This window comes from Kaistella polysaccharea (assembly GCF_020410745.1).
In the GTDB taxonomy this organism is placed as follows: domain Bacteria; phylum Bacteroidota; class Bacteroidia; order Flavobacteriales; family Weeksellaceae; genus Kaistella; species Kaistella polysaccharea.
Map to the genome: position 1 here is coordinate 1,557,131 of NZ_CP084528.1, position 115,343 is coordinate 1,672,473.

The following is a 115,343-nucleotide window of genomic DNA, read 5'->3' on the forward strand; positions in this document are numbered from 1 at the left end:
GCAATTATAGATTCTAAAATGCTGATTCAACTCGGCAAAGCAGACGTCATTGTTTGTGGTGGTTCTGAAGCAGCCGTAACAGCCAGCGGTGTTGGTGGATTTAATGCGATGATGGCCTTATCAACACGAAATGATGATCCCACAACTGCATCCCGACCATTTGACAAAGACAGAGATGGCTTTGTGTTGGGTGAAGGAGCAGGAACAATTATTTTAGAAGAGTACGAACATGCTATAAAGCGTGGCGCGACTATTTACGCTGAATTAAAAGGCGGTGGAATGAGCGCAGATGCTTATCACATGACAGCACCTCATCCGGAAGGATTGGGAGCGTACCTCGTAATGAAAAATTGCCTGGAAGATGCCGGAATTACAGCTGATGAAGTCGATCACATCAATATGCATGGGACTTCTACTCCATTAGGTGATATTGCAGAATCTAATGCAATTTCCCGATTGCTGGGTGAGCACGCATTTGATATTCAAATCAATTCCACGAAATCAATGACCGGTCACTTATTAGGTGCAGCGGGAGTTGTAGAAGCTATTGCTGCGATTCATACCATTATTCACAACATAGTTCCCCCAACGATCAATCACTTTACTGATGATGAGAAAATTGACAGCAGATTGAACTTTACGTTTCACCACGCGGTGAAAAAAGAAGTAAATGTGGCTATGAGCAATACCTTTGGATTTGGCGGACATAATGCCTGCGTACTTTTTACTAAAATTTAAGCACTTCAAATCAATGGAGTTACAGAAGTACATTTCTAAATTCCTAGCCAAAAGAAAAAAAAACCTCTCGGAGAAAGATTATCATTTAAGCAATGAGATTACCAAAATAATAGGTTATCCCATTCACAATATCAATCTTTACCGTGAAGCTTTTTCTTTAAAGACTCCTTCAAAATTTAAGCAAAATAATAACTATGAACGCCTGGAGTTCTTAGGAGATTCTGTTTTGGGAACCATTATTTCCTGTCATCTGTTTGCGACTTATCCAAATGCGAATGAAGGGTATTTAACACAGATGAAATCTAAAATTGTAAACCGAAAAAATCTCAATAAACTTGGGACAGAACTTGGTCTCGCCAATTTTCTTCAAAACGAATCCAATACAACATTAAGCGAAAATTTAGCGGGTAATCTATTTGAATCTCTGGTCGGCGCAATTTATTTGGATCTGGATTATGACACGTGTAAAAAAATTGTTCTGGAACGATTGCTTACGCCGTCGGAAATAAACAAATTGGAGAATAAAATTGTAAGTTATAAAGGTTTGCTGCTGGAATGGAGCCAGAAAAAGAAACTCTGCATACGTTATGAAACGGTTGAGGAAATGCAGGGAAATAAAAATTTAGTTTTTAGAACGCATGTTTGGTTAGAAGAGGAAAGGATTTCTAATGCGACCGATACCTCGAAGAAAAAAGCAGAGGAAAAAGCAGCACAGCGCGCCTTCTATATTTTAAATAAAAAACAATGTATCCTTGAAAACCCAAAAGATCATACTTGATATTGACCATGACGAAGAAATTACCATTGGTTTAGTACGTTTTGCAAAGGAAGTTCCGGATCACGAAATTTTTTTCCATCTTAATTCTATTAATCCTTTTAATTTTACACGGATTACGGATTTTATTTATCGCGGTCAGTTTTCCGATTACTATTTCCCACGTTTTCAGGCTTTTCATCATTCAACACAGGTTTGCATTCACTTTATTTCAAACCGTGCGACGCAGATTATTCAGAAAAAAACCTCATCAGAACTGTTTACAGAAGACGAAGATTCCTCATTTCTACTTAAAAATTTTCAGGATGTTGACTATATTATCACGACATCGGAACCATTTGATGATTTTTCAGTAATTTTGCTCCCTGAAAATCTGATGTTTCAGATTCAGGATTTTCTTATCAGCCCCGAAGAGGAGCTCTATCAATTAATTCAATATTATGAATAAATATTTAAAAAAGACAAAAATAATTGCAACCCTAGGACCTGCATCTTCTGATAAGGAGACGATGATTCAACTGGTACAGGCAGGTGTAGATATATTTCGGATAAATTTTTCGCATGCTGACTACGACATTGTAAAGACAAACATTCAAACGATCAGGGAAATCAATAAAGAACTTGGTTGTTCCGTAGGAATCTTGGGAGATTTACAAGGTCCAAAACTTCGTGTAGGTGTTGTAAAAGAAGGTTCGTACCTGAATCCTGGAGATATATTAACCTTTACCAATGAAAAAATTGAAGGAGATTCCACAAGAGTTTACATGACTTACCAGAAATTTCCGCAAGACGTAAAAGTTGGTGAAAGAATCTTGATCGATGACGGAAAACTTGTCTTAGAAGTTATTGAAACCAATGAAATTGATACCGTTCGTGCAAAAACAATTCAAGGTGGACCGCTAAGTTCTAAAAAAGGAGTTAATCTTCCGAATACAAATGTTTCTTTGCCGGCACTGACTGAAAAAGATGTTGAAGATGCGAACTTTATGCTTGATTTAGAGGTAGACTGGATCGCATTATCATTTGTCAGACATGCGCAGGATATTATAGATTTAAAAGAAATCATTAAAAATCATCCTACGAATAAACTCAAGACGCCGATTATCGCTAAAATTGAAAAACCCGAAGGTGTTCGAAATATCGAACAAATTTTAATGGAGTGCGACGGACTCATGGTAGCCCGTGGTGATTTAGGTGTAGAGGTTCCTATGGAAGAAGTTCCGGCTATTCAGAAAAATCTGGTGGCAATTGCCCGTAATTATTCGAAACCAGTAATCATTGCGACCCAAATGATGGAAACCATGATTAACAGTTTAACACCGACAAGAGCGGAGGTTAATGATGTTGCCAACTCCGTTTTAGATGGCGCTGATGCGGTGATGCTTTCGGGGGAAACGTCTGTGGGGAAATATCCGGTAGATGTGGTGAAGAATATGGCAAAAATTGTAAAAAATATTGAACAAACTCATTTTTACAGAACTAAAAACTCACCTATTGAGCACAATTTCGAATGTATTGATGAGCGTTTTATTACGAATAGAATTTGTCTGGCTGCGGTGAGAATTGCGAAAACCACCAATGTTGAAGCGATCGTAACTTTAACCAATTCAGGTTATACTGCGTTCCAGATTTCGGCGCACCGACCTAATTCTAATATCATCGTTTTCAGCTCTAATAAGCGCGTAATTACGATGTTAAATTTACTTTGGGGAGTTAGAGCATTCTATTATGACATGCAAAAATCTACGGATGAAACCATTATTCAGGTTAACATGTTGGCGCACACCAACGGTTTTGTACAAAAAGGAGATTTTGTAATTAATCTAAATGCTACTCCAGCCTATGAAGATGGCAAAACAAATACATTACGATTAACAACGATTTAAAGTCGTTATACTTATCATTGAAAAATGCGTTCTATTTGAACGCATTTTTTATTTGTAAAATTTTAAAATTGATATCGACTACAGTTTAGAAGAGGAAAAGACGAGTGGTTTCCTTACTAAAAAAGACGAAATAAAAATGATTTCGCTCATTCTTATCCGTCTTCTTTTTAAAACCTCTAATTCCGTCATTTGTACTTTCAGTGTCAAAGATAATATTTCAAATCAAATATAGAAAGTACAATTTTGTACAATATAATTTGTTAAATTTTGTTAAATTTGTTTTTAATGTTTGTCAATATATGAATATCGAGGAGAGAAGTTTAAACCATTTGCGCGACGCTGTTTCAAAGCAATTTGGCAAAGAAGTCAGCACAGCACTTCATTGCAATGAGTTGTCAATAGCTATTGAAAAAGATGGTCCGCTTATTAATCCGCAGACTTTCCGGAGATTTTTTGGTCTGATTAAAAGTAGTGGTGGATTTTCCGTTTATACTTTAGACACACTTGCTAAATATTGTGGATACACCGATTTTTCCACTTTTAAGAAATCACTTGTAGACAATGAACTTGATTTATTTCTGGGTAACCTTGGAAAAAATTCATCATCGGAAGACTACTGGAAATTAAGCGAAGATTTATGCCAGAAAATTTTAGATTCACCTTCGCTACTGACAAATGTTCACCACAAATTATTAAAATATCCGTTAGCCCGAACTTTTTTCATGGAGCATCATCCAATGCGCGATTTATCAGGAACGGTTTACTCTCAATATTTTCAGGACTATCTGAAGTATGAACGTTCTAATGAAGCAAAATTGTTCGCTTATGGTTTTCTTTACATGTGCGCCTTCTTAACTCAAAACGAAGAGTTCATGGCTATTTATTCAGAAAAAATTAAGGAAACAGAATTGAGTCCGGAAGTTTATATTTTGCCAGCAGGTCGAAAATTTGGAGTTCTGCTTCTTCAAAGTTGGTTAAAGAATTCCGGGGAAGATTTTGAGGAAATCTATTCTCAAATGCTAAAGGCTAGAGAAATTTATAAAGAAACCTCAGAAAAATCGGTTTGCAGCTTTGAATATGCTGTGCTCGAACATTTAATTTTTACCGATCGAACTGAAGAAATGCGTTTTCTCATTGAAAATAACACGTTCCAAATTTATAATGATCGAGAATTTGTACCGCAGGATCGAAAAGAAAACCACGATGTTTGCTGGAATATCATGTGTGCGGTGGCTTATTTAAAAATGAAAGAATATGAATCGTGTAAAATATATTTGAATTTGGTTCAATTAGATCATCTATCTGTGGGATGGAAAAAATACTACGCGATACTGTATTATTTTGTAAAATATGAACTTGAAGAAGGTGAAGAAAAATATAAAATTAAGAATGTTATCAAGCAATTGCTTGAAGAAACGCATTTTATTTACTTTTCAAATTTGTTACGTAATTTGGAGATGAGGTCTTCATAACACTACTCTCACTTTTGGATTTCACGTAAAAAATAATCCGTTCAAAAAATTGAACGGATTATTTTATTTATAATGGTAACCTTTACGGTTTTTAATTACATCATTCCCGGCATTCCGCCACCCATTGGCATTGCTGGTTCATCTTTCTTAACCTCAGTGATCACACATTCGGTAGTCAACAACATTCCTGCAACAGACGCTGCATTTTCTAAAGCAACACGCACCACTTTCGTAGGGTCGATAATTCCAGCTTCATACATGTTGACGTATTCGTCGTTTTTCGCATTGAAACCGTAATCTGCCGTTCCTTCAGCAACTTTCGCAACTACTACGGAACCTTCGCCACCTGCATTGGCAACGATTTGTCTTAATGGCTCTTCGATCGCTCTTTTAACAATTTTGATTCCAGTATCCTGATCTTGGTTTTCACCTTTCAAATTATCTAAAGTTGGAATACTTCTTACCAAAGCAACACCTCCACCTGGAACGATACCTTCTTCTACTGCAGCTCTTGTCGCGTGAAGGGCATCATCAACTCTGTCTTTTTTCTCTTTCATTTCGATTTCAGAAGTAGCGCCTACATAAAGTACGGCAACTCCACCAGCCAACTTGGCTAATCTCTCCTGAAGTTTTTCTTTATCGTAATCAGAAGTTGTAGTTTCCATCTGCGCTTTGATCTGGTTCACACGACCTTTAATTTGAGCTTCGTCACCTCCACCGTTTACTAAAGTTGTGTTGTCTTTGTCAATAACTACTTTTTCAGCAGTTCCCAACATTTCTAAAGTAGCGTTTTCCATAGTGAAACCTCTTTCTTCAGAAATAACAGTTCCGCCCGTTAAAATCGCGATGTCTTCTAACATTGCTTTTCTTCTGTCTCCAAAACCTGGAGCTTTTACAGCAGCAATTTTTAATGATCCTCTTAATTTGTTGACTACCAAAGTAGCTAAAGCTTCACCTTCAACTTCTTCACAGATAATTAATAAAGCTTTTCCCGCTTGTGCAACTGGTTCTAAAACCGGAAGTAAATCTTTCATTGAAGAGATTTTTTTCTCCACCAATAAAATATAAGGATTTTCTAATTCCGTAACCATTTTTTCAGGATTCGTCACGAAATAAGGCGATTGATATCCTCTGTCGAACTGCATTCCTTCTACAACATCTACCGTTGTATCGGTTCCTTTTGCTTCTTCAACAGTGATTACTCCTTCTTTTCCAACTTTACCAAAAGCTTCAGCGATCAAAGATCCGATAGTATCATCGTTGTTTGCTGAGATTGAAGCAACTTGTTTAATCTTTTCTGAAGAATCACCAACTTCCTGAGACTGAGATTTAAGGTTTTCAACGACAGCACTTACAGCTTTATCGATTCCTCTTTTCAAATCCATTGGGTTTGCGCCTGCAGCAACGTTTTTCAAACCTTCGCGAACGATTGCCTGAGCCAAAACAGTTGCAGTAGTAGTTCCATCTCCGGCGATATCGCTGGTTCTAGAAGCAACTTCTTTCACCATTTGAGCACCCATATTTTCTACTCTGTCTTCCAGTTCGATTTCTTTCGCAACAGAAACTCCATCTTTGGTTACGTGAGGTGCACCAAAAGATTTTTCGATTACTACGTTTCTTCCCTTCGGACCTAAAGTTACTTTTACGGCATTCGCCAGTGCATCAACACCTCTTTTCAAAGCGTCTCTTGATTCGATATCAAATTTTATTTCTTTTGCCATTTTCTTTTATTTTTTGTGCGTACATAAATTACGCGCACTTGATTTGTTACTTGTTAATTGCTAAAAATTTTAGTTTTCTCAGTGTATTATTTACCCAAGAATCCCCAATATATCGCTTTCTTTTACGATTAGATAATCTTTACCATCTAACTTTAATTCGGATCCTGAATATTTTCCGTAAAGCACTTTATCACCAACTTTCACAGTGGTCGGCTCATCTATCTTACCGGGTCCTGCGGCTATTACAATACCTTCCTGTGGTTTTTCTTTTGCCGTATCTGGGATAATAATTCCTGAGGCGGTCTTCGTTTCAGCAGCGGTTGGCTCTACCAATACTCGGTCTGCTAATGGTTTAAAGTTTACTGACATATTTTTTAGTTTAAATTATTAATTATACTGCAGTGTTTTTGACGAAAATAATGCCAACGGTTGTTTTCTGCAAATCTGTCATGGTAAACATAATAGCATGAAATTATGGCAGAAAAAAGTCATCCGATGAGAGATGACTTTTTTAATGCTGTGATTTTTTTAATTTTTCTTGCCTGCCGCTTGCATTGGATTTACTTTTCCGTTTGCTGCGCCACGTGATGCACCTTCGTGCTTTTGTTTGAATACCTGAAATTTCGAGGATGGTTCTGGTATTTCTCCCCAGAAATTATTTGAAGTATCAATATCTGCAGTTTCCCTCATTGGATCCAACTGGATAGATTTCAACTTTTTATCGAAATAATAAGTTTTCGAAACCTGTTTTTCATTTTTTCTCCAGATCTGGGCAGATGATTTATCGTTCAATTTAGTCCCATCTTCGAATGTAAATTCTAAAATAATCGGCATTACCAAACCGCCTTTATTCACAAAATCTATTTGATAGGCGTAAATATTTTCTAATTTTGATTTCTCTTTTTGCGGAACTTCCTGCAGATTATCTACTTTAATTCTGTATTCTTTTTTTGCATCTACTTTTTCCTGTCCGCGATTGTAACGCCAGTAGAAATCCTGGGTTTCTTTATCTTTATCGGTATAGAAACTAATACTTTTATCTTCTTTATTTCTAATTTTAGAAATATCTACAAACTCATTCTGCATCGGCGCATCAATCGTATAAATAAATTCACGATTCTGCGGTACAGCACCGAATTCAGGTTTAACCACGGTCACTTTATCAATGGCAATATCTACAGGATCAATTCCGTAAAACCAACCTCTCCAGAACCAATCCAGATTTTCGGCACTTGCATCATTCATACTACGGAAAAAATCTGCAGGTTCAGGATGTTTAAATGCCCATCTTTTTGAATAGGTTTTAAAAGCTTTATCAAATAAATCTCGACCAACGATTGTTTCACGAAGAATGTTTAATCCTGTTGCTGGTTTGGAATAAGCATTCGGACCAAACTGAATGATGTTTTCAGAATTGGTCATTATCGGTTCCAACTGATCTTTTGGTAATTTCATATAATCCACGATGGTGTGCGCAGGACCTCTTCGGGAAGGGAATTTATTATCCCACTTTTCTTCGGTCAGATATTCTACAAAAGTATTTAAACCTTCGTCCATCCAGGACCATTGTCTTTCATCAGAGTTAATAATCATGGGAAAGAAATTGTGTCCAACTTCATGGATGATGACGCCAATCATTCCATTTTTTATTCCTTCAGAATAGGTTCCATCTTTTTCGGTTCTTCCGTAATTGAAACAAATCATCGGATATTCCATTCCATTGGCTGCTTCAATTGATTGTGCTACAGGATAAGGATAAGGAATCGTATACTCAGAATAGGTTTTAATAGTATGTGCAATTACTTTCGTAGAAAACTTTCGGTATAGATTGTAGGCTTCTTTCGGATATAAGCTCATCGCCATCACTTCGTTTTTATTTTCCGGAATTATTACTTTCATTCCGTCCCAAATAAATTTACGGGAAGAGGTCCAGGCGAAATCACGTACATTATCGGCTTCGAATTTCCATATTTTTCTCTCTTTTGATTTTTTCTTTTCAGCATTTTTCGCTTCCTCAAGCGTTACAATTTCGATAGGTTCACTTGCAGTCTGCGCTTGTTTCCAGCGTGCAAGCTGTGCAGAAGTTAACACCTGATCAAAGTTTTTACCCGATCCTGTAGAAGCTACAATATGATCTGCTGGAACGTTCATTGAAACTTTAAAATCTCCAAAAGCTAGCGCAAATTCACCCCTTCCGGTAAATTGATTGTGTTGCCAACCTTTGAAATCACTGTATACACACATTCTCGGATACCACTGCGTAATGGTGTACAAATCATTACCATCTTCGGGGAAAAATTCATAACCGCCTCGGCCTCCCATTTCTATTCGGTTGGGTATATTATAATTCCAATCTATTTTAAAAGTAAATTTCTCTCCTTTTTTCAAAATTTTAGGGAGATCGATTCGCATCATGGTTTTATTCACAATATAAGGAAGCGCCTTTCCAGAAGCATCTGTAACTTTCTCTAAATTTACACCGTAACCATTATTTTTTGCTGGCAGATCGGTCGTTTTTAAATCGTCAGAATTGGCACGTTTGGGTATAAAAGATTCATCCTGATAGCCTGCATTTTTCATTGAAGACTGCTCATTTTCATCAAGCTGCAACCACAGATATTCTAAATCATCTGGCGAGTTGTTGTAATACGTTACGGTTTCGGAACCTTTTAAATTTCTTTTATCTTCATCCAGATAAGCAGTGATATCATAATCTGCACGGTTTTGCCAGTATCCCTGTCCAGGTGCACCAGAACCTGTTCTGTAAATATTGGGAGTGGGAAGAATGGTGCCAAGTTGTTCGAACTTGTTGCCGTGATTGCTGGTTGGATTGTTTTGAATATTCTGCGCAAAAAACACTGTAGAACACAAAATAAATGCGAGTAATTTGATTTTCATGAGAAATAATTGGGGAATAAGTGAAATTTCAAATTTAATTATTTTTTTTGAATGAAATGTTTATTTTCTCATAAAAGACCTTCATTCTAAAAAAGGTATCGTAACCGACCTGAGTGGAACTCTTTGTAAAGAGATTTTGATGCTGGATTCAGCGGTGACAAATTCTATTAAAGAGAGGGAATATTTTCGACCAGTTTGGCTTAATTAGGTCGAATAAAGGTGCCAAAAAAACTAAATCCGTTCTAAAATCATTTGTCCGGAAAGAATGATTGCAAGAAATGACACACCGATAATCCAATATTTTTGCTGGAATTTTAAAAACTTTGATAGCAGATATAATAAAGCCATAACGATTAAGACGACTGTAATTTGTCCCAATTCTAATCCGATATTAAAACCCAAAAGTGGAATGGCAATATTTTGTTCGGCAGCCATCGCCATTCGGGCGGTATTCGCGAATCCCATGCCGTGAATTAAGCCAAAAACAAGGGCTAAGAAATAATTAATTTTCATGAGTTGCTCGCGCTTTTCCCGGAATAATATATTATCCAGCGCCGTGAGCATAATGGTTACAGGAATTAGAGTTTCTACCAAAGCAGAAGGTAATCTGAAAACATCGAGCACGCTGAAAGCAAGCGTGACTGAATGACCAATGGTAAATGCGGTAACTAAAAGGAGAATTTTTCGCCAGTCTTTATAGAAATATGCCGCGATCAAAACCAATATAAAAAGCTGATGGTCAAGAGCATCTAAAGAAATAATATGTTCCCAGCCGAGCTTTAGATAGAAAAAGAAATCTGTCATTCAAAAAAGTTTTTACGAAAATAATGATTAATTTCGTCATCTGAATTTTTAAAATATGCTTAAGAAAATTGTACTCTTATTCTCATTATTATTATTTTTTCTATCACCGGCAACAGAAATCCACCCTTATCATGTAGGTTCTGTAGAATTTAATTACAATTCAAAATCAAAAACTTTTGAAATTACAGGAAAATTCTTTTTGGATGATTTAGAAAATGCTTTGAAAGAAAAGTATGGAACAGCCGTTCACTTTAATGACCCGAAATATAAAGTTCAAATTAATGATTATCTGAAAAAGTATTGCGAAGAATATCTGAAGTTAAAAGCTGACAACAAATTTTTGAAAATAAATTATGTCGGTTTTGAAGAAGATAGTGAAGCCGTAAATATTTTTTTAGAATCTGAAACTTTAAACAAACCTCAAAAAGTGGAAACTGCGGTGAGCTTACTATATAATTTTTTCGATGATCAAATGAACATCCTTCATATTGTTGTAGACGGAAAACGCCAAAGTGACCAACTGAATTACCCGAACCGCTACCTTTATAAAGTATTTTAAAATTCGGAATTTACCCTCTGGACATGCGCTAAAAGATCTGGAAAGAAGATATCAAAATACTTTTGAAGTTGAGATTTGTTGTGGAGAAAAACCTTAAAAACCGCTAAATTTTTATCCAAATATTTGGCTTTATTCAAGACATTCTGCATGGAATATTTAATTCCCCAATCTTCTTTATAATTGTAAAGCCAATTGTCTTTTTCCATACCGTCGACCATTCTGAGAAGTCTTTCGGGGAGAAACTCTTGATATTTCCGTAAAGCATGATATACTTTTTCAGCATGATTTTTTAAATCTTTATCGGATAGAGAATTTGCTAAAAAATAATCTAAGGAAACATCTACAAATGCGCCTGAATACAACCTAACCATTGGGCTGAAAATTTTCTTAGCCTCAGAAAGTACCGGATGAGCATCAGTAAAAGTATCGATTTCCCGGTGCAAAGTAATTCCCTCTTGCATTCCCGCGGGATAAGAAAACCGATCTCTATTGGGAATAAAATCCTCCAAAAATTGACCGACAATTTGTTCGTCGGAGAAAGCGAGATAGGAATGGGCGAGGTAATTCATTTTTTTTATAAAGGAGGAAGGTTGGAGGAGGAAGTATGAAGTATGAAGTTTGGAGTAGGATTAAGGTTGGAGGATGGAGGATGGAGGATGGAGGATGCAGAGTTAATTAAGTTTTGTTTAAGTTTTGTTTTTTGGAGAGAATAATACTTTTAATAATTTTTAATAAAGAAACAGCTTTTTCGTTTAATTCTTGAAAATCAGATTCTGATATGTATTCGGAAGCGAAAAGAAGTTCCAACCAATATATGGATTCATCACATTCTTTTTGCGCAATAGCATTTTTATGAATAAAATCCGCGGGAGATTGAGCGTTTTTTGCTTCTCGAAGATTCGCTCCCACAGAAGTTGCCGACCTTAAAAATTGCTTGCTCAACACAAACTCTTTTTTTTCAGAAATAAGAAATTTATAAAGTTTAATGGCATCTAAAGCGAATTGAAAACTTAATTCCCGAACAATATCACCCATAATTCTATTTGTAAATTAATACTTGATTATCCAATTTCCTTTTCCCTATCGTATCCCTCATCCTCCACACTTCTTACTCCATCCTTCATACTTCCTCCTCCATCCTCCATACTCCATACTCCAAACTCCATCCTCCATCCTCCATCCTTCACACTACATACTCCATCCTTCACACTTCACACTTCATACTCCACACTTCATCCTTCATCCTTCATACTCTCAAAACAAAGCTTCATGAAAATCCTCGATCTTACTTACTTCCACAATAACGATTCCATATTTTTTCTTTGAAATTTTATTTAAGTTCGACACAAAAATCTTCTCGTAACCCAACTTTTCGGCTTCGGAAATCCTTTGCTCGATCTGCGGAATTGGTCGGATTTCTCCGCTCAAACCAATTTCTCCAGCGAAACAGAAATGCTCAGAAATTGCAATATCTTCATTTGAGGAAAGTATAGACGCAACAACCGCTAAATCCAAAGCGGGATCTCCCGTTTTTATTCCGCCGGTAATATTCAGGAAAACATCTTTTGCACCCAATTGAAATCCGGCTCTTTTTTCTAAAACTGCTAAGAGCATATTTAAACGTTTCGAGTCAAAACCAGTACAACTTCTCTGCGGCGTTCCATAAACTGCAGAACTTACCAAAGCCTGAATTTCGATTAACATGGGGCGATTCCCTTCCAATGTTACAGCCACTGAATTTCCCGAAAGTTCCTCGAATTTCTTGGTAATCAATATTTCTGACGGATTTTTTATTTCTTTCAAACCTTGGGAAACCATTTCGTAAATTCCAATTTCCGCCGTGGAGCCGAAACGGTTTTTACTCGCTCTCAACAGTCTGAACAAATGATTTCGGTCGCCATCGAAGTTTAAAACAACATCGACCATATGTTCCAAAACTTTCGGTCCGGCAATCTGCCCGTCTTTGGTGATATGCCCGACTAAAAAAACCGGCGTATTGGTTTCTTTGGCGTATTTAATAATTTCATTGGAGCATTCCCGAATCTGTGAAACTGTGCCTGGTGAACTTTCAATTGTTTGACTTTGTAATGTTTGAATTGAATCCACAATTACAAAATCCGGTTTTAATTTTTTGGCTTCGTGTAAAATCTTTTCAACTGAAGTTTCTGTAAAAAGAAAACAGTTTGGATTCTGAAGTTCTGTCAGACGGTCTGCCCGCATTTTAATTTGCGAGGCACTTTCTTCACCTGAAACATAAAGAATTTTCTTCTTCATTTTCAGCGCCAGTTGCAGCAACAAAGTTGATTTCCCGATTCCAGGTTCCCCACCAATTAAAGTCACAGAACCCAAAACAATTCCGCCTCCTAAAACGCGATTCAATTCCTCAGATGGACTTATGATTCGAGGTTCTTCGAAAGTTTCAACCTCAATAATATTGATGATATGCTGTTTCGATTTATCGGTATAAGATTTCGCAGGCGATTTTTCTACGATCTCCTCTACCAAAGTATTCCATTCCCCACAATTCTTGCATTGTCCCAGCCACTGCGGATATTGCGACCCACAATTCTGACAGACGTATGCCGTTTTCACTTTTGCCATGGTGCGAATTTCCTTCTTTTTTTTGGATAATTAAATTTTTGCAAAAAAAATAACCGCATAAAGCGGCTATTTATAAATGAAAATAGTTAATTAATTCGCTACTATATTTACCGTCACCTGAACAGCATCACCGGTTTTCACACCCAAGAAACCAGGTCTCTCCATACCATAATCTGATAATTTTATATTTTCAGTTCCCGTAATTTGATATGAATTACCATTTTTAATAACCGTAACAGGGAAATTAATTGCTTTGCTAAATCCCGCAATAGTGAGAGTTCCCGCCAAATTTTCTTTACCCACCGTTAAAATTGGTGCTGTGAAAGTAATGTTTGGACTCTTTTTATATTTCAACGCGTTGTAAGCTTTGTTATCCATCATGCTGCCTTTCGTACTTTTCAAATTCTTAGCAGGCATGCTGAATTTTACATTGGTAATGGTATTTCCTTTCACCGTTCCGCTAAAATTTGCAGCATTTCCATTCATGACCCAATCGTGTACCGGCGAAGTTCCCGCGATATTAACAGTTGTAGATTTTCCGGTAATGTTTTGGGCACTGACCAAACCAGAAAGAGTAACAGCAAACAAAACCAAAATAGATTTCAATGTGTTTTTCATTTTTTTAATATTTTACAGTTACTTAATTGTAACTGTTCGTTGGAGACGAATCCCTACGTGAAGTTAAGCCACTTTAAACGTTATTAATATGACAACCATCATGTTTAGATTATTAACCATTTATAAAAAATGAATTCCTTTTTTAGGAGCAACAAAATTTCAGCTTCTTACAAGATCAAACGCGCTGTCCGTTATATCTTTTCCTTTTTTTTATTGAAAAAAAAAGAAAAAGGATGCCACTTCCATCGCGGCTAGAATACAGACATTTTTACAGTTCGAGTTAAGCTTTTTTCGAAATGCATCTGCGATTTATAAAAAACATTAAATTTGAATAAAACGGAAAAATTTGGTATTTATCCTTAATTATTCGTGCTAACATTTCCTCTGACTATTAATATACTGGCGATAGAAGAAACCAGGAGTTGATCTTCATGACTCAAATTGTTTTTAATCCAAACCTTACCGTTTCCAATAACAGACACCGCCGCTATTGCTTCGCCATTTTTACTCAGTTCGAAACCAAACGTTTTGGTATCATCCGTTAAAAACTGTTTTTCCTGTAATTGCTTTGTACCTTTAATAAAAATAGAATTTCCTGCTTCATCTTGAGCGATACCATTGTCAGTATCACTTTTTAAAGCAGAGGTAGCACTGCTATTTTGGATAAATACTTTCCACACTGGCGTTTTACCATTTGGAATAATTACGCCGAAAAATCCATTAGAATAATTATTAATGAAGTGATCTAAACCTTTAAACAAATCAAACATATTCAAGTTATAATTGCTTGCACCTACAATATCGGCCGATAAGTTATTGGCAGAAAACTGCGTAAATTCTATCGGTTGCTGCGCTTTAGAATGTTTAATACCGAGCACCTCCAATTCTGTTCTTTCAGTCCAGCCCCGTTTGATCGGAGAAGTATAATAGTTTCCGAAAGATACTTTCTGATTAATTAATAATCCGGCGTTGCCGTTTACGTCCATCACAGAGGTATTCTGTTTTAGATTGTCGGACACTGCAATATTTGAAGTTTTGCACGAAATCAGCACTGCGGCTATAAGCGCAGCTGATATTAATTTAAATTTCATAGTTTATTATTTGAGTTTTGATAATTTTGTAATATTAAAGTTAAAAGGGTAACAGTTCCATTCATCATCTTTATTACATATTTTTTCAGCTTCTACAGTAAGGTTAAAATCTTTTGAACTTCCCCGGCTCCTAAAAAATATTAGTTAACCTTTATTTGCCCTGTCTTTCAAAATCCATTAACTTTGCACAAACCTAAACTAATGAGTAAAAAGAACACGAAATACATCTTCGTAACCGGCGGTGTAACTTCTTCTTTAGGCAAAGGAATCGTCTCTGCTTCATTGGGCTTACTGCTCAAATCGAGAGGATTTAATGTCACCATCCAAAAACTTGACCCTTACATAAATATTGATCCGGGAACGCTAAATCCTTATGAGCACGGCGAATGCTATGTTACGGACGACGGCGCAGAAACCGATTTGGACTTAGGACATTATGAAAGATTTCTGGATTCTAAAACTTCACAAAATAACAATGTAACGACAGGTAAAATTTACCAAACCGTTATTGAAAAAGAAAGAAAAGGAGATTTCTTAGGAAAAACTGTGCAGGTAATTCCGCATATCACGAACGAAATTAAGCGCCGGATTAAAATGTTGGCGAAACAAAACTACGATATCATCATCACCGAAATCGGCGGCACTGTCGGCGACATTGAATCCCTTCCTTATATAGAAAGCGTTCGTCAGTTGAAATGGGAATTGGGCGAACATAATTCGATGGTGATTCATTTAACTTTATTGCCTTATTTGGCGTCGAGCGGTGAATTAAAAACAAAACCTTCTCAACATTCTGTTCGCCAGTTAATGGAATCTGGAATTCAGGCTGATGTATTGGTCTGCAGAACAGAACATATCATTCCGAAAGAACAACGGATGAAACTGGCGCAGTTCTGTAACGTAGCCTTGGAAAACGTAATCGAATGTAAAGATTTGGAGACGATTTACGAAGTTCCTCTTTATTTGCAGAAACAAAATTTTGATGATGTTGTTTTAAAGGAACTCAATTTAAAATCTGAGAAACAAGCCGACTTAAAAGACTGGAAAACCTTCCTTAAAAAATATCAAAACCCGAAGAAAAAGGTAGAAATTGCTTTAATCGGGAAATATGTTTCCTTGCAGGATTCTTATAAATCCATCGCAGAATCTTTCATTCATGCAGGTGCAGATTTAGAAACAGAAGTGAAAATTCGATGGGTTTACAGCGGTGAACTTACAGAGGAAAACATTGCAGAAACATTAGAAGGAATTGATGGTATGCTGATCGCTCCCGGATTTGGCGATCGCGGCATTGAAGGTAAAATTGAAGCAGCAAAATATGCACGTGTAAATAATATTCCGCTTTTGGGGATTTGTTTGGGAATGCAGATTATGACGATTGAATTTGCCAGAAATGTGCTGGATTACAAGAAAGCAAACTCGATGGAATTTGACACTTCTACGCCTGAACCCGTAATATCATTGATGGAAGATCAGAAAAATGTTGTGGAAAAAGGCGGAACCATGCGTTTAGGAGCTTGGAAATGTACTTTGAAATCCGGATCGAAACTTCAGGAAATTTACGGTGCAAAAAACATTTCGGAAAGACACCGTCACCGGTATGAATTCAACTCCGAATACCGAGATGAATTTGAAAAAAATGGTTTAGTTCCGACCGGTTTCAATCCCGAAACAGATTTGGTAGAAACCCTCGAATTAAAAGATCATCCTTTTTATATAGGAGTACAATATCACCCGGAATATAAGAGTACCGTTGCCTCGCCCCATCCTTTATTTAAGGCATTGATAAAAGCGTCAACAAAAAAATAAACAGGACGAGATAAAAGACCATTGTTTTTTATCTCTTTTGTTTTTTAAATGAATACTTAAAATATTCTTCATTGCCAAAAATTTCAGTATTTTTGTCACCCAAAATTAAGAGGTCAAAAAATGAGCTATTTCAAACCTCTAAATTTAAATTTCAAATAAATTATAATGCAGCAAAATAACGGTTTAGATAAAAACCAATTGATCAGTTTCGTTTTGTTTTCTGTCCTGATCTTCGGCGCCATGTTTTATTTCAATACAAAGCAGACCGCTGAACAACAACTTAAAAACGCGCAGAGTACAAATCAAGTTACCCAAACCGCGCCTAATCCTGTTACAAAACCTGCAATTGTCGCCAATCTTAACGACAGTGTTAAAACAACTTCCATTCAGCAGGTCCAATTAAAGAATAAGGAACTTACGGTTGCAATCTCTACTCTAGGCGGTCAGCTTTCTACAGTTGAACTGAACGAGTACAAAGCCTACAACAAAAAAAGCGATGTTAATGATAAGAAACTTCTACTCTTTGATCAGAATAACTCATCTTATGGTTTTCAGTTTAAAGATAAGACCGGTAAAACATTTAATACGAAAGACTTAGTATTTACTCCAACACAAAGCGGAAATACAGTAACAATGCAAGCCAATGTAAATGGCGCGGTTATTCAATTTATCTACACTTTGTTAGGGAAATATACGGTTGATTTTAATGTAAAAACACAAGGTTTATCTCAACTGGTTGCCGATTCGAACGCGGAATTTGTTTGGGATTACACCGCGCGCCAGCATGAAAAAGGCCGCTCGCAAGAACAAACCCATACCGAATTTAATTATGCCTTCGACAATTACAGCAATTTCGACTATGACGGGAGAACGACCATGGAAGAGCCAGATGAAACGCTTAACTGGTTATCTGTAAAGCAGCAGTTTTTTGCGATGGTAATTGAGCCAAAGAATGGTTTCAAAAAATCTCACGGTAATCAGGATATGATTGAGGAAGGTGATTTTTTGAAAAAATTCAATTTCAATGGACAAGTTGATTTGGCAGGTGGTGAATTAAATGAGGATTTTAAATGGTATTTTATGCCTTTGGATTTGCCATTATTAAAATCGTATGATAAAAATTTCGATGAATTGCTTCCTTTAGGTTGGTCGTTTATCGGTTCGTTAAACAGATGGTTTTTCATCCCGATGTATAATTTAATTTCCAGTTGGGGAATTGCTGCAGGTTGGGTTATTTTCTTAATGACAATTATTGTGAAAATCATTTTGTCACCGGTCATGTTTAAACAACATAAACTGAGTGCGATGATGCGGGTAATTCGTCCGGAAATTGATGAAGTTAACGCCAAATACAAAGGCGCCGACGCCATGAAAAAGCAACAGGAAACCATGGCAGTCTATCGGAAAGCCGGAGTCAACCAGATGGCGGGCTGTTTGCCGGGTCTTCTACAGGTACCTATTTTCTATGCTTTGTTCCGGTTCTTCCCGAATATGATTGATTTGCGTGGCAAGAGTTTTTGGTTTGCGAAAGATTTAACTGCATACGACGACGTTATCAAGTTGCCTTTCTCAATACCATTATTAGGAGACCATTTAAGTATCTTCGCTATTGCGTGTACCGTTGTTATTTTAATATACACCGTAATGACCGCAGGAAATATTCAGCAACCTACCCAAGAAGGGATGCCGAACATGAAAGTGATCATGTACATTTTCCCGATAACGTTCCTTTTCTTTTTGAATACTTCAGCTTCTGGACTTTCTTGGTATTATTTCGTATCCAATGCAATTAATATTTTAATTATTCTGGTTATTAAATACTGGATTTTGGATGAGAAGAAAATACATGCGCAGATCCAGGCGAATAAACTGAAAGAGCCGAAGAAGGAAGGCAAGCTTCAAAAGAGAATGCGCGACATGATGGAAAAAGCACAGGAGCAGCAAAAAATTCAGCAGCAACAAGCAAAGAAAAAATAATTCAATAATAATGAAAACGGAAGAAAATCTCTTCCGTTTTTTTTTATATATCTAATAAAGACAGATCAGTTTCGCCTTCAGCCATTTTACCAGTGTAGTCTAACCGGAAAGATCGACGATGATGAATCGTTGGCCCAAACTCAATCAAAGCGTCGCGGTGCATCTTGGTAGCATAACCCATATTTTTATTCCAGCCATATTGCGGAAAATCGTTATGAAGTTTTATCATGAGTTGATCGCGGTAATTTTTGGCTAATATGGAGGCACACGCAATAGAAAGAAATTTTGCATCACCTTTAATAATGCATTGATGAGAAATCCAGGGGTAAGGATGAAAGCGATTTCCGTCCACAAGTATTAATTCCGGGCGGTTCACGAGCTGATCCAGTGCGCGGTGCATCGCGTGAATACTGGCATTCAGTATATTATGTTCATCGATAAAAGACGGTGGCAGTTCTGCAATAGCAAACTCCATTACATTTTCTTTAATGTAGGAGTCTAATTCTAATCTCGTCTTAAACGTTAATTTTTTAGAATCATTAACTAAATTTTGCTTAAATTTCTTTGGTAGAATAACGGCTGCAGCTACGACTGGGCCAGAAAGACATCCTCTACCAACTTCATCGCAACCTGCCTCTAAATAGACACTTGACCAGCTTTTGCGCAACTTCATTTTACTGCCTTTTTGATAATTAATCACATATTAAGATGTTAAAAATACAAATTAATTAAGAATTTATTAACAAATAATTTGGTTATATAAATTAAAGTGTGCACTTTTGTTGTAATGAAAAAATTTAATTTGATATGAAGAAACTAACAACAAGCGTTTTAGCTGTAGTTTTGACTGCGTCATTTGCTTTGGTGAATGCACAGAAAAAAGACACTATTAAAACGCAAGATATCGAAGGTGTCGTAGTAACGGCTTTGGGTATTAAAAGAGAGAAAAAATCACTAGGTTATTCTTCTCAAGAGGTTAAGGCTGACGCTTTGTCCGAGGGAACAACAAACACTGGAAACATTGCTTCTCAACTTTCTGGAAAAGTAGCGGGTCTTAATGTTACTACTACCAGTAACTTTGGAGGTTCTGCAAGTATGGTAATTAGAGGGATTAAATCCGTTGACGGAGCGAGCCCTTTAGTAGTTATTGATGGATCACCGGTAAATAACACGGTATCCAACTACGGTAACACGGATTACGGAAATGCATTATCTGATATCAATCAAGAAGATATCGCTTCAATCAACGTATTGAAAGGTGCAGCAGCATCTGCACTATACGGTGAAAGAGGTTTGAATGGTGTAATTTTGATTACCACCAAAAATGGTAGAGGTAATGATGACGGATCTTGGGGCGTAACCTGGTCAACAGGTATTCAAGCTGGATTCATTGACAAAAGTACGTTCGCAGAATACCAAGACAAATATGGTGCTGGTTACGATCAATCTTTCTACACAGAAGCTCCTGCAGCAGACGGTAATTACTACGCTAACTTTGCAGAAGATGCTTCTTGGGGACCTAAGTTCGATCCGAATTTGATGGTCTACCAATGGGAATCTTTAGATCCTACGTCACCAACGTTCGGTAAAGCAACACCTTGGGTAGCGGCGAAGAATGGTCCAGTTGAATTTTTCGAAACACCATTTACTTTTTCAAACACAGTATCATTACAGAAAGGGAATAAAAATTCAAATATTTTGTTCTCTTATGATAACATGACTTCTAGTGGTTTGATGCCAAACTCAAAACTGACTAAAAATACCTTCTCTTTAAAAGCAAATTACGATTTTACAGATAAGCTACATGCTTCATTCTATACAACGTTAACTTTACAAGACACGAAAGGTAGAGCGATTGGTGCTTATAGCGACAATATCGCAACCAACTTCAGACAGTGGTGGCAAACGAATGTAGATGTTCTTTCTCTAAGAGACGCTTACACAAGAAATATTGCAAATCCTACTCCAGCTAATAATTACGGTAACGTAACCTGGAATCCTTATGAGTCAGGTGATTTACGACCTATTTTCTGGAACAACCCTTACTTCCAGGCGTATGAAAATGCACCTAAAGATAAGAGAAACAGAAGTTTCAACGTTGCAAGTTTAACATACGACTTTACCAAAAACATCAATGTAATGGGTAGAGTTTCTTATGATAAAAGCGACTTGAAAGTTGAACAGAAAATGGCCATTGGAACTCTTGCAACAGGATTTGGAGCATCTGGAAATGATGTAGGATCTGGGTTCGCAAGAAGAGATGTACAAAGAACTGAAACGAATTACGATATCATCGGTAACTACAAATTCGACATTACTGATAACATTAATGTTAGTGGTTTAGTTGGAGGTACTGTAAGAAGAAATTATTTAAGCGCTCTATATGCCTCAACTGAAGGTGGATTGGTAATTAGAAATATTTACAGTCTTGGTAACAGTGCTGCGCCAACTCTAGCTCCATCTGAGACTGAGTACACGTATCAGACCAACTCTGGGTATGCTTCTGCTTCCTTTGATTTCTACAAAATTTTGTATGTCGATGGAACGTATAGAGTAGACCAAAGTTCAACACTTCCTGCAGGAAACAACGTTTACGGTTATGGTTCAATCACAGGTGCCTTGATCTTGTCTGAATTGATTAAACCAAGTTTCTTGAAATTTTGGAAATTAAGAGCTAACTACGCTGAAGTTGGTGGAACTGCAGATCCTTATCAATTGCAGTACTATTATTCTCCAGCAGGTTTCTTTGGTGATGTAGGTTTATCTTCATCTCAAACAAGACAGCCAAATGCTAACTTATTGCCACAAAGAGCAAAAGAATTTGAAGTAGGTACTGAAGGTAGTTTGTTTAACAACAGATTCACTTTTGATGTTGCTTACTACAAAACAAAAACCATCAACCAAATTCTTCCTACCCTTCCTATCTCTTCAGCGTCTGGACTTAGTTCAGCTTCTGTAAATGCAGGACAAATTGATAACTGGGGTTATGAAGTTGCCTTGGGTATAGTACCTGTTAAAACAGCGAACTTTACCTGGAATATGGACATCAACTGGTCACAGAATAAAAATAAAGTAGTTGAGCTTCTTCATAATGAAGTTTCTGACGTTTCAAACGTACTACTTGATTCTTACCAAGGTGGTGTATCACTTAACGCAAGAGAAGGTGAAGCTTGGGGTACTTTAGTAGGTTCAGATTACGTTTACCTAAATGGTCAACCGGTTGTGAATGCAAGTACAGGCTATTACTTAAGACAAGGAAATCAAATTATTGGTAATGCAACACCAGATTGGATTGGTGGGGTAAGAAACAGCATGAACTACAAAGGTCTTTCTGTAAGCTTCCTAATTGATGTAAGACAAGGTGGTGATGTATTCTCTACCGATTTATATTACGGTTTAGCGACAGGATTATATCCTGAAACAGCTGTAGGTGATATCAGAGAAAAAGGAACAGTTTGGCCAGGTGTAAATCCAGATGGTAACCCAAATACAACCAACACTCGTAACCCTAGCGCTTTTGGTTCATTAGACGGTTACTCTAGAATGCCAGCGAGCCGTTTCGTTTATGACGGATCATTCGTGAAACTGAGAGAAGCTTCTATCGGATATACCCTTCCACAATCTGTATTGGCAGGAACTTTCGTAAGAGATGCTAAAATCTCTTTAGTAGGAAGAAACTTATGGATTATCAGCAAAAACTTACCTTACGCAGATCCTGAAAACATGGTCGGCGGCGGTCTAAGATCATACGGATGGTCAATCGGTTCTCTACCAACTACAAGAGACATCGGATTAAATGTTACTTTAAAATTCTAAGATTACAACAATGAAAAAAATACTTAATAAACTTATCATAGGTGCGCTGGCTGCAATCAGTCTTACGTCGTGCCAGAGAGATTTGCTTTCTCTAAACGAAAATGTGAAAGCACCCTCTGTATTGCCTTCTGAGACGCTATTGGCGATGGGGCAAGAAAGGTTTTTCTACTCTACTTTTACAGGGAGTGTAAACTTTAACAACTACCGTTTCTTTGTTCAGCAGTGGGCAGAAACTACGTATACTGATGAAACCAATTACGATCTCGTTACGCGTAACCAGCCTCGTAATCACTGGAACAGAATGTATGTAAACTCATTGAATAACTATGAGCAAGCGAAAAAAAATCTTGTTAATGAAGCTGCTGCTTCTGAAACAGAGAGAAGCAACAAATTGGCTACGCTAGAAGTTTCTCAGATTGTAGTTTGGGAGAACTTGGTAGACACGTACGGAAACGTTCCTTATACCGATGCTTTACAGGCACAAGATGGTAATTACGCACCAAAATATGATGATGCGAAAGCTATTTATGCAGACCTTTTGAAAAGAATTGATGCAGTTGTAGCAAAAATTGATGAAGGTGGAAGTGGTTACGGAAGCGGAGACTTGGTTTATGGCGGAGATATGACAAAATGGAAACATTTGGCAAACTCTGTGAAACTGAGATTAGCACTTAATCTATCTGATGTAGATGCGGCAACGTCTAAATCTGCAGCAGAAGCAGCAGTTGCATCCGGTGTAATTTCTTCAGATGATGAATCTTATACTTTGGATTTTGCAGGCGGAACTTACAGCAATCCTATTTATGATGATTTAGTAGCATCACAAAGAAATGACTTTGTTCCTACTGAACTTGTTATCAACATGATGAATGCAAAGAATGACCCACGAAGAGAAGTTTGGTTTACGAAAGTAGATGGTAAATTTGTAGGTGGTGTTTTTGGAGCTTTAAATCCATTTAACAGCAAATCACACATGAGTGATTTCTGGTTAGCACCTACTGCGCCAGCTCATTACTTGAGCTATGTAGAAGTGTTGTTTATGAAAGCTGAAGCAGCTGCAAGAGGTTACTCTGTAGGAGGAACTGCTACTGAATTGTACAACAAAGCAGTAACAACTTCAATGACCTTAAATATGGTAAGCGCTGCTGATGCTACTGCTTATTTAGCTGCACACCCTTACAATGCTGCAAACTGGAAAAAATCAATCGGTGAAGAAGCGTATATCGCTTTATTTAACCAACCATTTAGCGCTTGGTTATTCTCCAGAAGATTAGACCAGCCAGTATTTGTAAATCCTACCAACTCTAAAATTGATGGAGTACCGGTAAGAATGCCTTATTCTGATCAGGAATATGTACTTAACAAAGCAAATGTAACTGCTGCCGCCACCGCTATCGGAGGAGACAAAGCTACAACCAAGCTTTTCTGGGATAAATAATATTTATCGCTCAGTTTTATATAAGCCACTCTTCGGAGTGGCTTTTTTATTTCTGTATATTTGTACTTCAAAAATAAACCATGAATATTAAAGATATCATCCAAACCAAACTCGCGGATATTGTTGCCACTGTTTTCCAAATTAACGATGTCAATAAAACAAATCATGTAACGCTGGATGTTCAACAAAACAAAACAGAATTTGAAGGTGACTTTACCATCGTTACTTTTCCTCTCGTGAAAGTATTGAAAAAAAGTCCTGATAACATCGCCATGGAACTTGGCGACGCCTTTACGACTCAATCAGATTTTGTAGAAAGTTATCATGTTGTAAAAGGATTTCTCAATTTAAAAATCAAGAATAAATTTTTTCTGGAAAACTTTCATCATACTCAAGAATCTTTTGACGAAAAAAAGCCTAGAAATCAAACGGTGATGGTGGAATATTCTTCCCCAAATACCAATAAGCCTTTACACCTTGGTCATATCCGAAATAATCTCTTGGGATATTCTGTCGCACAGATTTTAAAAGAAGATGGTTACAATGTTATCAAAACCCAAATCATCAACGACCGCGGAATCCATATCTGCAAATCAATGCTTGCCTGGGAAAAATCTGGAACCAACGAAACACCTGAATCTACAGGGATTAAAGGTGATAAACTCGTAGGAAACTATTATGTAGCATTTGATAAAGCCTACAAAAAAGAAATCGCAGAACTCGTTGAAAAAGGGTACGAAGAAGACGTGGCTAAAAAACAAGCACCAATCATTCTCGAAGCTCAAAAAATGCTCTTGGATTGGGAGAAAGGTGATGACACTGTACGCAATCTATGGGCAGAAATGAATTCTTGGGTTTATGCCGGTTTTGCCGATACTTACAAAAGATTAGGTGTTGATTTCGATCAGGTTCAGTATGAAAGTAATACGTACTTACTAGGAAAAGATCTCATTCAGGAAGGTTTGTTAAAAGGTGTTCTATACAAAAAGGAAGATGGCTCTGTTTGGTGTGATTTGTCCGATGAAGGTTTGGATCATAAACTACTTTTGCGCGGCGACGGAACTTCCGTTTACATGACGCAGGATTTAGGAACCGCTGTTCAAAGATTTCAGGAAAATAATATTCAGAAATTAATTTATACGGTAGGAAATGAACAGGATTACCACTTCGATGTCTTAATCAAAATTCTTAAAAAATTAGGCTATAGCTGGGCAGAAAACCTTTTTCATCTTTCTTACGGAATGGTAGAACTGCCAGCAGGTAAAATGAAATCTCGGGAAGGAACTGTGGTCGATGCAGATGATTTGATGCAGGAAATGTACATTACTGCAAAAGAAAAAGCGCAAGAACTCGGGAAACTTGAAAATCTTTCCGACGAGGAGAAAGAAAAATCATATGAAACAGTCGGTATTGGCGCTTTGAAATATTTCATGCTGAAAGTGGATCCTAAAAAGAAAATGCTCTTCAATCCGGCAGAAAGTATTGATTTCGCGGGAAATACAGGACCGTTTATTCAATACACCTACGCAAGAATTCAATCTTTGGTTACAAAAGCCAACTATCAACCGACCAAAATTTCCGCGTACGACATTAATGCGTCAGAAAAAGAATTGGTTATGAATCTCGCTAATTTCAAAGAAACGATTGCTCGTGCGGCAGAAACCCTTTCGCCAGCGCTTGTGGCAAACTATATTTATGAAGTGGTAAAATCGTATAACTCTTTCTATCAAAACAACCCGATTCTTAGTCAGGAAGATGAGAACACGAAGAATTTCCGCTTACAACTTTCAGATTTAACGGGGAAAACCATCAAAAAAGGTTTAGAATTGTTAGGAATTGGAACGGTAAATAGAATGTAAATTCGAAAAATGAACATCGACTTTTCTCTTTTAAATTTATCCGAAACGTTTGCAGATACCGAATTTGAGAAGAAAGTTCTTGATTTTATTGCAGAATGGCTGAGCGAATCAAAAACTGTAAAAGTTCAAACTTCCGGTTCTACGGGAACTCCGAAAATTTTTGAGATCGAAAAAGAAAGAATGCGTCATTCCGCAAAAATGACATGTCACCTATTAGGATTGAAAGAAGGCGATTCTGCCCTGCTTTGTCTTCCCGTCGATTATATCTCCGGAAAAATGATGGCTGTTCGAGCTATTGAAAGAAAGCTGAATTTGATTGTAAAAACACCCTCTATAAATCCACTTTCTAATTTAAAGGAAGTAATTGATTTCTGTGCGATGTCGCCACTTCAAGTTGAAAATTCGCTGCACGAAATACACTTGATTAAAAATATAATTATTGGTGGCGCTGCAGTTTCAGAATCTTTAAAAATCAAAATCTTTCAACAGCTCAAAAACTCGTCCACGCAATCACGTATTTTTGAAACCTACGGAATGTCGGAAACCCTTTCTCACATTGCTTTAAAACAAATTTACCCCGTCTCAGAAGATTATTTCAAAGTCTTAGATGGTGTGGAAATTTCTTTAGATGAAAGAAGCTGCTTACAGATTTTTGCGCCAAGTTTAAATGCAGAAGTTCTTATAACGAATGATTTAGTTGAAATTTATAGTCGTAGAGAATTTAAATTTTTGGGTAGAATTGACAACGTCATAAATTCTGCAGGATTAAAAATTTATCCAGAACAACTGGAAAGTTTGGTTAAAAAAGTAATCCCAAATGAAGTTGTATTCCTAGGAATTGCAGACGAATCACTCGGACAAAAATTGGTACTCATAGTTGAAGGCGGAGAAAATGACATGATTAATGCACAGTTAAAATCGATCGAATTTCCCTCAAAAAATCACCAACCAAAAGAAATTTTATTCATCGGAGAATTTCCGCGCATTCCCAATGGAAAGATTGATCGTAAAACTTTAGAAAAATTAGTCAAAAAAAATTACAGATAACCAGTTTGCAACTTTTGATCAATTTTTAAGTTGGTCATTTTACTTGGCTCTTTTTACTTTTTACTTGGCTCTTGAAAATTTTCCTATTATATTTAACTTTTCTATTTCCATGAAAGACTTTACCAAAGAGCTTACTTACAAAACTTCCCGCAGCAGTGGCGCGGGTGGACAAAACGTGAATAAAGTCGAAACTTCGGTAACCGTAATGTGGAACGTTGCTGAAAGTGAATATTTTTCAATCGAAGGGAAAGAGATGATATTCGAAAAGCTCAAAAACCGCATCAACGCAGAAGGTATTTTGCAACTCACCGTTTCTGAAAGTCGAACTCAACTCCAGAACAAAAAAATAGCGACCGACAAGATTTTAGATATGGTCAAAAAATCTTTATTTATTCCGAAATCCCGGAAAGCTACAAAACCGTCGCGCTCTAAAATTGAAAAAAGAATCAAAGCCAAAAAACAACTTTCGGAGAAGAAGGAAAATCGCAGGTTTAAAGGCGAGTAATTTGGACGTTGTTTAATAGTTGATCATTGGCAGAAAAGAATCGCTTTCTTTTAGCCCCGATTGGAGTGGAAATCCCGGAATGAGATGCGATCCGCCTTGGCGGATCGCACCGAAATGAGGAATTGCAACGGAAAGCGGGACAGATTTTCGCACAAAAGCAAAATCTGGTTGCTCCTTAAAAAAATTCTTTAAATTGATTATCTTTGCTCAAATCAAAAAATAATGAGTAAACCGATTACCGAATTTATCGAAAAATATTACCTGCATTTTAATTCTGCAGCTTTAGTTGATGCCTCAAAAGGATATGTCGCCCACTTGAAAGATGGGGGAAAAATGATGATTACTTTGGCTGGTGCAATGTCCACCGCAGAGATTGGAAAAATTTTAGCTGAAATGATTCGTCAGGATAAAGTAGATATTATCTCTTGTACCGGAGCGAATTTAGAGGAAGATTTAATGAACTTGGTTGCGCATTCGCATTATGAAAGAGTGCCACATTACCGTGATTTGACCGCACAAGACGAATGGGCTTTGTTAGAAAGAGGCCTGAATCGTGTTACTGATACGTGTATTCCAGAAGAGGAAGCGTTTCGTAGATTGCAGGAACATATCGTGAAAATTTGGAAAGATGCGGAGGCGAAAGGTGAGCGATTTTTCCCGCATGAGTATATGTACAAAATGATTTTATCCGGAGTTTTGGAGCAGTATTATGAAATTCCAAGGGAAAATTCTTGGATGATTGCGGCGGCCGAGAAAAACTTGCCAATTGTTGTTCCAGGCTGGGAAGATTCTACCATGGGAAATATCTTCTCAAGCTATTGTATTAAAGGAGAATTGAAACCTTCAACCGTAAAATCGGGAATAGAATATATGATGTTTTTAGCGGATTGGTATCCGAAAAATTCAGTTGGTAAAGGTGTTGGATTCTTCCAAGTAGGAGGTGGAATCGCGGGTGATTTCCCAATTTGTGTAGTGCCGATGTTGTACCAAGATTTAGAAATGACCGATACGCCATTCTGGTCCTATTTCTGTCAGATTTCTGATTCTACGACTTCTTATGGGTCATATTCGGGAGCTGTTCCAAACGAGAAAATCACGTGGGGAAAACTGGATATTAATACACCGAAATATATCGTTGAAAGTGATGCAACTATTTGTGTACCGCTAATGTTCTCTTATATATTGGAGAATTCTTAAAATTTAGATGGTAGATGTTAGATGTTAGATGTTAGATGTTAGATGTTAGAAATCTAAATTTTAAATTATAATAACGCCTTTAAATAGGCGTTTTTTTTGTCGTATTTTCTTGTGCTGTTTTTAGTTTCCTGCTTGACGTATGATGCAGCTAAAACAACTAATCCAAAGAATTAATCACCACATAATACCGATAAGCCAATATTCCTTTTTGAAATTTGTTCATTTTCAAGGGATCTTGTCCACCAAGCTTTGGAAAAACCTTCTTATTGAATTTATTAAGAATTATAAAGAATTTCTTTTTCATGCGTTTATATATTTGTAATTTCAATGTACAAAATTACCATTAAATTAATCAAGTGAACGAGCTATTCAAAAAACAGGTTTTTGAAATCATAATGCTGATTCCGGAAGGAAGAGTGACGAGTTATGGCGCGATTGCAAAAGCGGTTGGGTATCCGAATCATGCAAGACTTGTCGGAAACGCCTTGCGGAATTATGAGGAAGATTTCCCGGCTCATCGCGTTTGTAATGCTTCAGGGAGAATTACGGCAAGTTGCGTACGGGATTTTGTGGGAAAATTAGGAGCGGAAGGTGTTGAAGTTAAAGAAGGAAAAATTCAGAATTTTAAAAATATATTTTGGAATCCATTAGAGGAATTATAGTTTAGGATTCAGGAATAAAAAAAACCTTGTCAGGGTTTTAAACCCTGACAAGGTTATATTAGAAAATAAAAAAGTCTTTTCTCTTTATTCTTTTCTCTTTAATCTATTTACTCAACTGCTGGTAACTTCTCTGAATAAATTCAGTCAAGTCTTTTCCTTTCAACAAATTCTGAGAAAGTTTCGCTAAGTCTAAAGCGTATTTAATTTTCGTATTCTTCTCCTCAGCATTTTCGTTTTTCAGAATTTCTGCTGCTAATTCGCTGTTAGAGTTCACGACCAAATTATACATTTCCGGGAAGCCACTCATTCCAAACATTCCGCCACCGCCACCGGTTGCCTGCATGTCTTTCATTCTTCGCATAAACTCAGGTTGCGTAATCATGAACGGCGCTTCCGTACTTTCCAAATCTTCAACCTGAATAGAGAATTTTTTATCGTTTACCGCTTCTTCAATATTTTTCTTCAAAGATTCTTTTTCCTCCTCAGTCAGTTTAGAAATCGCAGTATCTTCTTTTTTAATCAAGTTATTCACGTGATCAGCATCAACTCTGGCGAACGAAATTTTATCTTTCGAAGTTTCTAATTTCTGAATTAAATGGGGCACAATTGGAGAATCTAAAAGAAGAACTTCATACCCTTTATCTTTCGCTGCCTGAATATAACTGTGCTGTTCATCGGCATTTGTTGCGTAAAGAATTACAAAGTTTCCGTCCTTGTCAGTTTGCATTGGTTTTACTTTCTCTTCCAATTCAGACCATAAATAATATTTACCGTCGGTTGTTGGATACAACGCAAACTTGTCTGATTTGTCAAAGAATTTATCTTCGGAAATCATTCCGTATTCGATAACGATTTTAATGTCGTTCCATTTTTTCTCGTAATCTTCACGGTTTTCATTAAATAAAGAAACCATTTTGTCGGCTACTTTTTTCGTGATGTATGAAGAGATTTTCTTCACCGCACCGTCGGCCTGCAAATAAGAACGCGAAACATTCAACGGAATATCCGGAGAATCAATTACACCGCGCAATAACATTAAGAAATCCGGCACAATTCCTTTCACCTCATCGGTTACATAAACCTGATTTTGGTACAGCTGAATTTTATCTTTCTCGATATTTAAACCGTTCGTCAATTTCGGGAAGTAGAGAATTCCCGTTAAATTAAACGGATAATCTACGTTCAAATGAATATTAAATAACGGCTCCTCAAACTGCATTGGATACAATTCGTGATAGAATTCTTTATAATCTGAATCACTTAGTTCACTTGGCGATTTCGTCCAAGCTGGTGTCGGATTATTAATGATATTATCAACTTCTACCGTTTCAGCTTTTGCATCTTCTGCAGCATCTTCCGGTAAAGGCAAGGTTTCTTTTTTCGTTCCAAATTTAATCGGAACAGGCATGAATTTATTATATTTTAATAACAATTCACGGATTCGGGATTCCTCCAAAAATTCGGTAGAATCATCTGCAATATGAAGAATTATTTCTGTTCCTCGATCTGTTTTGTCAGTCGTTTCCTCCAAAGAATATTGTGGACTTCCATCACAGATCCACCGAACCGCGGGTTCATCTTTATAAGATTTAGTTAAGATTTCCACTTTTTCAGCCACCATAAAGGCAGAGTAAAAACCAAGCCCGAAATGACCAATAATTCCTGAATCCTTTGAAGTATCCTTGTATTTTTCCAAAAATTCTTCTGCGCCAGAAAATGCAATCTGATTGATATATTTTTCAACTTCTTCTCCCGTCATCCCAATTCCCTGGTCAATAATTGTCAAAGTTTTCACGTCTTTATCTACTTTAACTTCGATTTTCGGTTGCCCGTAATCGGTTTTAATTTCCCCGATGCTCGTCAAATGTTTCAACTTCAAAGTCGCATCCGTCGCATTAGAAATCAGTTCACGCAAAAATATTTCGTGATCGCTGTACAAAAACTTCTTAATTAAGGGAAAAATATTTTCCACCGATACATTAATATTTCCTTTTGTCATGTTAATTGATTTTTAAATTATGCAGTTGAGTTCTCAAATAAAACACCATTTAGAAGAAAGTGACAGATTGTCAATTTTTTTGGGCAATCCCCTCGCACCTCACCCCAAATCCCTCTCCATAAGGAGAGCGACTCCAGCCACTGCTCGGGTCGGGCTATCCACTGCAACTCCTCAAGCCATTCCTTTCCCACCGCTTTTTCCGGGGTTTCCGTTTCTATCCCTATTGCGAAGACCGCTCTTAAAGGGAGAGTTGCGAAAAGTACAGCAGTTTCATTGATAACAAAATCGAAAGATTTTATCTTATGGTAAAACAAATTGTCACAAAAAAGACAGCGATATCGCTGTCTTTTTCTATAAAATGTTTTAAATATCAGACCGAATTTTATCCTTTCTTATTTTTAATCTCTTCTCTGATTTTACCTTCAAGTTCGTCGGATAGTTCCGGATTGTCTTTCAACATATCTCTTACGGCATCTCGACCTTGACCAAGTTTCGTATCTGCATAACTGAACCAAGAACCGCTTTTTTTCACAATTCCCATATCAACTGCAGCATCTAGAATTTCGCCCGTTTTAGAAATTCCTTCACCGTACATAATATCAAATTCTGCCATTTTGAAAGGAGGTGCCACTTTATTTTTCACGATCTTCACTTTCACACGACTACCTACCGCTTCATCACCCGTTTTAATCGGCGCACTCGCTTTTCTGATATCAATTCTAACGGAGGCATAAAACTTCAAGGCATTTCCACCTGTAGTCGTTTCTGGGTTTCCGAACATGACCCCGATTTTTTCTCTCAATTGATTGATAAAAATTACGGTACATTTTGTTTTAGAAATTGTTCCGGTTAACTTTCTTAAAGCCTGAGACATCAATCTCGCATGAAGTCCCATTTTAGAGTCGCCCATTTCACCTTCGATCTCCGCTTTGGGAGTCAAGGCAGCAACAGAGTCAATCACAACGATATCAACTGCTCCAGAACGAATCAAGTTATCTGCAATTTCTAAAGCCTGTTCCCCATTATCGGGTTGAGAAATAATTAAATCTTCTAAATTAATCCCTAATTTCCTGGCGTAACCTCTGTCGAAAGCATGTTCTGCATCAATAAAGGCGGCAATTCCACCTGCTTTTTGTGCTTCGGCGATTGCGTGTAATGTTAAAGTCGTTTTACCAGAAGATTCTGGACCATAAATTTCAATAACTCTTCCTCTCGGATAACCACCAACTCCTAATGCCAAATCAATCCCCAATGATCCCGACGGAATCACTTCGATTGTGGTATCAACAGAGGCGTCACCCAAAGTCATTACGGTACCTTTACCGTAGGTTTTATCTAGCTTATCAAGCACCAAAGCCAGTGCTTTTTTCTTATCTTCGATACTGCTCATTTGTAATATTATTTTTTCAAAAATACGGAATTATAGTGTGAAAAAAAACTCTAAAAAAGATAATTTCTACTTTTGCGAAATAATTTTTGGAAATAATTTTTTAATTAAAAATAATTGTTTTAGATTTGCACCACCAAAATAAGCATAGACCCATGGTGTAATTGGTAACACACCGGTTTTTGGTACCGACATTCGGGGTTCGAGTCCCTGTGGGTCTACTCAGAATGAGATAACTTAACTCATTTTAAGTCGTAAAACACTTCTAATCAATTATTAGAAGTGTTTTTTATTTATCCAAAATATTCATATCAACTTATTAGAACTCATTTTTTGGTAGCACCGATGGTAGCATCTTTAAAAAATGAGATAATTATATGTTTTAGTTCATCACTCACCTACTATTTCAACTCATTTTGATGTAAATCATCTCATTTAATTTTTCATGCATTGCCGTGTTATAAATATGGCTCATTTTAGCCTTAAAGAATTAAAAAAATGAGTTTAACGTATAGAATTAGGAATAAAAGCGGGACGGTAAAAATTTACTTAAGATACCGACCGAACGCAAAAACAGACATTTGGATTGTTACGCCTTTTTCAGTTCTTGCTGAACATTGGGATCAAGAAAATCAATGTTATAGCAGAAATAAATTGGTAAAAATGCCTCGAAACGATGTTGACAAGAATAGAAATGAAAAAATAAAAACACTTAACCGAGAACTTGAAAAATTTGCTGATGAAGTGGATACGTTTGTTTGCAATAACGGTTATGAAATTGATTCTCAGAAATTGAAAAGTCTTATCGATGAAAAATTTGGCAAAAAGAAACCTAAGAATGTAAAAGAAGTCACCATATCAAATCTAATGACTAACCTCATTGATCGTTATATCGAGCAAAAATCAGAAACAATTCTTGGAGTCCAACAAGAACTGAGTAGTTCCACTATTAGAACATATAATACATTGAAAAACAGGATCCAAAAATTCGACAAAAACCTCAAAGTCGAAGACGTAGATGATGATTTCAGAATAGCGTATATTAAATGGGCAACAAAACTGTATACCGAAACGACAATCCATAATAACCTAAAAAAAATTAAGACATTTATAAAATACGCAGAAGGAAAAAACATGAATATTAATAAGAGTGTTCTTAATTGGCGTTTCATGGAACCTGAGAGAAAGTATCCCGAGCCTGTAATTAGTTTCGAAGAACAACATCGTATTAAGAATCTAACATTACATGGTACACTTGATAACTCACGAGATTGGATTCTTATTGCTTGTCAACTTAGTTTACGAATTTCGGATTTGCTACCTCTAAAAAAGGAAATGATTGTAGATGGTTGGTTTGTCCCTCTAACTCAGAAGAAAGTCAAAAAGCAGGTTCTGATACCGCTTCCTGAAAATGTGATTGAAATTCTGAACAAAAGAAATGGGGAATTCCCACCGAGAGTTTCGGATCAGAAATATAATCAACATATTAAGAAAATTTGCCGCCTCGCAAAAATGAACGAAAGGATTATGGGTGGAAAAAGATCTTCCCAAAGTAAAAAAGTGGATGGAATTTATGAAAAATGGGAACTAATCACCTCTCATAGTTGCAGAAGAACTTTTGTTACATTGTTTAGAAAAGAATTTAAAGATGATGTATTGATATCAAACAATACAGGACACGCTTCGACAAAAACTATGGATGGCTACGACTTTTCTCCCCCGTCCTTAAAAACACCTGCTACTTTGAAAAAGAAAATTGATGAACTCTACATATCACAGCAAAAAGAACGAATGACAAATTAATAATGAACCAACACCGACTCAAAACAATGGGTCGGTTTTTTTATGTTCACTGTACAGGAGTAAAATAATTATAAAAACATAAGTTCAGACCTAAACTCAACTGAACTATTGCGGGTCTGTGGTTTTCTTGCTACTTTTCCTAAAAAAAGTATGGATGTTTACATTACTACATTAGATAGGAAATCGGAAAAAACAGTGAAGATGATTTTAAATTTATTCTCTCAAGATGAAGGAGAACTTAAATTTAAACCCCTGAAATTAAATCAAAACTCTCTTTACAACAAAGAGTACCATGACATTACTGAATTCCATTATGACCAAATAGGTAGTATATGCAGTATGATTAAAAGTGAACATAAAATTTTCGAAGAATACATTGTACTAATTACAGATAAAATATTGGATATACCTTCTACCCCTTCATTACATCAAAAGGATTGGAATAGTGCTTACATTTTAAAAAATATAATTGTTAAAAGTACAGGATATGAAAAATTAACAGAAAATCGTCCCTACCTAGGGATTGCTCATCAAGTGATAGAAAATATTTTCCAATCACTTATTAAAATGGTTATAAACTCACCTCAATTATATAAATCAGTACACATAGATAGTATTGGATGTATTAATGATTACTGTAAGGACTTTAAGGATATAAAGACAAAAATAATGTCAGGAAGAATCTGTAAAAAGTGCCAAGAACGCACGGTTCAAGAGAACGTTTCACCTGTGGTAGTCAAGCAAATCAAAAATATTTTACAGAGGATCAACAATGTATTTAATGATAACTTTGAATTTCAAAATGCAAAAATAAAAATTGAATCGCATGGCAAACTTTTTATCGGTGATACAAAAGTAGATTTTGGAAGATCAACCGTATCTAAACTTGTTTACATGTTCTATTTAATCAATTATAATAAAATAATTACTAAAGATGATTTACTCAATAACGAAAGTGTGAGAAGTAAATTCATTCAACTTGGACTCTTGTTCGATGAAGAATACAAAAAAGAAAATAATGGTGCTGTAGATTACAGTAGACTACACAAACTGATTGGTAAACTGTCAACACCTGTCAGGAGGATTAAGGATGAATTGGAATTATATACATTCAATGATTCCCTTCGACAAACACTTTTAATCCAAAGTAAAAAAACTTCCGAATACGGTCACTATTATCAAATACAGATACCCGATGAACAGGAGATTGAGATCCATAATTCTTTATGGAAATATCAGATCTCATAAAGTGTAGCGCTACAGTTAAAAGAAAAAAATATCCGATTTTTTGAGATTTGTCCCATAATTAACAATTAAAAAATTTATTATGAGAACTCAAAAGATTAAGGCAGATGTAGTGTTTGCACTTCAAACAAGAAAAGTTTCAAAAATTTCAACCAACTTAATTGAAATACCTGAAGAATGGTACCAATTAAATGTGGAGTCGTCGAAATTAGATTTTAGGGGTGAACTCAAAACTTCTATTCAAAAGACAAAATCCTGTACACCCATAAATGTTTTTGAACGTAATGGCAAATACGTTATCACTGACGGAGTCTCAAGATTTATAGTTCTTCAAGATTTAGGTTTAAACCAAATCGACTGTTATATTCTAAATATTAAACCGCAATCATCGAATGAAATTAAAGATTTAATAATCGAATCCCAATTAAGATCCCAATTATCCTCAGAAGGAATTAAAAAATACATAGTTCATTACCTACGTATTGGTGTAGACCATAATTTCAGTAATTCTACCCTTAACGAACGAGTAAATTATCTCGCAGAAATACTTCCACGTGGTTGGGGCAGAAGTAATATCTTTCAATTTAAGAGCCTACTTGAATGGGAACTTCAAAACCCAAGCAATCCCTTTAACATGTCGGAAAAAATACTTGACGAAAACCATTCTATGACAGTCAACAAATCAATTGATGTCAGATGTTACTTCGATAATCAATTCAATCAGTACACTATGGAAAAAGAGGTTGAGAGTCGTATCATTCAAAAATATGTAGATGGAGAAATTAGGTTAAAAAAAGAAGTTGATAATTTAATAGATGCCTACCTTCATAAGGCCGAAAACCGTGCAGACCTAATTAATGTTCCTCCAATAATGACTGCGGACAGATATCTAATTATGTACTCCGACAGTAGTAAGGTTAAGTTTCCAAAAAACACCATTATCGATGGAATTTTCACTTCTCCTCCGTACTTTAATCAAATTAGATACTCAAAAATTGGAGATCCTGAATATGCAAATGAACTCGGATGGGAAGCAACTCCCGAAGAATATGTAAAGAAAATTGTTGATACCATCCTTCTCGGAGCAGAGGTGATGGATGATAAGGGAGTTATAATGATTAATATTAATGAAACTTACATTAAAGGGGAATGTATGGGAATCATTGCTCTTTACATTACGGAAATGAAAAAACATTTCCACTTTATCCAATCTTGCATGTGGGTAAAAGAAGATGGCAAACCAAACGGTGAAAACGTAAAAAGATTAATGAATAACTGCGAACATATTTTAATATTCAGTAAAACTCGTAAGTATAATTTCAATAAATTTAAGTTATTAAATCCTGATAAATATGCACGTATTACTAAAGGATGTTCCGAACAAAAAAAGAGTAAAGACCCCAAGACAATTGGACTAAAACAGACCTCAGGATACCATATTTCCAATCCCTTTGATCAGTGCAAGGAATTTACGTTCGAGAATGATTTCATGAACTATTTGGTCTTAAATCAACGAACAGGAAGATCACAAGACGAGAATCTTAAGACCTCGTTTTTCGGGTCATTTCCAACCCTCTTACCAATTCCGTTCATTATGTCATTCGTTCCTGAAAACGGTACTGTGTGGGATCCATTCGGTGGTACAGGAACTACAGGGAGAACCGTACTCTCACTTAACCGTAAAGTTATTATCACTGAACTTTTGGCAAAGAATATCCCAAATATTAAGATGATGTTGGAAACGGGAATTTCCGAATTCAACGCCGACAATTACGAACAAATGAAAAAAGATTCATCGTACTTAGAAGGTATGGTGGACATGGCGGCATAACCGTACTAAAACAAAGTCACCGTTTCGGGTGCAATAATTCCAAAACCTTTACCTAAAACTGAATTCACGAAACCGTGAACAGGAATTCTTGTGATCAAAATGAACTGTGACTTATTAAAAATTTAAATCAATTAAAATCAAACTCAAATGGAAATCATAACAATTTCTAAAGAAGAACTATTCAGTGGAATCCGTACCCTTTTAGCAGAAGTTTTAGCAACACAAGTTAATGAGATACAACCAAAAGAACAACTCTTAACCAAGAAAGATCTTGCAACTCTCTTTCAAGTCGATATATCGACGATTGGAAGATGGATGAATGAAAACAAATTAAAACCATACTACCAAGGCGGTAAAGTTTATTTCAAAAACTCAGAATTACCTTTTAACTAATTATAATATAGAAAAAATGGAAAAGAAAATATATAAGTTGTCTATTACACAACAAACTTTCAACTATAGACTTGCTCAGAACGATTTTGGCCAAGTAAACAAATCACTAAGAAATACAGAAACAACAATAGAAGATTTTTCACAATTAATACTAAAACCAAACGCACACTCGTGGAGCGGTGGCATATTTTCTAATGGGATAATCGACAATAAAAGTTGGATTAGTTCTCAGGTTATCGGTTTAGATTTCGATACAGGAAAACAAACAATTGAGGAAGTTTATAAAATTTTTAATGACAATAATATATACCCCAACCTTACTTATAATACATTCCGAAACACGCCTCAATGGAGAAGGTTTAGAGTAGTATTGTTTTTTGATGAGCCTATAAGAGAGAGGGGTTTGTATAGTAAAATAATGAATACGTTAGAGAAGTTATTTTTAATTGATGTACAGTGTAAAAACTGTTCAAGAATATTTTATGGGGGAACTGACGTTAATATCACAAATCAATTCCCAATAATTTTAAAGAACTTTGTAGATTTCATTAATTTAACAATTATATCTACTGATAAGGGTTTAACAAGATCTGTTATTCCTTACGGAGCAATAGATGCTAATTTACGTGCAACTGTATATTCTAATAATACAACTTACCCTTTTTTAGCACAACAAGATGATGCAGAAGAAGAAGATCAAGGAAGGTTTTTTTCTTTTTTACCTACTTCAATAATGGGGGGTCAAAAGATCAAATGGGATGTTGCAGAAGAACGAATAAAAATTTGGAGTGAGTTTCTGAGTGGTAGATGGTTGCATCAAAATGAACTTTTTGGTTTGGCGACCAATCTCATATATATTAAAGGAGGGATCAAGAGAATGAAAGAAACTATGCAGCATTATAATTCTATTGGTAAGACTGAGTATACCCCTAATAATTTCGCTGTAATGCCTTATGTAAAAAAGAAAAAGTACAACCCTGTTCCGATTTATAAATTCTCAACATATACCGAAGATGCCGAGATATATGATTTTATATCAGAGGTTAGTAACATACGAGGAAACATTACCGAACTGATAACTAAGGAGAAAACATCACTTTTAAATGCTCAAAAACAATTTAAAGAAAAGTTTACTGAAACAATAAATGATACCGATTTTAACAAAACAACATTGATTTTGGTTCCTACTGCCCTGGGTAAAACTGAATTCTTAACGAAGGTTGAAAAAACAGCATGTGCTCTACCCACCCATGATTTGAAAGATGAAGTCAGAGAACGAATGAAGGTAAACCACACCTTTACCCCAAATACGATTAAATTTTCCGACGAGAATTTACAGAAAAGAATTGCTAATTTTTATCGGGTGGGATTACCAAAGAAAGCCATGGAATTAATTCATTCTATTGCAGAAAATAGGGGTGGTGGTTCTAACGATGATATATTAACTGCTACTCAATATTTAGGACATTTAGCAAACTGTAGTGATATAAATTCGTCACAACTTACAACTCATAAAAGGTTGTTGAATTCCGATGATATTTTACACCGAACTATAATATTTGACGAAGACCCACTTAACACACTTGTGGAAATTCAAAAGACAAAGATTGCAGAACTATCAAAGTTGTATTTTATGCATCCACCAATGGAGGAAGTTATCAACTATTTAAACACTTTGGAAGATGGCGACCATGAACTTCCAAGTTTTAAATTAGATATTTCTAATCTAATAAAAGACTGTTATGACATCAGAGAAATTAATTCAAACGTATTTGATTTTTTTAACTGCAAACATTTCCTTTTAGATAATGGGACTATCCACTATATTATAAAAAAAGAATTACCAATGGATAGAAAGAATATCATAATGTCAGCAACACTTTCACCGAATATATATCAAAAACTATATCCCAACATACAGTTTGATGTTTTAAATATAAAAAATGTCATACAAAAAGGTCGAGTAATACAATATACAGGTCGTTCCTGTTCGCGAACATCTCTCAAGAATTATGGAGCTGAAATAGGTGAACAGGTTGGTGATAAGAAAGTCATCACCTTTCAAAAATATCGTCATTTATTTAAAAATGCTGATGAACAGGCATACTTTGGAAACTGTTCAGGTTACGACCACCTGAATGGGCAAGACATAGTTGTGGTTGGAACACCGCACCGATCAATGACTCAATATTTCCTTCTCGGAAAATTGATGGGGGTAGATTTCGATAGTAAAAACTCACCAATGAAGTATCAGAAGGTTCAGTACAATGGGTTTGAGTTTATGTTTTACTGTTTCGATAATGAAGATTTGAGAAACATACAGTTGAACTTAATAGAATCGGATTTAATCCAAGCAATCGGACGAGCAAGGACTCTTAGGAACGACAATGTAGTAGAAGTATATTCCAACCTTCCTTTGGATATTACGAATGAATTTCACATCAAAAAACCAAAACAATCAGATATTTAATAGTACAAATGTGGGGTGCTAATGTACTTTAATGGTACAGAAGTTTACTTGTAGCACCCCTTTTTCGTCGTAAAAGTTGAAACTACACTTTGATTGGAATGGAACAACCGAAATTCAAGCAAGTGTTTAGTAATGGGATGCGCCTTAGGTTTAGCTGAAGATTAAACCATTTTGTTTTGCTTTAAAAACATAGACTTAGCCCTGAAAATGAGGGGATTTTTGATCGTTTTTCTACAGACGGGACGAAATTAAGTTGGTTTGCTTAAATCACTAAATGATTTACTTCTAATGGTATTTCTCTCCCAACTTTGAAATGAATAGTAAATTGACAATTTTCTTGTATTTATCACTACTAAAATTTAACTGCACCACTAATAGATTATAGTCTAAATTGAATGCGGTGAGAGCATTTTTACACACCTAACTAAAGTAGATAAGGCGTACCAAATAAGGATACCCTAAATTTTGCACACTTGCCCTTTAGCGTTACCTTAGCCTAAAGAGTTTATATGAAAGCACGATATGTTAGAATTAGTACAGGAAATCAAAACGTAGCAAGGCAACTTGCAAAATCTTATCCTGATGAAAAGATATACATAGATATAATTTCGGGAACAGTTCCATTTGCCAAAAGACCTATGGGAGAAAAAGTAATTGAGGATATTAAAAATAAAAACATTACATATCTAACAGTTGCTTCGATCGACCGTCTTGGAAGGAGCCTAATAAATATTTTATCCACCATTTCAGTTCTAAATGAAGCAAACATTGTTCTAAAGGTTGACAATCTTGGTTTGGAAAGTTTAATTAATGGTAAACCAAATTCAGCCTTCAAATTGATTATTTCCGTCATGGCAAATATCGCTGAAATGGAAAAAGACACTTTACTTGAAAGACAGGCACAGGGAATCGCCATAGCAAAAGCACAAGGAAAATATACAGGTCGTGAAAAAGGTTCTGTTGAGTCGGATGATGTATTTTTAAGAAGGCACAATGAGGTGGTTAAAAATTTGAAAAAAGGGACTTCTATCCGAGATGTAGCAAAAATTTGTAAAGTAAGTCCTTCGACTGTCCAAAAAGTGAAAAATAAAATTGGATAACTTTATCCAACACAACTTATAAGCATAACAAAATTGAAAGGATCGTAGTATGATTTGAAAGGCAAATTTGGTGCGGGTAGATTAGATTTTAGAGCAGACCAAATCAAAAGAGATCTACAGTACCAAATATGATAACTGTTTTGGTGCAAAGTTTTATCAAGATAGAAGACAACAATTTCAATGTTCTAAAAAAAATGCTATTTTAGTTCCACATCAAAATCATGCTCAATGTTTGACGAAAAAACACAACAGGAATTATTATCCTATGTATACATCCTTTTTGATCCAAGAGACAGCAAACCATTCTATGTCGGAAAAGGAACTCAAAATAGGGTGTTTGATCATTTGAATTGTGCATTAATTGATATAGATATTTCAACTGCAAAATATGATACTATAAGAGAAATTGTTAGTGAAGGAAAGATGATCAAACATATTATTGTTAGACATGGTCTTACCGAGAGTGAAGCATATAAGATAGAAGCATCATTGATCGACGCCTTTATATATTGTGGACTTTTACTTTCCAACCAAGTGGGTGGACATAACTCAATAGGAAAAGGATTAATGACTACTGATGAACTAATCAGACTTTACAATGCGAAACCACTTCATGAAATTGGTTCAGACTGCATCATGATCAATATCAATCGGAAGTATCAACGAGGAAATAGCGTACAATCGATTCAAGATGCGACGAAAGAAACGTGGACTATACGAAAATCTCGACTGAACCAAATCAAGTTCGTTTTAAGTGAATATAGAGGCTTAATTGTGGAAGTTTTTGAGGTTATTAATTGGTACGAAAAAGAAAGAGGCTTTCTTCCAACATCTAAGAGATACGGAGAAACCAAAATTGGGTTTGGATTCAATATGAAAATAGCAAGTGAAGAAATTAGAAATCTGTATATAAACAAATCGGTTGCTCATACTAAAAAGAAAGGTGCGGCATCTGCAATTAGATATAATTTATAGTGAGTAAGTGCTTGAATTGGGTGTTAAAAAGAACCTGTTTTACGCTCACCGACCTAAAAAACACTTCCCTACCCCTATAATTACGGTGTGGTGAGGTTAGGTATATCCGCCCTCCTTACCTCCCTGCATAACTTAAACTGTATATTGGCTTCAGAATGCTAAAAGAAATTTTTGGCATAAAATGGGTCGAAATTCCAACTATGCTCCCTTCAGAATCGTTAATCGTCTTCAGAAATTTTAGAATTTTTTTTTCAAATTTTCCAAAATACATTGTTAACTATGTATGAGATTAGTCAATTAAGAAAAGATCAGTCTTCCACACTTTTCGTAGAACTGTTTTGATACATCCTTAATAATTTACCATCCATATCACCGTAATCTACTTTGTTGTTAAGAATATCTTTGATGTAGTCAAGTAATTTAGGAAATTGTCTTTGGTGAATTTTACAATGAGAATAGTGTTCTTCATAGTGCCACCACATATGCCTATTGAGGTTTAAGTCTTCGTCTTTAGTGAAAGGATTTGTCTTTTCACTGTTGTAATATAAGCATTGATTTTCCGAATCTATTAGTCTCTGCAAAATTAAATTTTATTATAATTAAAATATTCTTTTATTTCCAACCTGAATAATAATCATATTTAATTTTATGGAGATTTAAAAAATCAGTAAATAAATCAAAAGCGTTCTTTTTATTCTTTACCATACGATGAAGTTTTGATTCCAAATTTTTAAAATCCACTTCTAAAGCCATAAATACTTCCTCAACATCGTGAACTGTTGCGCATCTTTCATATTCTGAATCAGGATTTAAATCTTGTAAATCCATTCTAATTTCTGCTGAACTTACCTTTAACCAAATACAACGCCCGAATTTATCTGAAAATATCTCCATAATAGTTTGTCCCTTTTAGTTACAGTCTGTTTCAACAAACTGCTTCAACTCGACCTCAGATATTTTAAGAACATCACTCCAAGATCTATAATCTAATTTAAAACCTGAGTTATCTTTCATTAATCGTAATACTGAAATAACATCTTGTTGGAAGTCTTCATCAATTAATAAAGGATATAATCTAAAGAAGTTTGGTTTGTCTTCTCTCAATCTTATCAGTGCCTCCCAAAAGGTATAAGAGTATTCAGATTTTCTTTGGGTCGGTGGGATATCTTCCTCTTCAAAACCCATGTCATTTATCTCAAAATAATACCATGAGGTATAAGTTTCGTTATTATGAACTGAATAGATTGCAATCGAACCACCTTCAGCACCCAATTCAAAAACCTTTTGTTGATCTCTTAGTTTAGATAGTTGATAGTTTAGGAGAACTTTACTGTCCGTAATTGCGCCCTGACTGCTACCCATTACTTCAAAACATTTCGGACAATCCAATTCTACGATTGCAGAATCCATGTAGATTTCACCTAACCCAAGATCAGAACCTTTTCCTTCCCATTCACACTTTTTACAGGTGTAATTTTTTGTTTTGTAATCATCAAGATCTATACGCATAAGTAGTGTGCATCTATTAGCAATTTTTCTTCTCCAAAATATCCCCGAGAACAATTACAAAGTGACAGTTATCCGTTGTTAATTGGTCACAGTCCTCATCCTGCATTTCGATATAAACTTCTTTTACTTCCACAATCATTTGCGGTGCATCTTTGGTGTAACCAAGTTGGAATTTAACCGTCTCATATTGTTTACAGTCAATAAACTCTCCATCGTCACATATTGCAAGACGACTGATGTTATGATCAGTAAAAGCACGATACTCTTCAGTTTTCGTTCCCTCGAGAATTTCATTAAACCATTGTTTGGCTAAAACCAAATACAATTGTTTACCACTCTTTTCTTTGGGAGCAGTACTTTTCATTTTTCCTATATTATCTTTTACTCTTGGGGTGCTAACTTTTTTTTTTACAAATGTAACTTCACAAGCCTTACAGAGTCTTTTTTCCTGAACGTATTCATTGATATCATACCAACCACCTGTTTTCTGCCAAATGTCGAGACCTCGTCCTAATACGATCTTCCAACCGTTATTTAACTCGATGGAACGGTCATGAATAAAGTTGTCGAATTCATAAGTAAATAAGATCCCAACTGATTCTAAAGACATGGTCATCTGTTCGAAAGCATCTTTTGAATCCTGAACAAAATCTTCGTTGTTTATCGTTATAAGATGAACTTTCACTTCTTCATCCTGAGTTTTTTTCTCAGAAATAAGTTTGAGTAGTTCCATCAAATTTCTCAGTTGGTAAGGAAGCCTTACGTAAGGATCTATGATTTGGATATCCGTAGCACCAACTAAATAATTCCCGAATAAATTGTTGAAGGAAATCCCTGTTTGATTATCTCGAAGAATTTTCTGTCCTTCAACTAATTCTACTTTAAGTTGGATTTCAGAATTGAAATCACTTATCGATTCTGTATCATTGAATATTTCTGCTGACGGAGCGGTTGTAAGATGCTCCAACACTTCTAACGTCTCAACGGTAACAACTTTCCCTGATCCTTTAACCGTATAACTAAAATCAACTTCCTCAAAGGTTTCATCCATCACTTGAAGTTGGAGTTTTACCCTTTTTCTGCATTCTATCGCGAACTCTAAAAGTTCACGAACTTCCTCTTCAGTGTAAATTCCATGTGGATATATTACTTTCAGTAAACCACCTAATGTTTTGGTAACACCATCTTTATCTCTTGTGGTAATGGTATTTGATAGTTCAAAATATTTACTGTACTCGTTGTTCCAATCTTCTTTACGTAACTCTTTCAGAATCTCTGCAAGATAATCTACGATAAATCCATAGTTGGAAGTAAACATATCATTTCTTAATTTCTGAACTTCCCATCCTGGGAGATAGGCGTGGATTCTGTCCAAAAATGCGGTGTCATAATAATCTTTTGGAAGTGCATCAAACAGGTTGGAATGTTTTAACATATAGGAAACACTGTGATCTGTATTGCCAACAAAAACCATTGAAGCAGAAGCACCATAAACTTGAGTTCCACGGGAGAAACTCTTGTTTGCCATGTAATTCTTCATGATGTCGACCATACCACGGTCAACATTTTTAGATTTTCCTGCAAATTCATCATAAGCCACCACATCCCAATAACCAACCAAACCAATTTCTCCTGAACTGTTATTTACGAATAGTTTTGCTTTGGTAACTTCACCTCCTGAGATCAAAATTCCATGGGGAGAAAGTTCTGAGAAAATATGAGATTTACCTGTTCCTTTCGGACCGAGTTCTATAAGGTTATAATTGTTTTCTACAAACGGAACAAGACGACTTAACTGTAATAGTTTAGATCTGTACGTAAATTCATCAGGATTTAAACCCATCGTTTGCAAAAGGATATCAACCCATTCTTCTTTGGTGAAATTTGATCTTGCTTCCTTGAACTCCGCTATGTTTATGTTCGAAATCTGAATTGGTTTCAAAGACTCAATGATCCAAGGAGTGGAACCTTTCTCATCAGTTGAGACATAAGCCAAAGTTAGAATACACCAAACTCCATGAGTAAGAAGTTTCTGAAAATCAGTAACCACTTCTGCGGAAATCGGAACTGCATTTAGTCCCAAGTTCGCAAACGACGCCTCATACTGATCTTTCTTATCGTTCAGTTTAACCGAAACTTTATCAATAATTCGATGAGATCCTTTTTCACGAACCATCGATTTAATAATTTGTGCTTCATCTCGGTGTACAAAGTGTTTAGAGATTACAGATTTCACCGTTTCTACTCCCTGTACGATGGTCTCGGGATCATCGGTTGCACAATATTGACCAAGTAGATATTCCAACACATACATGGGTACAATGGCGTTTCCTTTTACCAATTTCGTAAGGTCTTTTCTTACAACCTTCCCAGGGAAATATTGGTTAAGTTTTATATCAAGTGCGTTCATAGTTTTATCTTTTAATCATCGAAGTCGTTGGTAAATGAAATGTTTAAAGTGTAATAAAACTCTTTATATTCTTTCCACTTGGTAGAATTCTCCACAGGTTCTTCTAAAACCAACCGAACTGTTTGGTTCTTATATTTTCCACTTGCCTTAGATGACAGTTGGAAACGGTATTTTACCTCTTTTTGTCGTTCGCTACCTTCTTCGATATCGAATTTAAATTTAAACTGATCACTTAATTCTTCACCATCATCTGCCACAATTACCGCACGGATAAATCTCGGTAACATCTGTTCAGTGACCAATTCTTTTTGCATAAAAGAAACTGCCAAAATATTAGTCGTGATCTTATCAGTTGATTTTATGATATCAATTTCGACGTTACTTGTCGTAGAAACATCTTTAACCGAAACTTTAATTACAGGAATTACGATTTCCTGCAAAGTAGAACCTCCATGTATAAATCTCGATCCTGAACCCTTTACTCTTAATCTATTAATAGACTTAGGAATTAACACATCAATTCCTGATTGTAAACCTAAATCTTCACCATTAAATTTCTTGGTTGCATTGTCATTAATCAAATTCTTCCCGATGATAAATCTCCTGTTTATGCTCCATAGTTCACCTGAATGATCTGATCTACTATAATCACTTTCATCAATTTTATTATCTTGATAGATAAATCCATGATCGGAAGTAATAATCATATTTTTTCCATTCATGGCATTAACTTTCCTCGTCATTTTCATGAGAAACGCAATTTCTTCCTCCACCGCATCAAACCCCTTTCTTTCCGTAACTTTATCGTCCCCCGTATTGTCAATGCGATTGTGATAAATATAGATAAGATCGTACTGCTTTACAAATTCCCTTCCTTCTTTTGCAGAATTCATACTCATAAAATCTTCAGCTCCAATTGCAGTTGTACGAGAGCCTGCGTTAGTCTGCAGAACTTTTGTTCTGCCTTGCACACCTTCCGTTGACATTCCGTCCGCCAACACAAAATCTGATCCTTCCTTAATGGTTAAATTATTATGTGGCAGTAACGAAGCCATGCCAAGTTTGGTATAAGACGGTAAACTTGAAACCATTGTTGATATAGTGGCTTCAAATCTATTTTCCGCCTGTAATCTTTTGGTAAATTCTACACCACATTCGTATCTAAAGGCATCAGAGATAATGACGAATAATCTGCGTTGCTTTTCAAATGATGATTTTATGTAGGTATTGTAAAAGTCCGACTGACTATTTTGTGGTTCCCACTTGGTCGTTTTATCGATTACTTTCTGCCAATTATTTCCATAAACCATCAACCAATCGTTGGAATATACTTTGTCAATCTTCTCCGATAATTCAGATAGTATTTTATTCTGATTCGTTTTTCTGTAACTCCAAACAAACTTCCTGTACGTTTGATCGATCTCATACAAAACATCGGAGTAATTAGTCACTCCTTCGTTGAAACTTTCGTATTTCGTATTACCGTATTTACGGATTAATGAGATGAGTTGGGAAGCATAAAGCAAACACAGATAGAAATTTTCATACTCCTGAAACCAAAACTTATTTTCTCTTTCCTTCACCATCTGTCCAACTCTTTCCACAGAAATATCTTCTTCAGAAATCAGATGCACCAACTCATGAATAATCTTCAGGTCAATCAATTTATAGGTGTCATCACTCAGAATATCTTCGATCACCGCTGAATTTAGTTTTGCTTCAACATCGGTATCGGTGGAAATCTTATCGGAAATCTTACCAAAATATTCTCTGTACTGAAAAGTATCTTTCCATAGAGAAAGTAAGAGTCGGGATTCTTTGGAGAGTTCAGTTTTCTTCCCCAAAGAAAAATTGTTGGAGAATACCTCCAAAAGAAAATCATAGATCGTTGGGGTTTCATTGAAATACTTGTACTTTCTTTCAATCTCTTTCCAAAAGAATTCTGTTAGATTGTAACGTTCAAGTTCCTTTTCATATCGATCACTGTTATCAATATATGCTGAACCGAAAGTGTGAACAAAGGTTGGAAGACTAATGTTTTCTGTCCCGAAAACCACTGCTAACATTTTATATCGAATGGTCAAGAAATCATCATCTTTATCTATGTATTCTTTTAATTTATTTCGTCTGTCTTTTGCTTTGAAGAACTCAAGATGTTCACCCACCAATTCTTTGAGATGATAACTCAATCCCATTTCCTGTAAGAACATGGCTTCCTGATCAGTTTGGAAAATGTAGTTTGCTAACTCTAAATCCAATAACCAATTCTCTTCATTCAATGGTTTTTTATCATTGAAGTATAATAAGAACTGATCCGTTGGAAACTGCTTAACCACGATGTGTTTTACTTCAAACTCATTTCCCTGCACGTGAATTTTTTTCACGTTTTCAAGTGACAGTTCGTTGTACTGATCCATGAGTTCTTGGTTCTCATCGTACCAAAAAATAAGTCGGTGTTTCCCGAAAAGTTTATGGAGTGCCTCTTCTATCTTGTTCATCGTATTTCTGCTGTACTAATCCAATCAAATTCTCTCACCTTTTTCTTGGTCTTGGCATCATTTAAACCTGCAACATCTTTGATTGCTTTACCAAACTTATTGTAGTTTACCAATACACCATCATCTAAATCAATGCTAATTCTTTCGATAGCAAGGGGACGTAATATTTCTCTTTCGTAATCTACCAATTCCATGATGACCAATTTCAGGCGGTCTTTTTCTTTCTGTGCTTTGGTTTGCTCGGCGGAAGATCCTGTTACGATGATGTGATCTAAGTTTTCAATTTTGGTATTGAGTTTTTCTCGGTACTGAACCAAATAGCCGTTCAATATTTTATTTAATGAATCCTGGGTGTATCGGTGCATGTAGATCAAAACGTTGAACGATCCTTTTGGGGAAGAGAACATCCAATAGATGGGTCTTTTCTTGTATCGTTTGATGTGGTCTTCATAGAAATCTTTGATAAAATATTTACGAATATCTTTGCCCAAAGACTCTTCTAAAAAGGCAAGATTTTTATCGAAATATTGCACCCCGAAACTTGCTTTTAAAAATGCATAGAAACGGTTGACGATATCATCCTCAAACCATTCATCATCTAAGACAGGGATAATATTATCTGCATCAGGAACAAAGGTTAAATGACCTTTTTCTTTACCAACTTTCTCTATATAGTCTTCTAAAGTTTCTCCCTGATTGGCGAGAATTAACCCTTCTTGATCTAAAGAATACCGACCAAACATGCAACCCACCGCATAAGAAATGAACTGTGCCATTATCTCTTTGGCTTGAAATACCAACTCACCATCTACTATTTTGGTCTCTTCTTTTAGAATGGTGATATCTTCGAAGGTAACCTCAGGTGTCAACTCATCTTGTAAACCATAAATCTCTATAAACTGACGGTTAAGTTCTTCCTCATTTTTATGTAACTGTGTGAATTTGTTTTTCCAATACAATTGGTAGAGATCGTAGGTTTCTTCTAATTCTTGAGATTTTAAACGAATGAATTCATTTTGTTGGAAGTCCCAGGAAGTTTCGTGGGAATTCCATTCTTGTTTTGAGATAGAAATCAATGATAAAACTTTACTATCAATATCAACTTGGTTCGAAAATATAATAGGTAATTTAGCAATATCGCCACTTAGCACTGATAATGTAGGCGAAAACACTTCTAAAATTTTTGCACTTATCTTTGAATTTAAGAAGCCTAATATATAGTTTAGGTCGCTTTCTTTCGGAAATGCCGACGGTCCCGAGGAAGAGAATATTACACCTTCACCAAAATACCTAAAAGTTGGAATGCCTGAAGTTATTCCTCCCCACGTTATTCCTTTTTTGAAATATAAATTTTCACTTCTTATCTCCTTAGTATAACTTCCCCCTTTATACTTTTTTACTATATATCTTTTGAGTTCATCACCATTATTAGACCAATTAATTACAAAGTGATTCATACCGTACCATTTGCATTTACCTCCACCTTTATTGATGATATTCCACTTTTTGTTTTCGGTTAATGAAATGTCTTTAGAATTACCCTCAAAATTTGTTCGCTCCCGTGACATCTCAAACCACAATTTTATAAATCTTGTATCATCCAAAGTAACAAGGCCTTTCCTTGGATTGGCTATTTCTTTTAATTTGTCAGATGAATGAAGTTTATCAATAAAGTTTTGATTCAACCAATATCCAATTGGACTCCCAGGAATTTTTTTAAAGTCGTTTTGATTGGCGGTATAAGAAATTTGTAATCCTTTTTCATCCACAAGTTCTACCACAGACGAAATTACGTCACCTTCACGATATTTATCAAAATTTATTTTTATTGTATTGTCTTGTTTTACTTTAAGAAAAATATCTCTTATATCTTCAGGATATAGATGTTGAAAATTTCTTTTATGTAGTTTAAAATAATTTGAATCTCTAAATAATATTTGATTTTGAATAATAAATGCAGTTGAACCCCAATCTATTCCAAATATTCCACGACCCATATGAAGTAAAGAATCAATATATTTTTCTTTAATTATTTTTACTCTCAATTTTTCAAAAGATGATAAAAAAAGCCAAGATGGAAGGTTAATCATGCCTAAAATACCTTTAGGTAAAAGCATATTTAATCCCGCTTCCATAAAACAAGTCATTAAATCCGCTTTACTATCAGGATAATTTTTCTTTACAAATTCACCCAAAACTTTGTTCATGTTTCCACCACCCATGTAAGGAGGGTTATCAACAATACAATGGTATTTTTTACTTAATGGTAAAAGTTGATTAACTGCCAATTTCAATCTTTCCAAAAGTTCTGCCTGAAAGACATCGGCTTTAGGATAAACTTTTTCTATTTGTAATAAAGCATTTTCGAGAAACTCCTCAGAAGATTTTGCTATCATTAAAGAACCGTAATTGGTTGCCTGTTCCATTACTTCAAGATCATACTGAAATTTAGATGATTTATCTAAATAAGTTAAAACCAAAACACTCATCAGTTCCTCTTTGGTAAAAGAAACATCCTGATATTGAAGAATATTTGGTTCAACTTCTTTCTTGAAAAATCTACGGTGGTAACTTCTTGCTTTCATCATGAGTGCCATTCCCGCTAATTGGGAAGCACGTTCATCGATTTCAAAACCGTGTAAATTTTTGGTAATAATCAGTTCAGGGATTTCGGTTGGGTTGTAACCTTCCTCTTCATAGATTTTATAAAGCAAATCAAAACCGTACACTAAAATATGTCCACTTCCACACGCCTGATCCAATAAGGTCAATTCTTCTATGGAATTTAAATTTAAATAATCCTCAGAAGTTACAGACGGTGACTCAATAAAATACGGCATGTGTTCCCGCAGTTTGGAATTGGGCTTGTTCTGTAACCACAATTTCCCAACCGTATTTTGTACCATATATTCTACGATCCATCGTGGAGTAAACAACTGTGTTGCGGCAGGAATATCTTCTTTCTCAACGGCACTCTTTGAAGCGAAAACTTCATCTTTCCTTTCAGAAATATAAAACTGATACAACCAACCAATGATTTCAACTTCCGCACAATCTTCGGCAGACATTCCATCCCTAAAATCCTGAATAACGGATAATTCAGACGTTAAATCATCAGGAAGAAGGAGTTCGGTGTAATCGTTAATCCGTTCAAAAAGGAAAGGAAATACGGAACTTAAATGATTACAGGAAGCGATTAAAAGATTTCGGTATGCTTCATTCTGAGAATCATTACTTGGGATTTTCCCATCTAAAATATCAAAAATCTTTTGACGGTCTAATTTCAGATCATCAGAAATATGACCTCTTTTTGCTTCGTCCAAAATCTCAGGTAAAGTATAACCATCATTGGGAGTTACGACTTTCGTTCCGATCGGTTGGTAATCGTTCACATCCATAAAACGCAACGCCATCAACCTGTTGAACCAAGTGTATGACACCCGATCCACGATTTCCTGTTTGGTGGATTTAGACAGGATTTCTTTTAATTTACTGACCTGTTCACTCTTTTCCCGAAGTTCAGGGGAATCTGTATTCAGAACATACTCCAACTTGGAACTGATTTGTTCCATGAGTTTGAGTCGGGTTTGTTGAGCGAACTTTTTTAAAATATTAGTATTCATGCCTTACAGGGAAATTCGTTTGTTTTCTTTGATTTTGTCCGCAAACGCTTTTCTAATGGCTTCTACGTATTCGTTTACATCATCTTCCGTTTTCAGTTCCGTTTTATTAAAGGTAGGTTTGATGGAAGATCCTCTTATGTATTGAATGTGTTTGATGACAGGTTTAGGTTGATCATCGTCATCCGTGCCGTCAGGATCAGGAGTAGGCTCCGGCGTTGCAAGGCGAATCATTTCGTTTAACTGCTTGGTGTACAGTTCATCTGATACGTAAACAACCGTATTTCTCATATTTCCAATATACCGCTGTCCTTTCAATTTGTTAATTTCATCTTCAAAAGGAGAAATAATTGCGTTCTGATCTGAATCTGAAAGACGGCTGAATTCCTCTTTTGATTTTATAATGGTTATAACCTCTTCCGTTTTTTGAATGGCTTTATTACGCTCTTCATTAATCTTATCCTGTAACTTTGTGGTGATGTTCTCGTGTAAAACTTTTGCTTCTCTTACCGTATTCCCTTTGTAAGGTGCTCGGTCTTCCATAACACCTTTTATTTCCGCAAACTCATTTCCCTCCACATATTCCACGTTGGATAAATCACTTTTAAGGAAGTTTGTAATTTTCTCATAGATCTTCAGTTGATCACCATTGATAAACTTCTTGATTGGATCTAAGATATTTTCTTTGGTATCCAACAGTTCGTCTTCAAAATCCTTAAGATTGGTTAAATAATAACTGTATTCATTATTTTTTAATTTATATAATTGATCTCTGAAATCAGATAGCACCTCAACAAATGGAAGTTCAGTTTTTCGCACCACCAAATTGGAAACATCGTTATACATTTCACCCAATTTCTCTTTAAATTCATTGGCAACTTCCTTGGCCTCAATCTTGGAAGGGTTTTCATCAAACGCTTCGGAGTAGGTTTGTTTTAGTTTGATAACCAATTTGGGATCGATCACTGCTTGAGGTTCTAACATCACATTGGCGTACGATGCTGAATTCAGTAACGCCTGAACCACTTCATTATCTTCAAGTTGATTAGAATCTTTTTTTAATTCAACTTTCCCTCTTTTGTAGAGTTGGGCAACCAAAGTCCAAACTGCATTCTGATACCATCCGTATGGTTTTTTAGCGAAATGGTTTTTTAAATCATTCAAAGAAGTACGATCTGACTGTCCTTTTCTTCTGTTGATAATATTTAATATTTCAGACTCACCTTCGGTCATGGTGTTATCATCGGTGGTAAACAAACTGTCTTTTCCACCAAAAATAACTGACTTAAAAGTATCCTCAGAGTATTGAACATTCCCCAACATTCTTAAATTGGTATAGACCGTTTTAACCAAATTTTGGAAAGAATTCACCACCATTGTTTTGCCGTCGGCTACATTTCCTGTTTGGATTTTTTCCCCGTTCATGTAAACCGAAGAATCTGAAAGGAGTTTGTTACCGAGGAGAACTAAGTTTCTTCTTCTGTCCACATTTTGGATTGCTTTCTCCTGAAGAATTCTCTTTACTTCTACTTTGTTGGAAGTGGATTGATTTTGTTTGCTGTACGTATCTGTCCGCAAATACATTTTCAAATCCTTCATAAAAGTTACGTTGGACGGCAGAACAATTTTCATCCCCGTGCTTCCCATCGTTTGTCCTTGGATCAGGACTGTTTTCGTATAATCAGAATAATTTTCTGTAATTATTTCTATGGCAAGTTCCTTTTCTCTGCCGAGCAAAATGCCGTCGATCTTACTTGTGAACTCATAATCTTGTTTAGTATCAAAGTATTTGATTTTACTGTCTCGAATTATTTCATCAAAGAAAATTTCCTTTAATAGTTGGGTTACTTTCTGTTCTTCGACATCGGTGTTTTTAATTTCCTGTTCAATGTCTTTTTCTTCATCGGTTAGGAACTCATACACATCACCGTTTCTCTGAACGTAGCTTTGATTCTCTAAAAGGTTTAGGGCTTCATCGATATCTTTTTCATGATTTTTAAGATCTATATCAATTTTATTGATCATTAATACTGAAATATTTCTTTTGGTTGTTTTAAAATTGCCGTAATACTTTACAAGGAATAAGGTTTTCAGAACTTTAATGGCAAAGTCGTTATCAATATTTCTTTCAGCCAATTGAATGGTATTTTGGATTTGCCCTTTCAGTTCGTTTCGTAAACCATCAAACATCAAATCAAAACTCACCAAAGTATTTTCCCCTTTCTCTTCAATATTCTGAATCACTTGTTGAAAAACGCCCAACATACTTCTTTCCCCGACTGAAGCATGTTTTCCCTGAAATGCATTATGCATTGCTAAAGCAATCCTACATTGTTGGAACAGATCAAACTGATACGGTATGAAGGGTAATTTATTGGCGAAATCGGTTTCCCCTTTAAATCCTTTGAACTGTACTCCTGAATCTGAGAAACTCAATAAAGTGTCTAAATGCGCACTTTCTTTTTTGAAGGTGTTCGCAAGATGTTGATGTGCTTCGGGTTTCTTTTTTAATAACCTTTTCTCAATAACTTCATCCACGTTTGCAGAAGTTAACGGTACTTTGATTCTAAAACGAGCCTGAATACGGGAGAAGTCATTCTGTTGACTTCTATTCATATCACCTACAATCTTCTCCATATCCTCCTGAGAGGTCACCAAAATCCATGAATGACCGTGTGTCACCGTCGTAAGAGATTCCGCAATGGTTTGAAGATTCAACATCAATTTGGTATTCTCTGAAATGAACTGACCTACTTCATCAACGAAGAAATTTAATCTAAAACCTGATGCTTTAGTTTTAACGTATTCATTTACTTTTTGAGCGAAGTCTTCGATGGATTGTTTCTGTTTACTTTCTAAGACATCCAAGATATCATCGTAATCGGACGGATTGGTGTCAAAAATTCCGCCTAATACTTCTGATATAGATTTGGTTATCCTTGGGTCAAAGTAATCGATTCTTGCTGTGTTCCAATCACTTCCAAGATTTTCTTCGAATTTAGATCTGAACTCATCATACTTTCCTTGCTTATCTAACCACATCTCAAATTCTGCCACGTGAGGTTGGAAACCGTAATACCCAACGTGGTCATAAAACACCTTATAAAATACTTTTAAAATAGCGGAAGGATCATCTTTGGTGGTGATCTGTGCTTGTTGATCAATGTTAAAAAGAATTGATTCTGATGGAATACGAGTTGAGGATACAATGTCACCTTTAAGCAAAACATCATCTTCTATTTTCTCTGCGAATAGTTCACCACATTTATATCCATCAACTTCCTTATTTTCTAAAACATAAGAAAGGATCTTCAATAAGTGAGATTTACCACTTCCGAAGAAACCTGAAATCCACACTCCGTTTGAACCACTATAACTTTTATAATTACTGAACAGTTCACCGATCTTTTTTGCAATTTCTTTGGTAATTACGTATTCCGCAACCTCTGTTGAAATGTGATCTCTGTCATCTGCCTTGATTACCGTTTCAATATTACGGTTGATGTCTTTCTCGAAAAAGTTTTTAATGATCATGGTTTTGCGTTGATTAAGTCAATGTTAAATGCTCGGTAATAATTGTCGTCTTTCATGGCACCGAAAAGATTCAGTGATGTTCCATTATAATCCCCAGGGAAGAAAATAACGGTTGGTGAATCTTTGGCGATATTCTGTAAATTGTTTAAAATCGTGTGAGATCTGATGTAAGGAAACACCAACCCAATGCCCGTCAAAAAATAAACACTCGATGGATTTTGGTCAATGATTTCTTTAATTTTGGGAGTCAGCACCTGATGGATGTTCAAGGTGGATTGTAACGCATTCAGAAACTTATCCTTCTTTTTCACCTTCTCAATTTCAAACATTCTTTCTACACCACCTTTGGACTCCAAAATATCACATACAATGTCGTAGAGATTCAATTCTAAAACACTTACTCCCGAGTTCTCCAATTTATTTTTTAGACCCTTTATTGAGTCACTTACTTCGGTCTCCATTGCAGGATCGTAAGCACTTATAAAAAAAGGAATTTCACCACCCAATGACTCTTTCTTTAGAAAGTTCGGTGATGAAATGATGTTGTATAAATGTGTAAATTTCTTTTTAATATCTTCCATTTTTAAATTATACTCTTTTAATATCAATATCAGAAATCAAAAAAATCTTCAACCAATTGGGGTTGTCTTTTGTTATGGTTTCTAATATCTTTGAATCTACGAATTGTGGTTGAATGGTTTTTGCTTTGACGTTATCGATAATTCCTGCCTGTTCGTAGATTTTAAAAATAACCATTTTTATTTTATTCTCCGTCTGTTGAGTCAAACTTTCCAATTCTTCGTGCTCTTGCACTTTTCCCCTGAAAAAACTAAGATAATCTCCATCTGTAATTTGATAATCAAATACCAAAAATTTGTTTCGAAGAACTTCAATCGTGAAATCTTTAATGAATCCATACGTTTTACAAATGGCAAGAAAACAAATTTGTTTTTGAGTTGGTAAGTCACCATCAATCAAGAGATCAACTTCATCGGAAGTAAGATTTCTCAATCTTTTAATCAGTTCAGCGTAATACTTTTTACCTGTTGCAGACTTGCCATTTCCAAGTATTTCTACGTAATTAAAGTCGGTGTTATCTTTTATTGCTTGAGCGATTAAAACCATTCCGTTAATCATTAACGATGCGGTGGTGAAAGAAAAACTATATTTATTTGTATCGGTCATTTAGTTTGGTCTGAAGGTGTAAAGATACTAAGGAAAGAGAAAGAATTCCAATGGAATCGGTGTACATTATTGAACAATTTTTTAACGCGTCAAATTTTAATAAGAGGCCATAGGTAAACGATAGCAAAAAAGTTAAAAAAAATGTTATAATTTATAGCAACTTATTTTTTATTATTGATACAAATGGTATCTATATTTGTCCAATGAAATTACAAGCGAGAATTAAAGAGGGCGCAGATTTGAAACAGGGTAACAAACCGCAATCGGTTATCGTACGGTTTGTAGATGATAAAGAAAAACAACGATTCGAAGTTCTATTTTATGACTTGGATCCATATCAGTTAGGAATTAGGTTATGGGACATTTGGGAACTAACGATAAAATGGAAATCTGAAATCTTCACCGACCCAAAGATCGAAGTGAGTTATTACTTCACCCATTTGGTTTGCACTAAAGCAAAACCAATCATGCAGATGCAGAAGTAAATATTGTAGCAAAATTTGTTACACTCTTCAGAATGACGATATTTTTTTAGTACTTTAGTTTGTTAGAGGGCAGAAAGTACAATGTAAAATGTAGAGCCATTTCGCTCTGTTATTAATAATTGAATTTGCGTAGTGATGGAAAGAGAAAAAGAATTCGACGATATTTTTTATGTTTTGATAAAGGATGGACATGAATACCGAACAGAAAAAATGGAGGTACGTGATCTATTGCCAAATTATTTGCACAAAGCATCTCAGTTATGTAACATCGAAAAAGATAATTACAAGGAATTTTATGATGAAATCAAAAACGAATTATTACCCGTCCTAAATAAAACATACAGTTATTGTTCAGATTTAGGAGATTCATTTATAAATTCTGAAATAAGTTTAAATAAGTATATAAATATTATTCAAAAATTTCTAATTACTTCACGAGCAGAGAAGGGTAATGAAGATTACTCTCATTATAAGAAAAGAGTGATTACTTTTTTATTAAAGCATAAAGAAAAATTTAATTATTTTTTGAATTTTGAAGAATTAAAAGTTGATGAATCTATTTTAATTTTGTCAAATAGAATAGGTGGATGGTCTAATCCTGTCTACAAAATATCGGATGACTTTTCAATTGAAGTAAAAAGTAATTTTGGTTATGGAAGAGCAAGTTATTTTTATATTACCGTTAAGTATAAAAATGTAAACATTACAAGATTTTCAGATTGGATTTATTACCGCTATGCAAAATTTTATGAAGTTTCACGTTATACAAAAAAGTACCATTACGTCGGAGATAAAAATAAAAAACTAATTTCTTATAAATCTTGGGTTCATGTTACTGAACTGAGTCGTGAGTTGATTAATTTAATCGAGAACGACTTACCACAGTTTATAAAGAAATATATAATTAATGAATGCAATCTTCTTATTAATGGTCTTCATTACATTTTAAAGAATGAATCTTTTAAATTTGATAACTCACATGACGGTCAATACACTGATGATTTACCCGACTTTAAAAGGGTGGATTTAAATGGAGAGGAATTAATAGAACTTCGAACTGAGAAAGTTGTCGGAGCATTAGATTTCATCTCTGAAATAAATGCTCTATCTGACTTAACTGATGTTAGCAGTTTCGTTAAAGAAATTGAGAAAATGAACGTTAATTTTTTTCCGATAGCGGAAAATGAATTTCTTAGACTCACTCCGATATATCTTGAAAAAAAGAAGGTAAACGATGACCATTGGGAGTGGTATAATAAGTTCATTAAAGATAGTTACATTGAAATTGAGAAGATAGAAGATGTAATGGTAGAATTTGAGGATGAAGATTTAATAAATTTATTAAAATCAAAAATTGATGAAATAAAATCTAAAATGCACATAGAGGGGCAATTAATGATGAAAAAACACAGTAGCACCAATAGACTTAGAATAAAGTATGAACTCTTTGAAGACTATATAGGCAAGTTCGAGAAACATAAGTTTTAAATTGATTTCACTGTGACTTATGATCTTTAGCTTAGTTATCTATAACTATTGTGCAAGTTAATGTTCCAAAAACATAATATACTCACTGAGAAGTTTTAAATACTTTAGACTTAAAGATGTTGCCGTAAATTGTACGAACTAATACTTTTTACAATGAAAACCATTTCAAAATCACGTTTTATTTCAGGTGTTCAGTGTAGCAAAAAAATCTACTTTGATTTTTACCGAAGAGATCTGAAAATTCCTGTTAATGACGCCACGCAAAGCATTTTTAATTTAGGACATAAAATAGGATCGCTCGCACAAAAGGCATTTCCAAACGGCAAAGATGCTACTCCTGAAAACTTCACCGACTTCACTCAATCTATCAGCAACACAAAACAGTGGATTCAAGACGGGGAAGAAAATATTTACGAAGCAACCTTTGAGGCAGAAAATGGTTTTGTAATGCTTGATATTTTACACCGAGAATCTGATGAACTTTGGGCTATAGAAGTAAAGAACAGTACTTCTGTAAAAGATTATCACTTGCAAGACTCTGCATTTCAATATTGGGTAATGACAAAAGCAGGTTACAGACCTGATAAATTCTTTTTAATGCATATCAATAACCAATATATTAAGGAAGGAGAAATTACCCATGAGTTATTCCATTTGGAAGACATCACAAACACGGTTATAAAAATGCAGAGTTGGGTAACTTCCAACCTTGAAAATTTGTTGCAAGTAATCAATGTTGAAGTTGAACCTGTGGTTTCCGTTGGTAATCATTGTGGAAATCCATTTTCTTGTGACTATAAACATCATTGTTGGAAACATATTCCCGAAAATTCTGTTTTCGAATTGACGAGAATCGGTAAGAAATCGTGGGATTTATATGAGAAAGAAATCCTGAGTATTGAAGACATTCCAACTGACTACCCACTATCATTTAACCAACGGCTTCAATATAATGGTCTCAAGAATAATGAATCACATTACGACGAAGATAACATCCGAAATTTTCTTTCACAATGGGAGTATCCTTTACACTTTTTTGATTTTGAAACCATAATGCCCGCTATTCCTATTTTAGATGGAACAAGACCCTACCAACAAGTTCCATTTCAATACTCTTTACACATTCTGACAGGAGCCGAGGAAGCAGGAGCAGAACATAAAGAGTTCTTAGCAGATGCTCAGGACTTCACTAATGGAGGAGTTGATCCACGAAAGAAAATGATCAATCAAATGAAGTTGGATTTTAGATCAAGTGGAAGTATAGTTACCTATAATAAATCCTTTGAGATAAGAATACTAAACGAATTGTCAAGAGATTTCCCCGAAGATGCTGATTACCTATTTAGTATTATAGATAGAATCGTAGATCTGTTGGATGTTTTCAAATACAGATGGCTATACACTCCCGCTATGGGAAGTTCAGTATCAATCAAATCAGTTCTACCCGCCATATCACCTGAATTTACCTACGAAAACCTTGAAATACAGGATGGTGGCAGTGCAAGTGGACTTTTCCTTGAAAGCGTATTAGATAATGACCACAACACTCCTAAATTGAGAAATAATCTTTTGAGTTATTGTGAAAGAGATACGTACGGTATGGTGGTTATTTATAAGTTTTTAGTTGAGAAGTTAAGGGCATCTTTGTCATGACTTTAGATCTAAACCTTGATTATAATGTTTATAAAATATTGACACTTTGTACAATCTTGTACAATTTTTATTCTAAACTTCGACTTATTTTTACATTAACATTTTTGTCGCTTAAAAGTTTATTGATAAAGTTCTACTTCATTATAAGTATTCTCGATGAAGGATTTTAAGCAATAAAATTAGCAACATAGTGGAGCCAAGAACCCACTGTAAAAAACGGGGCGAATTCTGAAAAGCCAAATGAGTAGGAAATCAATAAAATCAAAATATGAAACAATTGTTTTTAATGGCAACAGTACTATTAACTTATAGTACAGCAAACGCTCAAAAGGTATATTCTGTTAATTCTGAAAATCAGGCAAACGTAAGGGTTTACGTTGTTCAGACTGCGAGCACAGCAGACTTAATGGTTTATAAAGTTAAAACCGAAAATCAGGCGGGTGCTAATGATGGTAAGTGGTTCTTTACTAAGACTGAGAATGAGGCAAAAAAGAAAATATATTTCACGACAACTGAGAGTAGAGCGGACTTAAAGATTTATTTCGTGAGTACTGAAAGCCAAGCAGGTTGGAAAAACTCATCGAAGAAACAATTATTGTATTAATTAGTTCCTATCACATCAATATCAAGAATGCTGATTTTTTTATAATTTATTAATAAAAACAAAAAATGAAATCATTATTACTATTTCTATTCTGCATCTCCTTTTCTTCAATTCATTCTCAATCATATTTTCAATCGGATGCCGATGTTTTAAGTTATCTCGCATTAAAAAGAACATTCTCAGACGAGAATGATTTTGCACTGAAATTTTATGATATGGGCGGAGGAATGAGTGCGGGTAGTGCAAGATTTTTTAATCCCGAGGTAACAATCGTAAGTACTAATCGAGCAATTGTAGAATATCAAAATTTAGATAGCCCAGGTGCTACATCTTCTTTTATAGTTGATTCAAGACAAAATCTTTTAATGGACAGAGCGAGTAATCATATTTTTAGAGCATATTCTTATGAAGAACCTCAACAACGAGCAGTGAGTCCTGCCGAAAAGAAAACGGTTAAACCATATATTAAAAAAGTTGTTAAAGTAGTACGTAAAAAAAAGTAAATCACTTTATAAAATAAGTTTTAAATTATACTCTAATCACGAAGGTTATTCCTCTCAAAAAAAATTATGAAAAGATTACTATATTTTACAATATTATTATCCTTGTGCAACGTAACCGCACAGCAAAAGTTAAATCTTACAGGTAAAACATTCTCATACACAGATCCCCAAACTTTAGGAGTTGAAAAATATTCATTTTTATCAAATTCAAAAGCAACCTTGTTGATGGTATCTTCCTATAATGGACAAACATTTCGGGACGTAGGGAACTGTCAAAGTTTAGTGGAAGGTAACAGAGTGAAAATAAATTGTATCTGTGAAGATAGAGACACCTTCCCCGATCCATTAAAAGAGATATTTATTTATGATGCTAAAACAGGTAATTTAAGTACTACAATCCATTTTGATCAAAATAGAAGACCAAGAGTTTTTGAGAAAACTAACTAATGAATTTTTAGTTGATAAGTTAAAGAAATCTTATTCATGAATTCAGATCTAAACCTTGAATTTATTGGTTACAAAATATTGAAATGGTAGCAATGATGGTAGCATATTTTCCATCGACCCACCAAACACTGATGAACAGGGAACAGACTGCTTCCCTGTGGGTCTACAAATTATTGCTAAACGCTTTGAAAATTCAGAGCGTTTTTTTTATGTGTTTTACAGAAAACAAGTTCTTTAATTAATCGTATTTTAAGAAAACAAAATTTAAAAAAACGACCCAATATGATCACCTATTGAGTCGCTAAATTTTGTCGGAGCTGTTAATTTGATTTTTTCGCTTTAATCATAGATTCCAGCATATCCCACATTTCCTGCGGAATTTCTTCGAGCATATTAAATTCGCCTGCACCTTGCAACCATTCGCCACCATCGATGGTTACGACTTCGCCATTCATATATGCAGAATAATCTGAAACAAGATATGCTGCAAGATTAGCCAGCTCTTGATGTTCACCTACTCTTCTCAACGGAACTTTTTTCTTCATATCGAATTTCTCGGCTAAATCTCCAGGCAACAGTCTTTCCCATGCTCCTTTGGTTGGAAATGGTCCAGGTGCGATCGCATTGAATCTAATTCCATATTTCGCCCATTCTACAGCTAAACTTCTCGTCATAGCCAATACACCAGCTTTTGCACAAGCTGACGGAACAACGTACGCGGAGCCGGTCCAGGCGTAAGTGGTGACAATATTTAAAACCGTTCCGGGAACTTTATTTTCAATCCAATATTTACCAACAGAAAGTGTGCAATTTTTGGTGCCTTTTAAGACAATATCCAAGATTGAATCAAAAGCAGAATGTGTTAATCTTTCAGTCGGTGAGATGAAGTTTCCAGCAGCATTGTTCAAAAGAATATCGATTTGCCCAAATTCTTTTACGGCAGCATCTTTCATGGCTTCAACTTCGTCCCAATTTCTCACGTCGCATTGAACACATAAAACCTTTCCACCGGTTTCTTCTTCAAGCTCTTTGGCTGTATTTTGCAGTTTTTCTAAATTACGGGAAGTGATGACCACTTTGGCACCAAGCTGCAGAAAATATTTCGTCATGGCTTTTCCGAGGCCGCTTCCGCCACCAGTGACAATGGCTACTTTATCTTTTAATGCATCTTCCTTAAGCATTGGTTGAGTATATAAATTCATATTTTTAATGTTTTTGTAAATTTAAGAGAAATAGCTTTAGGAAAGTTACGAAAAGTTATGCTGAGGATAGAAGCAAAAAATTTGATGTGAAGATGATGTAATGATTAAGCGCTGTTAAATCTTGAAGCTCTAATAACACTCTTGGAAAATAGCGGAACTGCGCCCCGACTTGAACGGAGCTCTTTTTCTGACGAGGAACGAGGATGAAAAAAGCGGGAGTGGAAGGCGGAAATGTGCGCCCAAATAAAAAAACTGTCCCAAATCTGGAACAGTTTAATTATAATCTGAAAACGAGCGGTTTAATATCCGAAAAGATCTTCTAAAGAGATTTTCTTCACTTCACCCAGTTTCTGCATATCCTTCATCGGAACGTTCTTCTCCGAGGCTACAATCGCGTACGTGTACGGCTTCCCAGAAAAATTAGTTTGGTGGAAATTCTTTAAATCCTGCATCGTGATATGATCTACAGCGGTATAAATATTTTTACGTGCATCGTCGGTTAATCCCAATTCTTTTGCCGCCAAATAATTAAAGATGATGTTATCCTGCGTAATTCGCTCTGTTTGGATGTCCTTTTTCACCTGCGTTTTTGCAAGGTTTAAATTCTCACTTAAATCGGGCATTTTAGTTAAAAGTTCCGTCATCGCGGTCGTGGCATCGTTAAACTTATCTGCCTGACTCCCTACATAACTCATCATATAATATTCCTGATCCTTTTTCTGTGGTTGAACATAAATACCATAAGTACTGTAAGCCAATGCTTTACTCTCTCTAATGGTTTGGAAAACTATGGATCCCATACCACCCCCAAAATAATTGTTAAATACTTTGACGAGCGTATTTTTATTGGCGTCGTAATTTTCAGTATTTCTGATCCAACGTGTTTCTGCCTGAACCATATCGTAATCTGCAAACAAAACCTGATTTTTGGTTTGTGGCACTTGTTTGAAAACCTTCGCCGGTGACGCAACAGCAAATTTTGCTGGAACTGGATGCGACATTTTTAGTTTATTTTCCAACTCTTTGATAGAGATCGGGCCGTAATAAATTATCGTCTGCTCGTATTGATTAAGATTTTTAATTCGACTTACCAATTCTGCAGCAGTCGTTGACTCCAACGCTGCGTTGCTCATCACGTTATTGAATTTATTATTTTCACCATAAATCGCATAGCTTGTTAAACCTTGAAGGATAGCGCCTTTGTTTGCTTTTACATCTTTTCTCGCTTTTGCCAATCTTTCTTTTAATCCTTTTAATGCTGCATCATCAGCTTTTACATTAAGGATTAAATCTTCATACAACTTAACCGCTTTATCAAAATTTTCTTGTAAACCTTCGATTGAAACGGTGGTATATTCTTCGCCCGTGGAAACATTAAAACTACTTGCGATTTTGTAAAATGCTTTTGAAATTTCCTCCGACGACATTTTATCGGTCCCTAAAAACTGTAAGTATTGAGAAGCAAGCGGTTGTTTTAAATCATTTAAGGAACCGATTTTATAGCGGTATTTTAAACGGAAAATCTGATTGTCGGTGTTCGGAACATATAGAATTTCAGCTTTCCCTAATTTCGATTTCTGAATATCTTTGTTATAATCTAAAAATACCGGTGTAGACGGATTATTTGGCATATTTCCAACCATTTTCACAAAAGCAGATTGTTTGTCGGCATTCGTTTCAACTGGCGTAATTTGAGGTTTTTCGATTTTCATCGATTTTTCTGATTCGCCTTTTCTTTTCAGAATGGCTACATAATTTTCGCCCAAATATTTATTGGCAAAACCTACGATATCTGCTTTTGTGATTTTAGATAAATCATTCACGTAAGCAACCTGATCTCTCCAGTTCAATTCCGAAGTAAAAGCATCCATCAACGATGACGCTCGGTCACCATAGTTTTCAGAACCATAGATTTTACTCTTTTTAATATTATTGATAATCGAGGTAATAAGATCTTGATCAAAGTTTCCTTTCTTTAAATTATCAATTTCCCCTAAAACTAAAGTTTTCACCTCATCTAAGCTCTGTCCGTTGGTTGGAGCCGCGCTGATATACAAAACGCCATAATCTATTAAAGTGAAAGTTTGCGCGGAAGCGCGTAGTAATTTTTGTTTTTTCACCAAGTTTAAATCCATTAAACCGGCTTTTCCATTCGTTAAAACCTGACCAACTAAATCTGCAATCAGAACATCTTTGTCTTTATTTCCTGGTAATCGGTAACCGATGGTTAAATTTTCGGCGTCAGGACCAGTGATTTCTTTTACGATTGGTGCTGTGATAGGAGTTTCAGGGGTAAATGTATACTTAGTCACAGGTTTCATTTTCATCTGAGAAAAAGCTTTGTCAACTTTCGCAATCACCTCGTCTGGATTGAAATCTCCCGACAGTATTACGCCCATATTATTGGGAACATAATAATTATTAAAATATTTACGAATCTCTATCAGTGACGGATTTTTTAAATCTTCTACGGTTCCAATCGTAGTTTGCTGTCCGTAATTATGATTTTTAAACAATTCTGCAAATAAAGTTTCGAAAACTTTACTTCCATCGCTATCTAAGCTTCTGTTTTTCTCTTCATATACCGCTTCTAATTCAGTATGGAAAATTCTTAAAGTTGGATTACGGAATCGTTCTCCCTGCACCACCAAATATTTATCGAGCGAGCTGCTTGGAACATCATCAGTATAAACGGTTTGTTCGAAACTCGTAAATGCGTTCGTTCCCTGAGCTCCCATAGAAGTCATCATTTTGTCGTACTCATTTGCGATTGCAAACTTACTGGCAACACCCGAAACTGAATCTATTTTTTTGTAAATCGCTTTTCGTTGATCTGCATCTTTAGTTTTGTTGTATTGCTCATAAAGTGCATCAATTTTATCTAATTCTACCTTTTCTTTGGCCCAATCCAGCGAACCATATTTATCAGTGCCCTTAAAAAGCATATGCTCAAGGTAATGCGCCAAACCAGTATTGGTTCTTGGATCGGTTTTACTTCCAGCTTTTATGGCAACATACGCCTGAATTCTGGGATCTGTTTTTGTAGGACTTAAAATCACGGTTAAGCCGTTCTTTAAAGTATAAAAACGGGCATTCATCGGATCGTTGGAAACATACTTATAGGTATATCCATTTCCGGAGGCTTCTTTCCACTCAAACTGTTTCTGAGCAAAAGTCAGAACAGCAAAGAATAAAGCTGTAATTGTGAAGGAGAGTTTTTTAAACATAGATTATATTTTATAAAGGATTAGACGAATTTTTTTTCGAAATGTTTCACCGTATTCAATTTATTTTAAATGAAAGCATTCCTCTCACCAAAAACCACTGCGCCGAAAGGTAAGTCATCATTACCAACAAATTGAGTATTATCAAAGGTTGCAAGAAAAGATATACGGAAAGTAGCGTATCTGAAATCAGAAACAGAAGCGCACCAATAATCAAATTTCTGTTCTGCGTTTTAAGAGCAGTATACATCATCACAGAAATTACAACAGCATAGATAGCCACTGGAATTTTCATTTCTTTTAAATAGGGAAAAAGGAAAACGAGTAAGGTGGTTGCAAAGAGACCAAGAATAATCGGCCAAAATTTCCAAATACTATTTTGAGTTTTTTTCCTAAAAGAAATAATATAGAAAACATGAGCCAATAAAAAACTACCTAACCCGGGCAGAAAACCCCATTTAAAAAGAAGAAACAAATCTCCGAAAAAGCTAAGGACCAAACCCGCCAAAAACAATTTATCCAATTGAATTTTTTCTGATTTTACTTGTGAAAAATAAATTAAAATTAAAATCGGAAGCAAAATCGGTTTGGTAAAAAATCGAAGTTCTGTTTGATTATTGAAAACCAAAAACAAGTCAATGGCAAAAAAGATGATTAATACAATCTGTAAAATTTTTGATCTCATTAATTCAATCTTTTTTCTCGTAATTTATAGGGATACGCTAATGTAATTCAAATAATCGAATTTGATGACCTTTCAAAAAGCAATCTTTCGCCATGTTTTTCTTCAGAAATTTTTCCGTTTTCATAGGCCAAAAATCCGTTGACGAACGTATGTGTTATTTTCGAATGAAATTCAGTTCCTTCAAACGGACTCCAACCACATTTGTAAAGAATGTTTTCTTTTGAAACCATGTAACTTTCATTTAAATCAACCAAAACCAAATCTGCTTTAAAACCTTCTTTGATGAAACCGCGTTTTTCAATCTCAAAAAGAATTGCTGGATTATGACACATTTTCTCTACGATTTTTTCTAAAGAAATTTTTTCATTTTTAAAATTTTCCAGCATTACATTTAAAGCGTGCTGAACCAAAGGTCCGCCGGAAGGTGCGTGTAAATATTTTTGAGATTTCTCTTCTAAAGTATGCGGAGCGTGATCCGTCGCAATGACATCAATTCGATCATCCAACAAAGCTTCCCATAATCCGTCTTGATCTTTTTGCGTTTTAACCGCAGGATTCCATTTGATGAAATTTCCTTTGGTTTCGTAATCTACATTGGTGAAACTTAGATGATGAACACAAACTTCTGCAGTGATTTTTTTGTCTTTTAGAGGAATATCATTTCTGAAAAGTTCCATTTCTTTTGCGGTCGATAAGTGAAAAATATGCAATCGCGCTCCCGTTTTTTTCGCCAGCTCAATTGCTTTTGACGAGGAAATATAACACGCTTCTTCGCTGCGAATTAAATGATGCGCAGTTACAGGAATATCGTCGCCATATTTTTCTTTAAAGATTTCCGTATTTTTTCTGATCGTTGCTTCATCTTCACAATGCACCGCAATCAACATTTTTGTACTGCTAAAAATCTTTTCTAAAGTTTCTAGATTATCTACCAACATGTTTCCGGTTGAAGAACCAAGGAACAATTTAATTCCCGCCACATTTCGTGGATTGGTTTTTAAAACTTCTTCTAAATTATCATTCGTTCCACCCATCAAAAACGAATAATTGGCAAATGATTTCTCGGCAGCAATTTTATATTTATCTTCTAATAATTCCTGAGTAACGGCATTTGGAACCGTATTCGGCTGCTCCATAAAACTCGTAATTCCACCTGCAACAGCAGCTCTGGATTCACTTTCGATATCGCCCTTCCAAGTTAAACCCGGTTCCCGAAAATGAACTTGATCATCAATAATTCCCGGAAGAAGATATTTTCCGGTAGCATCAATAATTTGATCAATATTTTCCTCAGAAATATTCTTTCCGATTTTTGAAATTAAATCATTTTCGATGAGAACATCACTTTCAATAATTTGATTTTCATTGACGATTGTAGCGTTTTTGAGGAGGATTTTCATGGGAATCGGTTTCAACCGTAAATTTAAGGTTTTATTTGAAGTTCAAAAATTGCGTTTTAAAATTTTTTACATTTGCAAAAATTAAATTACCACTTTGTATAAAAAATTATTAGGACAAACCGCCATTTACGGATTAAGTACCGTGATTATACGTTTGTTCCCATTTATTATAAGTCCTTTTGTAACGCACGCTTTTGGACCTTCTTATTTGGCTCCGTTTATTGACTTTTACTCAGTTGCCGGAATCATCATCGTTTTGCTTTCGCATGGAATGGAAACCACATTCTTCCGTTTTGCCGAAAAAGAAGAAAACATCACGAAATTAATATCAACCGCTACAATAAGCGTCATTGCCGCTTCCGTTTTGTTTATGGTTTTCGCCTATATTTTCCGGCAAGATTTAGCGATTGCTTTTAAAACACCTGATCAAATCAACCTTTTAACGATGATGCTTTTCGTTTTAGGTTTGGATGGACTTTCTACGATGCCTTTTGTAATATTAAGGAAAACTGGTCGCCCTAAAAAGTTTGCCATTATTAAAATTATTAATGGCATCATCAATTTTTTATTGGTTGTTTTCTTCATTGTAATCTTACCAAAACTTGGAAGCAAAGGTCTTTTCGGATTTACTTATGATAAAAATTTCGGTATTGGATATGTTTTTGTGGCAAATTTGGTTGCAAGTGCAGTCACATTTTTATTGCTTGCTCAGGAAATAAAATCCGTTCGAATTGCCGGTTTTGACTGGAATCTCTGGAAAAAAATGATGGCGTATTCTTGGCCAATTACGATTGCAGGTTTAGCTGGAGTAATCAACGAAACCATGGATCGGCAATTTTTAAAATATCTTTTACCAGACGGAATTAATACAGAACAAATGGCAATTTACGGAGCGGTTTGTAAAATTGTGACGTTCTTAACTTTGTTTCGTCAAGCGTATCTTTTGGGAATTGAACCTTTCTTTTTCTCCCATGCGAAAAATGAAAACTCGGGGAAATCTTACGCGAAATTGATGGATATGTTCGTGATTGTAAATTGTATTATCTTACTCGCGTTGTGTGTGAATTTGAATTGGCTGGCAAAACTTTATCTTTCAAATCCTGCTTATAATGAAGGAATTCCGATTGTTCCGATTGTTTTGATGGCCGCAGTTTTTCTCGGAATTTATTTAAATATGTCGGTTTGGTATAAACTTTCCGATAAAACGATTTTCGGAGCATATCTTTCGGTTCTTGGAGCTGTAGTTACGATTGGAATAAATATTTACTTCATCCCGATTTACGGTTATTGGGCGTCAACTTGGGCCACTTTTTTAAGTTATTTTACCATGATGGTCGTTTCCTATTTTTTGGGTCAATATTTTTATCCAGTTCCGTATCACATGAAAAAAATTATAGGATATCTTGGATTGAGTTTTTTCTTATCTGCAATTTCGTTTTATGCATTAGATGGAAATTTAATCATCGGGAATCTATTTTTAATCCTATTTTTGGCTATCATTTTTTACTTCGAAAAAGAAACTATCATGAGATTTAAAAAAAGTTAAAATGAAAATAAATATTATCAATAAATCAAAAAATTCTCTGCCAAAATACCAAACTGAACTTTCAGCTGGAATGGATTTATCTGCGAATTTGGCAGAAAGTATTACTTTGAAACCCTTAGAAAGAAAATTAATCCCGACGGGTTTATTTCTGGAACTTCCTGAAGGTTTTGAAGCACAGATTCGTCCACGAAGTGGCTTGGCAATTAAGAATGGAATTAGTGTTTTAAATGCGCCCGGAACTATTGACGCTGATTATCGGGGAGAAATTGGCGTTATTTTAGTAAATTTGTCCGCAGACGAGTTTACCATCAATAATGGAGACCGCGTGGCTCAAATGGTCATCGCAAAATATGAAACCGCAGAATGGCAAACTGTGAATTCCCTGAACCAAACTGAGCGCGGAGAAGGAGGATTCGGAAGTACGACGACCTAAGAAATACGATAATTAAATGATGATGTTACTACTAAATCGGTTTTTCAGATTTAGTATTAACTTAAAAAATAAAAGAAATATGAAAATAATTGTCCCTATGGCTGGACGAGGTTCCAGATTACGACCACACACGCTTACCGTTCCAAAACCTTTAATCCCAATTGCTGGAAAGCCAATTGTACAGCGCCTTGTAGAAGATATTGCAAAGGTTGCCGGTGAAAAAATTGACGAAATTGCTTTTATTATTGGAGATTTTGGAGCCGAAGTTGAGGCATCCTTAATCCAGATTGCACAAAACTTAGGTGCGAAAGGAACCGTTTACACGCAAGATGAACCTCTGGGAACCGCTCATGCTATTAAATGCGCAGAAAATTCCATGCAAGGAGATGTAGTTGTCGCTTTTGCAGACACTTTATTTAAAGCTGATTTCAAACTTGATAAAAATTCAGACGGTGTAATTTGGGTGAAAAAAGTGGAAGATCCATCGGCTTTCGGTGTCGTAAAATTAGACGATTATGGATTTATTACTGACTTTGTCGAAAAGCCAAAAACATTCGTATCTGACCTGGCAATTATCGGAATCTATTATTTCAACTCAGCGGAAAAACTGATGAGTGAAATTAATTATATCATGGATAATGATATTAAAGAAGGCGGAGAATTCCAGTTGACCACAGCTTTAGAAAACCTACGCCAAAAAGGAGCTAAATTCTCTTTAGGTAAAGTAGATGACTGGATGGATTGCGGAAATAAAAATGCGACTGTAGAAACCAATGGTAAAGTTTTGGGCTATGAAAAAGATAATCTTTCTGAGTATCCAGAATCATCCACCATTGAAAACTGCTTAATAATTCCGCCGTGTTTTATTGGTGAAAATGTAAAACTTTCTAATTCTAAAATTGGTCCGCGTGTTTCCATCGGCAATAATACCATCGTTATCAACTCAAATATCGACAACTCATTAATTCAGGAAAATACAGTAATTGACCACGGAAATTTAAGCAACTCTATGATCGGGAATTCAGCGCATTATTATGGTGTGGCTCGGGAAATTTCATTGGGAGATTATTCCGTACTTGACTTTCTGTCGAAAGGCGAAAAACATTAGATCGAAAAGTAATGATCCAAAAACATATCAAAGATTTTTCCGTTACTAAGAGGTTATCTTAAACCGAATATTGAATGAATAAATATATTATCCCACTTGCAGTCTTGCTTTTAGTGTCATCTTGTAAGACGAGAAACGCCACTGAAAAGCCAATCAGTACGACCACTCCACTTGCATCAACTGCTGCTTTCTTTAAAAAAATAAATGAGAGAACCGATTTTCAACAGTTGAAAATCAATTCCAGAATAACCGCCGAGACCGGAACATTCATTCCACCACTCGATGCGACCATTTATTTGGAGAAAGACCAAAAGATTTGGATCAATATGATCGCTATTTTTCTGAATGTAGGTCGTGGGATTGCAACACCAGAAGGAATTAAAGGATATGAAAAATGGAATAAAACTTATATTGAATCTGATTTCACCTATGTGAACAATCTATTAAATGTAAATTTTATCGACTATAATTCATTCCAGAATTTACTTTTAGGTAAAACATTTATACCGGTAAATTCTGCAGATTTTGAAGTGACAAAAAATGCGCAAGGTTATACTTTAAAAAGCATTAAAAATTTGCAATTTAAAACCAATGGCGAATCATCGTCGTATATGGCTTCTGTAGACTACGCTGAGAATTTAGATTTGACGAAGGTTTCTTTACAAAAAGTAAATGCGCAGGATTATCTGGAAGTTAGCTACGGAAATTGGGAAGATTTCGACAATATAAGAGTTCCGAAAAACGTTAAAATTGTAATAAAAGGTGCTAAAAACAGCCAAATTTTATTAGAAAATACGAAATTCGACACTTCTAAAATGCAAACCCCGTATTCCGTTCCGGAAAATTATACGAAAACTGAGATCAAATGATTAGAAAAGTAAGCTTTTTTGTAGGAATTCTTCTGTTTAGCTTTTTTTCTGCGCAGAAAAAAGAACAACTGCAAAAGCAGAATGCCGACTTAAAAAGACAAATTGCAGCTATCAATTCAAATTTGGCAAAGACGCAGCAACAGTCTAAACTATCGATTTCTTACTTAACTGAAGTTCAGAAAAAAATTCAGCTTAGGGAAAAAGTGTACACCAATACACAAAAGGAAAAGCGTTTGATTGAAGATGAGATTTATCTTCGTCAGTTGGAAATTAACCGTCAGAATCGTGAACTGGCCGTTTTAAGAAAAAATTATGCTGAAGTTTTGGTAAAAGCTTATAAAAATAAAGGTGTACAAAATAAGGTGACTTTTATTTTATCTTCTAAAAACTTAGGAGAAGCTTTACGGAGAGTTCAATATTTGAAAGATTATTCAGATTATCAAGATAAGAAAGCGGCAGAAATTTCAACCGCTGCGAAAGTGTTGTTAGAAAATATTTCGCTGAAGCAGCAATCTGTAAAGGATAAGGAAACTATACTTGCAAATCAACAAAAAGACTTGCTCACCATTGAAGCTGAAAAGAAAACAAAACAGTCGTTACTGGAAGATTTTAAGAAAAATGAAGTTCAGCTTACCTCAGAATTAAAGCAGAAACAAACGGAATCAAAAGCGCTGGAAGGGCAAATTCGTTCCATTATCGCAGAAGAAATTCGGATTGCAAAAGCAAAAGCAGAGGAAAATAAAAAGATAGAAGCAGAAAAAATACGCTTAGCAAAAATTGCAGCCGGTAGAGAAAAAGCTCGAATTGAAGCAGAAAACCGTGCAAAAATGGAAGCTCTGGCCTTAGAAAAGAAGAAAGCAGATGATGAAGCGCGTCGACTGAAAGAAATTTCAGACCGAAAAGCAGAAGAAGAAGCTGACCGATCAAAAATTGCAGCCGCGGCTGATGCTAAAAAAAGTGATGATGCAAGAACTGCCGCTGATGCTGAAAAAGCAGAGGCACGACGTTTAGCCGCAGCTAAAGATGCAGCAACCGCCGCAGCAAATGCTAAAGCAGCAGCCGACAAAGCAGCATCTGCAAGAGAAGCTGAAGCCACTATGGCGAAGAGAAATGAAGCGGAGAAAAAGGCTGCGGAAACTAAAGCGATGACCAATTATGGCGTATCTTCTGCAGTAGGAAATAATTTCGCGAGCAATCGTGGTAAAATGGGAATGCCGGCGTATGGAACAATTACGCATCGATTCGGTCGCCAGCCACATCCAGTTTTTAAAAATATTGTAGAAGAAAATAACGGAATTAAGATCTCAGTAAGTAAAGGAACCGTGGCAAAATGTGTAGCTCCAGGAACTGTATCCCGTGTAGTTGCTTCCGCAGATGGATCAAAAACCGTGATTGTGAAACATGGAGATTACTTTACAATTTATGCCAATCTGGCCAGCACAATGGTTTCTGCAAATCAGCAGGTTTCCGCGGGAAGCTCCATGGGAGTTGTTGGTTCAGATTTTGACGGAACTTATACATTGGATTTCCAAATTTGGAATGGCAGTAATCCAGTAGATCCATTAGGTTGGATTAATTAAAAAGAATAATATAACTTTGTTTAAAATTAGAATATGAACACAATATCCATACTCGCACTCTCTTGGCAACATTTGCTGATCGTAGCTTTAATCATTTTAGTGTTTTTCGGCGGACGCAAGATTCCTGAAATGATGAGAGGTTTAGGCTCTGGCATTAAAGAATTTAAAGATGCGGTAAAAGAAGAGGACCAAAAAAAACCGGAAGAAACCAGCAGTAATTCCAGCACGACTCCTTAAAAAGCAGTACATGAATTTTACAGAAACTGCGTGGGAAATTTTCAACAAATCAATTGCTGACTATCATCTTGCGGATAATGTAGATGCACCATTAAAAAATCCTTATTCCGGCAATAGTTTGGAACAGCTTTTGTATGCAAAGAATTGGATTGACACCGTTCAATGGCATTTGGAAGATATTATTCGCGACGAAAATATAGACCCGACGGAAGCATTACAACTTAAACGAACAATTGACTCTTCAAATCAGAAAAGAACAGATTTGGTAGAGTTTATTGATGGATGGTTCCTCGAAAAGTATAAATTAGTAACTCCCGAAAGCGACGCGAGGATTAATACGGAAACTCCCGCTTGGGCGATAGACCGCCTTTCCATTTTAGCCTTAAAAGTGTATCATATGAGGTTGGAGGCTCAGCGAGAGTCTGCAAGTGAAGAACATAGAAATACTTGCAGAGCAAAACTTGATGTGCTGCTGGAACAACAAAAAGATCTCACCCAAGCAATAGAATATTTGCTTTTTGATATTGAGAACGGTAAAATTAAGATGAAAGTTTACAAACAAATGAAGATGTATAATGATGAAACTCTTAATCCGATCCTTTATCAAAAATCGGAAAAATGATTAAACTAAGCCTTAGATATATTTTAATTCTCACCTTTTTTCTGTCCTGTTCAGCGGATAAAATAAATTTGTCGCCGGTAGGAAACTCAATATTAGAAACTGGTGCGGAAAGAAGTGCTTACTCGTACAACAATCGCAAAAACCTGATTGTATATTCTTCTGAAGTTACAAACTTAGTTTCATCTTTCCCAAAGTTTCGAAGCGATGCCGTAAACGGCGAAGTAACCAATCTAAAATATCACATCAAAGATTACATTGGAGCCATGGAAGCCTATAATATTAATGGTTTAAATATTGCTCAAAGGAATTTTGAAAAGTCGTACAAGAAGCTTCAGAAATTAAGAAAATATCTAAACCCAGAAGAAGATCAGGTTTTAAACCGTTATCTCGTACGTATAAAAACAAATATGGCTTTTCTGGAGAGCAATATTCCAAAAGACTCGACCACTACTTCCCCTAAAAACTAAATCCATCCATGTTAAAAATTCAAGCAGAATCCAATGTACCCACAGAGTACGGGGAATTTCGTATGATTGCATTCGCTGAAGTTGAAACCGATTGGATGCCGCATATGGCAATTGTAGCTAAAAATACAGACTTTACCAAACCTGTAAATGTAAGATTTCATTCAGAGTGCATTACGGGCGAAGTTTTCCATTCAAAAAAATGCGAGTGCGGTCAACAGCTTGACGAAGCGATGAAATTCATTTATGAAAATGGTGGGATTATCGTTTATTTACGCCAAGAAGGCCGTAACATCGGGATAATCAATAAATTGAGAGCTTATGCTCTTCAGGAACAAGGTTTGGATACTGTTGAAGCAAATTTACAGTTAGGACTTCCAGCTGATGACCGAAATTTCAGTATTGCCATCGAAATCTTGAATATTTTAAATGTGAAGGAAATTAATCTGCTGACCAATAATCCGGAGAAGATAAAATTTGTAACCGACAGTAATATTAAACTTAATAAAAGAATTCCAATTCAAATGGATTCTACCATCGAAAGCGCAGGTTATCTTAAAGTAAAAAAAGATTATTTCGGTCATCTTTTAGACGACGAAAATAATCTTTAAATAGTTTTACATTAAAATCGCGGTTTCCAAAGCCAATTCAATCATCGGTTTTAGAGCTTTTTCCCTTTGATCTGCCGTAATAAATTCACCTGTAGGAATAACATCTGATACTGTTAAAATAGTAGCAGCATTCTTGCCTAAATATTGCGCGTTTGCAAAAAGTGCAAAAGCTTCCATCTCTACTGCAGTACAATTGTATTTCTTCGCGATTTCAGGGAGTTCCTGACTTTTTCTGTAAAAAATATCACTCGTATGAATGGTGGTCGGTATTAAATTTAGTGACAAAGTTTTCGCGGTATCATTCAACAAGCCGAAAACATTCCCAGGCGGCGAGAGGCGGTCTTCTTCTATGTCCCAGGCAAACTTCGCGTAAGTTGATTCACTTGCTGCATATTCTACGTTAAGCAGATCATATACTTTTAAAGTATCATTGTAAGCACCACACGTTCCAATTCTAATAATAGTGTCTACATCAAATTCGGTAAATAACTCGTAAGAATAAATACCGATGCTTGGAGCTCCCATTCCACTTGCACCTACTGAAACTTCTTTTCCCTTATACAATCCTGTAAAATATAAAATACCTCTGGTTTCGCTGACCAGTTTAACGTCGTCTAAGAAATTTTCTGCAATATATTTTGCACGTCGGGGATCTCCTGGCTGGAGAATAGTTTTAGCGATTTGACCTTTTTTGGCTGCAATATGAACACTCATTTTATTTAATTTTTTGAATTCCTAAAGTTACTAAATACCCTCGATAACAACTGAATTATCACCAAGAAAAAACCACCGCGAATGCAGTGGCTTTTATGAAGTTTATAAAATTTTACAAATTTTCTACTTTCGTATCATCAATATTAAAGAATTTGATAACACTGTTGTAATCTGTGTAATTTACATCTGCGTTTTTAGAACCTTGTGATGTTGGAACCAGCACCACTCTAAATGTTTGGTTGTTTAAATATTCTGGTGTTGTACTTACATCATAGTTTCCGTCTGCGTAAATTTGAATATCATTTTTCGTGAAGTCAAAATCATAATCAAGCTCTCTTCCATCACTTAAATAAACGGTTCTAGGAATAGATTGCCAAACTGGAGAACCATCTGTTCCCGTACCTGCTTTCCTGTAGATCAAAACAACATCCGTATTATACAATGGTGTTGTAAAATTTCGGGAAATGGTGTATTGATTACTGCTGTTTTTTATAAAATTGGTGCCATTTATATCAAGAACTACCGAATACGTGTCGTTATCTTGTTGATTAACTACGTCATTACTTCTATCGTCACAACTTGCTAGCGCTCCGAAACTGAAAATTCCCAGTAGCGCGAATAAAAAATATTTTTTCATTATAAGTAAATTTTTAGGATTATTAGAAGCTACAGGACAAGATGTATGCCAATAAAATTTCATGTTTGAAAATTAAATATTGTATTTTTGTTCAACTTAATTCTCCGAATGAAAAATTATTCACGCTACTTTTCTATACCTTTATTATTGACCATCTTTTTAAGGATACTTGCGCCCGCACAGTATCAACCCAAAAACATAACTGATTCTGAATTAAAAAAAGCAAATAGTTGGGTTGAAGCTGAATACAATTCTTTAACACAAGACGAAAAGTTGGGTCAACTTTTTATAGTTGCGCTGTACACCAATAAAGGTGAAGATCATATTGAAGGAGTAAGAAATTTGGTTCAGAAAGAAAAGATAGGCGGATTAATTCTGATGCAGGATGATGCGGCGCGCGAAATTAACTTGGTGAACGAATTTCAAAAAAAATCTAAAATTCCGCTTATGATTGGCATGGATGCCGAGTGGGGACTTTACCAAAGAATTCCTACTGCACATAAATTTCCGTGGGCGATGACTTTAGGAGCGATTCAGGATAAAAATTTAATTACAGAAATGGCAGCTAAAATTGCGGAAGACTGTAAAAGAATGGGGATTAACTGGGACTTCGCACCAGTTGTTGACGTTAACACCAATCCAAATAATCCAATAATCGGAAACCGTAGTTTCGGCTCGGAGGTTTCTAATGTCGTAGCCTCAGCTATGGCGTATTCTAATGGGTTACAAGATCACAATATCTTAGCAGCGATCAAGCACTTTCCGGGTCACGGCGATACTGATAAAGATTCGCATCTTGATTTGCCCGTAGTTTCTCACTCTCTAAAAAGATTAAATGAAATTGAAATTGCACCTTTTAAAGCATTGATGGATAAAGGAATTGGTGGTGTAATGGTGGCACATCTTTATGTTCCAGCCTTAGAAAAAAGGAAAGGTATTCCCGCTTCTATTTCGAAAAATATCATTACGGGAATTTTAAAAGAACAACTGGGTTATAAAGGTTTAATCATTACCGATGCCTTAAATATGGGCGCCGTTGCCAATAAATTTAAAGCGGGTGAACTTGATGCCTTAGCATTCAAAGCCGGCAATGACATTATGCTTTTTTCACAAGATGTTTCTACGGGAAAAAAACTGATTCAAGAAGCGATCGACAGCGGAGAAATCTCCCAAAAAAGAGTGGAGGAAAGCGTAAAAAAAATTCTCTTAACCAAATATTTTTTGGGTCTTGATGATTATGAACCCAGAGATCCAAAAAACATTAATGAAGATCTAAACAACGACTCTCATCAGAAAGTTGTTCAGAAAATGTATGCGAATGCATTAACTTTAATAAAAGATGAAAAAAAACTACTTCCGCTGAATTGTAATGAAACCTATTATTACGTGCCGCTTGAAGAGGCACCTTACCAAACTTTTCTAGATAATTTGAATTTAAATACGACTGTTATGGTAAAGAAATCCTCAGAAATCTCTTCAATTCCTCCAAATTCGAAAGTAATTGTTGGTTTTCACAAAGACAATTCTACCGCTTATAAGCCTTATAAAATATCTGCGGAAAGTAAAAAAACATTAAGTGATTTAAGTAAAAACAACTCAATTATTCTTACGGTTTTCGGCTCCGCTTATGCGTTACAAGACATTGATATTTCAAAATTATCAACCGTATTAGTTGCTTATGAAAACAATGACGATTCTATGAAAGCAACCACAAAAGCACTTTCTGGAGAAACTAAAATCTGGGGAAAACTTCCCGTTTTAGTCAATGAAAATTTAAAAGCCGGAACTGGAATGGAACTTAATCCCTCAACAAGAATTAATCTTCCAACCACACAAAAACAAAATTAACAATTGAGTAATTTCAATTTGAAAAATAAAGCTATGAAAATCGGAATTCTCTGTTATCCAACCTATGGTGGAAGTGGTATTGTTGCCACAGAATTAGGCATGTCTCTCGCTAACAAAGGTTATGAAGTACATTTCATCAGTTCGGCGCTGCCTGCAAGATTAGATATTACAAATCCGAATATTTTCTTTCACAAAGTAAATGTTCAAACTTATCCATTATTTCAGTATCAACCCTATGATATCGCATTGTCTTCTATGATTTACCGCGTTGTGAACCTCTATAAACTTGATCTACTGCACGCGCATTATGCAATACCTTACGCTTACGCGGCTTTTACAGCAAAGCAGATGCTGAAAGAAGAAGGAAAAGACATTCCTTTGGTAACCACTTTGCACGGAACTGATATTACATTGGTTGGTCAACACCCAAGTTACAAGCATGCGGTGGAATTCTCTATCAATCAATCAGATACCATCACTTCTGTTTCTGAAAGTCTTAAAAAAGATACGCTACAATTTTTTAAAATCACGAAAGAAATTCAAGTCATCACAAATTTTATCGATAACAGCGATTTTGTAAGTGCTAGTACATGTCAGCGAAAACAATTTGCAGAAGAAGATGAAAAAATATTAATTCACGTTTCTAATTTACGGCCTGTAAAGCGTGTTGAAGAAGTTTTACAAATTTTTAAAAATGTAAATGCAAAGGTTAAATCAAAGTTAATAATCATCGGTGAAGGTCCTGATATGGAAAAAATTAACCAGTTTTTAGAGGAATATCCCAATCTAATTGGTAAAGTTCGCTTGCTGGGAAAAGTCAATGATTTGTACCGTGTTCTTCAGCTTTCTGATGTTTTTTTACTTCCATCGGAGCAAGAAAGTTTTGGATTAGCAGCTTTGGAAGCCATGGCTGCAGAAACACCTGTAATCAGTTCAAATGCAGGTGGTATTCCCGAAGTTAATATTCAGGGCGAAACTGGATTTCTTACCGAAATTGGTAATGTGGAAGCCATGAGTAATTACACCATCAAACTGCTCACTAACGAGGAATTGCTGACCACAATGAAGAAAAATGCGAAAGAACAGGCATTAAGATTTGATCTGAAAAATATTCTGCCGCTCTACGAAAAGATGTATCAAGATACACTCGATAACTTCAAAAAATAGTTATTTCACCTTTTTTATTCAGAATCTGCTTTGTTACTTTGTAATCAAAGGCAATCCGTTATGAATGAAAAATTACTCCAGTATTTATGGAATTTCAAAATTTTTAAAAGTTTTGATTTCAAAGATATGGAGGGAAATAACGTGGAAATTTTGGATTTTGGCAAATGGAATTTCAATTCTGGTCCTGATTTTCTTTTCGGGAAAATTAAATATAAAGGATTGACGCTCGCTGGAAATATCGAACTTCATGTAAAATCATCGGACTGGATTTTTCATCAGCACTCGGGAAATCCAGAATTTGATAATATTATTGCACACGTCGTCTTTCTACATGATGTTCTAATTGAAGAATTTACCAAAAAAGAAATCCCTACGCTGGAGCTAAAAGATCATATTGATGAAAATTTGATTTCTAAATATAAAGTTTTGCTTCAGGAAACTCAATTTATTCCTTGCGAAAAAATATTTAATCCGGATTTAATACCCTTTTATTTCCATGAGGAAAATCTCTTGAAAAAACTGGATGAAAAATCTATAGAACACGAAAAAACGCTGAAATTTTACAAAAATAATTACGAAGAAATTTTGTTTCATCAGCTTGCATATGCATTTGGACTTAAAGTAAATGCACCCATTTTCAAACAGATTGCGGAAAGTTTAGATTATAAAATCATCAATAAAATCCGACAGAATCAGGTCCAACTGGAAGCATTATTCTTCGGCATTTGCGGTTCGCTCGATAATCCTGCAGACCCAGAAATGGAAACATGGAAAAGAGAATTCGATTTCCTAAAATCGAAATATTCATTGCCGATGACAGTGATACCGCCGAAATTCTCCCGGTTACGACCACCAAATTTTCCCACGATTAGATTATCGCAACTTGCGTCGCTTTATACACAACATCAAAACCTTTTTTCAAAACTTATCAAAGCAAAAAGTGTGGAAGAATTATCTGAAATTTTCTCTTCTGTAAAAGCGAGTTCATATTGGGATGAGCGCTTTAATTTCGGTAAAATATCCCCGATAAAAGGAGAGAAACATCTAACCAAAGATTTTATAGATCTATTATTAATCAACGCAGTTTTACCTCTTAAATATACTTATCAGAAAAATACCAACGAAAATACCGCTCAAGAAATCCTAAATTTTTACGAAAAACTACCAGCAGAAAAAAATACAATCATCGACAATTGGAAAGCTTTACATGTTCCTGTCAATAATTCATTAGAGTCGCAGTCACTTCTTTTCCATTATCAAATTTTTTGTTTAGAAAAAAAATGTTTGGATTGCAGCATCGGTTTGCGACTCATGAATCCTCATTAAAAATCCATTTGCCATTGATGACTTAATTCATTTTTAGGATTCGGGCGGATGCTTTATTAAGCGTAATTTTGCATTATAAACTATTTCACATGTTCGACTGGCTTCAACTCCTGCTATTACCCTCCGAAAACCCATCCGTCACCCAATCTATTGTCGCCATTATGCTGGCAATTGCAATAGGTGTTTTTTTTGGCAGACTGAAAATGGGTAAAATTACTTTCGGTGTTTCAGCAGTGATGTTTGCTGGCCTTGTTTTGGGGCACTTTGGGTACCGAATTCAGGCAGGGATTTTAGATTTCATCCGTGATTTTGGATTAATACTGTTTGTTTACGGAATTGGATTACAGGTTGGTCCTTCCTTTTTTTCCTCTTTTCGGAATGAAGGCTTAAAGTTTAATATTTTAGCGGTTTCCACTGTACTTCTTGGTGGTGTTATCACTGTTGTTTTATTTTATTTGACGGGTTTAAAAATTGAAGATCTTGTCGGAATCATGAGCGGTTCCGTAACGAATACTCCGGGTTTAGGAGCGGCCAAGAATACCATCGAAGAAATTAAAAATTCTTTCCCGGAAAAAACTTTCGATGACCCTACAATCGGTTACGCAATCACTTATCCGCTTGGCGTATTTGGAATTATTGCCACCATTATCGTCACAAAGTTACTTTTGAAAATCGATCCTGATGAAGAGATGAGGAAGTTCCGGAAATCAAAGATTAACCGCGAACTTCCTTTGGAAAATAAAAAAATGCGGGTGACAAACGAAGAATACTTCGGGAAAACCCTTCATCAGGTACTGAAAGATTTTGGTCGCGACATCGTTATTTCCCGTTTGAAACACAGCCGAAGCACTGTAGTGAAATCTCCTACCCTTGATATTGAATTACAGAACCGTGATGTCTTGATGCTCGTAGGATTAGAAAAGGATGTAGATGATTTTATCGCTCTTCTCGGCCGACCTTCTAGCGATCTATTTATTGAATCAGAATCCCAACTTCGGAAGAAAAATATTTTCGTCACCAATCCATCCGTAATTCACAAAAAACTATCAGAACTTGATCTATATAATACCTATGATCTAAAGGTCACGCGCGTTTTTCGGGCAGGCCGGGAAATATTACCACGACCCTCTCTGGAGTTATTTTATGGCGATAAACTGCGCGTAATTGGGTCTGAAGAAGGGATTGGAGAAGTCGTTAAAATTATTGGAAATTCTGAAAAGAAATTGCTGGAACCAGATTTCCTCTCTCTTTTCGGAGGTTTACTTTTAGGTGTAATTTTAGGTTCAATTCCGATCGTCATTCCAAGTTTACCAGTACCGATTAAACTCGGATTTGCAGCAGGACCGTTAATTGTAGCCTTATTAATTTCTCGATATGGCGGGATTTCTTTCATCCATTCCTATATCAATACAGGCGCAATTCACTTTATGAAAGATTTTGGTATTTGCCTCTTTTTCGCGGCCGTTGGTATTCATGCGGGAGATGGTTTTTATGCGAATTTCGTTCAGTATAATGGTTGGTTATGGCTTCTTTATGGATGTGCAATTACATTCATTCCATTAATATTAATGGTTATTGTAGGTCGATTTATTTTAAAAATTAATTTTCTTCAACTCGTAGGAATCATGAGTGGAAGTTATACCGATCCGGCTGCGCTATCATTCAGCACCAATTATTTAGATTCCGATATTCCGATTCAAACTTATGCGCAAGTTTATCCTTTGGTGACCATATTCCGAATATTTATTGCCAGTTTATTGATTCTGATTTTAAGTTAGAAGCACTAAAATTTACAATTGAAGCCCACAAAAAAAGCAACCTTTTCGGTTGCTTTAACTTTTTAAAATAGATCTATTTATTTAGATTCTGCAGAATTATCTGGAAAACGCTGTTGCGTAAAATCTCGAGAAATTGCTGCTTTCTCAAACTTTAATTTCCCTGATAATGTTTCGATGATCACACCATCTTCCATAATTTGAGAAATTCTACCGTGCATACCGGACGTAGTTACTATTCTACTCCCAACTTTTAGCTCAGACTGAAAGTTTTTTTCCTGCTTTGCTTTTTTCATTTGTGGACGAATCATCAGAAAATAAAATCCAACGAACATAAGGCCCATCATAATCATAGTCGGCATCATGGAACCTTCTGCTCCCACGGCTTGTAAAAATATTGTTATCATAGTATTATTTTATTAAGGTTGAATATCTGCGGTAAATGAAATAACGATAGGTGCTTTATCTACGTTTGCATACACTTCTGCTTGCTTATTTACCAAACCATCAAATCCTGAAGAGTCAAATTTCAGGGTGATTTTTCCTTTTTGTCCCGGAAGAATTGGCTCGCGTGTATAATCAGGAACAGTACATCCACAACCAGGCTTAACCTGAGATATAATCAATGGATTTTCGCCCGTATTGGTTACTTCGTAAACATGTTCTTTTTGGTCACCTTTTTTAATTTTGCCAAAATCGAACTGCGCTTCAGACAAAGCAACATTAGTTAATGGGCTAGATTGTGCAGCTTTAATCATTTCTGTTTGAGTATCTACAACTACAGGTTCGTTTAGGACGGTAGCTTCTTCATCCACAATCAATTGATCGGCTTTTTGATCTTTTGCACAACTGGTAAGAGCTAATGCAAAGACAATTGGTAATACTTTAAAATAATTATTCATCTTATTTTCTGTTAATTTCTGTTGAGATCTTTGGTATATTTATCTAAAATACCATTAATAAAAATATTAGAACGGTCGGTTGAAAACACTTTCGAAATTTCGATATATTCGTTGATAATAACTCGCGCAGGAGTTAAAGGGAAATAATCAATTTCAGACATTGCTGCAATTAGAATTATTTTATCCAGTAAAGAAATTCTTTCTAAATCCCAGTTTTCGAGGCGGCCTTCTAGTTTCTTTTCAGTTTCTTCCCAGTGATTTAGGGTTTCTTTCAAAAGTCGTCTGGCGAATTCCCGATCGTCTTCATCTTTAATCATTTTAATTAAAGTGTGACTCGGCTCATTTTCCTTAAAAAAACCAATCGTCTTTTGAATCATCGAATTGGAAATATGAAAATCATCAGCCCAACTCATCTCTTTTTCTTCCAGATGCTCGTGAAAATCTTCATTTTCTGCAATATATCGCAAGAACAATTTTCCGATGAATTTCTGATCTTCTTCGAATGAAAAACCATCTTCTTTCATGAAATCCTGGTATCTTTTACCAGCGGTCATTCGCTGAAAGGTTTTGATGAGCAATTCATCATAAATATCCCATTTCAAATCCTGATGCTTAGACGTAAAAGAAAGACGTTCTTCATTTTCTTCCAGTTTAAGCAAGACCTTATTGTTGATAAATTTTTGATTGGGATTCGTGTCACTGTCAGATTTAATATATTTCTTTTTCCCGATTTCGATCTGTCTTTCCGCTAAATCTTTCAGAGCAACTAAAAAGTTAAGTTGATAAATGTAAAGATGATAGATCTTGTCGATTTCAGAGAACATATTCTTCTCTAGAACATCGAATTTTATTGGATTTTGGTTGTAAGAATACAATGATTCAACAACCTTTTCACGAATTTGTCTTCTTCCTAACATTTCAAAGAGCTTTTATTGGGTGCAAAGATAATGAAATTGTCGAGAAATGACTTTGGATAAGCGCAAGTTGTTAGAAAGATATTTATTTGAAATATTTTTAATTATAATTCAGAGAATTACAAAAATAAATTTTATTTTTAGCTGTGTAAAAATTATAAATGATCTGTAGCGTATTTTCTGTGTGCGTACATATCTTAAAAAAATTTATTATGTTATTACTAATCAATTCATATCATATTCTCAGTTTAGCATTGATTATATTTATCACTTATTTATATGCAGCTATTATTGTATATCAAGATAAAAAATCATTTTTATTTAATATATTTTTGATTATTGCTATTCCCATCATTGCACCTTCCGTAATTATTTTAATTCATCTAAAAGAAAAATGCAGATATTATTTAAGATAAGAAGTGGTGCGCAATTACCAATTTAATTTTATGTAAACATAACTTTATCCGTCTAAATTATTGAGTAAACAGTATCAACTTACTTTGATACTGTTTTTAATTTCTAAATTTTTTCTGATAACGTGCCTAATTGAATATATAGTCCTAATACATAATGTATTTACGACTTTGTTTTAATACCTATCTAAATGTTTGATTAGTAATTTTACGTCAAATAATAACTTCTCAATTTTCAATTTCTTATTTTTGCAAAGGTTTATAGACAAGAAAATTGTAAGAGACCGCCTGTAAATTTTTATGAACGCACTAAAAACACTTAATCCTTATTTCTGGAAACATAGAGTCCTTTTATTCTGGGGCTTTTTATTTATTATAGCCAGTAACTTTTTTAATATTTATAAAGTTCAATTCGTGGGGAAATCCGTGGATGAAATTTCGAATACTACCAGTTTAGGATTCAACAAACAGGTTCTAATATACGTCGCAATTATCGTTGGATCTTCCCTTCTTACGGGTTTCTTTACCTTTATGATGCGTCAGACAATTATTGTTTCCTCTCGCCGAATCGAATACGAACTCAAAAATAAAATTTACCGGCATTATCAGGAACTTTCCTTAACCGATTTTAAAAAAACGACGATTGGTGATCTGATGAACCGCCTCAGTGAGGACGTTGTTGCCGTTCGCATGTATCTTGGTCCCGGCGTTATGTACGTTGCCAACTTAATTATCTTACTCATTATTACGGCGGCTTATATGCTGAACACGAATGTTCAAATGACATTGTGGTCACTTCTCCCACTGCCCATTTTGTCTTTTGTAATTTATAAAGTAAGTTCGATTATCAACAAAAAGTCGAAAATTATGCAGAAAAGCCAGTCTGCAATTTCGACATTTGTTCAAGACAGTTTTTCAGGAATACGAGTGGTTAAATTTTTTGCCAAAGAAAGTTATATCGAAAAAAATTACGGAACTAAAGTTAAAGATTATCAGGATAAATCTCTGGATCTGGCGAAAACCGAAGCCTACTTTTTCACAATTATTCTTCTTGTTGTTGGTTTGCTGAATGTAATTATTCTCTTGGTTGGAGGACAAAAATACATGAACAACGAATTATCTGTTGGTAAAATTGCAGACTTTTTCCTTTACATCAACATCTTGATTTTCCCTTTTTCCATGGTTGGTTGGGTAACATCGGTGAATCAAAGAGCCGAAGCTTCAATGTCGAGAATTAATGAATTTCTCGATATGAAAACTGACATTATCAGTACAAGTACAGAACAATATCCAATAAAAGGAGCTATAGAATTTAGAAATGTTTCGTACGTCTATCCAAATACAGGAATTAAGGCGCTCAATAATTTGAGTTTTAAAATTGAAGCTGGTAAATCTCTAGCTATCATGGGGAAAACAGGCAGTGGCAAATCTACGATTGCACTATTGCTTTGTCGTCTTATTGATCCCACAGAAGGGGAAATTCTCGTAGACGGAAAGAATTTAAAAGAAATAAACCTAGAAAATTATAGAAATTACCTTGGTTTTATTCCACAGGAAAGTTTCCTTTTTTCAGATACTATCGAAAACAATATCGGCTTTTCCATCGATAATCCTACACATGAAAAAGTGGTTGAATTTGCTAAAAAAGCTGATGTACATAAAAATATTATTGAATTTAAGGAGCAATACAAAACTCTGGTTGGCGAACGTGGCGTGATGCTTTCCGGGGGACAAAAGCAGCGGATCTGCATTGCAAGGGCTCTAATTAAAGAACCGAGTATTCTTATTTTTGATGATTCGCTTTCTGCTTTAGATACAGAAACTGAGGAGAATATTTTGCAAAACATTGAAAATGAAATTCAAAACTGTACTTCGGTAATTATTACGCACCGTGAAAGCAGTGCAAAACGCGCCGATAAAATTTTAAATCTTACTTCAGACGAAAGTGATTCAGACCTTTAAAATATAAAATCCTTATCGATAATGCATTTATTTGGTAAATAATTAAAAATATATTTTCCAATTAAAAGAAATCTTTTATATTTGTTTTAATAAGATTTGAAAAAAAACAGATACAAATGAGTGATTACAAAGAACGCCACGAAAACGAAATTTTTACCAAGGTGTTGAAGGCAGGAAGAAGAACTTACTTCTTTGATGTGCGGGAAACGAAAGCGGGAGATTACTACCTGACCATTACCGAAAGTAAAAAAAACTTTGGCGAAAACGGGGAAGCGAGCTTTGAGAAACATAAAATTTATCTTTACAAAGAAGATTTTAAGAGTTTTGAGGAAATGTTCAAAGACTCTACCGATTTTATCATCAGCAACAAAGGCGAAGATGTAATATCAGAAAGGCACGACAAAGATTACAAAACCCGTTCTTTTACCATAGAATCCGACGAAGAAATTTAAGACTTACCTAGAAAAAAAAGCATTCATTTAAAATTGAATGCTTTTTTTTGGTAAATTTTAGGTCAAAAATAAAAAAAAACGCATTGAAAATCAATGCGTTTTAACTTGGGTGGATGATGGGTCTCGAACCCACGACCTTCGGTACCACAAACCGACGTTCTAACCAACTGAACTACAACCACCGTTTGAGAGTGCAAATATAAGATTTTTCGATATACTACAAAATTATTCCATCGAAATTTTTGAATGCCAGAAGCTTTTCTGTCGTAAATCCTTCCGCAAAATCTACTCCAGACAATCTTCCCAAATCCTGCGCGCGATAAGTTAGACTTTCCAGAAAATCTTTAGTTGCAATTGGCGTGACAGGTTCTGTAGAGTTGGGATCGTAAAACTGAGTTTTATAGGCCAAACACGCTTCAATTTTTTTATCCATAAATTCTGAAATATCCACCACAAAATCTGGCGTAATATGTTTCCACTGAATATAATGAAAAACCTGTTTCGGTCGCCACTGAATCTGCTTTTCTCCATTTAATTCAGTTTCTATTTTTACCAAACCTGAGAGAAAACACGCATCAGAAACTAATTTAGAAGCTTTCGCATGATCAGGATGTCGGTCTTCGATAGAATTGGCAAATACAATTTCAGGTTGATATTTACGAATCATTTGCACGATCTGCATTTGAAATTCTTCTGTGTTTAAAATAAAACCATCACGCATTTTTAAATTTTCACGCGCTGAAAATCCCAGAATTTTGCGGGCTTCCGCAGCTTCTTCTGCTCTTGTAATATTTGTGCCGCGCGTTCCCAGTTCACCTTGCGTAAGATCAACTACCGCTACTTTTTTTCCTTCTGCAATCATTTTTGCTAAAGTTCCACCGCAACCTAATTCAACATCGTCTGGATGAGCGCCAATGGCTAATATATCTACTTTCATCTGAACTTATTATTTCTTAAAATATTGATAAATCGTTGTTAAAAACTGACCATACGATTTTTCGAGTTTCATAATATCGCCTGATTTAAGATTAAGTCCGGCTCCTTGATTTGCATTAACAGAAAATCCTGAAAACTGAAAAAACTGCATGGGTTGATTTTCCTGAGCTGATAATTTAATGCTTGATCCTAATAACTTTCGTGTTGAAATGGTATAAATTTCACCCGGTTCTAACTGGACAAAAGTAAATGTGCGCGGATTGAAAACAATTTCTTTTTTATCAAACGCAATTGTTTGTTTTTTGTAGGGAGAGGAAATAAAATAAACCCTGTTATTTTCCTCTGGAAATTGATCTGATTTTACATAATACAAATTTAGTTTATAATGCAATGGATCAAATGCCGCAGCAGTTTCATCTATTTGTAGAAATGGTTGCCAGGAAAATGCATTGGCTCCAATTTCTTTCGCTTTTTTATAAATGAGACCAAATACTTTCGCATCGTCATCAGAAAAACCTTGGACTTCAACTTCTCCGAGATAAATTCCCGCGGTAGAATCAGGATTGATTTTGTACAAAACTTTATCGGTGTTTGTATGCGTCTGTACTACTTTGCTTAAAGTCACAATTTGCCCAAACATTAAAAATGAAAATCCGAAACTTAGGACTAAAAGGACTTTTTTCATTGGGCTGCTGTTTTCAAAATACGTACACAATTTTCGAGCGAATTTTCCCAGTGTACCAGTTCAATTTTATAAGTATTTTCGATTTTATCTAGAGCCATCGTACTTCGATGAGGCCTTTTCGCAGGCGTCGGAAATTCTTCTGTAGTAATCGCTTTTAATTTTATTTTTGAATCTGAAAATTCCGCAATTTTAGAAGCGAATTCAAACCAGTTTGTTTCTGGATAATTTGAAAAATGGAAAATACCGTAAGTCTTTGGTTCGGTTTCAATTATTTTCATGACTGCAAGCGCCAAATCATTGGCGTTAGTCGGTTGTCCAAATTGATCTGCGACAATTCCCAATTCCTCTTTTTGCGAGAAAAGATTCAACATCGTCTTCACAAAGTTTTTGTTGAATTCGGAATACAACCAGGAAGTTCGGATCACAATTGTTTTCGGATTATTTTCCAATGCAGCTTCTTCTCCTCTACGCTTAGATTCGCCGTAAACTCCTTGGGGATTGGTAAAATTATCTTCTGAATACGAGATATTTGTATCTCCGTCAAAAACATAATCTGTAGAAATATGGATTAGAACAGTGTTCGAATCTTTGCAAGCTTCTGCAATATGACCAACAGCATCCGCGTTTACTGCAAATGCTTTTTCTGCTTCTTTTTCCGCCAAATCCACCGCTGTATAAGCAGCAGCATTAATACAAAATTCTGGTTTTAAGTCATCAAATAAATCGGAGACTGCCGAACGACCTGTGATATCCAAATCTTCTGAGCCGAAAAAGTGAAAATCAAAATCGCTATCGTAATCCGATACAATCTTTCGAAAATAATTGCCAAGCTGACCGTTTCCACCTAATACTACTATTTTTTTCATGCGCGAGAGGCGTTTTTATTTTGTTTTCTAAAGTAGGAAACCCGACTTTTGAAATCCTTTTCTTCCAAATTTACCAAAAACTTCAGAAAGAGATTTTTAGTATCTTCTGGATGAACATCAGATTTTCGGGTTTTCATATTGAAATAAATTACCGAAAGCCATAAAATACTGTGAATGGTTTTTCCGTCTTCACTTTTCATTAAGATTTCTACTTTCGAAAGGCGATCTCCTACTTCGATTGTTTTGCTGGAAATGAGAACTTTTGCATTGTACCGCACTTCTTTTAAATAAGCAATTTCATTTTGTATGGTAATCCAGGTGCACCCAGTTTTACGCGTATATTCCTCGTAGGTAAAGCCGTAACCCGATTCTACATGGTCTTCCCGCGCATTGAGCATATATTCCAAATACTTTACATTATTTAAATGACCAATGGGATCGCAGTCGCTAAAGCGAACTCTTACAAGATTTGATATTTCTTTTTGCATGGTACAAAATTAAAAAAACCATCCCGGATAATTGGGATGGTTTAATAGATCATGATGATTAATTAAAGACCTAATTCTTTTTTTACTGCTGGTGTAGCATCTGGTCCACCTTTGTAGATTAATGCGCTTGCATCAATAATAAAATCGTAACCGTTTGCTTTTGCCACTTTTTCTACCGCTTTATTCAATTTATCGATAATTGGTTTTACTGCAGTGTCTCTTCTTTGTGCCAAGTCATTTTGAGCAGTTGCCTGCAATTGTTGCAAATTTTGCTGTTTTTTCTGAAGGTCAGCTTCTTTTGCTGTTCTTTGAGCTTCAGTTAATTTTGCAGCATCTGCTTGATATTGTTGAACTTCTTTCTGAAATGATTCAGCTTGTTTGTTTAATTCGTCACCTTTCGATTTACTGAAAGCGTCTAATTCAGTTGTCATTTTTTTAGTCTCAGGCATTGTAGCAAGTACTGATTCGTAGTCCATCATCGCCACTTTCTGGGCTTTTGCAACTCCTACAGCTAAAAACATCATTACTGCTGCAAATAATACACTTAATTTTTTCATAATTGGGGTTAAATTTATCGTTCTTTTTTTGTTAATTTATATTTGATACTCTTTTTGTATTCTATTTTTTCTTTTTTTCTGATGCTTTTTCCGGAGAATTTTTCAGCAGCAAATCTAAGACTTTATCGGTATAATCATACTTTTTATCGAGAAAAATTACACTGATGTTGTTGCTTTTATCAAGAACTATGCCCAAAGTATTTTTCTCTGATACTGTGCGGATTGCGTTCCAGATCTGATCCTGAAAAGGCTTGGTAAGATTAGATCGGGCGTTATTTATCTCGCCCATAGAGCCAAAGCGATTATTAATCATGGTTTTGATCTTTTTATCCAAATCATCAACTTCCTTCTGACGGAGTTTCAACTGATCTCCTATCAATAGAACTTTTTCATTTTCTAAGGCATCTTTTTTCTTGTCGAATTCACTTTGCAAGGTTTGAATTTCGCTCTGCCAGTTCGTAATTTGCTCTGTGAGTCTGGCTTCGGCATCTTTATACTGAGGCATTTTGCTTAGGATATAATTGGTATCTACGACACCTATTTTCTGCGCACTTACGGTAATGGTAAAGGCGAATAGAAAAATTAATAACTTAAACTTTCTCATCATTAATGATTTATAAAGATTGATTCATAAGGAAGTGGGTTTTCCATCCTGATGGTTCAGTACCGGAAATCGTTTTATCGAAACCGTACGCAAAATCAAATCCAATCAATCCGAAGGCGCCCATATATACTCTAATTCCGAAACCGGCAGAACGCTTCAACTGGAATGGATTATAAGATCCAAACGAATTATAAGCATTACCACCTTCAAGGAAAGATAAGGCATAAATTTTCGCGGTTTGATTCATTGAGATTGGATATCTTAATTCTAACGCAAATCTATTGTAAATTGTTGCACCACCATAAGGTGTTACATCTTCAATTGTTCCTCCGGAGGATGATGCATTTTCATAACCACGAAGCGGAACGAGTTCTCTACCGTCATATCTTCCCCCAAAAAGACCTGTACCACCGACATAAAATCTTTCAAATGGCGGCGCTCCCAATTCTTTGTTGTATCCATTAAGGAAGCCCATTTCTGCTGTACTTCTCAAAACAAGTTTTCCTGCAACGGTATTATATGAATCAGCTTTTAATTTTACTTTATAAAATTCAAGCCATTTATATTTTTCAATCGGTTCCAGATTGGTATAATCCTTATTGTTGAAAAGACTATATGGTGGCGTAAACTTCACAGATGCTTCAATATTTGAACCCATCGTGGGGAAAATAGGATCTAAACCTGCAGAGTTTCTACTTAAACCAACATTAAAACTAAAGTTTTTCGCAGATCCGTAATATTCTGTTGTGTTCCCAAACTGGAAAGGATAATTTTCAAAATCGTAACTCTGATACTGAATTCCAGTGTATAAAGAGAAATAATCATCTGGCCATCTTAAAAGTCGGTTAAGACCTGCGCTGGCTGAGAAAATATTTAATTTCTGAGTAAGACCAAATTGATCGCTGTATCTTACCAATGACTGATTTACACCAATCGAAAGAGCAGTAGGTCTTGTTCCGAACAACCAAGGCTCGGTAAAAGATATGCCGTAATTCTGGAAAAACTGTCCTGCCTGTGCCTGAATTGACAAAGTTTGTCCGTCACCTTGTGGAACTGGTTTAAAATCTTTGAATTTCAGGAAATTACGTAAAGAGAAATTATTAAAGGTAAGCCCAAGTGTTCCAATAAAAGATCCACCACCGTACCCAGCCTGAAGCTGAACTTGAGAAGAACCTTTTTCTACTAATGTCCAATGCACATCTACCGTATTATCTTGTGGATTTGGGTTGATTTGCTGACCAATTTGTTGTGGATCAAAAAACTGCATTCCAGCCAAATCAAAATAGGTTCTTTTGATATCGCTTTTCGCAAACAAACTTCCTGGTTTTGTTCTTAATGAACGTAGAATTACGTGATCGTGGGTCGTAGTATTTCCACTCCAGGTTACACGGTTCCAGGTTGCTTTTTCGCCTTCATTAATTCTAATTTCAAGATTTATAGAATCGCCTACAACTGATTTCTCAATCGGCGTAACATTGGAAAATAGGTACCCACTATTCATGTAAATAGACTTGATATCGGAATCATCTTCTTTACCACCATCTTCACCAACTTTCTTATTAAATCCTACGGCATCATAAATATCACCGGATTTATAACCCAATACTTTTTGCAGATAATCGGTTGAGAATGCCGTATTTCCTAAGAAATTTACATCTCCGATATAATATTTTTTACCTTCATTTAACTTCACATTAATCTCGTATTGATTCTGCGGATTTCTCCAAACGGAATCAGATTCGATTTTAGCATCGCGGAAACCTAACGAACGATAATAGTTAATCAGGTTGTCTTTATCGCCTTCATATTTCTCTTCAATGAATTTCGAAGGTTTCAAAATTCCTTTGATACTAAAACTTTTCTGCTTGGTATCTTTGAAGGCTTTGGTGCGCAATTTTCGGTCAGTTACGCTTTCATTTCCTTCGAATTCAATATGACTTATTTTAATTTTTTTGCCTTTATCAATATCAATCGTCCAATCTACCAAATCGGGATCGCCTGCATTTACTTTATCCTGAATGGAAATTTTAGCGTCGGCATATCCTTTTTTAATATATTCTTGAGGAATATTGGTTTTAAGGTTTGAGATTAAATTCTGTGTAATCTTTGTACCGGGCTTCAGGTTGTTATCCTTTGCAAGCTTTTCGCCTTTTGCTTTACCAATACCTTTTCCGGTGAATTTAACTTCGCCTAAATCTTTCAGATCCTGAAGATTAAACCGAAGAATTACCTGATCGCCTTCAATACTTTGAATGTAAACTTCTACCTCAGAGAAAGACTGCGTTTCCCAAAGTTTTTTAATTGCGTTGCTGATCTTTTGTCCAGGGATTTCCACGCTCTCATTTTTATTAAGACCCGTAAATCTTAAAATCTGAGCGGGAGTATATTTTTTCACGCCATCTACGACAATGTCTTTCAGGATATAGGTGCCGGCTTCGTTCTGAGCGTAGACAGGATTGTTTTCCTGAGTCTGTTCGGGGGTAATCTGACCATAGAAATGTGCAGATGCCACAAACATGATGATGGGTAGGAATTTAAACTTCATTTTTTATCTTGCTAACTTTTTTCTTTATTCAATTATTTTTCGTCCAGCTGCTCGCTGATCTTTCCGAATCTTCTCTCCTTAGATTGGTAATTATAAATACACTGGAAAAAATCTTCCACACCGAAATCTGGCCAGAGAATATCTAAAAACTGTAATTCTGCATAGGCAATTTGCCAAAGAAGAAAATTACTGATTCTAACTTCGCCGCTGGTGCGTATTAACAGATCAACTGGTGGGAAATCTTTAGTGTATAGGTGATTTTCAAAGAGTTCTTCATTAATATCGTCTTCTGTAATTTCACCATTTTTCAGCTTGTTGCCGATTTGTTTTACAGCACCTAAAATTTCTTTTTGGGAACCATAACTCAAAGCTAAAATAAGGTTTCCGCGGTCGTTATTTTTGGTGATTTCCACGAGCTGATTCATTTGGTCCTGAACCAGTTGCGGCAATTTTTCGATATCACCGATGATGTGCATGCGCAATCCTTTGCTGAATATTTCTTCCGCTTCCAAGAGAAGTGTTTCAGAAATTAAACTCATCAATGTATTCACCTCCTCATCTGGTCTGTTCCAGTTTTCGGAAGAGAAAGTGTAAAGGGTGAGGTAAGGTATATTAATTTCGTTGCAAGCGTTTACCGCATTACGAACTGCCTGAATCGCGTGTTTATGACCGAAGGTTCGCTCTTTGCCGCGTGACTTTGCCCAACGCCCATTACCATCCATAATAATGGCGACATGTTGTGGCAGGTGGTCAGGATTTATTTTTTCTTTTATGGATTCCATTATTTAATCGCAATAACAAGGTGGTCTGCCAAATGAATAACTAAGTCCTAACGTTATAGAATTAACCCAATCGTTCGAATTGGGATTTCCTATCTGTCGGTTTCTTATCATATCAGCTATTTCCAGCTCAGTAAGTGTATTATCGCCTAATTTTATATTTTTATCGTCGACTGTGCTGTAATCCACGGAGTCAGAAAAAGTTGCACGAAACATCAATTCGCCAAAAAGTGCCCAATTATAGTTGAACTTATATTTTAACCCCGCCCCAAAAGGAACTGCAAAGGAGAGTGCAGAAACATACGGCGCTTCTGAGACTTGATTATTATCGATAATCAATTGCGGTGTACTGTGAAGCATTCCGCCCACGCCTCCAAATATATAAGGACTTAGGAGACTTTTATGTTCTTCGTTTACAGGAAAGAAATTATATTCAAATACAATATCCGCCTCGTAAATCGAATTGCTGCCATCAAGATATCGGTTTCGTCTGTATAATTCTTTTGCATGCGCATCGGAAAACTGAATATGACTGTAACCCAAATTCAATCGCACCGATTGATAAGGATTAAAGTTCCTCCGGTACAAAATACCAGCATAAAAGGGAATGCCGAGCTCACGGTAGTTTCCGATAGGTTTTTGCAGTATATAGTTGGTTCTACCGATATCGCCAACCAGATTACTCATGCCCAGCTGAACACCTATTTCATGCCGCTGTCCCTTTAGGGAAAACGAAATAAAAAAGACAGCGATAAAAAAGTAAGTAATTTTCTTTTGCATGAAAATTGGGACAACAGAATTTATAAATAAGCTGCAAATATAAAACATTTTTAGCTGAATGAAATTCTTAATATTTAGTTAAATAACCTCAAAAAAGCATAATTTTTAGATACTAAAACGTTTAATTCTTCAATTTATGATGAATCGATTGAAAGTCTTTCAATCATTTTAATATTCTACTTTTTGCCAAGAATGTTTCTAATCTTATTGCGTATTTTGATTATTGTAGGTTCCTCGTAGGTAGCGTCTTCTTCAAAGTAACCATAACCGTAGCCATAGCCATATCCGTAACCGTAACCTTGCTTACCACCTTGATAATCATTGTAAACCAATCCAAGATTATGCACTTCGTTATCATGATACTTTTCGGTAATCATTTTCAGCATATGCTTTTCTGTATATTCATGGCGCACCACATAAATGCTTGCATCAGCATATTTCATCAATTCGTATGCATCAGCGACCAAACCAACTGGTGGTGAATCGATAATGATAAAGTCATAGTGATTCCGCAGCTCTTTAATAAAATTAATGCTTTTCTCGCTCATCAAAAGCTCCGAAGGATTTGGTGGAATTGGACCGGAAGTCGCAACGTGTAGATTAGGAATGGAAGTTTGATTGATGATTTTATCCATCTCAACTTCACCCGTTAAATAATTCGAAATTCCGAATTTATTATTGATTTTAAAGTCGCCGAAAATTTTCGGCTTCCGTAGATCCATGCCCAAAAGAATCGTTTTTTTACCGCTCAATCCTAACACTGAAGCAATATTAATAGAAACATAGGTTTTTCCTTCGCCACCAATAGACGAAGTAAGAAGAATAACTTTCGATGTATTATCTTCTTTATGTAAAAAACGCAGATTTGCTCGAATTCCTCTAAACGCCTCTGAAATAGAAGATCTTGGTTGCTCTAAAACCGTTAAGTTATTATCGTGCGAATTTCGGCCAATTACACCCAATAATGGAATTTTCGTAACCTGAAGTAATTCCTTGATGTTACGGATTCGGCTATCTAAAAGTTGCCCGATTGCAAGCAAAAGTAGCGGTAAAAGTAAAAGCCCACCAATGATGATGTATTTTGCTTTCGCGATATCAGGTGCAATCGGTGGCTGACCTAAATTTTTAGCTGGATCAATTACGGTAATGTCCGATTTATTCGTAGCTACTCTAATTTGAGTCTCATTTTGTTTGGTAAGCAAGGTATTGTAGGTGGCTTCAATCATATTGTAACCACGTTCAGCATCTAAATATTTTCTCTCTTTTGCCGGATAAGAAGCGAGGTCAGAACTTACTTGAGCAAGTTGCCTATCAATTTTTGCAATCTCGCTGAGATAGGTGTTGTAATAATTGCTTAATGAACCATTAGAACTGGTGCGTGCCTCATTAATTAAGCGATTAATTTCGCGCATCGGTTCTGAATTTGGAGTATAAATCAGGGCGAGCTCACGACGTTTTGCATATAAGTTTTTCAATTCTGCCACTGTTGCATCAAACACACCGTCTTGTACGCCAGCTGTACTCATGTTAATCAAACGGTCTAAATTCTGCGACGCCAGGGAATTTTTGATACTGTTAAGTGAATTGATTCGTGTAATGATCTCTGCCTTTTTTGCATCTAGTGCTTTAATTTCATCCAGTGATTTTTCATCCCTGTTTTCTACGTCATAAAGTCCTTCAGTAACCTTCATGTGATTAAGGACTGTTGCGCTCGAATCTAGCTTTTTGCGGATGTCATTTAAATTTTCAATCAAATACTTTTCTGTGTTTTTGTCAACGGTATTTCGGTCGATAAGTCTTTTTTTCTGTAATTCATCCACAGAGGTATTTAGGAAATTAACCGTTCCATTTAAGTTATACCCTTTTTTAGTAATGATCATTATTGAATTGATCTCTTTATCAAAGTCAACATTAATCGTATTAAAGAGATTGTTTACAGTCGCATTTACAGTCGATAAATTAACAATGATATTTTCAAAAATAATTGGACTTGGCTGTTCATTTTTAATTAAACGGAACCGGAGATTGGGCGAAACGTACCATTCATTTAAAGAAATAACTTTATTTTCAGGTCTTTTAAATGATGAAGTAGGTCGAAAGCTCTCTGTTTCGTAGGAATAAAGATTGGTTGATTCGCCTTCCTTGGGCAAAACCACTTCATACCGATTACTTCCTTTTGGGATTAAAGTAATTGGATAATCGACTTGTTGCGGATAAGTTTTGTCAATTTCAAAAAAAACGGGAGAATCATATTTATCCAAGTAAGTCTGCTTGATGAGACCTTTTGTTGAGTAATTGATGTAAAGATCCAGCTGCTGCACCAGATATTCATTGTGCGATCTGGAAAGCAACATTTTTTTCAGGTAAATTCCATCTTGATTTCCGTTTTGTCCCCAAATGAAATTAATGGACTGGTTTGGCGTAAAATAGCTGGCTGTATTATTTGAAACACTTAGCGATAAATTAGAAGCGTAAATTCTTTGCGCATAATATTTACTGTACACCCAGGAAATTGCATAACCTAATGCAATCATCAGAACAAACCAGTACCAATTTCGTAGAATCCTGCGAATGTAGTGTTCCACATCGAAGATGGCGAAAGACCCAATTTTATTTTGATCTTTCGCTGACTGCGCGGTATTTTCTCTTTCAGGAATCATCTTACAGTCTCGTTAAAATTAGGTATATGGACATGGCAGTCGTTATTACAGATACGCCAGTGGTCAGGGTTTGGATAGGATCTTTACCAAAACCATTTAAATTCTTGGAACGGGTATTTAAAAATATTTCATCCCCATTTTGAACCCAGTAATATGGCGAATTCATAACATCTTCACGGGTAAGATCAACTCTTGCAATTTTAATTCCTTCCGGAAGTTTGCGGTGAATTACAATATTGGTGCGATCAATCGTACGGTTTAAACCGCCGTTAATGGCCAACGCTTCCGTTAAAGTTAGGGTATTTTTATGTGCTTTTTTCTCGCCACTTATTTCAATTGATTCTACATCACCCAGAATATAATAGGTAATCCCATCGGTATTTAGTCTTACTTCTGATTTTCCTTCTACAAAATTCTCATCAACCTTGGTTTGAATTTCCTGTGTTATTTCTTCTAAAGTTCGGCCTTCTGCCTTGATATAGCCAATCCCAAATATATTGATATCACCTTTCGAGTCGACTTTTAATCCATTAAAATAAAAATTAATATTTCCTCCTCCGGCGTCTGTTTGTCGGTTTGAAACAGCCATATTACTTGATGATTGCGCACTGTTGTTTCCTGTACCATCACTCACTGTTGCATTTAAACTGGAATAAAATTGCGCAGCGTCACCTTTTGGGGTCGTCACGATATTCAAGTTCAGCATATCGTTTTTAGTAATCCGGTAAACGGGAATATTGTAGGGAACCAAACCCTCTTCATTAATAACCAAACTTTCGTTGGGTTGCATGTATCGTACATCTTTCGAGGAAATGCAAGATTGAACAAGATAGGTAAGAACGAGTATAAAAGAGAGTTTAAATATTTTCATCAGCGTAAAGTGTTTGCAAAAATAACAAATTAATTAGTTTTTCGTCTGCTTAAGAGAATTAACGTAGGAATATACGCTCCGATGAAGCCTAAACTTACGACGATAAGCATTAAAATATTTACATTAATGTGCCTGAAATAATACGCCACGCCAACCACAAATAAGTAATAAATTAATATATAAGCAGATGATCTGCGGTGCGTTAATCCCAAATCTAAGAGTTTATGATGGATGTGATTCTTATCTGCTACAAAAATAGACTGTTTATTTCTAATTCTTATGAGTATGACATTCAGCGTATCAACAATTGGTAAAATGAGAATCGCCACCGTAACTGCAGGTGCCGTTTGCAAATAATACCGTGGTACTTCCGGGAGTTCTTTGTCGATGAAAATATCAATAAAACAAATGGCAGTAAACGCCAGAAGAAAACCTAAAATCATCGATCCGGTATCACCCATGAACACTTTATTATTACGGTAATGAGATAAATTATAATACAGAAACCCAACAACTGAGCCGATAATCACACCAGATAAGACGACCAGTGGATAATTAAATTCGCCCAATCGGAAATAGCTAATTCCAAATAAAGCACTGCATATCACAGAATATCCGCCAGAAAGACCATCAATCCCATCAATTAAATTAAAAGCATTTATCAACAAAATAAAGGTAAGCATGCTAAAAATAACACTTACGGTGTAGCTCAGTTCATAAATTGCAAATACACCAAAAAAACTTCTGATTCTTACATCTGATCCCAAAACCATTAAACCTGTTACGACAATCTGTGCAAGAAGTTTTTTATAGGCCCGCATTACAACGATGTCATCCATCACACCAATGTATAGAAGAATGACCAAAGATGCGAAGAGAAATTTATAAAGTTCGAAGAGTTCAAAAGCGAAAATAGAGGCGCAAACTGCAAGCGAATAAAACATAGCAATTCCACCTAAATTAGGGATTTTACGCAGGTGTGAACTGCGTGTGCCTGGTTCGTCCATCAGGTTTTTCCGACGGGAAATTTTCACAACCGTTGGAATCGTAAAAAATGTAAGCAGAAATGAAAAGATAATCCCCAACACCAATTTTGCGGCGAAGAGAGAAATCCCGAAGTTTTCTAGAGCGTCCTTTATTATTTCATTCATGCTACCACAATACGTTCGTATATTTATCTATCGTAAAAGAGCCTTTATCGCCATTGCCTTTACCAAAATAGAAAAACATGGCGATGAGATAAGTCATAAATCCAAGATACAGAAATTGCCGCGTTCTGCCACGTACCGCGTACACAATACTGGTCATGCAAAACATGGTTACAAAAAACATATAAGCTCCGGGGAGTCTTACGGCAAAGATTTCATTTGACCGGAAAAAATAGAAAAGCACCAAACCGAATACGGCCAGATTTCTCATATATTCATACCACAAAACCTCTTCACAAGCTTGCTTATCAAATCTAATTAAAATACCGATAAAAAAAAGCTTTACAATATCATTTAATCCGGTTTCCACTTCTGTCCCATAATAGCGGTCGTCCAGGTAACCCGTGTACGCTCCGGAAAGATCATCTGGTGCAATTGAGCTGAATAATCCGCCGCCCAGTCTGTAAAGTTCTAAGGGTGAAATCAATAAGGCGATCACCAAAACCCAGAAAATCCGCTTGCTGTTCATGGGAATTTTTACAATCCAATAAGCCGGAATAAATACGACTGACGTTTTGTGAAAACCTAAAGCGATATACATGCAGATGAGAAACATCACCAGATTCCGGTCTTTTATATATTTAAAAGACGCAATACAAACTGCGATTCCCAAACCCTGACGCATTTGTCCAGAATCTTCGAAAAACATAATCGGCATAAAATAGAAGAGAATGGCCAATGCCGGAAAAGCCACATTTTTATAAATGGTTGTAAACTTGAGCGTTACTGCAATAAGTGCCATTATAAAAGTAACAACAAAAAAAGGCAAACCGAAATCGAAAACAAGCTTATTAATTAAAACATAAATCCACTCGATTTGTTCCGCATTATCCCGGAAAAGTGCTTTATCGAAAACATCGCCGTAGGAAGTGTATAAAGCAAAACCAGCAAAAAGGGTTCGGTAAACGGGATAATCTGCGCCGGCATTTAATCGTAAACCAACCGCGCAAATAATTAGAACGCCCGCAATCCAGACAAAAACGCTTTGCTTTTTTTCTAACCTGAAAATCTCCCAGTAACTCGCTACCGCAAGAAATCCAAATATGATCGCAAAAATAGGATGTAGAATTGGCATCAAATAAGTCAGTGTTTTTATTGCAAGAGTTTTCTCAGGATGGGATATAAGCCTGTAAAACTTAGTAAATAATAGATTTTTTTCTTCAGCGGTAAAGATAGTAGATAATTTCTTCCAAATCTTTTGTAGGTTAATATTTCTAAAGTAGAAATCTGGTGTTTTCTCAAAAAGGAATTAAGCTCTGACTGTAGATTTTTAAAAACAGCTGCGTCTTTAACAAAGGCAGAATACGCCAGAAAAGTATAAACGCCTTCTAAAATTTTAAAGTTTTTCAACTCTGTTGCGTGCGCAGTATATTGAGAAGATTGAAAGTAGTGGGAAACATCTTCCACCGCCTTTAAAATATCAAGTCCTTTTTCAGAATGAATTTTGGTAATAGAATCAGCTCTTTCTAAATATTTATAATGGAAATTTTGAGTTTGCGCGATGACATTGCATTCCAATAAAAGCTGCGGAATCAACTGAATATCTTCGAAATGAACGCCTTTTTTAAATCGTTTCCCTTCAAAAAGTTTTCGCTCATAAATTTTATTACAGGCAAAATAAGAAAGGTCTGCAAAAACTGAAAAATGCTCTCTAAGGAATATTTTTTCAGGCATATTGGGAATTTGCGTGAGATTTTGAGTAACAGTTCCTTTTTCATCAACTTTCTGTAGATTACAAATAACCATTTCTGCATTATGCGCTATTGCCAACTGATACATTTCTGCAAACATCGTTGGTGAAACCGTGTCATCACTATCCACAAAACCGATATAATCTCCCGTGGCGCGATCCAGTCCGAAATTACGGGCATCACTTAAACCACCGTTTTCTTTTTGAAAACTTCTAATTAAGTGCGGAAATTTATGCTGAAATTCCTCAATTATTTCTTGGGAATGGTCTGGACTTCCATCATTGATTACTAATATTTCTAAATTTTGCAATGTTTGGTCCACCAATGATTCTAAACATTTACGTAAGTATTGTTCAACTTGATATACTGGAACGATAATAGAAACAGTTGGTCTCATTAGCGATTTGTATTTTTCTTATATAAAAAATAATCTTTACCAATAGGCCGAATATGGTAAATCCATTTCAGGAGCGGTGGCGCTTCTTCGTGGATCCGATCAATTGGGTACGATTTTACCAATGTATAATCGTTGGTGAAACTAGCTGTATCTTCCGATCTTAATTTATAAAATCCTCCCTCCAAAGATGGTTTAGAAGCGATAGTCAATATATAATCAGGTTGAAATCGCTCCACGGAATTAATCCACCAGTATTTTTCATCCTTCAGCATTTCATCATTAATTCTTGCGTTCACCAAACCAACCTCATCATAGGTATAAAGTTTCGTAAAAAAAGGAATTATTCCAGCTGGTTCCAGTAGAATTGACTGCCCAAGTCCTCCGTTATTTTGATTGATATCTGCTGCAATTTGCATCCGCTGACGTTCTTCCATATAACCAATTGTATACGATTGAATCCATTGAAAAACATACAGTCCAGAAAACAAAAGGAATAACCCCGCATATAAAATTTTGGTTTTTTTAGTATTAATATTTAAAAAATAGTAAAGTATAACCCCGAACATAAAAACCCGCGGAAGCCAATAATACCAATCGAAATAAGCATTGAAGAATGCAAAAATAGTGATCTTCACCAACGCGAATATAACGGTAAACAAAACAACAACTTTTATTAAGGAAGATATTTTGGTATTGCGACTAATTTTCCAAAGAACAAATCCGAGAAAGCCGAGGAAGGCCATAAAAATTAGAAATGTTAGAACACTGTATTTCTTGATTAAACCTCCGTAGTAGGCCCATTGAAACAGAGAATACTCTAAGCTATTATTTTGAATGAGATTTTTATACGCAATTTTCTTGGCGGTAATCGTATGGTTTACTATTTCGCCAAAATAAAGATAATTGAATCCTACCACACTTACGAGCCCGATAATTCCTCCTAGAATGAGAAAAAGATTTAATTTTCTTTTAAAATATAAATCGGCCAGAAAGAAGATGCCGAGAAAAATAACGGTATCAATTCTCGTCCATAATAAGAGAATTGGGAAAACAAAATAGGCCCACTTTTTACCTTGATAAAGGCCGAAATAAATCAATCCGTTATAGAGAAAAAACAAAATGCCATATTCCATGCCCAGCAGTGAGGCCGTAAGTGCTGGCGGCGTCATATTAAGAAGAAGGACAAATAGCGTTCGCGGAAATAATTTCTCTGGAAACAATATTTTAGAAAGCCACCAAGATCCTACCGCAAAGAGAACACTGCTGAAAAGAAGTAGCGGAATAACAAAATAATCACCGAAAATTAAATTAAATATTGAAGAAATAAAAACATACAGATGCGTTGTAGAAGCAGATATTCTTTCGTCACCATTAAAACCAATGACACCGTATTTCACAAAATTTTTCGCAACGCGCCACGTAATAAAAGAATCCTCCTGAATATGCCCCGTAAAAAACATGGGAAGTTTAAGAATAACTGTCAGCAGAATAAGCCAAAAGGGGTTTTCGGAAATTTTTGCTAAAACTCTTTTCATATTTGTGGTATGCAGCAAAAATAGCAATTTTAATCTACGTTCTTACATCAAATTTTTGCTTAAAATTTCAGTAATCTGGGATTGATAAAACCTTTTTTTGCCGCGTCGTAATCATTGGGCGAGCAAGGTTTCAACTTTTCATTATTTTCTTCGGTACCGAAATACCAAAGATCTGAGAAAGTTTCCCGATGAAAGGCAAATTTTTCTTCGCCAATCATGACCCAAAAAGTTTCGAAAGCACGTTCTGCAGGATGTGATCTTTGAATGTTGATTCCTTCAATCAAATGCCAAATCATTTGTGCTAAAAGCTGGTGATTAAGCTGATTTCTGCTCTTGATGTTTGCATTAAAAATTCCCGCGGACTTTAGATTCTGACTTAAACCGATTTCTTTCATGTACGCGCAAATTTCACGTCTGTTCAAACCATTTACTTGTGGATTAACCGAGAAACCATCACCAATACTTTCCACCGCGTCACAATTTACCGTAACCAAATCAGCTTGTCGGAAAAAGGGTTCGGTACTATCCGTACTGCCCATCATTTCTGCAAGTCTTATCACATCGAAATCAACTTCCCGCATCAGTTTCACAGAGTCATTAGCATTTAAATGTTTTTGATATCCCAAATGATGATAATTTTTAAGGCTGAAATTTTTAGAACTTAAAATTTTTGAAAGGAAATTAGACTCATTCAGATTTTCTCCTTCATTGGTTAGCGTTACTAAATTTGATATTTGAGTGTAAGTAATATTTTGGTGAGTTGCATTCAATGATGAAAAGAGCACATATGCGAGTTCATTGCTTCCACCAATTACGACGGGAATTGCATTTTTTTTCCGACACATTGTTAAAATTTCATCCAGCACGTAATGCGTATCCTCCTGATTTTTCCCAGATACCAGATCACCTAAATCGCAGACAGGCATTTCAAAATCTAATTTTGAAAGCTTGTATAATTCTTTCCTTAAATTTCTGAAATCTACCATTTCCGCTTCACCCTCATTAATCCCTCGATAATCAGAGCAAAAAATCAGCGCAATGCTGTTTTCCTTAAGATCATTGGTAATCATACTGGCAAGTTGCCATGGTTCAGCGGTAATTTTATGAGGCGGAAGGAAAAGATCTTCAAGGTTCATGAGAGATTATTTTGAATGAAAAACAAAAATAGAAAAAAAGCACCACCAAAGGTGATGCTTTCATTATAAAAAAAGGGCAATTAGCGTTTTATAATCTTTTTGGTGACTATTGAATTATCTTTCATCGTAATTTTAACAATATAAAATCCGGAGCGAATACTCGATGCATCAACTTTACCTTCTTTAATTGAATTTTCAAGAACTAGTTTACCCGTCATATCATAAATTTCTACAGATTGACTTTCTTTATTTTTCACGGTAAATTCGGTAGTGAAAGGATTTGGATAAACCAGCACTTCGTTTTCCACGGGCTGAACAGTAGGTTCTACCTTCGGAACGAGTACTCTGATTACTTTAGGTTCCCGCGGCGCTCCAAGCATACGTGTGACATCTTTTGCGCAACGGACAGACATTGCAGCTTGAGGATAAACTCCGGCACCAGTCTGCATTTTGTTATTTTCAAACTGCATCGCCAAAGCATAGCCAGAATTATAATCGGCCATAGAAGAAGTCCAAACACCTGAACGTTCATACGATAATTCGTTTTCGCCCAGCTCGCCCCGAATTCCATCTGCCGGAAAATCACCAATGTTAAAAACAGAGTTCTGGAATTTCCAACCTTTCTTTCCTTCTAACACCCCTGAATAATTCTTCACAATATCTTGCCACTGATCTTGAATTACGCCCGTTTTACCATAACTGTCTTTCTGATAGCCATTATACCACGGTGAATTTCCTTTCGATCCACTGTATAAATTGGTAAAGGTAACATCGGGCACGCGCCAGCCTTCTGGACATGGATCGAAGGGAGATTTTACATAAGCATGACCCCATCTTTCTGCAGCTTGTGAGCGGGCGTCTGTAATCCAGTCCCGAACTTCATTCAAATTATTTTCATAGTGATTTCCGCCATTATAAACGGCTCCCTTATTCCTTTGATACATAAAGTTCATCGGATGTTGTACGGAATATTTTAAATTCTCTTTAATTTTTAAATTGGAAACTGAATTTTTGGAGCCGTACACTTCGTAGGAATCGCTGAATCGATTTGCATAATCGCCCGATGATATTTTAACATAATTCACTTCATTTGAAGACGCCTGCTGAACAGGTATGTGTACCACAGTTCCATTAGAAAAAGATGGAATAGGATCTTTTCTGCCCCATTGGTAATGCAAACCATTAGCCTTATCAGAATTAATATCACTGCTTAAAGCTCCCAGATTTCTATCCATAAATTCCGTGGTGATGGTAGGCAATCTGGTAGCGCCCGTATTTACGATGTTAAAGGTTGTGGGAATTTTATTTTCAGTCGTATATTTTAGAGTCTTCTGCGTAGGATTTTCTTTCGAAACCCATATGTGCCAGCTCCAGTAAATGGGTCCGTCTATATCGCCATTGTGCAGCGATATAACAGCGTTGCCTTCTACATTCGCGGTGGAGCTGACTTCAATAACTGAATTTCTAGCATCCTGACCATCTGCACGAATCTTTACTTTCCCAATCAAATTAGGGTTTGTGGTCCATAAAACTTTAGCCACCAATTTGTCTGAAGGTAACATTTTTCGGTCAGACAAAAGCTGATTATAAACGGAAAAAGCTTTACTTACAGGTATTTCAAGTGTTTGATTATCGCTAATGATATAGGAATTTGGATCGTCCAAACCTAACTTATAATTTTCTTTTTTAGAGGAGAAATATTCGGTGGCGAAATCTCCAATTGCTGCCATATTTGGATCCTTCATGCATCGAACTGCATTCCCAGTTTTTGTTGGATTTGTCTCATTATTGTAAATGGCGTGAAGTCCAACACTTGTAGAGGTTCGATAAGGATCAGAAAGTATAGAGAAAAGTCTCGCACCATCGAAGGCGAAAGTAGAGCTCCATAAACCTCCGTTGGATTGGTTGTCCTGAAAAGTCACTCCTACTGGCGCGTTGGGTGCATTTACATTCGGATAATAAACATAGGCTCCGGGAACTGGCATAATTCCGATGTTACGGGCGCCATCTTGTGCATTTGTAAAATCCATACCTAAACCGGGATAAACTTTAATTCCGTTCAAACTGTTGTTAACAGCATCCGGAAATATTTGTCGGTAATCGGCATTTTGATCATCATTTACGCCGCTATTTTTTCTTCCGAAAAAGGAGAGATTATTATTTTGAGTTTCCCGACCGTAGTAGGACGGGATACGCCAACCGCTGGGACACGGATCCAACTCAGATTTTAATTCATAGGAGGAACTTTCTTTCTTTAAAGTTGTGCTAGAACTGCTGGCATTACTGTTTCCACCTTTTGCATTGTCAGACCATAAATCCCAAGTCATGTAATTAGGACTTGCGCCTGCCACTTTATAACGGCTGCTGGAAAACCAATTCCCAGAATTATCTGTGTTAACAATATACGTTATAGGATTATTCACGGCATATTGTATGTTTTTTTCGATCTCGTCGTAAAGCCGAATTTTTACCGGAATAGAGTTCTTCGGATCAACTTGCTTATGTTTCAAAACTCCGACCTCGCCAGTGATTTCGTAAAAATAAGAATCTTTGTAAACCAAAGGAGGGAACGGATCTTTTCTTCCCCATTGATACATTAAACCGCCGCTTTTTTGCCATTGGTCACCTAGAAAACTACTGCTCGCTGCGCCCAAATTTCGATCCATATATTGCACGGCTATGGGATTTCCATTGATATCAGTTTCGAAACCTTGCGTGTAGTTCACACCATTTTCGGGATTGTCAGTCACCCAAATATGCCAACTCCAATAGATTTTTCCGTCAACTTTGAAAGCGACAACGGCATTGCCTTTTCCCCGTGCATTATCAATAGAAATTTTTATTTTCGATGCTGATGGCTCACCCTGGGAAATAATTGAAACATTTTCTACCAAACCAGGAACATCTTCCCAATAAAGCGACGCACTTTGTACGCCACCCGGAATTGGTGTGGAGGTATTGTTGGCTTTAAGATATTCGTAGTCAGACCACATATCATAGGCCTTTTTAACGGGAATTTCTATACCGCCGTAATCCTGCTGCTGTGCAAGATCTATATCGTAAATGTAACTGTTGGGGCCTTTTGCGGCGCTAGAAGTTTGAGCTGTTAGAACATGAGCAAAAAAACAAAATACTATCAGTTGATACTTTATCATCGTTAAAAAAAATTATACAAATTAAATTTTGCTAATTTTTTAACATCGTTTGTGTGGTTTTAAAAGAGATTTTTGTTTTTTTTCAATTTTGTGCGGGTCAAATATATAAATATTAATAAAAGATAATTACCTTAAAAACGAAGAAATATGCTGTTTAAATTTTAACATTTCTTAAAAACATTAAACAAGACTTGGTGAAGCTGTCCGTTTATGAAAAAAAAATGTGTTAAAATATGTGAAAATAAATTTTTGTTTAATTAAATTGTAGTAGAATTTTATCTAAAAATTCCATTTTATACAAGATTTCGCCCTTAATAAACTATGATATAAACATTTAGAAACGCCGAGAAACTCAATTAAATGAAAAATCTTCTGACACTTTCGGATCAGAAGATTTAATTTTTGCCTGGTAGTAATAATCTATTTCTTTTTAGCAGGTGCTTTTTTTGCAGCGGGTTTTTTCGCAGCAACCTTTTTTGCTGGAGCTTTTTTCGCTTTTACTTTAAAGGCATTTTTATCTTGAGCTGTGATCCATTTCTTTACTTCATCCAGCGAAACATCGGCAAGTTCTTCGGCCGTATACTTTTCATCTTTTTTTGTTTTTGGAATTTTGAACATGGTTTTTCCAAATTTAATGAACGGACCCCAACGCCCATTTTCCAAGGAAATTTTTTCATCTTCCCACTGTTGAATGTAACGGTTCGCCTCTTTTTCTAATTTTGCTTCTATGAGTTCATTAATATCACTTTGAGAAAGATTTTCAAAATCATAACGTTTTGGAACATTGATAAAGAGAGATTGATATTTGATGAAAGGTCCAAATCTGCCGGTTCCTTTTGTTACAGGTTCTCCTTTAAAAGTTGCAATTGGCGCATCGGCGATTTTCTTTTCCTTGATAATTTCTTCGGCTCTTTCCTGCGAAATGGAGAGTGGATCTTCACCACGTGGAATACTGATAAACGATTCGCCCCATTTCACATAAGGACCAAATCGGCCGACTCCGATGGTAACGGTTTGGTCTTCAAAATTATTTAAATCAAATGGAATTTTAAACAGTTCCAGGGCTTCTTCTAAAGTAATCGTCGCGATATTCTGGGAAGCCATCAAACTTGCGAAAATTGGCTTCTCTTCGTCATCTTGCTCTCCTATTTGAACCATTGGTCCAAATCTTCCGATTCTTGTCAACACATTTTTTCCAGATTTTGGATCAACGCCTAAAATCCTTTCTCCATTCGCACGATCAGCGTTTTCTTCAACATCAGCAATCTTCGGATGGAAATCTTTGTAGAATCCCTGTAAAACTTCTTTCCACTTTTCTTCCCCATTGGCAATATGATCAAAATCCTCTTCCACTTTTGCGGTAAATCCATAATCCAGGATTTCTGCAAAATTCTGCGTTAAAAATTCATTGACAACTTCGCCAATATCGGTCGGAACGAACTTATTTTTATCTCCCCCAAACTTTTCGGTCAATACTTCTTTTTTAAGATCGGTTTTTCCTAAAGTCATTTTCATGATTTCCCTCTCCTGTGGAAGAATTTCCCTTTTGTCAACATATTCACGATTTTGAATTGTTTGAATGGTCGGCGCATAGGTAGAAGGACGCCCAATACCAAGTTCTTCTAATTTTTTCACCAAACCTGCTTCCGTATATCTTGCAGAAGGACGTGTGAATTTCTCTGTAGCTTCTATTTTTCTGTAATCAAGAGCTTCACCTACTGAAACTTTTGGTAACAATTTTTCATTATTTTCTTCATCATCATCTTCCGTTTTTACAATACCGTATGCTTTAAGGAAACCATCAAAAATGATAACTTCACCTTGTGCTTCAAAATGATGCGGCAGTTTTTTATTACCAATTTCAATAACGGTTTTTTCTATTTTAGCATTCGTCATTTGCGACGCCAAAGTTCTTTTATAAATGAGTTGATAAAGTTTGTTTAATTGTACATCTCCAATGCTTTTTACTGAAAAATCTGTGGGGCGAATGGCTTCGTGAGCTTCCTGCGCTGATGATGATTTGGTGGTATAATTTCTTGGATTAGAATATTTTTCCCCGTATTCTGAAAGAATTTGTGTTTTCGCACCATTGATTGCTTCCTGAGAAAGATTTACAGAATCGGTTCTCATGTACGTAATGTGACCTTCTTCATATAGTCGTTGCGCCACCCGCATCGTTGCTGTTACGCCGTAACCCAGTCTATTACTGGCCTCTTGCTGTAAAGTTGAGGTTGTAAAAGGTGCTGAGGCGGTACGGGTTCCGGGTTTAGTTTCTACATTTAATACTTTAAAATCAGTGCCCTGACATTGCTTTAAAAATGCTTCGGCATCTGCTTCTAGAGCAAAATCTTTTTTAAGTTTTGCCGAAATTTCCTGTTTTTCTCCGTTAAGAAAGATACCTTCAAATTTGAAGGTTGATTTTGGCGTAAAAGCGCGTATTTCAAGTTCTCTTTCTACCACTAAACGAACTGCGACGGACTGAACACGGCCGGCGGAAAGTCCCGTTTTTACTTTTTTCCAAAGTACTGGTGACATCTCGAAACCAACAATTCGGTCTAATATTCTTCTTGCTTGCTGTGCATTTACTAAATTCTGATCGATAGTTCGGGGATTCTCGATCGCTTTAAGAATGGCATTTTTAGTGATCTCGTGGAAAACAATTCGTCGGGTGTTTTCTTCTTTCAGTTTTAATTCCTGCGCCAAATGCCAGGCAATGGCTTCACCTTCCCGGTCTTCATCGGAGGCTAACCAAACGATGTCAGCTTTTTTAACGGCAGCTTTTAATTCGGCGACCAGCTTCTTTTTATCGGCAGAAACTTCGTAATCAGGCGTAAAGGTTTCGAGGTTAATTCCCATGCCTTTTTTCGGCAAATCTCGGATGTGGCCGAAACTTGATTTCACGTCGAAATCCTTTCCCAAATACTTCTGAATCGTTTTAGCTTTCGCCGGTGATTCTACAATCACTAAATTTTTTGACATCCTCGAAATTTTTGCAAAAGTAGAAGTTTTTTTTTAATGGCAATTTTTTCAATTGAAATTGAGGATTTATAAATCGTTATTCAAACAGTTGAAAACGCTTATATTTGTTAGAAGTTCGTGATTCATTTGAAAAAATTCATCCAAAATACCATCCAAAGTCAAAAAATATTTTACCGCTATTTCCGGCGAAAAGGGCTTAAGCGATTTCTAAAAGAAAACGTAATGGAAAGTGATGGCAGCAACGAAATAAAAGCAAAATCTGTTGCCCTTGGAATATTCATCGGACTTTCGCCCTTTTGGGGTTTTCATTCGTTTCTTGCCATTTCGCTGTCGGTTTATTTTAAAATGAATAAAATGCTGACTTTCATGTCTTCACAAATTACTTTTCCGCCGCTTATTCCCTTAATTATATTTGTGTCTATGCTTGTAGGTGCACCGTTTGTGGGAAATAGTGTGCCTTTGCAAGATCAAACATTTGATTTAGATTTTATAAAAAATAATCTCACACAATATATTATTGGCAGTTTTATTTTAGCCATTAGCGGTTCAGTAGTAGCTGGTTTGCTCTCTTACTTTTTTCTTCAAAAATTTAAACCGCAAGAAAAAAATATTTAAAGGATCTTGACACTTATATTATTAAGTCAGTTTGCCAATTATATTTAATGGTGAAGCTTTTTCTGCGACACTTTATCAGAAATTTCATTTCATACATATTTAGTCCTCAACACTATCGGAAATTTCAGCGAAAATCCTTATATTCGCAAACTTAATAAATGAGCACAAAACTCCTTGAACAGACTGAAAATGAAGAAGTTTACCGAATATAAAAATCTCGATTTAACAGCCGTTGCCGAGAACATTACCCAGTTTTGGGAAAAAAATCAGACTTTTAAAAAATCCGTCGATATTCGCGAAGGTCAACCAGAATATGTTTTTTATGAAGGTCCACCTTCTGCGAACGGAATGCCCGGAATTCACCACGTGATGGCAAGAGCGCTGAAAGATATTTTCTGTCGCTACCAAACCCAAAACGGAAAACAGGTTTTCCGAAAAGCAGGTTGGGATACGCATGGTCTGCCAATTGAATTGGGCGTTGAGAAAGAATTAGGAATTACCAAAGAAGATATCGGAAAAACAATTTCCGTAGAAGATTACAACCAAGCTTGTCGAAACGCAGTAATGCGCTACACTGATGTTTGGAATGATCTGACGGAAAAAATTGGATATTGGGTTGATTTAGAAGATCCATATATCACGTACGAACCGAAATATATGGAAACCGTGTGGTGGCTTTTGAAGCAACTTTACGATAAAGATTTAATGTACAAAGGTTATACAATCCAACCCTATTCTCCAGCAGCAGGAACTGGTTTATCTTCTCACGAATTGAATCAGCCAGGAACATATCGTGATGTTTCGGATACGACTGTAGTTGCGCAATTTAAATTGAAACGCGCCCCTGAAAACGCGAGCGAAACCTGGAAAAAATTATCGGCGATCGCTTATCCGGAATCAAACATAGACACTTCCGAAATCGCTGGAGCATCTTGTGGTGGCGCACTACATTGGGAAGAGTTTGATGCTGCGAAACCAAAAGCAAATGTTTATTTCCTTGCCTGGACAACAACTCCATGGACTTTACCTTCAAACACCGCTTTAGCAGTTGGACGTGATATTGAATATGTTTTGGTGAAAACCTTTAACCAATATACTTTTGAACCGATTCACGTTATTTTAGCTAAAGTACTTTTAGAGAAGAATTTCGGTAAAAAATACTTTGAAGGAACAGACGAAGATTTTAACAATTACAGTTCAGAAAATAAAACAATTCCTTATCAAATTTTAGAAGAATTTACCGGTGCAGATTTAGCAGGAGAAAATGAAAATACACTACAAAAGAGAGACGAATTAATAAAATTTTCGGAATTTGTTAATGAAGATTTAGGACTGGAAGGTTCACCACGATTTTCTAAAAAGAACAATGCAATTGAGTATGAACAATTGATTCCATGGCATTCACCTGCAGAAAATGCAGACAAAGCATTCCGCGTAATTATAGGAGATTTTGTAACTACTGAAGATGGAACAGGAATCGTACATATTGCGCCAACTTTTGGTGCAGACGACTCGCGCGTTGCCAAAGAAAATGACATTCCGCCAATGTTGATCAAAGATGAGAACGATAATCTCGTTCCTTTGGTTGACTTGCAAGGCCGTTTTCTAAAAGGTGGAAATACTCCGCAATTATTTGCAGAGAAATTCATTAAAAATGAATATTACGATAACGGAAATGCGCCTGAAAAATCTTGGGATGTAGAATTGGCAATTCTTTTAAAGACTGAAAACAAAGCCTTTAAAGTAGAAAAATACGTTCACAGTTATCCGCATTGTTGGAGAACTGACAAACCTGTTTTATATTATCCATTGGATTCTTGGTTTGTTAAAATGACTGCGGTAAAAGATCGTTTGGTTGCCTTGAACGAAACCATCAACTGGAAACCAAAATCAACCGGTGAAGGGCGTTTTGCCAACTGGTTGGTTAATGTAAATGACTGGAATCTTTCTCGTTCAAGATATTGGGGAATTCCTTTGCCGATCTGGCGTACAGATCCTTCGACAGGCTCAGGACCACAAGAAGAAATAATTATCGGATCGGTAGAAGAATTAATGACTGAAATCCAGAAATCGATGGATACTGGATTTATGACTGAAAATCCTTTTGCGGCGTTCGAGATTGGAAATATGTCGAAAGAAAATTATGCGAACAT

The 115,343-nt window shown here is 35.7% G+C and carries 94 protein-coding genes and 2 tRNA genes (2 of these 96 running past the window's edge); 46 read left to right on the top strand and 50 right to left on the bottom strand.

Annotated elements, in window-relative coordinates; all coding sequences use genetic code 11:
* From fabF to LC814_RS07320, 5 genes are all read left to right on the top strand, one after another.
* Window positions 1-738 carry the 3' portion of a beta-ketoacyl-ACP synthase II gene (gene fabF / locus LC814_RS07300; RefSeq protein WP_226063282.1) on the top strand. Its footprint begins 507 nt before the window's first position, so only the last 738 of its 1,245 coding nucleotides appear in the window; its start codon lies beyond the left edge, outside the window; its stop codon occupies window positions 736-738.
* A 13-nt stretch (window positions 739-751) separates the two neighbouring features.
* Complete coding sequence (gene rnc, locus LC814_RS07305; protein WP_226063283.1) at window positions 752-1,516, top strand: ribonuclease III; 765 nt, start codon at window positions 752-754, stop codon at window positions 1,514-1,516.
* Window positions 1,491-1,961: an IPExxxVDY family protein gene (locus LC814_RS07310; RefSeq protein ID WP_226063284.1), complete on the top strand. Its 471-nt coding sequence runs from the start codon at window positions 1,491-1,493 to the stop codon at window positions 1,959-1,961. The genes rnc and LC814_RS07310 overlap by 26 nt, the downstream gene beginning before the upstream one ends.
* Window positions 1,954-3,399: a pyruvate kinase gene (gene pyk / locus LC814_RS07315; RefSeq protein WP_226063285.1), complete on the top strand. Its 1,446-nt coding sequence runs from the start codon at window positions 1,954-1,956 to the stop codon at window positions 3,397-3,399. Before LC814_RS07310 ends, pyk begins: the two co-directional genes overlap by 8 nt.
* Before the next feature lie 299 nt (window positions 3,400-3,698).
* Window positions 3,699-4,871: a hypothetical protein gene (locus tag LC814_RS07320; RefSeq protein WP_226063286.1), complete on the top strand. Its 1,173-nt coding sequence runs from the start codon at window positions 3,699-3,701 to the stop codon at window positions 4,869-4,871.
* A 95-nt stretch (window positions 4,872-4,966) separates the two neighbouring features.
* Here the strand turns inward: LC814_RS07320 and groL are convergent, their stop codons facing one another.
* From groL to LC814_RS07340, 4 genes are all read right to left on the bottom strand, one after another.
* Window positions 4,967-6,592, bottom strand: coding sequence for a chaperonin GroEL (groL, locus tag LC814_RS07325; RefSeq protein ID WP_226063287.1), 1,626 nt, complete (start codon window positions 6,590-6,592; stop codon window positions 4,967-4,969).
* A gap of 90 nt (window positions 6,593-6,682) precedes the next feature.
* On the bottom strand, window positions 6,683-6,961 hold the full coding sequence (locus LC814_RS07330; protein ID WP_226063288.1) for a co-chaperone GroES: 279 nt from the start codon (window positions 6,959-6,961) through the stop codon (window positions 6,683-6,685).
* A gap of 159 nt (window positions 6,962-7,120) precedes the next feature.
* Complete coding sequence (locus tag LC814_RS07335) at window positions 7,121-9,490, bottom strand: M1 family metallopeptidase (RefSeq protein WP_226063289.1); 2,370 nt, start codon at window positions 9,488-9,490, stop codon at window positions 7,121-7,123.
* Window positions 9,491-9,721: 231 nt separating this feature from the next.
* Window positions 9,722-10,294 (bottom strand): HupE/UreJ family protein, encoded by a 573-nt coding sequence (locus LC814_RS07340; RefSeq protein ID WP_226063290.1) that lies wholly within the window; start codon window positions 10,292-10,294, stop codon window positions 9,722-9,724.
* A gap of 55 nt (window positions 10,295-10,349) precedes the next feature.
* On the opposite strand from LC814_RS07340, the gene LC814_RS07345 reads away from it, so the two are divergent.
* Window positions 10,350-10,853, top strand: a complete 504-nt coding sequence (locus LC814_RS07345) for a DUF6702 family protein (RefSeq protein ID WP_226063291.1) — start codon at window positions 10,350-10,352, stop codon at window positions 10,851-10,853.
* Here the strand turns inward: LC814_RS07345 and LC814_RS07350 are convergent.
* The 5 genes from LC814_RS07350 to LC814_RS07370 all read right to left on the bottom strand — a co-directional run bounded on the left by LC814_RS07350 (window position 10,850) and on the right by LC814_RS07370 (window position 15,163).
* Entirely contained in the window at window positions 10,850-11,422 is a 573-nt protein-coding gene (locus LC814_RS07350) for an acyl carrier protein phosphodiesterase (RefSeq protein ID WP_226063292.1), read from the bottom strand. The genes LC814_RS07345 and LC814_RS07350 overlap by 4 nt on opposite strands.
* 106 nt (window positions 11,423-11,528) lie before the next feature.
* Window positions 11,529-11,888, bottom strand: coding sequence for a four helix bundle protein (locus LC814_RS07355; RefSeq protein WP_311135702.1), 360 nt, complete (start codon window positions 11,886-11,888; stop codon window positions 11,529-11,531).
* A gap of 219 nt (window positions 11,889-12,107) precedes the next feature.
* Window positions 12,108-13,454: a DNA repair protein RadA gene (gene radA / locus LC814_RS07360; protein ID WP_226063293.1), complete on the bottom strand. Its 1,347-nt coding sequence runs from the start codon at window positions 13,452-13,454 to the stop codon at window positions 12,108-12,110.
* Between the two features lie 90 nt (window positions 13,455-13,544).
* A complete protein-coding gene (locus LC814_RS07365) occupies window positions 13,545-14,072 on the bottom strand; it encodes a YceI family protein (RefSeq protein ID WP_226063294.1) in 528 nt (175 codons plus the stop codon).
* 359 nt (window positions 14,073-14,431) lie between these two features.
* Window positions 14,432-15,163 carry a hypothetical protein gene (locus tag LC814_RS07370; RefSeq protein ID WP_226063295.1) on the bottom strand — a complete coding sequence of 244 codons (732 nt, stop codon included), beginning with the start codon at window positions 15,161-15,163 and terminating at the stop codon, window positions 14,432-14,434.
* Window positions 15,164-15,364: 201 nt separating this feature from the next.
* Here LC814_RS07370 and pyrG point away from each other — a divergent pair, with 201 nt between their 5' ends.
* Both pyrG and yidC read left to right on the top strand, forming a co-directional pair.
* Window positions 15,365-16,972: a CTP synthase gene (pyrG, locus tag LC814_RS07375; protein ID WP_226063296.1), complete on the top strand. Its 1,608-nt coding sequence runs from the start codon at window positions 15,365-15,367 to the stop codon at window positions 16,970-16,972.
* A 165-nt stretch (window positions 16,973-17,137) separates the two neighbouring features.
* A complete protein-coding gene (gene yidC, locus LC814_RS07380) occupies window positions 17,138-18,949 on the top strand; it encodes a membrane protein insertase YidC (protein ID WP_226063297.1) in 1,812 nt (603 codons plus the stop codon).
* Window positions 18,950-18,992: 43 nt separating this feature from the next.
* On the opposite strand, the gene rnhB is transcribed toward yidC, so the two are convergent.
* Window positions 18,993-19,622, bottom strand: coding sequence for a ribonuclease HII (gene rnhB, locus LC814_RS07385; RefSeq protein ID WP_226063298.1), 630 nt, complete (start codon window positions 19,620-19,622; stop codon window positions 18,993-18,995).
* A 134-nt stretch (window positions 19,623-19,756) separates the two neighbouring features.
* Between rnhB and LC814_RS07390 the strand changes: the two genes are divergently transcribed.
* The 6 genes from LC814_RS07390 to LC814_RS07415 all read left to right on the top strand — a co-directional run bounded on the left by LC814_RS07390 (window position 19,757) and on the right by LC814_RS07415 (window position 28,811).
* Window positions 19,757-22,765 carry a SusC/RagA family TonB-linked outer membrane protein gene (locus LC814_RS07390; RefSeq protein WP_226063299.1) on the top strand — a complete coding sequence of 1,003 codons (3,009 nt, stop codon included), beginning with the start codon at window positions 19,757-19,759 and terminating at the stop codon, window positions 22,763-22,765.
* Between the two features lie 10 nt (window positions 22,766-22,775).
* On the top strand, window positions 22,776-24,203 hold the full coding sequence (locus tag LC814_RS07395) for a SusD/RagB family nutrient-binding outer membrane lipoprotein (protein WP_226063300.1): 1,428 nt from the start codon (window positions 22,776-22,778) through the stop codon (window positions 24,201-24,203).
* Between the two features lie 80 nt (window positions 24,204-24,283).
* Entirely contained in the window at window positions 24,284-26,062 is a 1,779-nt protein-coding gene (gene argS / locus LC814_RS07400; RefSeq protein ID WP_226063301.1) for an arginine--tRNA ligase, read from the top strand.
* A 9-nt stretch (window positions 26,063-26,071) separates the two neighbouring features.
* Window positions 26,072-27,109 (top strand): acyl-CoA synthetase family protein, encoded by a 1,038-nt coding sequence (locus LC814_RS07405; protein ID WP_226063302.1) that lies wholly within the window; start codon window positions 26,072-26,074, stop codon window positions 27,107-27,109.
* Between the two features lie 109 nt (window positions 27,110-27,218).
* Window positions 27,219-27,614 carry an alternative ribosome rescue aminoacyl-tRNA hydrolase ArfB gene (gene arfB / locus LC814_RS07410; RefSeq protein WP_226063303.1) on the top strand — a complete coding sequence of 132 codons (396 nt, stop codon included), beginning with the start codon at window positions 27,219-27,221 and terminating at the stop codon, window positions 27,612-27,614.
* 222 nt (window positions 27,615-27,836) lie between these two features.
* Window positions 27,837-28,811, top strand: a complete 975-nt coding sequence (locus tag LC814_RS07415; RefSeq protein WP_226063304.1) for a deoxyhypusine synthase family protein — start codon at window positions 27,837-27,839, stop codon at window positions 28,809-28,811.
* A gap of 157 nt (window positions 28,812-28,968) precedes the next feature.
* On the opposite strand, the gene LC814_RS07420 is transcribed toward LC814_RS07415, so the two are convergent.
* Window positions 28,969-29,115: a hypothetical protein gene (locus LC814_RS07420; RefSeq protein ID WP_226063305.1), complete on the bottom strand. Its 147-nt coding sequence runs from the start codon at window positions 29,113-29,115 to the stop codon at window positions 28,969-28,971.
* Window positions 29,116-29,167: 52 nt separating this feature from the next.
* Between LC814_RS07420 and LC814_RS07425 the strand changes: the two genes are divergently transcribed.
* Window positions 29,168-29,473 (top strand): MGMT family protein, encoded by a 306-nt coding sequence (locus LC814_RS07425; protein ID WP_226063306.1) that lies wholly within the window; start codon window positions 29,168-29,170, stop codon window positions 29,471-29,473.
* Window positions 29,474-29,576: 103 nt separating this feature from the next.
* On the opposite strand, the gene htpG is transcribed toward LC814_RS07425, so the two are convergent.
* Window positions 29,577-31,472: a molecular chaperone HtpG gene (htpG, locus tag LC814_RS07430; RefSeq protein WP_226063307.1), complete on the bottom strand. Its 1,896-nt coding sequence runs from the start codon at window positions 31,470-31,472 to the stop codon at window positions 29,577-29,579.
* A gap of 382 nt (window positions 31,473-31,854) precedes the next feature.
* Entirely contained in the window at window positions 31,855-32,862 is a 1,008-nt protein-coding gene (recA, locus tag LC814_RS07435) for a recombinase RecA (RefSeq protein ID WP_226063308.1), read from the bottom strand.
* A 146-nt stretch (window positions 32,863-33,008) separates the two neighbouring features.
* Here recA and LC814_RS07440 point away from each other — a divergent pair.
* The 8 genes from LC814_RS07440 to LC814_RS07475 all read left to right on the top strand — a co-directional run bounded on the left by LC814_RS07440 (window position 33,009) and on the right by LC814_RS07475 (window position 42,676).
* Window positions 33,009-33,080, top strand: a tRNA-Gln gene (locus LC814_RS07440).
* A gap of 277 nt (window positions 33,081-33,357) precedes the next feature.
* Entirely contained in the window at window positions 33,358-34,662 is a 1,305-nt protein-coding gene (locus tag LC814_RS07445; protein WP_226063309.1) for a phage integrase SAM-like domain-containing protein, read from the top strand.
* A gap of 150 nt (window positions 34,663-34,812) precedes the next feature.
* A complete protein-coding gene (locus tag LC814_RS07450; protein WP_226063310.1) occupies window positions 34,813-35,910 on the top strand; it encodes a hypothetical protein in 1,098 nt (365 codons plus the stop codon).
* A gap of 79 nt (window positions 35,911-35,989) precedes the next feature.
* Window positions 35,990-37,738, top strand: a complete 1,749-nt coding sequence (locus LC814_RS07455; protein WP_226063311.1) for a DNA methyltransferase — start codon at window positions 35,990-35,992, stop codon at window positions 37,736-37,738.
* 147 nt (window positions 37,739-37,885) lie between these two features.
* The gene (locus LC814_RS07460) at window positions 37,886-38,131 is read left to right on the top strand and encodes a helix-turn-helix domain-containing protein (RefSeq protein ID WP_226063312.1); all 246 of its coding nucleotides are present in this window, start codon (window positions 37,886-37,888) and stop codon (window positions 38,129-38,131) included.
* 16 nt (window positions 38,132-38,147) lie between these two features.
* Complete coding sequence (locus LC814_RS07465; RefSeq protein ID WP_226063313.1) at window positions 38,148-40,601, top strand: hypothetical protein; 2,454 nt, start codon at window positions 38,148-38,150, stop codon at window positions 40,599-40,601.
* Between the two features lie 509 nt (window positions 40,602-41,110).
* Window positions 41,111-41,701 (top strand): recombinase family protein, encoded by a 591-nt coding sequence (locus LC814_RS07470; protein WP_226063314.1) that lies wholly within the window; start codon window positions 41,111-41,113, stop codon window positions 41,699-41,701.
* Window positions 41,702-41,929: 228 nt separating this feature from the next.
* Complete coding sequence (locus tag LC814_RS07475; RefSeq protein ID WP_226063315.1) at window positions 41,930-42,676, top strand: LEM-3-like GIY-YIG domain-containing protein; 747 nt, start codon at window positions 41,930-41,932, stop codon at window positions 42,674-42,676.
* 308 nt (window positions 42,677-42,984) lie between these two features.
* Here the strand turns inward: LC814_RS07475 and LC814_RS07480 are convergent, their stop codons facing one another.
* The 9 genes from LC814_RS07480 to LC814_RS07520 are packed head-to-tail and all read right to left on the bottom strand — an operon-like array spanning window position 42,985 to window position 57,432.
* Complete coding sequence (locus LC814_RS07480) at window positions 42,985-43,257, bottom strand: hypothetical protein (protein WP_226063316.1); 273 nt, start codon at window positions 43,255-43,257, stop codon at window positions 42,985-42,987.
* Window positions 43,258-43,288: 31 nt separating this feature from the next.
* Window positions 43,289-43,570, bottom strand: a complete 282-nt coding sequence (locus LC814_RS07485; protein WP_226063317.1) for a hypothetical protein — start codon at window positions 43,568-43,570, stop codon at window positions 43,289-43,291.
* Between the two features lie 15 nt (window positions 43,571-43,585).
* Window positions 43,586-44,185: a hypothetical protein gene (locus LC814_RS07490; RefSeq protein WP_226063318.1), complete on the bottom strand. Its 600-nt coding sequence runs from the start codon at window positions 44,183-44,185 to the stop codon at window positions 43,586-43,588.
* Between the two features lie 16 nt (window positions 44,186-44,201).
* Window positions 44,202-46,595 carry a BREX system Lon protease-like protein BrxL gene (brxL, locus tag LC814_RS07495; RefSeq protein ID WP_226063319.1) on the bottom strand — a complete coding sequence of 798 codons (2,394 nt, stop codon included), beginning with the start codon at window positions 46,593-46,595 and terminating at the stop codon, window positions 44,202-44,204.
* Window positions 46,596-46,606: 11 nt separating this feature from the next.
* Window positions 46,607-49,093 (bottom strand): BREX-1 system phosphatase PglZ type A, encoded by a 2,487-nt coding sequence (pglZ, locus tag LC814_RS07500; RefSeq protein WP_226063320.1) that lies wholly within the window; start codon window positions 49,091-49,093, stop codon window positions 46,607-46,609.
* A complete protein-coding gene (gene pglX / locus LC814_RS07505) occupies window positions 49,090-52,716 on the bottom strand; it encodes a BREX-1 system adenine-specific DNA-methyltransferase PglX (RefSeq protein WP_226063321.1) in 3,627 nt (1,208 codons plus the stop codon). Before pglX ends, pglZ begins: the two co-directional genes overlap by 4 nt.
* A 3-nt stretch (window positions 52,717-52,719) precedes the next feature.
* Complete coding sequence (brxC, locus tag LC814_RS07510) at window positions 52,720-56,247, bottom strand: BREX system P-loop protein BrxC (protein WP_226063322.1); 3,528 nt, start codon at window positions 56,245-56,247, stop codon at window positions 52,720-52,722.
* Window positions 56,244-56,828, bottom strand: coding sequence for a DUF1788 domain-containing protein (locus LC814_RS07515; RefSeq protein WP_226063323.1), 585 nt, complete (start codon window positions 56,826-56,828; stop codon window positions 56,244-56,246). The genes brxC and LC814_RS07515 overlap by 4 nt, the downstream gene beginning before the upstream one ends.
* A gap of 7 nt (window positions 56,829-56,835) precedes the next feature.
* Entirely contained in the window at window positions 56,836-57,432 is a 597-nt protein-coding gene (locus LC814_RS07520) for a DUF1819 family protein (RefSeq protein WP_226063324.1), read from the bottom strand.
* A gap of 203 nt (window positions 57,433-57,635) precedes the next feature.
* On the opposite strand from LC814_RS07520, the gene LC814_RS07525 reads away from it, so the two are divergent.
* The 6 genes from LC814_RS07525 (at window position 57,636) to LC814_RS07550 (ending at window position 62,612) form a co-directional block, all read left to right on the top strand.
* Window positions 57,636-57,917 (top strand): hypothetical protein, encoded by a 282-nt coding sequence (locus LC814_RS07525; protein WP_226063325.1) that lies wholly within the window; start codon window positions 57,636-57,638, stop codon window positions 57,915-57,917.
* Window positions 57,918-58,052: 135 nt separating this feature from the next.
* Window positions 58,053-59,405 (top strand): hypothetical protein, encoded by a 1,353-nt coding sequence (locus tag LC814_RS07530; protein ID WP_226063326.1) that lies wholly within the window; start codon window positions 58,053-58,055, stop codon window positions 59,403-59,405.
* Between the two features lie 153 nt (window positions 59,406-59,558).
* The gene (locus LC814_RS07535) at window positions 59,559-61,058 is read left to right on the top strand and encodes a DUF2779 domain-containing protein (RefSeq protein WP_226063327.1); all 1,500 of its coding nucleotides are present in this window, start codon (window positions 59,559-59,561) and stop codon (window positions 61,056-61,058) included.
* Between the two features lie 286 nt (window positions 61,059-61,344).
* Window positions 61,345-61,662 carry a 7(1) septoil knot domain-containing protein gene (locus LC814_RS07540; RefSeq protein ID WP_226063328.1) on the top strand — a complete coding sequence of 106 codons (318 nt, stop codon included), beginning with the start codon at window positions 61,345-61,347 and terminating at the stop codon, window positions 61,660-61,662.
* Window positions 61,663-61,727: 65 nt separating this feature from the next.
* The gene (locus LC814_RS07545) at window positions 61,728-62,165 is read left to right on the top strand and encodes a hypothetical protein (RefSeq protein WP_226063329.1); all 438 of its coding nucleotides are present in this window, start codon (window positions 61,728-61,730) and stop codon (window positions 62,163-62,165) included.
* Between the two features lie 66 nt (window positions 62,166-62,231).
* The gene (locus LC814_RS07550; protein ID WP_226063330.1) at window positions 62,232-62,612 is read left to right on the top strand and encodes a hypothetical protein; all 381 of its coding nucleotides are present in this window, start codon (window positions 62,232-62,234) and stop codon (window positions 62,610-62,612) included.
* Between the two features lie 320 nt (window positions 62,613-62,932).
* Here LC814_RS07550 and LC814_RS07555 read toward each other — a convergent pair whose 3' ends face one another.
* The 4 genes from LC814_RS07555 to LC814_RS07570 all read right to left on the bottom strand — a co-directional run bounded on the left by LC814_RS07555 (window position 62,933) and on the right by LC814_RS07570 (window position 69,123).
* Entirely contained in the window at window positions 62,933-63,814 is an 882-nt protein-coding gene (locus tag LC814_RS07555; RefSeq protein ID WP_226063331.1) for an SDR family oxidoreductase, read from the bottom strand.
* A 299-nt stretch (window positions 63,815-64,113) separates the two neighbouring features.
* A complete protein-coding gene (locus LC814_RS07560; protein WP_226063332.1) occupies window positions 64,114-67,041 on the bottom strand; it encodes a M16 family metallopeptidase in 2,928 nt (975 codons plus the stop codon).
* A gap of 55 nt (window positions 67,042-67,096) precedes the next feature.
* A complete protein-coding gene (locus tag LC814_RS07565) occupies window positions 67,097-67,723 on the bottom strand; it encodes a lysoplasmalogenase (protein ID WP_226063333.1) in 627 nt (208 codons plus the stop codon).
* Window positions 67,724-67,770: 47 nt separating this feature from the next.
* Window positions 67,771-69,123, bottom strand: coding sequence for a dihydroorotase (locus LC814_RS07570; RefSeq protein ID WP_226063334.1), 1,353 nt, complete (start codon window positions 69,121-69,123; stop codon window positions 67,771-67,773).
* 94 nt (window positions 69,124-69,217) lie between these two features.
* Here LC814_RS07570 and LC814_RS07575 point away from each other — a divergent pair, with 94 nt between their 5' ends.
* The 9 genes from LC814_RS07575 (at window position 69,218) to ribA (ending at window position 76,593) form a co-directional block, all read left to right on the top strand.
* Window positions 69,218-70,669, top strand: coding sequence for an oligosaccharide flippase family protein (locus LC814_RS07575; protein WP_226063335.1), 1,452 nt, complete (start codon window positions 69,218-69,220; stop codon window positions 70,667-70,669).
* A gap of 1 nt (window position 70,670) precedes the next feature.
* Window positions 70,671-71,102, top strand: a complete 432-nt coding sequence (gene dut / locus LC814_RS07580; RefSeq protein ID WP_226063336.1) for a dUTP diphosphatase — start codon at window positions 70,671-70,673, stop codon at window positions 71,100-71,102.
* 79 nt (window positions 71,103-71,181) lie between these two features.
* Window positions 71,182-72,210 carry a sugar phosphate nucleotidyltransferase gene (locus tag LC814_RS07585; protein WP_226063337.1) on the top strand — a complete coding sequence of 343 codons (1,029 nt, stop codon included), beginning with the start codon at window positions 71,182-71,184 and terminating at the stop codon, window positions 72,208-72,210.
* A gap of 74 nt (window positions 72,211-72,284) precedes the next feature.
* Entirely contained in the window at window positions 72,285-73,079 is a 795-nt protein-coding gene (gene lolB1 / locus LC814_RS07590) for a lipoprotein insertase outer membrane protein LolB1 (protein ID WP_226063338.1), read from the top strand.
* Window positions 73,076-74,659, top strand: coding sequence for a peptidoglycan DD-metalloendopeptidase family protein (locus LC814_RS07595; protein WP_226063339.1), 1,584 nt, complete (start codon window positions 73,076-73,078; stop codon window positions 74,657-74,659). Before lolB1 ends, LC814_RS07595 begins: the two co-directional genes overlap by 4 nt.
* Before the next feature lie 33 nt (window positions 74,660-74,692).
* The gene (locus tag LC814_RS07600; protein WP_226063340.1) at window positions 74,693-74,896 is read left to right on the top strand and encodes a Sec-independent protein translocase subunit TatA/TatB; all 204 of its coding nucleotides are present in this window, start codon (window positions 74,693-74,695) and stop codon (window positions 74,894-74,896) included.
* A gap of 10 nt (window positions 74,897-74,906) precedes the next feature.
* Window positions 74,907-75,518, top strand: coding sequence for a DUF4254 domain-containing protein (locus LC814_RS07605; protein ID WP_226063341.1), 612 nt, complete (start codon window positions 74,907-74,909; stop codon window positions 75,516-75,518).
* Window positions 75,515-75,985 (top strand): hypothetical protein, encoded by a 471-nt coding sequence (locus LC814_RS07610; protein ID WP_226063342.1) that lies wholly within the window; start codon window positions 75,515-75,517, stop codon window positions 75,983-75,985. Before LC814_RS07605 ends, LC814_RS07610 begins: the two co-directional genes overlap by 4 nt.
* Before the next feature lie 8 nt (window positions 75,986-75,993).
* Window positions 75,994-76,593: a GTP cyclohydrolase II gene (gene ribA, locus LC814_RS07615; RefSeq protein WP_226063343.1), complete on the top strand. Its 600-nt coding sequence runs from the start codon at window positions 75,994-75,996 to the stop codon at window positions 76,591-76,593.
* Window positions 76,594-76,599: 6 nt separating this feature from the next.
* Here the strand turns inward: ribA and deoD are convergent, their stop codons facing one another.
* Both deoD and LC814_RS07625 read right to left on the bottom strand, forming a co-directional pair.
* The gene (deoD, locus tag LC814_RS07620; RefSeq protein WP_226063344.1) at window positions 76,600-77,307 is read right to left on the bottom strand and encodes a purine-nucleoside phosphorylase; all 708 of its coding nucleotides are present in this window, start codon (window positions 77,305-77,307) and stop codon (window positions 76,600-76,602) included.
* Between the two features lie 112 nt (window positions 77,308-77,419).
* Window positions 77,420-77,944, bottom strand: coding sequence for a hypothetical protein (locus tag LC814_RS07625; protein ID WP_226063345.1), 525 nt, complete (start codon window positions 77,942-77,944; stop codon window positions 77,420-77,422).
* Window positions 77,945-78,052: 108 nt separating this feature from the next.
* Here LC814_RS07625 and LC814_RS07630 point away from each other — a divergent pair, with 108 nt between their 5' ends.
* The 4 genes from LC814_RS07630 (at window position 78,053) to LC814_RS07645 (ending at window position 84,063) form a co-directional block, all read left to right on the top strand.
* The gene (locus LC814_RS07630) at window positions 78,053-79,792 is read left to right on the top strand and encodes a glycoside hydrolase family 3 protein (protein WP_226063346.1); all 1,740 of its coding nucleotides are present in this window, start codon (window positions 78,053-78,055) and stop codon (window positions 79,790-79,792) included.
* Between the two features lie 33 nt (window positions 79,793-79,825).
* Window positions 79,826-80,959 (top strand): N-acetyl-alpha-D-glucosaminyl L-malate synthase BshA, encoded by a 1,134-nt coding sequence (gene bshA, locus LC814_RS07635; protein ID WP_226063347.1) that lies wholly within the window; start codon window positions 79,826-79,828, stop codon window positions 80,957-80,959.
* Window positions 80,960-81,019: 60 nt separating this feature from the next.
* Window positions 81,020-82,285 carry a DUF2851 family protein gene (locus LC814_RS07640; RefSeq protein ID WP_226063348.1) on the top strand — a complete coding sequence of 422 codons (1,266 nt, stop codon included), beginning with the start codon at window positions 81,020-81,022 and terminating at the stop codon, window positions 82,283-82,285.
* A gap of 89 nt (window positions 82,286-82,374) precedes the next feature.
* Window positions 82,375-84,063 (top strand): putative transporter, encoded by a 1,689-nt coding sequence (locus tag LC814_RS07645; RefSeq protein WP_226063349.1) that lies wholly within the window; start codon window positions 82,375-82,377, stop codon window positions 84,061-84,063.
* A 77-nt stretch (window positions 84,064-84,140) separates the two neighbouring features.
* Here LC814_RS07645 and yajC read toward each other — a convergent pair whose 3' ends face one another.
* Genes yajC through nusB form a run of 3 tightly spaced genes read right to left on the bottom strand, consistent with a single transcriptional unit; the run spans window position 84,141 to window position 85,879 of the window.
* Window positions 84,141-84,467 (bottom strand): preprotein translocase subunit YajC, encoded by a 327-nt coding sequence (gene yajC, locus LC814_RS07650; RefSeq protein WP_226063350.1) that lies wholly within the window; start codon window positions 84,465-84,467, stop codon window positions 84,141-84,143.
* Between the two features lie 12 nt (window positions 84,468-84,479).
* Complete coding sequence (locus LC814_RS07655; protein ID WP_226063351.1) at window positions 84,480-84,962, bottom strand: DUF1573 domain-containing protein; 483 nt, start codon at window positions 84,960-84,962, stop codon at window positions 84,480-84,482.
* An 11-nt stretch (window positions 84,963-84,973) separates the two neighbouring features.
* Complete coding sequence (gene nusB / locus LC814_RS07660) at window positions 84,974-85,879, bottom strand: transcription antitermination factor NusB (protein WP_226063352.1); 906 nt, start codon at window positions 85,877-85,879, stop codon at window positions 84,974-84,976.
* Window positions 85,880-86,589: 710 nt separating this feature from the next.
* Here nusB and LC814_RS07665 point away from each other — a divergent pair.
* Together LC814_RS07665 and LC814_RS07670 are read left to right on the top strand one after the other, a co-directional pair.
* Complete coding sequence (locus LC814_RS07665) at window positions 86,590-88,251, top strand: ABC transporter ATP-binding protein (protein ID WP_226063353.1); 1,662 nt, start codon at window positions 86,590-86,592, stop codon at window positions 88,249-88,251.
* Window positions 88,252-88,367: 116 nt separating this feature from the next.
* The gene (locus LC814_RS07670; RefSeq protein WP_226063354.1) at window positions 88,368-88,703 is read left to right on the top strand and encodes a DUF3276 family protein; all 336 of its coding nucleotides are present in this window, start codon (window positions 88,368-88,370) and stop codon (window positions 88,701-88,703) included.
* Window positions 88,704-88,811: 108 nt separating this feature from the next.
* Here the strand turns inward: LC814_RS07670 and LC814_RS07675 are convergent.
* From LC814_RS07675 to topA, 19 genes are all read right to left on the bottom strand, one after another.
* Window positions 88,812-88,885: transfer RNA gene (locus LC814_RS07675), tRNA-His, on the bottom strand.
* A gap of 35 nt (window positions 88,886-88,920) precedes the next feature.
* Window positions 88,921-89,640 (bottom strand): bacillithiol biosynthesis deacetylase BshB1, encoded by a 720-nt coding sequence (gene bshB1, locus LC814_RS07680; RefSeq protein WP_226063355.1) that lies wholly within the window; start codon window positions 89,638-89,640, stop codon window positions 88,921-88,923.
* Window positions 89,641-89,649: 9 nt separating this feature from the next.
* Window positions 89,650-90,324 carry a hypothetical protein gene (locus LC814_RS07685; RefSeq protein WP_226063356.1) on the bottom strand — a complete coding sequence of 225 codons (675 nt, stop codon included), beginning with the start codon at window positions 90,322-90,324 and terminating at the stop codon, window positions 89,650-89,652.
* Window positions 90,321-91,190, bottom strand: coding sequence for a dTDP-4-dehydrorhamnose reductase (gene rfbD / locus LC814_RS07690; protein WP_226063357.1), 870 nt, complete (start codon window positions 91,188-91,190; stop codon window positions 90,321-90,323). Before rfbD ends, LC814_RS07685 begins: the two co-directional genes overlap by 4 nt.
* Entirely contained in the window at window positions 91,187-91,678 is a 492-nt protein-coding gene (locus LC814_RS07695; RefSeq protein WP_226063358.1) for an acyl-CoA thioesterase, read from the bottom strand. The genes rfbD and LC814_RS07695 overlap by 4 nt, the downstream gene beginning before the upstream one ends.
* A 62-nt stretch (window positions 91,679-91,740) precedes the next feature.
* Window positions 91,741-92,235 carry an OmpH/Skp family outer membrane protein gene (locus tag LC814_RS07700; RefSeq protein WP_226063359.1) on the bottom strand — a complete coding sequence of 165 codons (495 nt, stop codon included), beginning with the start codon at window positions 92,233-92,235 and terminating at the stop codon, window positions 91,741-91,743.
* Window positions 92,236-92,296: 61 nt separating this feature from the next.
* Complete coding sequence (locus LC814_RS07705) at window positions 92,297-92,842, bottom strand: OmpH/Skp family outer membrane protein (RefSeq protein WP_226063360.1); 546 nt, start codon at window positions 92,840-92,842, stop codon at window positions 92,297-92,299.
* 7 nt (window positions 92,843-92,849) lie between these two features.
* The gene (locus tag LC814_RS07710; protein WP_226063361.1) at window positions 92,850-95,384 is read right to left on the bottom strand and encodes a BamA/OMP85 family outer membrane protein; all 2,535 of its coding nucleotides are present in this window, start codon (window positions 95,382-95,384) and stop codon (window positions 92,850-92,852) included.
* Between the two features lie 32 nt (window positions 95,385-95,416).
* Window positions 95,417-96,166, bottom strand: a complete 750-nt coding sequence (gene uppS / locus LC814_RS07715; protein ID WP_226063362.1) for an undecaprenyl pyrophosphate synthase — start codon at window positions 96,164-96,166, stop codon at window positions 95,417-95,419.
* Between the two features lie 3 nt (window positions 96,167-96,169).
* Window positions 96,170-96,943: a type IX secretion system protein PorG gene (gene porG / locus LC814_RS07720; RefSeq protein ID WP_226063363.1), complete on the bottom strand. Its 774-nt coding sequence runs from the start codon at window positions 96,941-96,943 to the stop codon at window positions 96,170-96,172.
* A gap of 176 nt (window positions 96,944-97,119) precedes the next feature.
* Window positions 97,120-99,603: an exopolysaccharide transport family protein gene (locus LC814_RS07725; protein ID WP_226063364.1), complete on the bottom strand. Its 2,484-nt coding sequence runs from the start codon at window positions 99,601-99,603 to the stop codon at window positions 97,120-97,122.
* Between the two features lies 1 nt (window position 99,604).
* The gene (locus tag LC814_RS07730; protein ID WP_226063365.1) at window positions 99,605-100,474 is read right to left on the bottom strand and encodes a polysaccharide biosynthesis/export family protein; all 870 of its coding nucleotides are present in this window, start codon (window positions 100,472-100,474) and stop codon (window positions 99,605-99,607) included.
* A 29-nt stretch (window positions 100,475-100,503) separates the two neighbouring features.
* A complete protein-coding gene (locus LC814_RS07735) occupies window positions 100,504-101,625 on the bottom strand; it encodes a glycosyltransferase family 4 protein (RefSeq protein WP_226063366.1) in 1,122 nt (373 codons plus the stop codon).
* A gap of 1 nt (window position 101,626) precedes the next feature.
* Window positions 101,627-102,757 carry an EpsG family protein gene (locus LC814_RS07740; RefSeq protein WP_226063367.1) on the bottom strand — a complete coding sequence of 377 codons (1,131 nt, stop codon included), beginning with the start codon at window positions 102,755-102,757 and terminating at the stop codon, window positions 101,627-101,629.
* A 17-nt stretch (window positions 102,758-102,774) separates the two neighbouring features.
* Window positions 102,775-103,770: a glycosyltransferase family 2 protein gene (locus LC814_RS07745; protein WP_226063368.1), complete on the bottom strand. Its 996-nt coding sequence runs from the start codon at window positions 103,768-103,770 to the stop codon at window positions 102,775-102,777.
* Window positions 103,770-105,305, bottom strand: a complete 1,536-nt coding sequence (locus tag LC814_RS07750; protein WP_226063369.1) for a DUF8728 domain-containing protein — start codon at window positions 105,303-105,305, stop codon at window positions 103,770-103,772. The genes LC814_RS07745 and LC814_RS07750 overlap by 1 nt, the downstream gene beginning before the upstream one ends.
* A 59-nt stretch (window positions 105,306-105,364) precedes the next feature.
* Window positions 105,365-106,441, bottom strand: a complete 1,077-nt coding sequence (locus LC814_RS07755; RefSeq protein WP_226063370.1) for an arginase family protein — start codon at window positions 106,439-106,441, stop codon at window positions 105,365-105,367.
* Between the two features lie 80 nt (window positions 106,442-106,521).
* The gene (locus LC814_RS07760) at window positions 106,522-109,596 is read right to left on the bottom strand and encodes a T9SS type A sorting domain-containing protein (protein WP_226063371.1); all 3,075 of its coding nucleotides are present in this window, start codon (window positions 109,594-109,596) and stop codon (window positions 106,522-106,524) included.
* A 420-nt stretch (window positions 109,597-110,016) separates the two neighbouring features.
* Window positions 110,017-112,575: a type I DNA topoisomerase gene (topA, locus tag LC814_RS07765; RefSeq protein ID WP_226063372.1), complete on the bottom strand. Its 2,559-nt coding sequence runs from the start codon at window positions 112,573-112,575 to the stop codon at window positions 110,017-110,019.
* Between the two features lie 126 nt (window positions 112,576-112,701).
* On the opposite strand from topA, the gene LC814_RS07770 reads away from it, so the two are divergent.
* Both LC814_RS07770 and ileS read left to right on the top strand, forming a co-directional pair.
* A complete protein-coding gene (locus tag LC814_RS07770) occupies window positions 112,702-113,190 on the top strand; it encodes a DUF2062 domain-containing protein (RefSeq protein ID WP_226063373.1) in 489 nt (162 codons plus the stop codon).
* 189 nt (window positions 113,191-113,379) lie between these two features.
* Window positions 113,380-115,343, top strand: partial view of an isoleucine--tRNA ligase gene (gene ileS / locus LC814_RS07775; RefSeq protein WP_226063374.1) — the 5' portion only. Its footprint extends 1,663 nt past the window's final position; only the first 1,964 of its 3,627 coding nucleotides appear in the window; the start codon lies at window positions 113,380-113,382; its stop codon lies beyond the right edge, outside the window.

Excerpts from the sequence above, each read along its gene's own strand:
- LC814_RS07470 (WP_226063314.1), top strand. The coding sequence starts at position 41,111 with ATGAAAGCACGATATGTTAGAATTAGTACAGGAAATCAAAACGTAGCA.
- LC814_RS07395 (WP_226063300.1), top strand. The coding sequence starts at position 22,776 with ATGAAAAAAATACTTAATAAACTTATCATAGGTGCGCTGGCTGCAATC.
- LC814_RS07420 (WP_226063305.1), bottom strand. The coding sequence starts at position 29,115 with ATGAAAAAGAAATTCTTTATAATTCTTAATAAATTCAATAAGAAGGTT.
- ribA (WP_226063343.1), top strand. The coding sequence starts at position 75,994 with ATGTTAAAAATTCAAGCAGAATCCAATGTACCCACAGAGTACGGGGAA.
- LC814_RS07665 (WP_226063353.1), top strand. The coding sequence starts at position 86,590 with ATGAACGCACTAAAAACACTTAATCCTTATTTCTGGAAACATAGAGTC.
- LC814_RS07610 (WP_226063342.1), top strand. The coding sequence starts at position 75,515 with ATGATTAAACTAAGCCTTAGATATATTTTAATTCTCACCTTTTTTCTG.
- LC814_RS07700 (WP_226063359.1), bottom strand. The coding sequence starts at position 92,235 with ATGAAAAAATTAAGTGTATTATTTGCAGCAGTAATGATGTTTTTAGCT.
- LC814_RS07750 (WP_226063369.1), bottom strand. The coding sequence starts at position 105,305 with ATGAAAAGAGTTTTAGCAAAAATTTCCGAAAACCCCTTTTGGCTTATT.
- LC814_RS07370 (WP_226063295.1), bottom strand. The coding sequence starts at position 15,163 with ATGAAATTTAAATTAATATCAGCTGCGCTTATAGCCGCAGTGCTGATT.
- LC814_RS07445 (WP_226063309.1), top strand. The coding sequence starts at position 33,358 with ATGAGTTTAACGTATAGAATTAGGAATAAAAGCGGGACGGTAAAAATT.
- LC814_RS07760 (WP_226063371.1), bottom strand. The coding sequence starts at position 109,596 with ATGATAAAGTATCAACTGATAGTATTTTGTTTTTTTGCTCATGTTCTA.
- LC814_RS07745 (WP_226063368.1), bottom strand. The coding sequence starts at position 103,770 with ATGAGACCAACTGTTTCTATTATCGTTCCAGTATATCAAGTTGAACAA.
- LC814_RS07535 (WP_226063327.1), top strand. The coding sequence starts at position 59,559 with ATGAAAACCATTTCAAAATCACGTTTTATTTCAGGTGTTCAGTGTAGC.
- LC814_RS07350 (WP_226063292.1), bottom strand. The coding sequence starts at position 11,422 with ATGAATTACCTCGCCCATTCCTATCTCGCTTTCTCCGACGAACAAATT.
- groL (WP_226063287.1), bottom strand. The coding sequence starts at position 6,592 with ATGGCAAAAGAAATAAAATTTGATATCGAATCAAGAGACGCTTTGAAA.
- LC814_RS07520 (WP_226063324.1), bottom strand. The coding sequence starts at position 57,432 with ATGACCGATACAAATAAATATAGTTTTTCTTTCACCACCGCATCGTTA.
- recA (WP_226063308.1), bottom strand. The coding sequence starts at position 32,862 with ATGAGCAGTATCGAAGATAAGAAAAAAGCACTGGCTTTGGTGCTTGAT.
- brxC (WP_226063322.1), bottom strand. The coding sequence starts at position 56,247 with ATGATCATTAAAAACTTTTTCGAGAAAGACATCAACCGTAATATTGAA.
- rnc (WP_226063283.1), top strand. The coding sequence starts at position 752 with ATGGAGTTACAGAAGTACATTTCTAAATTCCTAGCCAAAAGAAAAAAA.
- LC814_RS07555 (WP_226063331.1), bottom strand. The coding sequence starts at position 63,814 with ATGAATTTATATACTCAACCAATGCTTAAGGAAGATGCATTAAAAGAT.
- htpG (WP_226063307.1), bottom strand. The coding sequence starts at position 31,472 with ATGACAAAAGGAAATATTAATGTATCGGTGGAAAATATTTTTCCCTTA.
- LC814_RS07710 (WP_226063361.1), bottom strand. The coding sequence starts at position 95,384 with ATGAAGTTTAAATTCCTACCCATCATCATGTTTGTGGCATCTGCACAT.
- radA (WP_226063293.1), bottom strand. The coding sequence starts at position 13,454 with ATGGCAAAAGTGAAAACGGCATACGTCTGTCAGAATTGTGGGTCGCAA.
- LC814_RS07730 (WP_226063365.1), bottom strand. The coding sequence starts at position 100,474 with ATGAAAATATTTAAACTCTCTTTTATACTCGTTCTTACCTATCTTGTT.
- rfbD (WP_226063357.1), bottom strand. The coding sequence starts at position 91,190 with ATGAAAAAAATAGTAGTATTAGGTGGAAACGGTCAGCTTGGCAATTAT.
- pglX (WP_226063321.1), bottom strand. The coding sequence starts at position 52,716 with ATGAATACTAATATTTTAAAAAAGTTCGCTCAACAAACCCGACTCAAA.
- LC814_RS07735 (WP_226063366.1), bottom strand. The coding sequence starts at position 101,625 with ATGAATGAAATAATAAAGGACGCTCTAGAAAACTTCGGGATTTCTCTC.
- rnhB (WP_226063298.1), bottom strand. The coding sequence starts at position 19,622 with ATGAAGTTGCGCAAAAGCTGGTCAAGTGTCTATTTAGAGGCAGGTTGC.
- LC814_RS07640 (WP_226063348.1), top strand. The coding sequence starts at position 81,020 with ATGAATGAAAAATTACTCCAGTATTTATGGAATTTCAAAATTTTTAAA.
- LC814_RS07475 (WP_226063315.1), top strand. The coding sequence starts at position 41,930 with ATGTTTGACGAAAAAACACAACAGGAATTATTATCCTATGTATACATC.
- LC814_RS07740 (WP_226063367.1), bottom strand. The coding sequence starts at position 102,757 with ATGCCAATTCTACATCCTATTTTTGCGATCATATTTGGATTTCTTGCG.
- uppS (WP_226063362.1), bottom strand. The coding sequence starts at position 96,166 with ATGGAATCCATAAAAGAAAAAATAAATCCTGACCACCTGCCACAACAT.
- LC814_RS07365 (WP_226063294.1), bottom strand. The coding sequence starts at position 14,072 with ATGAAAAACACATTGAAATCTATTTTGGTTTTGTTTGCTGTTACTCTT.
- LC814_RS07530 (WP_226063326.1), top strand. The coding sequence starts at position 58,053 with ATGGAAAGAGAAAAAGAATTCGACGATATTTTTTATGTTTTGATAAAG.
- LC814_RS07465 (WP_226063313.1), top strand. The coding sequence starts at position 38,148 with ATGGAAAAGAAAATATATAAGTTGTCTATTACACAACAAACTTTCAAC.
- LC814_RS07630 (WP_226063346.1), top strand. The coding sequence starts at position 78,053 with ATGAAAAATTATTCACGCTACTTTTCTATACCTTTATTATTGACCATC.
- LC814_RS07405 (WP_226063302.1), top strand. The coding sequence starts at position 26,072 with ATGAACATCGACTTTTCTCTTTTAAATTTATCCGAAACGTTTGCAGAT.
- LC814_RS07415 (WP_226063304.1), top strand. The coding sequence starts at position 27,837 with ATGAGTAAACCGATTACCGAATTTATCGAAAAATATTACCTGCATTTT.
- LC814_RS07390 (WP_226063299.1), top strand. The coding sequence starts at position 19,757 with ATGAAGAAACTAACAACAAGCGTTTTAGCTGTAGTTTTGACTGCGTCA.
- LC814_RS07355 (WP_311135702.1), bottom strand. The coding sequence starts at position 11,888 with ATGGGTGATATTGTTCGGGAATTAAGTTTTCAATTCGCTTTAGATGCC.
- LC814_RS07595 (WP_226063339.1), top strand. The coding sequence starts at position 73,076 with ATGATTAGAAAAGTAAGCTTTTTTGTAGGAATTCTTCTGTTTAGCTTT.
- LC814_RS07585 (WP_226063337.1), top strand. The coding sequence starts at position 71,182 with ATGAAAATAATTGTCCCTATGGCTGGACGAGGTTCCAGATTACGACCA.
- LC814_RS07570 (WP_226063334.1), bottom strand. The coding sequence starts at position 69,123 with ATGAAAATCCTCCTCAAAAACGCTACAATCGTCAATGAAAATCAAATT.
- LC814_RS07340 (WP_226063290.1), bottom strand. The coding sequence starts at position 10,294 with ATGACAGATTTCTTTTTCTATCTAAAGCTCGGCTGGGAACATATTATT.
- porG (WP_226063363.1), bottom strand. The coding sequence starts at position 96,943 with ATGCAAAAGAAAATTACTTACTTTTTTATCGCTGTCTTTTTTATTTCG.
- LC814_RS07335 (WP_226063289.1), bottom strand. The coding sequence starts at position 9,490 with ATGAAAATCAAATTACTCGCATTTATTTTGTGTTCTACAGTGTTTTTT.
- LC814_RS07705 (WP_226063360.1), bottom strand. The coding sequence starts at position 92,842 with ATGATGAGAAAGTTTAAGTTATTAATTTTTCTATTCGCCTTTACCATT.
- pyrG (WP_226063296.1), top strand. The coding sequence starts at position 15,365 with ATGAGTAAAAAGAACACGAAATACATCTTCGTAACCGGCGGTGTAACT.
- LC814_RS07670 (WP_226063354.1), top strand. The coding sequence starts at position 88,368 with ATGAGTGATTACAAAGAACGCCACGAAAACGAAATTTTTACCAAGGTG.
- LC814_RS07515 (WP_226063323.1), bottom strand. The coding sequence starts at position 56,828 with ATGGAAGATATTAAAAAGAAATTTACACATTTATACAACATCATTTCA.
- topA (WP_226063372.1), bottom strand. The coding sequence starts at position 112,575 with ATGTCAAAAAATTTAGTGATTGTAGAATCACCGGCGAAAGCTAAAACG.
- pyk (WP_226063285.1), top strand. The coding sequence starts at position 1,954 with ATGAATAAATATTTAAAAAAGACAAAAATAATTGCAACCCTAGGACCT.
- brxL (WP_226063319.1), bottom strand. The coding sequence starts at position 46,595 with ATGAACGCACTTGATATAAAACTTAACCAATATTTCCCTGGGAAGGTT.
- lolB1 (WP_226063338.1), top strand. The coding sequence starts at position 72,285 with ATGAATAAATATATTATCCCACTTGCAGTCTTGCTTTTAGTGTCATCT.
- arfB (WP_226063303.1), top strand. The coding sequence starts at position 27,219 with ATGAAAGACTTTACCAAAGAGCTTACTTACAAAACTTCCCGCAGCAGT.
- LC814_RS07600 (WP_226063340.1), top strand. The coding sequence starts at position 74,693 with ATGAACACAATATCCATACTCGCACTCTCTTGGCAACATTTGCTGATC.
- LC814_RS07645 (WP_226063349.1), top strand. The coding sequence starts at position 82,375 with ATGTTCGACTGGCTTCAACTCCTGCTATTACCCTCCGAAAACCCATCC.
- LC814_RS07560 (WP_226063332.1), bottom strand. The coding sequence starts at position 67,041 with ATGTTTAAAAAACTCTCCTTCACAATTACAGCTTTATTCTTTGCTGTT.
- LC814_RS07485 (WP_226063317.1), bottom strand. The coding sequence starts at position 43,570 with ATGGAGATATTTTCAGATAAATTCGGGCGTTGTATTTGGTTAAAGGTA.
- yajC (WP_226063350.1), bottom strand. The coding sequence starts at position 84,467 with ATGATAACAATATTTTTACAAGCCGTGGGAGCAGAAGGTTCCATGATG.
- argS (WP_226063301.1), top strand. The coding sequence starts at position 24,284 with ATGAATATTAAAGATATCATCCAAACCAAACTCGCGGATATTGTTGCC.
- LC814_RS07755 (WP_226063370.1), bottom strand. The coding sequence starts at position 106,441 with ATGAACCTTGAAGATCTTTTCCTTCCGCCTCATAAAATTACCGCTGAA.
- LC814_RS07525 (WP_226063325.1), top strand. The coding sequence starts at position 57,636 with ATGAAATTACAAGCGAGAATTAAAGAGGGCGCAGATTTGAAACAGGGT.
- LC814_RS07490 (WP_226063318.1), bottom strand. The coding sequence starts at position 44,185 with ATGCGTATAGATCTTGATGATTACAAAACAAAAAATTACACCTGTAAA.
- bshA (WP_226063347.1), top strand. The coding sequence starts at position 79,826 with ATGAAAATCGGAATTCTCTGTTATCCAACCTATGGTGGAAGTGGTATT.
- LC814_RS07605 (WP_226063341.1), top strand. The coding sequence starts at position 74,907 with ATGAATTTTACAGAAACTGCGTGGGAAATTTTCAACAAATCAATTGCT.
- LC814_RS07330 (WP_226063288.1), bottom strand. The coding sequence starts at position 6,961 with ATGTCAGTAAACTTTAAACCATTAGCAGACCGAGTATTGGTAGAGCCA.
- LC814_RS07725 (WP_226063364.1), bottom strand. The coding sequence starts at position 99,603 with ATGATTCCTGAAAGAGAAAATACCGCGCAGTCAGCGAAAGATCAAAAT.
- LC814_RS07565 (WP_226063333.1), bottom strand. The coding sequence starts at position 67,723 with ATGAGATCAAAAATTTTACAGATTGTATTAATCATCTTTTTTGCCATT.
- LC814_RS07345 (WP_226063291.1), top strand. The coding sequence starts at position 10,350 with ATGCTTAAGAAAATTGTACTCTTATTCTCATTATTATTATTTTTTCTA.
- yidC (WP_226063297.1), top strand. The coding sequence starts at position 17,138 with ATGCAGCAAAATAACGGTTTAGATAAAAACCAATTGATCAGTTTCGTT.
- nusB (WP_226063352.1), bottom strand. The coding sequence starts at position 85,879 with ATGTTAGGAAGAAGACAAATTCGTGAAAAGGTTGTTGAATCATTGTAT.
- deoD (WP_226063344.1), bottom strand. The coding sequence starts at position 77,307 with ATGAGTGTTCATATTGCAGCCAAAAAAGGTCAAATCGCTAAAACTATT.
- LC814_RS07695 (WP_226063358.1), bottom strand. The coding sequence starts at position 91,678 with ATGCAAAAAGAAATATCAAATCTTGTAAGAGTTCGCTTTAGCGACTGC.
- LC814_RS07320 (WP_226063286.1), top strand. The coding sequence starts at position 3,699 with ATGAATATCGAGGAGAGAAGTTTAAACCATTTGCGCGACGCTGTTTCA.
- bshB1 (WP_226063355.1), bottom strand. The coding sequence starts at position 89,640 with ATGAAAGTAGATATATTAGCCATTGGCGCTCATCCAGACGATGTTGAA.
- LC814_RS07625 (WP_226063345.1), bottom strand. The coding sequence starts at position 77,944 with ATGAAAAAATATTTTTTATTCGCGCTACTGGGAATTTTCAGTTTCGGA.
- LC814_RS07550 (WP_226063330.1), top strand. The coding sequence starts at position 62,232 with ATGAAAAGATTACTATATTTTACAATATTATTATCCTTGTGCAACGTA.
- LC814_RS07545 (WP_226063329.1), top strand. The coding sequence starts at position 61,728 with ATGAAATCATTATTACTATTTCTATTCTGCATCTCCTTTTCTTCAATT.
- LC814_RS07450 (WP_226063310.1), top strand. The coding sequence starts at position 34,813 with ATGGATGTTTACATTACTACATTAGATAGGAAATCGGAAAAAACAGTG.
- LC814_RS07455 (WP_226063311.1), top strand. The coding sequence starts at position 35,990 with ATGAGAACTCAAAAGATTAAGGCAGATGTAGTGTTTGCACTTCAAACA.
- LC814_RS07460 (WP_226063312.1), top strand. The coding sequence starts at position 37,886 with ATGGAAATCATAACAATTTCTAAAGAAGAACTATTCAGTGGAATCCGT.
- LC814_RS07685 (WP_226063356.1), bottom strand. The coding sequence starts at position 90,324 with ATGAAAAAAGTCCTTTTAGTCCTAAGTTTCGGATTTTCATTTTTAATG.
- pglZ (WP_226063320.1), bottom strand. The coding sequence starts at position 49,093 with ATGAACAAGATAGAAGAGGCACTCCATAAACTTTTCGGGAAACACCGA.
- dut (WP_226063336.1), top strand. The coding sequence starts at position 70,671 with ATGAAAATAAATATTATCAATAAATCAAAAAATTCTCTGCCAAAATAC.
- LC814_RS07655 (WP_226063351.1), bottom strand. The coding sequence starts at position 84,962 with ATGAATAATTATTTTAAAGTATTACCAATTGTCTTTGCATTAGCTCTT.
- LC814_RS07540 (WP_226063328.1), top strand. The coding sequence starts at position 61,345 with ATGGCAACAGTACTATTAACTTATAGTACAGCAAACGCTCAAAAGGTA.